General features: G+C 34.7%; 105 protein-coding genes (1 of these 105 running past the window's edge). 76 read left to right on the top strand and 29 right to left on the bottom strand.

The genetic code is table 11. The features are described 5' to 3' along the window. From CW751_RS06650 to CW751_RS06610, 9 genes are all read left to right on the top strand, one after another. The coding region (locus CW751_RS06650) for a T9SS type A sorting domain-containing protein (RefSeq protein ID WP_205677797.1) at positions 1-310 on the top strand (310 nt) is incomplete at its 5' end. A 204-nt stretch (positions 311-514) separates the two neighbouring features. Continuing rightward, a complete protein-coding gene (locus CW751_RS06645; protein ID WP_101334219.1) occupies positions 515-1663 on the top strand; it encodes a hypothetical protein in 1149 nt (382 codons plus the stop codon). 4 nt (positions 1664-1667) lie between these two features. Beyond that, positions 1668-4538 (top strand): T9SS type A sorting domain-containing protein, encoded by a 2871-nt coding sequence (locus tag CW751_RS06640; protein WP_101334218.1) that lies wholly within the window; start codon positions 1668-1670, stop codon positions 4536-4538. Further along, positions 4535-5149 (top strand): hypothetical protein, encoded by a 615-nt coding sequence (locus CW751_RS06635; protein WP_101334217.1) that lies wholly within the window; start codon positions 4535-4537, stop codon positions 5147-5149. Before CW751_RS06640 ends, CW751_RS06635 begins: the two co-directional genes overlap by 4 nt. Beyond that, positions 5150-5770: a hypothetical protein gene (locus CW751_RS06630; RefSeq protein WP_101334216.1), complete on the top strand. Its 621-nt coding sequence runs from the start codon at positions 5150-5152 to the stop codon at positions 5768-5770. Further along, the gene (locus CW751_RS06625; RefSeq protein WP_101334215.1) at positions 5771-6388 is read left to right on the top strand and encodes a hypothetical protein; all 618 of its coding nucleotides are present in this window, start codon (positions 5771-5773) and stop codon (positions 6386-6388) included. Between the two features lie 101 nt (positions 6389-6489). Beyond that, positions 6490-7080 carry a DUF3109 family protein gene (locus CW751_RS06620; RefSeq protein ID WP_101334214.1) on the top strand — a complete coding sequence of 197 codons (591 nt, stop codon included), beginning with the start codon at positions 6490-6492 and terminating at the stop codon, positions 7078-7080. Then, positions 7080-7922 carry a class I SAM-dependent methyltransferase gene (locus CW751_RS06615; protein ID WP_101334213.1) on the top strand — a complete coding sequence of 281 codons (843 nt, stop codon included), beginning with the start codon at positions 7080-7082 and terminating at the stop codon, positions 7920-7922. The genes CW751_RS06620 and CW751_RS06615 overlap by 1 nt, the downstream gene beginning before the upstream one ends. Positions 7923-8025: 103 nt before the next feature. After that, positions 8026-10116 (top strand): alpha-ketoacid dehydrogenase subunit alpha/beta, encoded by a 2091-nt coding sequence (locus tag CW751_RS06610; protein ID WP_205677796.1) that lies wholly within the window; start codon positions 8026-8028, stop codon positions 10114-10116. 111 nt (positions 10117-10227) lie between these two features. Here CW751_RS06610 and trhO read toward each other — a convergent pair whose 3' ends face one another. After that, positions 10228-11319 (bottom strand): oxygen-dependent tRNA uridine(34) hydroxylase TrhO, encoded by a 1092-nt coding sequence (gene trhO / locus CW751_RS06605; RefSeq protein ID WP_101334212.1) that lies wholly within the window; start codon positions 11317-11319, stop codon positions 10228-10230. A 441-nt stretch (positions 11320-11760) separates the two neighbouring features. Between trhO and CW751_RS06600 the strand changes: the two genes are divergently transcribed. From CW751_RS06600 to eno, 4 genes are all read left to right on the top strand, one after another. Beyond that, positions 11761-12051: a hypothetical protein gene (locus CW751_RS06600; protein WP_101334211.1), complete on the top strand. Its 291-nt coding sequence runs from the start codon at positions 11761-11763 to the stop codon at positions 12049-12051. 199 nt (positions 12052-12250) lie between these two features. Beyond that, positions 12251-14386 (top strand): protein-disulfide reductase DsbD family protein, encoded by a 2136-nt coding sequence (locus tag CW751_RS06595; RefSeq protein ID WP_240612539.1) that lies wholly within the window; start codon positions 12251-12253, stop codon positions 14384-14386. A 115-nt stretch (positions 14387-14501) separates the two neighbouring features. Continuing rightward, positions 14502-15617, top strand: coding sequence for a glutamine-hydrolyzing carbamoyl-phosphate synthase small subunit (gene carA, locus CW751_RS06590; protein ID WP_101334210.1), 1116 nt, complete (start codon positions 14502-14504; stop codon positions 15615-15617). A 10-nt stretch (positions 15618-15627) separates the two neighbouring features. Next, the gene (gene eno / locus CW751_RS06585; protein ID WP_101334209.1) at positions 15628-16917 is read left to right on the top strand and encodes a phosphopyruvate hydratase; all 1290 of its coding nucleotides are present in this window, start codon (positions 15628-15630) and stop codon (positions 16915-16917) included. Positions 16918-17104: 187 nt separating this feature from the next. Here the strand turns inward: eno and CW751_RS06580 are convergent, their stop codons facing one another. After that, on the bottom strand, positions 17105-18295 hold the full coding sequence (locus tag CW751_RS06580; RefSeq protein ID WP_101334227.1) for a phosphoglycerate kinase: 1191 nt from the start codon (positions 18293-18295) through the stop codon (positions 17105-17107). Positions 18296-18464: 169 nt separating this feature from the next. On the opposite strand from CW751_RS06580, the gene CW751_RS06575 reads away from it, so the two are divergent. The 4 genes from CW751_RS06575 (at position 18465) to CW751_RS06560 (ending at position 21117) form a co-directional block, all read left to right on the top strand. After that, positions 18465-19559, top strand: coding sequence for a fatty acid desaturase family protein (locus CW751_RS06575; RefSeq protein ID WP_101334208.1), 1095 nt, complete (start codon positions 18465-18467; stop codon positions 19557-19559). Between the two features lie 5 nt (positions 19560-19564). After that, positions 19565-19918 carry an MmcQ/YjbR family DNA-binding protein gene (locus CW751_RS06570; protein ID WP_101334207.1) on the top strand — a complete coding sequence of 118 codons (354 nt, stop codon included), beginning with the start codon at positions 19565-19567 and terminating at the stop codon, positions 19916-19918. Then, complete coding sequence (locus CW751_RS06565) at positions 19915-20292, top strand: RNA-binding S4 domain-containing protein (RefSeq protein ID WP_101334206.1); 378 nt, start codon at positions 19915-19917, stop codon at positions 20290-20292. The genes CW751_RS06570 and CW751_RS06565 overlap by 4 nt, the downstream gene beginning before the upstream one ends. Positions 20293-20397: 105 nt before the next feature. Continuing rightward, positions 20398-21117 carry a Bax inhibitor-1/YccA family protein gene (locus CW751_RS06560; RefSeq protein WP_101334205.1) on the top strand — a complete coding sequence of 240 codons (720 nt, stop codon included), beginning with the start codon at positions 20398-20400 and terminating at the stop codon, positions 21115-21117. A 302-nt stretch (positions 21118-21419) separates the two neighbouring features. On the opposite strand, the gene CW751_RS06555 is transcribed toward CW751_RS06560, so the two are convergent. From CW751_RS06555 to purB, 4 genes are all read right to left on the bottom strand, one after another. Beyond that, positions 21420-22637 carry a 3-deoxy-D-manno-octulosonic acid transferase gene (locus tag CW751_RS06555; protein WP_101334204.1) on the bottom strand — a complete coding sequence of 406 codons (1218 nt, stop codon included), beginning with the start codon at positions 22635-22637 and terminating at the stop codon, positions 21420-21422. A 3-nt stretch (positions 22638-22640) separates the two neighbouring features. Then, a complete protein-coding gene (locus CW751_RS06550) occupies positions 22641-23432 on the bottom strand; it encodes a hypothetical protein (RefSeq protein WP_133122146.1) in 792 nt (263 codons plus the stop codon). 76 nt (positions 23433-23508) lie between these two features. Beyond that, positions 23509-25116 (bottom strand): hypothetical protein, encoded by a 1608-nt coding sequence (locus tag CW751_RS06545; RefSeq protein WP_133122145.1) that lies wholly within the window; start codon positions 25114-25116, stop codon positions 23509-23511. A gap of 188 nt (positions 25117-25304) precedes the next feature. Then, positions 25305-26648 carry an adenylosuccinate lyase gene (gene purB / locus CW751_RS06540; protein ID WP_101334201.1) on the bottom strand — a complete coding sequence of 448 codons (1344 nt, stop codon included), beginning with the start codon at positions 26646-26648 and terminating at the stop codon, positions 25305-25307. A gap of 106 nt (positions 26649-26754) precedes the next feature. Here purB and CW751_RS06535 point away from each other — a divergent pair, with 106 nt between their 5' ends. Beyond that, positions 26755-27639, top strand: coding sequence for an EI24 domain-containing protein (locus CW751_RS06535; protein ID WP_101334200.1), 885 nt, complete (start codon positions 26755-26757; stop codon positions 27637-27639). A gap of 186 nt (positions 27640-27825) precedes the next feature. Next, positions 27826-29157 (top strand): PD40 domain-containing protein, encoded by a 1332-nt coding sequence (locus CW751_RS06530; protein ID WP_165779233.1) that lies wholly within the window; start codon positions 27826-27828, stop codon positions 29155-29157. 775 nt (positions 29158-29932) lie between these two features. On the opposite strand, the gene CW751_RS06525 is transcribed toward CW751_RS06530, so the two are convergent. Beyond that, entirely contained in the window at positions 29933-32233 is a 2301-nt protein-coding gene (locus CW751_RS06525) for an ATP-dependent helicase (RefSeq protein WP_101334198.1), read from the bottom strand. Positions 32234-32552: 319 nt separating this feature from the next. Here CW751_RS06525 and rpsL point away from each other — a divergent pair, with 319 nt between their 5' ends. The 37 genes from rpsL (at position 32553) to CW751_RS06340 (ending at position 55003) form a co-directional block, all read left to right on the top strand. Then, entirely contained in the window at positions 32553-32927 is a 375-nt protein-coding gene (gene rpsL, locus CW751_RS06520) for a 30S ribosomal protein S12 (RefSeq protein WP_101334197.1), read from the top strand. A gap of 10 nt (positions 32928-32937) precedes the next feature. After that, positions 32938-33408: a 30S ribosomal protein S7 gene (rpsG, locus tag CW751_RS06515; RefSeq protein WP_101334196.1), complete on the top strand. Its 471-nt coding sequence runs from the start codon at positions 32938-32940 to the stop codon at positions 33406-33408. Between the two features lie 9 nt (positions 33409-33417). Next, positions 33418-35526, top strand: a complete 2109-nt coding sequence (fusA, locus tag CW751_RS06510) for an elongation factor G (protein WP_101334195.1) — start codon at positions 33418-33420, stop codon at positions 35524-35526. Positions 35527-35536: 10 nt separating this feature from the next. Next, on the top strand, positions 35537-35842 hold the full coding sequence (gene rpsJ, locus CW751_RS06505; RefSeq protein ID WP_101334194.1) for a 30S ribosomal protein S10: 306 nt from the start codon (positions 35537-35539) through the stop codon (positions 35840-35842). A 17-nt stretch (positions 35843-35859) separates the two neighbouring features. Next, positions 35860-36474, top strand: coding sequence for a 50S ribosomal protein L3 (gene rplC, locus CW751_RS06500; protein WP_101334193.1), 615 nt, complete (start codon positions 35860-35862; stop codon positions 36472-36474). After that, a complete protein-coding gene (gene rplD / locus CW751_RS06495) occupies positions 36474-37100 on the top strand; it encodes a 50S ribosomal protein L4 (protein ID WP_101334192.1) in 627 nt (208 codons plus the stop codon). The genes rplC and rplD overlap by 1 nt, the downstream gene beginning before the upstream one ends. A gap of 6 nt (positions 37101-37106) precedes the next feature. Next, on the top strand, positions 37107-37403 hold the full coding sequence (rplW, locus tag CW751_RS06490) for a 50S ribosomal protein L23 (protein WP_101334191.1): 297 nt from the start codon (positions 37107-37109) through the stop codon (positions 37401-37403). 12 nt (positions 37404-37415) lie between these two features. Beyond that, the gene (rplB, locus tag CW751_RS06485) at positions 37416-38240 is read left to right on the top strand and encodes a 50S ribosomal protein L2 (RefSeq protein WP_101334190.1); all 825 of its coding nucleotides are present in this window, start codon (positions 37416-37418) and stop codon (positions 38238-38240) included. 3 nt (positions 38241-38243) lie between these two features. Beyond that, positions 38244-38522 (top strand): 30S ribosomal protein S19, encoded by a 279-nt coding sequence (gene rpsS, locus CW751_RS06480; protein WP_101334189.1) that lies wholly within the window; start codon positions 38244-38246, stop codon positions 38520-38522. Positions 38523-38538: 16 nt separating this feature from the next. Then, positions 38539-38937 carry a 50S ribosomal protein L22 gene (rplV, locus tag CW751_RS06475; protein WP_101334188.1) on the top strand — a complete coding sequence of 133 codons (399 nt, stop codon included), beginning with the start codon at positions 38539-38541 and terminating at the stop codon, positions 38935-38937. Positions 38938-38940: 3 nt separating this feature from the next. After that, on the top strand, positions 38941-39651 hold the full coding sequence (rpsC, locus tag CW751_RS06470; RefSeq protein WP_101334187.1) for a 30S ribosomal protein S3: 711 nt from the start codon (positions 38941-38943) through the stop codon (positions 39649-39651). A gap of 26 nt (positions 39652-39677) precedes the next feature. Further along, positions 39678-40106, top strand: a complete 429-nt coding sequence (gene rplP, locus CW751_RS06465) for a 50S ribosomal protein L16 (protein ID WP_101334186.1) — start codon at positions 39678-39680, stop codon at positions 40104-40106. 8 nt (positions 40107-40114) lie between these two features. Continuing rightward, positions 40115-40309, top strand: coding sequence for a 50S ribosomal protein L29 (rpmC, locus tag CW751_RS06460; protein ID WP_101334185.1), 195 nt, complete (start codon positions 40115-40117; stop codon positions 40307-40309). Positions 40310-40335: 26 nt separating this feature from the next. Next, entirely contained in the window at positions 40336-40593 is a 258-nt protein-coding gene (gene rpsQ, locus CW751_RS06455) for a 30S ribosomal protein S17 (RefSeq protein WP_101334184.1), read from the top strand. Positions 40594-40603: 10 nt separating this feature from the next. Next, entirely contained in the window at positions 40604-40972 is a 369-nt protein-coding gene (rplN, locus tag CW751_RS06450; RefSeq protein ID WP_101334183.1) for a 50S ribosomal protein L14, read from the top strand. 11 nt (positions 40973-40983) lie between these two features. Continuing rightward, the gene (gene rplX / locus CW751_RS06445; RefSeq protein WP_101334182.1) at positions 40984-41301 is read left to right on the top strand and encodes a 50S ribosomal protein L24; all 318 of its coding nucleotides are present in this window, start codon (positions 40984-40986) and stop codon (positions 41299-41301) included. Then, positions 41301-41849, top strand: coding sequence for a 50S ribosomal protein L5 (gene rplE, locus CW751_RS06440; RefSeq protein WP_101334181.1), 549 nt, complete (start codon positions 41301-41303; stop codon positions 41847-41849). The genes rplX and rplE overlap by 1 nt, the downstream gene beginning before the upstream one ends. 7 nt (positions 41850-41856) lie before the next feature. After that, positions 41857-42126, top strand: coding sequence for a 30S ribosomal protein S14 (gene rpsN, locus CW751_RS06435; RefSeq protein WP_101334226.1), 270 nt, complete (start codon positions 41857-41859; stop codon positions 42124-42126). Positions 42127-42144: 18 nt separating this feature from the next. Then, the gene (gene rpsH / locus CW751_RS06430; RefSeq protein WP_101334180.1) at positions 42145-42543 is read left to right on the top strand and encodes a 30S ribosomal protein S8; all 399 of its coding nucleotides are present in this window, start codon (positions 42145-42147) and stop codon (positions 42541-42543) included. 20 nt (positions 42544-42563) lie between these two features. Next, on the top strand, positions 42564-43115 hold the full coding sequence (rplF, locus tag CW751_RS06425) for a 50S ribosomal protein L6 (RefSeq protein ID WP_101334179.1): 552 nt from the start codon (positions 42564-42566) through the stop codon (positions 43113-43115). Between the two features lie 18 nt (positions 43116-43133). Beyond that, positions 43134-43487 (top strand): 50S ribosomal protein L18, encoded by a 354-nt coding sequence (gene rplR, locus CW751_RS06420; RefSeq protein ID WP_101334178.1) that lies wholly within the window; start codon positions 43134-43136, stop codon positions 43485-43487. 4 nt (positions 43488-43491) lie between these two features. After that, entirely contained in the window at positions 43492-44010 is a 519-nt protein-coding gene (gene rpsE, locus CW751_RS06415; RefSeq protein WP_101334177.1) for a 30S ribosomal protein S5, read from the top strand. A 10-nt stretch (positions 44011-44020) separates the two neighbouring features. Beyond that, positions 44021-44203: a 50S ribosomal protein L30 gene (rpmD, locus tag CW751_RS06410; RefSeq protein ID WP_101334176.1), complete on the top strand. Its 183-nt coding sequence runs from the start codon at positions 44021-44023 to the stop codon at positions 44201-44203. A 21-nt stretch (positions 44204-44224) separates the two neighbouring features. Then, positions 44225-44671: a 50S ribosomal protein L15 gene (gene rplO, locus CW751_RS06405; RefSeq protein ID WP_101334175.1), complete on the top strand. Its 447-nt coding sequence runs from the start codon at positions 44225-44227 to the stop codon at positions 44669-44671. Positions 44672-44697: 26 nt separating this feature from the next. Beyond that, complete coding sequence (secY, locus tag CW751_RS06400; protein WP_101334174.1) at positions 44698-46002, top strand: preprotein translocase subunit SecY; 1305 nt, start codon at positions 44698-44700, stop codon at positions 46000-46002. A gap of 11 nt (positions 46003-46013) precedes the next feature. After that, complete coding sequence (infA, locus tag CW751_RS06395) at positions 46014-46232, top strand: translation initiation factor IF-1 (RefSeq protein ID WP_101334173.1); 219 nt, start codon at positions 46014-46016, stop codon at positions 46230-46232. Between the two features lie 34 nt (positions 46233-46266). Continuing rightward, complete coding sequence (ykgO, locus tag CW751_RS06390) at positions 46267-46383, top strand: type B 50S ribosomal protein L36 (RefSeq protein WP_101334172.1); 117 nt, start codon at positions 46267-46269, stop codon at positions 46381-46383. 16 nt (positions 46384-46399) lie between these two features. After that, on the top strand, positions 46400-46774 hold the full coding sequence (rpsM, locus tag CW751_RS06385; protein ID WP_101334171.1) for a 30S ribosomal protein S13: 375 nt from the start codon (positions 46400-46402) through the stop codon (positions 46772-46774). A gap of 11 nt (positions 46775-46785) precedes the next feature. Further along, the gene (rpsK, locus tag CW751_RS06380; RefSeq protein ID WP_101334170.1) at positions 46786-47172 is read left to right on the top strand and encodes a 30S ribosomal protein S11; all 387 of its coding nucleotides are present in this window, start codon (positions 46786-46788) and stop codon (positions 47170-47172) included. Positions 47173-47244: 72 nt separating this feature from the next. Continuing rightward, on the top strand, positions 47245-47850 hold the full coding sequence (rpsD, locus tag CW751_RS06375) for a 30S ribosomal protein S4 (protein WP_101334169.1): 606 nt from the start codon (positions 47245-47247) through the stop codon (positions 47848-47850). A 16-nt stretch (positions 47851-47866) separates the two neighbouring features. Continuing rightward, positions 47867-48859: a DNA-directed RNA polymerase subunit alpha gene (locus CW751_RS06370; RefSeq protein WP_101334168.1), complete on the top strand. Its 993-nt coding sequence runs from the start codon at positions 47867-47869 to the stop codon at positions 48857-48859. 21 nt (positions 48860-48880) lie between these two features. Continuing rightward, positions 48881-49543 carry a 50S ribosomal protein L17 gene (gene rplQ, locus CW751_RS06365; RefSeq protein WP_101334167.1) on the top strand — a complete coding sequence of 221 codons (663 nt, stop codon included), beginning with the start codon at positions 48881-48883 and terminating at the stop codon, positions 49541-49543. A gap of 100 nt (positions 49544-49643) precedes the next feature. Beyond that, positions 49644-50522: a GTPase Era gene (era, locus tag CW751_RS06360; RefSeq protein WP_101334166.1), complete on the top strand. Its 879-nt coding sequence runs from the start codon at positions 49644-49646 to the stop codon at positions 50520-50522. A gap of 2 nt (positions 50523-50524) precedes the next feature. Beyond that, complete coding sequence (der, locus tag CW751_RS06355; RefSeq protein WP_101334165.1) at positions 50525-51829, top strand: ribosome biogenesis GTPase Der; 1305 nt, start codon at positions 50525-50527, stop codon at positions 51827-51829. Positions 51830-51984: 155 nt separating this feature from the next. Next, a complete protein-coding gene (locus tag CW751_RS06350; protein WP_205677795.1) occupies positions 51985-53520 on the top strand; it encodes a GH3 auxin-responsive promoter family protein in 1536 nt (511 codons plus the stop codon). Continuing rightward, positions 53517-54332 carry a hypothetical protein gene (locus CW751_RS06345; protein WP_101334163.1) on the top strand — a complete coding sequence of 272 codons (816 nt, stop codon included), beginning with the start codon at positions 53517-53519 and terminating at the stop codon, positions 54330-54332. The genes CW751_RS06350 and CW751_RS06345 overlap by 4 nt, the downstream gene beginning before the upstream one ends. 56 nt (positions 54333-54388) lie before the next feature. Next, positions 54389-55003 carry a deoxynucleoside kinase gene (locus CW751_RS06340; protein ID WP_101334162.1) on the top strand — a complete coding sequence of 205 codons (615 nt, stop codon included), beginning with the start codon at positions 54389-54391 and terminating at the stop codon, positions 55001-55003. 9 nt (positions 55004-55012) lie between these two features. Here CW751_RS06340 and CW751_RS06335 read toward each other — a convergent pair whose 3' ends face one another. Beyond that, positions 55013-55579, bottom strand: a complete 567-nt coding sequence (locus CW751_RS06335) for a hypothetical protein (RefSeq protein ID WP_133122144.1) — start codon at positions 55577-55579, stop codon at positions 55013-55015. Positions 55580-55817: 238 nt separating this feature from the next. Between CW751_RS06335 and CW751_RS06330 the strand changes: the two genes are divergently transcribed. Further along, positions 55818-56225, top strand: a complete 408-nt coding sequence (locus CW751_RS06330; protein ID WP_101334160.1) for a DoxX family protein — start codon at positions 55818-55820, stop codon at positions 56223-56225. 11 nt (positions 56226-56236) lie between these two features. Next, a complete protein-coding gene (locus CW751_RS06325; protein WP_101334159.1) occupies positions 56237-56695 on the top strand; it encodes an RNA methyltransferase in 459 nt (152 codons plus the stop codon). Between the two features lie 426 nt (positions 56696-57121). Here CW751_RS06325 and rplI read toward each other — a convergent pair whose 3' ends face one another. The 3 genes from rplI to rpsF are packed head-to-tail and all read right to left on the bottom strand — an operon-like array spanning position 57122 to position 58250. Beyond that, positions 57122-57568, bottom strand: coding sequence for a 50S ribosomal protein L9 (gene rplI, locus CW751_RS06320; protein ID WP_101334158.1), 447 nt, complete (start codon positions 57566-57568; stop codon positions 57122-57124). 32 nt (positions 57569-57600) lie between these two features. Next, the gene (gene rpsR / locus CW751_RS06315; protein ID WP_101334157.1) at positions 57601-57861 is read right to left on the bottom strand and encodes a 30S ribosomal protein S18; all 261 of its coding nucleotides are present in this window, start codon (positions 57859-57861) and stop codon (positions 57601-57603) included. Between the two features lie 29 nt (positions 57862-57890). After that, positions 57891-58250, bottom strand: a complete 360-nt coding sequence (gene rpsF, locus CW751_RS06310) for a 30S ribosomal protein S6 (protein WP_101334156.1) — start codon at positions 58248-58250, stop codon at positions 57891-57893. Positions 58251-58516: 266 nt separating this feature from the next. Here rpsF and CW751_RS06305 point away from each other — a divergent pair, with 266 nt between their 5' ends. From CW751_RS06305 to CW751_RS06275, 7 genes are all read left to right on the top strand, one after another. After that, positions 58517-60127, top strand: a complete 1611-nt coding sequence (locus tag CW751_RS06305) for an FMN-binding glutamate synthase family protein (protein WP_101334155.1) — start codon at positions 58517-58519, stop codon at positions 60125-60127. A 161-nt stretch (positions 60128-60288) separates the two neighbouring features. Beyond that, the gene (gene yidD / locus CW751_RS06300; RefSeq protein WP_394335957.1) at positions 60289-60540 is read left to right on the top strand and encodes a membrane protein insertion efficiency factor YidD; all 252 of its coding nucleotides are present in this window, start codon (positions 60289-60291) and stop codon (positions 60538-60540) included. Between the two features lie 102 nt (positions 60541-60642). Beyond that, entirely contained in the window at positions 60643-66567 is a 5925-nt protein-coding gene (locus CW751_RS06295) for an alpha-2-macroglobulin family protein (protein ID WP_165779232.1), read from the top strand. Positions 66568-66845: 278 nt separating this feature from the next. Beyond that, a complete protein-coding gene (gene tnpA, locus CW751_RS06290) occupies positions 66846-67298 on the top strand; it encodes an IS200/IS605 family transposase (protein WP_101334153.1) in 453 nt (150 codons plus the stop codon). A 358-nt stretch (positions 67299-67656) separates the two neighbouring features. After that, positions 67657-67959, top strand: a complete 303-nt coding sequence (locus CW751_RS06285; RefSeq protein WP_101334152.1) for a carboxypeptidase-like regulatory domain-containing protein — start codon at positions 67657-67659, stop codon at positions 67957-67959. A 5-nt stretch (positions 67960-67964) separates the two neighbouring features. After that, the gene (locus tag CW751_RS06280) at positions 67965-68222 is read left to right on the top strand and encodes a hypothetical protein (protein WP_101334151.1); all 258 of its coding nucleotides are present in this window, start codon (positions 67965-67967) and stop codon (positions 68220-68222) included. Between the two features lie 256 nt (positions 68223-68478). Beyond that, positions 68479-69501 carry an AI-2E family transporter gene (locus CW751_RS06275; protein ID WP_101334150.1) on the top strand — a complete coding sequence of 341 codons (1023 nt, stop codon included), beginning with the start codon at positions 68479-68481 and terminating at the stop codon, positions 69499-69501. A gap of 525 nt (positions 69502-70026) precedes the next feature. Here CW751_RS06275 and CW751_RS06270 read toward each other — a convergent pair. Further along, positions 70027-71925, bottom strand: a complete 1899-nt coding sequence (locus CW751_RS06270; protein WP_101334149.1) for a M1 family metallopeptidase — start codon at positions 71923-71925, stop codon at positions 70027-70029. Between the two features lie 199 nt (positions 71926-72124). On the opposite strand from CW751_RS06270, the gene CW751_RS06265 reads away from it, so the two are divergent. From CW751_RS06265 to CW751_RS06255, 3 genes are all read left to right on the top strand, one after another. After that, positions 72125-73939: a peptide MFS transporter gene (locus CW751_RS06265; RefSeq protein ID WP_101334148.1), complete on the top strand. Its 1815-nt coding sequence runs from the start codon at positions 72125-72127 to the stop codon at positions 73937-73939. Positions 73940-73954: 15 nt separating this feature from the next. Then, entirely contained in the window at positions 73955-76045 is a 2091-nt protein-coding gene (locus CW751_RS06260) for a peptide MFS transporter (RefSeq protein ID WP_101334147.1), read from the top strand. 76 nt (positions 76046-76121) lie between these two features. Continuing rightward, positions 76122-76337 (top strand): RNA-binding S4 domain-containing protein, encoded by a 216-nt coding sequence (locus CW751_RS06255; RefSeq protein ID WP_101334146.1) that lies wholly within the window; start codon positions 76122-76124, stop codon positions 76335-76337. Positions 76338-76768: 431 nt separating this feature from the next. On the opposite strand, the gene CW751_RS06250 is transcribed toward CW751_RS06255, so the two are convergent. The 10 genes from CW751_RS06250 to guaB all read right to left on the bottom strand — a co-directional run bounded on the left by CW751_RS06250 (position 76769) and on the right by guaB (position 92667). Further along, positions 76769-78334, bottom strand: a complete 1566-nt coding sequence (locus tag CW751_RS06250) for a S1C family serine protease (protein ID WP_101334145.1) — start codon at positions 78332-78334, stop codon at positions 76769-76771. A gap of 10 nt (positions 78335-78344) precedes the next feature. Beyond that, entirely contained in the window at positions 78345-79904 is a 1560-nt protein-coding gene (locus CW751_RS06245) for a S1C family serine protease (protein WP_101334144.1), read from the bottom strand. Between the two features lie 149 nt (positions 79905-80053). Further along, a complete protein-coding gene (locus CW751_RS06240) occupies positions 80054-82051 on the bottom strand; it encodes a peptidoglycan DD-metalloendopeptidase family protein (RefSeq protein ID WP_101334143.1) in 1998 nt (665 codons plus the stop codon). Between the two features lie 23 nt (positions 82052-82074). After that, positions 82075-82947, bottom strand: a complete 873-nt coding sequence (locus CW751_RS06235; protein WP_101334142.1) for a hypothetical protein — start codon at positions 82945-82947, stop codon at positions 82075-82077. Positions 82948-83257: 310 nt separating this feature from the next. Next, positions 83258-85903 (bottom strand): TonB-dependent receptor plug domain-containing protein, encoded by a 2646-nt coding sequence (locus tag CW751_RS06230; RefSeq protein ID WP_101334141.1) that lies wholly within the window; start codon positions 85901-85903, stop codon positions 83258-83260. A gap of 62 nt (positions 85904-85965) precedes the next feature. After that, positions 85966-86919: an AAA family ATPase gene (locus tag CW751_RS06225; RefSeq protein ID WP_101334140.1), complete on the bottom strand. Its 954-nt coding sequence runs from the start codon at positions 86917-86919 to the stop codon at positions 85966-85968. Positions 86920-86944: 25 nt separating this feature from the next. Then, positions 86945-89146, bottom strand: a complete 2202-nt coding sequence (locus CW751_RS06220) for a peptidylprolyl isomerase (RefSeq protein WP_133122143.1) — start codon at positions 89144-89146, stop codon at positions 86945-86947. Next, positions 89139-90527, bottom strand: coding sequence for a peptidylprolyl isomerase (locus CW751_RS06215; RefSeq protein WP_101334138.1), 1389 nt, complete (start codon positions 90525-90527; stop codon positions 89139-89141). The genes CW751_RS06220 and CW751_RS06215 overlap by 8 nt, the downstream gene beginning before the upstream one ends. Before the next feature lie 20 nt (positions 90528-90547). Next, on the bottom strand, positions 90548-91081 hold the full coding sequence (locus CW751_RS15815) for a peptidylprolyl isomerase (protein ID WP_165779231.1): 534 nt from the start codon (positions 91079-91081) through the stop codon (positions 90548-90550). A 113-nt stretch (positions 91082-91194) separates the two neighbouring features. Next, positions 91195-92667 (bottom strand): IMP dehydrogenase, encoded by a 1473-nt coding sequence (gene guaB / locus CW751_RS06205; protein WP_101334136.1) that lies wholly within the window; start codon positions 92665-92667, stop codon positions 91195-91197. A gap of 142 nt (positions 92668-92809) precedes the next feature. Here guaB and CW751_RS06200 point away from each other — a divergent pair, with 142 nt between their 5' ends. From CW751_RS06200 to CW751_RS06185, 4 genes are all read left to right on the top strand, one after another. Further along, the gene (locus tag CW751_RS06200) at positions 92810-94741 is read left to right on the top strand and encodes a Na+/H+ antiporter NhaC family protein (RefSeq protein ID WP_101334135.1); all 1932 of its coding nucleotides are present in this window, start codon (positions 92810-92812) and stop codon (positions 94739-94741) included. A gap of 432 nt (positions 94742-95173) precedes the next feature. After that, entirely contained in the window at positions 95174-97177 is a 2004-nt protein-coding gene (locus CW751_RS06195) for an alpha-ketoacid dehydrogenase subunit alpha/beta (RefSeq protein ID WP_101334134.1), read from the top strand. Between the two features lie 9 nt (positions 97178-97186). After that, entirely contained in the window at positions 97187-98560 is a 1374-nt protein-coding gene (locus CW751_RS06190) for an MFS transporter (RefSeq protein ID WP_101334133.1), read from the top strand. A gap of 496 nt (positions 98561-99056) precedes the next feature. Beyond that, on the top strand, positions 99057-99476 hold the full coding sequence (locus CW751_RS06185; protein ID WP_101334132.1) for a DUF3010 family protein: 420 nt from the start codon (positions 99057-99059) through the stop codon (positions 99474-99476). A 109-nt stretch (positions 99477-99585) separates the two neighbouring features. Here the strand turns inward: CW751_RS06185 and CW751_RS06180 are convergent, their stop codons facing one another. Continuing rightward, positions 99586-100041 (bottom strand): hypothetical protein, encoded by a 456-nt coding sequence (locus tag CW751_RS06180; protein WP_133122141.1) that lies wholly within the window; start codon positions 100039-100041, stop codon positions 99586-99588. Next, the gene (locus tag CW751_RS06175; RefSeq protein WP_101334130.1) at positions 100004-100723 is read right to left on the bottom strand and encodes a 3'-5' exonuclease; all 720 of its coding nucleotides are present in this window, start codon (positions 100721-100723) and stop codon (positions 100004-100006) included. Before CW751_RS06175 ends, CW751_RS06180 begins: the two co-directional genes overlap by 38 nt. 174 nt (positions 100724-100897) lie before the next feature. Between CW751_RS06175 and CW751_RS06170 the strand changes: the two genes are divergently transcribed. The 3 genes from CW751_RS06170 (at position 100898) to CW751_RS06160 (ending at position 103216) form a co-directional block, all read left to right on the top strand. Beyond that, positions 100898-101101, top strand: a complete 204-nt coding sequence (locus tag CW751_RS06170) for a hypothetical protein (RefSeq protein WP_101334129.1) — start codon at positions 100898-100900, stop codon at positions 101099-101101. A 208-nt stretch (positions 101102-101309) separates the two neighbouring features. Then, positions 101310-101510, top strand: coding sequence for a hypothetical protein (locus tag CW751_RS06165; RefSeq protein ID WP_101334128.1), 201 nt, complete (start codon positions 101310-101312; stop codon positions 101508-101510). 164 nt (positions 101511-101674) lie between these two features. Beyond that, positions 101675-103216, top strand: coding sequence for a glycine--tRNA ligase (locus tag CW751_RS06160; RefSeq protein ID WP_101334127.1), 1542 nt, complete (start codon positions 101675-101677; stop codon positions 103214-103216). 356 nt (positions 103217-103572) lie between these two features. Here CW751_RS06160 and CW751_RS06155 read toward each other — a convergent pair whose 3' ends face one another. The 5 genes from CW751_RS06155 to CW751_RS06130 form a co-directional block, all read right to left on the bottom strand. Next, on the bottom strand, positions 103573-106206 hold the full coding sequence (locus CW751_RS06155; protein ID WP_101334126.1) for an HYR-like domain-containing protein: 2634 nt from the start codon (positions 106204-106206) through the stop codon (positions 103573-103575). Between the two features lie 332 nt (positions 106207-106538). Beyond that, complete coding sequence (locus CW751_RS06150) at positions 106539-106748, bottom strand: hypothetical protein (RefSeq protein WP_101334125.1); 210 nt, start codon at positions 106746-106748, stop codon at positions 106539-106541. A 36-nt stretch (positions 106749-106784) separates the two neighbouring features. Continuing rightward, positions 106785-107672, bottom strand: coding sequence for a sterol desaturase family protein (locus CW751_RS06145; RefSeq protein WP_101334124.1), 888 nt, complete (start codon positions 107670-107672; stop codon positions 106785-106787). Positions 107673-107819: 147 nt separating this feature from the next. Next, positions 107820-108659, bottom strand: a complete 840-nt coding sequence (locus CW751_RS06140) for a prohibitin family protein (protein ID WP_101334123.1) — start codon at positions 108657-108659, stop codon at positions 107820-107822. 269 nt (positions 108660-108928) lie between these two features. Next, positions 108929-109852, bottom strand: a complete 924-nt coding sequence (locus tag CW751_RS06130; RefSeq protein ID WP_101334121.1) for a hypothetical protein — start codon at positions 109850-109852, stop codon at positions 108929-108931. Between the two features lie 184 nt (positions 109853-110036). Here CW751_RS06130 and CW751_RS06125 point away from each other — a divergent pair, with 184 nt between their 5' ends. Next, positions 110037-110788: the 5' portion of an InlB B-repeat-containing protein gene (locus CW751_RS06125; RefSeq protein WP_101334120.1), read on the top strand. 3883 nt of this gene lie beyond the right edge of the window; 752 of the gene's 4635 nt are visible here — the first part of the coding sequence; the start codon lies at positions 110037-110039; the stop codon falls past the right edge of the window.

Here is a 110788-nt window from a genome sequence, read left to right as displayed (position 1 = left end):
AATCAACTTAATTAGTCTTATGACAAAAGCTACAGGCTTAAATAAGCGAGTTGAAGCGCAGGACTACATCATCTATCCCAACCCCGCCGAGCAAACGGTAACCATTAAAAGTAATCATGGAAGCATTGCAGACGAAGTTGTTTTTTACAACTTACAAGGAAATAAGGTGTTGCAAACCACACCTGAACAATCCATCACTACGATTGATCTTGGGGATTTGAAATTAGGTGTTTATATTATAAAATCAAAGCTCAATAAAAAGCGTCCATCAGTTTTTTCACTCATGATGTATCAACTAGAGCAAAGCTAAATTCAATACACTACACAACTTTTACTAGCCTTTCAACCCGAGGTCAAAGTGAATTACAAAATATTTTTTTCAGGAGAAAACATTCTTCCCCATGACAAACGACTACACCAGCTTATCTGCAGAAAAATCAACAGCCTATCACAACAAAAGTTTTGAAAACTTAAAAAAAAATCGTTACTTAGTGTAAACTAATTACTTACTATTATGGAAATGATTTCAACAAATCGTGTGTTTGCCACACACACACACACTTCTTTACCAACCGTTAAACTAATAGCTTTCGTGCTATTTGCCGCTATTTCCCTTAGCAGCAATACAGCCTTTTCACAAGTCAACCCTGAATGGAAAACGCATGGAAACACAGCAGATTCAAGTGCTTTTATAGGAACTACCAACGATGCTTGTTTAAGATTCCGTTCTAACAATATAGAGCGTGTACGTATTAGCCATGATGGAAATATGGGAATTGGAACGCTTCATCCTGTTGAAAAACTCCATGTAAATGGCCGTGTCCGCATAGATTCAGTATTTATGGCAAACGACAATGTGTTATTCAATAAATCTGCACGCGTTGAAAAAGATTTAGATGTGTACGGAAACCTAACGCTTCACCAAGGAAGTTTAAAATTGAAGCCTTTAATAGATACATCGCTGAATGAAAACGGTCTTTTAATGATTGACCAAAACGGTGATGTCGTGAATGGCGGTGACCTTAAATCCAAATTCTATGCGACTGAGGTGGAAATGGTACATTGTTTAACTGACATTTATGGAAACATCTCTTATTCAGCACCCGATTGGCAACGTGACCCGCAACGCATGTTTATTTTAAATAGTAAATGTAAACCTGACGTTAAGCTGGGAGTTGGGATAAAACCAGAAGCGAAACTTCATATCCGAACATCAAATAATTTCGATACACATTCCTTACTTATTGAGAAAATGAATGGTCAAAATCCATATAAACTTCTCCAATTAGATAACGATGGACTGCTGCGTGCCCGAGAAATTAAAGTAGACCTTGCTGCTTGGCCAGACTATGTTTTCAAAAAAGATTACCCACTCATGCCTTTAAATGAAGTGAAAGCCTTTATTGTTGCTAACGGCCATTTACCGAACGTTCCTTCTGCAATAGAAATAGAAACAGAAGGAGTTAATTTAGGAGAAGCTGCTAAAACATCAATGGAGAAAATTGAAGAGTTAACACTGTATCTGCTTGAAATCAATGAAAAAGTTGAAAATCAAGAAGAAGTTTTAAATGAACAGCAAAAACTGCTTGAAGCGCAACAAGAAACCATTCGTTTACAACAAGAATTGATTTTAGAATTGAAGCAACTCACAAACAAAAAGTAGAACTATGAAAAAGCTAATTTTAGGATTGCTTTTGCTTGTTGGATTTAACGGGTGGGGGCAGAAAGATACATTGGAATACACTACAGCTAGAGAAGTAGCAGATGTTGTATTTGGTTTACTCGACGCAGAATTATACGGAAATGCTTTATTTGACCGTTCTTTATCAGAGCACGAACTATTAATCAAGCAAATAAAAGGCGATTATTCTGGAATTGCAGATGCGTATTCTTGGTTACAGGCGTATTCTGATATTGGTGTAAGCTATACAAATCCAAAATACATGTTGCCTGATACGTTATTGATCAATAAAATAACAAATTCCTATTTGCAATATCAGAGAGAGAGTGAAGAAGAGAAGGTCATACAGCCTTTTGGGTTATTGCTGCATGAGATGAGTAAAATAGACAGCAATCTTTATCAAAAACAAAACGCTTTCTCCAATCAAAGGAGTCAACTTAAATTAAATCCTGCTTTTGATGAAAAGCAGATTTATAGTAAAGTAATGTTTAAAGACGCTGCTTTACTGGAGTTATATGGGAAGCATGGTTACGAAGGCGGAATTATTAAGTACAATAGGGATTTTATTTCTACAGGGCCTAACATAAAACTTCTTTCTATTCAATTAGATGTAGGAAATGGTTTTCAGGAATTTTCTGAAAAGAATAATAAAATTAATTATCGTATTGTGAAAGATAGACAAGTTGGAAGAGCCGCAGTGAATTATTCATTAAATGGAAGAAACCAAAATGATACGCTCAGCTTTTATTTGACCACTGAGATATATAAATACAAGAATCAAGGAGGGTATCAAGAAAAGTCAGTAAACAGATGGGACAAAAAAAACATAAAATATCCGAGTGATAATCATGACATAAAATATGCCATAAAATACGGATGCGGAAACAGTAACAAAATAAGAAGACCAGTAATTATTGCACCACCTTACAGACCATCAATACAAAATGTATCTTTTCGAAAATACTACGATCAATTTGATTTTAAATCCTTAATATCATCATTATCTGAAATGGGATATGATGTGATTTTTATCAAACAGACACCTGGAAATAGAGGAATTGATCATGCTGGTGGAATATTAGCTGGTTTCGTAAAACACATTAACCAAAAGAAAAAGGAAAATTTCCCTAACGAAAATTGGGAGAATATTGCGATTGGGTTTAGTGCTGGTGGACAACATTGGAGATGGGCATTAAAGGTGCTAGAAAAAGAACACATGGAATGGGGAACACCTCATCATCATACAAGGTTGTATATACCGTTTGACTCTCCACATTGGGGTGCCAATGTGCCAATGTTCGCCCAAGCTGTATATTATGAATTTAACAGAACATGGAATCCAATAGCCGCTGCAGTTTATGATAATTTAAAAGATGCAGCCTCAAGATCTATGCTAATAAATCATATTGCTGGGAGTACGATTTCCTCAAGCAACAGTGATAGGATTATCTATCCAGCACCTGATGTAATACGACAAAATTTAATGAATAATTTAGAAAATTCATTTAACCATCAGTTTACCCCAATAAATGACTTGCGCAGAACTTTTCCAACTTTCACTAGAAATGTCGCTGTTTCTACGGGACATAATTCAGCAGATTATAACGATGAATTTGGACTTTCCCCAGGTGAAAAACTTTTTACACAAAACTACCCCATTCCAGCATTTATTGGATGGAAACATATAAATCGGCGTATTAATGCATCAAGAGAAGGAACTGCATCAAGTGTATTTAAAAGAAGAGAAATAAGAATGGCAGCCTTTATTGTGCCTATATTACTTCACCGCCATTACAAAACCAACGGCGCTTACGAATGGGATATGGCACAAGGAGGGTATAAAAATGAGTTTTATGACCAATGGTGGTTTCCCGTTTCACCAATTGTTATCTTGCGTACAACTGGTTTATTCCTAGGAACTAAACATTATAATGGAAACATGAACTTTCTGCCTATGGTTTCTGCCTTAGGGATAAACCCAACAATATGGGAAAACGATGATTTGTATTACAATTTGAAGGACGAAGGGTTAATGTATAATGAATTTAATTTCGATATTAACTTTCCATCAAATACTTACGGCTACCCTAATCTCGCTCACCCCAATACGCATTTCGACATCACTCCATTTGAAGCAATTTATTGTGATCCCCAAACTTATCAGCACATCAAGATGCAAGAATCTGTTGATGATGATGATTTAGATGACACCTACCTTGTGCATACCCGAAACTTTATTCTCGACGAAGTAGAGGCGGATATCGTTTACCTACAAAATAAAACGATTGGTAAAAACCACATCCAGTGGGCCCCCAATTATCGCTACAAAGCGTGGTATAAAGCTTATGACAAAGTAATTATTGGTGATACAATTACGCCAAAAACCAATCTTGGGCCTTTTATCATTGAGAAAACAGGAGAAGTAAACGCCTATGCTTGTAATGGTGTAGTGATGAAACCTGGTTTTCACACCCAACAAGGAAGCAAGTATCACGCATTTGTGCATTGTGATGGTTGTTCAAGACCAAGAGAGCAAGGTATGAAAACAAATAATGGTCAGCACAATGAAAAGAGAGCTGATGAAAAGCAACTTATGCAAGCTGAAGATGACAACACAAATGATGAAGCCCGTCAAAAAACAGTTTTAAAAGTTTATCCAAATCCTTCGGATAAAGGGTTTACGATTGAATTTCCGGAGCCAGAGGGCTCGTATATCATTACAGACACTAACGGAAAAATCATTAAAGAAAATAGAGTATTATCTCAAACCGTGTTTATTGAACTCCCAAAAGGAATTTACTTTCTAAAATGGATGAGTTCAAACGGGGTGCAAACCAAAAAAATAATTGCCTTATGAAAAAGTTACTTTTATTATTATTGGTTGGTTTATTTCTTTTCTCCTGTAAAAAAAAGCAAACCATCCATATCACAGCAAAAAACGCAGCTACAGGTGAACCTTATCCAGGTTTAACCTACTATTTGGTAACCTATACAAATATAAACGGCGGTACTAAATCCAAAACTGTTGCTACGGGTACATTAGACGCAAACGGCGAAGCGATTGTTACAGAACGATTATCCAAAAACAAAGGACATGGTGTGCGTGTAGTTGAACCCGAAAACTCTTGTTATAACAAGAATATACAATTGTATTTTAGTGATGAAGAGAATTTCAAAGCGGAGTTTGAGTTTGCGGAGTGTGCAACACTTCAAAGAAAGGTTACAAATATTAATTGCATAGATACAAGTGATAAAATTGAAATTTACATCGACAATACGATGCATTCTACTTCAAATATTCCTTGGATATTACATGGTTGTGCCAATTCTACTACATCCCCAACTCAAGTGCCGATAGGGACTTATACTTTGCATTGGATAGTAACGAAAAACAATATTTCAACAGATTATTATGATACATTTAATCTCGACATTAACGAATATAAAATTTACGAAATAAACTATTAAATGAAATACCTACTCATCATAGCATTAATCTTGTTCGTTTCTTGCAAAAAAAAGCAAACCATCCACATCACAGCAAAAAATGCAGCTACAGGTGAACCTTATCCAGGTTTAACCTATTATGTGGTAACTTATACGAATATAAACGGTGGCACAAAATCCAAAACAGTTGCCACGGGTACACTGGATGCGAACGGCGAAGCGATTGTTACTGAGCGATTACCCAAAAATAAAGGACGTGGGGTGCGTGTAGTTGAACCGGAAAACTCCTGTTATAACAAGAATATACAATTGTATTTTAGTGAGGAGGATGGCGAAAACTTCAAAGCAGAGTTTGAATTTGCGGAGTGTGCTTATTCTAAGCTTATTATCAACAACGCTAATTGCAATGGCGCCAGCGATAAATTTGTTCTCTTTCGAAAGAATCAAATAGGATCCATTAATGGTAATTTCGGCTGGGAACACATGGGCTGTGCTTATTGGGAAACCAATGGATATTCAGATATTCCAATGGGGAATGTGTATTTTAGATGGGAAGTTTCGAGAAATGGAACTAATAGCATATACTATGATACTGTATTCTATGCTCCTGGAGAATATAAAACTTATGAAATAAACTACTAAATGAAATATTTACTCATCATATCGTTGCTTCTGTTTGTTTCCTGTAAAAAAAAGCAAACCATCCATATCACAGCAACAAATGCAGCTACAGGTGAACCTTATCCAGGTCTAACCTATTATGTGGTAACTTATACGAATATAAACGGTGGCACAAAATCCAAAACAGTTGCCACGGGTGCACTGGATGCGAACGGCGAAGCGGTTGTTACTGAGCGATTATCCAAAAATAAAGGGCATGGTGTTCGCGTAGTTGAACCTGAAAACTCCTGTTATAACAAGAATATACAATTGTATTTTAGTGAGGAGGATGGCGAAAACTTCAAAGCAGAGTTTGAATTTGCGGAGTGTGCATATATGCAACAGAACATTCAAAACGTAAATTGCGAAGGTGCAAATGATGTCTTTGTTATTCGAGATCGATATACCTATACAGAATGGACTGGTTGGTCGATTGATTTGGAGGGTTGTTTCTCTAATGTTGCAGGTGGATACGCTGAAGTGCCCGCTGGAACAAGATATTTTGAATGGAAAGTTACAAGACCTTCAGGTGTAACAACTGGTGTCGACACAGTAATATTGGTTCCAGGTCAAAACACTGATTTATCTATATTTTACTAAATGAAATACAAATCCAAAAATTCTCATCCAAAAACCACATCTCCCCAAACAATTCACTCTATATGTTATGCAACATCATTTCCTTTCGGTAAATTTGCCGCATGTTAATAGAAATTGACGATAAAATAGTAACCGATGAGTTGTTTTCACGCAAGTTTGTGTGTGACCTATCGAAATGCAAAGGTGCTTGCTGTGTAGAAGGTGATGCCGGTGCTCCATTGAAGAACGATGAAATAAAAATCATTGAAAAACTCTTGCCGAAAATTAAGCCTTACATGACGGAAGAGGGAATTGCTAAAGTCGAAAAAGATGGTGTTTCTTATCTCGATGACTTTGGAGAACCTGTAACCAGTCTTGTGGAAGGTGGTGCTTGTGCATTTGTCGCATTTGATCCTGATGGAACAACAAAATGTACCATCGAACAAGCATACCGCGATGGAGAAATAGATTGGAAAAAACCAATTTCATGTGAGCTCTACCCTATTCGTGCGAAAGAATACGATAGTTTTACGGCCCTCAACTATCAGGAAATAGATATTTGCAAGCCGGGTTGTGTTTTAGGTGAATCTTTAAACGTTCCTGTTTATCAATTCTTAAATGAGCCGTTAACACGTGCTTATGGCGAAGAGTTTTTCGCGTCATTGCAGCAAGTGCATAAGGAACTTGAAAATCAAAACGACAGCGACAAGTAATGGCAGAAAAAACCTACAGTGAAAATTGGGAAGATTACGAACTCATCGACGCAGGAAATGAAAAAAAACTGGAGCGTTGGGGAAATATCGTGACCATTCGTCCGGAAAGACAAGCGTATTTCAAACCTGGAATGCCAGAAGAAGAATGGAATGAAATCGCTCATTTGGAATTTGTTCCTAAAGGAAATACGGCTGGAAAGTGGGTTATCCGTCAAGCATTACCCGAAGGAGAATGGGCGGTGAAATTCAAGCATTTGACTTTTAATCTCGAAACCACAAAGTTCAAACATGTGGGACTTTTTCCAGAACAAGCCACGAATTGGAACCTGATTTTAGATCACCTTTCACCAGGAATGAAAATGCTCAATCTTTTCGCCTATACTGGAGCAGCTTCAGTAGTTGCGAAGTCACGCGGTGCTGAAGTCACGCATGTAGATTCTGTAAAACAACTCATTTCTTGGGCGAAAACTAACATGGAATCCTCAGGATTAGAAGACATTCGTTGGATGCATGAAGACGCCATGAAATTTGCTCAACGTGAACTCAAAAGAGGAAATTTATACCATTTAATTGTCATGGATCCACCCGCATGGGGAATCGGTGCTAAAAAAGAAAAATGGAAAATCGAGCATAAACTCGAAGAACTTATTGAAGTCGCTTCACAACTTTTACACCCTGGAGGATTATTAATTCTCAACACCTATTCTCCAAAAGTAAAACTCAAAGAAATCAATTATTTCGCTAAAAAACATTTTCCGAAAGCGGAGGTTTCCGAATTGTGGAAGAAGACATTTACAGGGAAGGATATGTTTTTCGGGCACTTGTTGAGGGCTTATAAGTAGGGACGATATGCAAATCGTCCCTACATAACGCCCCAATACCCACAAATTAATGCCCTTATTCCAAAATATTTTCACTATCTTAGCCATCCAAAATTTTGAAATTATGCCGAATACAGATACAGCCAAAAAGAAGACAGTGAAAATTGATCAATCGATAGTGCGTAAAGGATTTGAGTTGATGTGTACTGCAAAAACCCTATCCGAAAAGTATGAGGCCCATAAAGAAATTACAAGTAAATATGTGCATGCGACATCGCGTGGACATGAAGCCATACAGTTGGCTTTAGGAATGCAATTGAATCCTCAAGATTTTGTAGCACCGTATTATAGAGATGACAGCATTTTATTAGGATTAGGAATTACACCTTATGAACTAATGCTGGACCTCTTCGCAAAGAAAGACGATCCTTTTTCTGGAGGAAGAACCTATTATTCTCATCCTTCTTTGAATCGTCCAGATATGCCGAAAATCCCACACCAATCTTCTGCAACAGGAATGCAAGCCATTCCAATGACAGGAGTTGCTATGGGAATTCAATACAAAGAAATTGAAGGATTATCCGAAGATTATAATGGAGAAAATCCAGTGGCTGTTTGTTCAATCGGTGACGCTGCATGTACAGAAGGAGAGTTTTCTGAAGCGCTTCAAATGGCGGCATTAAAACAGTTACCCATATTATATTTAGTACAAGATAACGAATGGGATATTTCAGCAAGTGCCGAAGAAATTCGTGCCCAAGATATGGCGCATTACGCACGTGGATTTAAAGGTATTGAGGTTTATTCTATTGATGGGTCTGACTTTGAAGAGTCGTACAATATGATTAAAAAAGTATTGAAACTCATCAGAACAGAACGCCGTCCATTCTTAATTCATGCGAAAGTTCCATTATTAGGTCACCACACTTCGGGTGTACGTATGGAGTTTTACCGTGATGATTTAGACGAACACGCGACAAGAGATCCTTATCCGAAAATTAAAGAATTAGCAAGAGCTATTGGAATTGATGAAGCTGATTTAGTCAATTACGAAGCGAAAGCAAAGAAATTAGTAGACCAGGTCTACGAAGAAGCAAAAAATGCTGAAGATCCAGATCCAGCGAGTATCACAGACCACTATTTTGCACCGACTCCAATCACCGAAGAAAAAGGTGAACGTGAACCCAAAGGGAAGCAAAAAACGGTCATGGTAGATTGTGCTTTATTTGCGGTACGTGAGATCATGGAAAAACATCCAGAAGCTTTATTGTACGGTCAAGATGTTGGAGCAAGACTAGGTGGTGTTTTTAGAGAAGCAGCAACTTTAGGTAAAAAGTTCGGAGACAGTCGGGTTTTTAACACACCAATTATGGAGGCATTCATTATCGGAAGTACGGTAGGAATGTCAGCTGTAGGACTAAAACCCATCGTTGAAGTTCAGTTTGCCGATTACATTTGGCCTGGACTCAACCAATTATTCACAGAATTAAGCCGTAGTAATTACCTTTCGAATGGAAAATGGCCGGTAAGCTCGGTGATTCGTGTTCCAATTGGTGCGTATGGTTCTGGAGGACCTTACCATTCTTCAAGTGTGGAATCGGTAGTGACTAACATTCGTGGAATTAAAGTCGTGTATCCTTCTACAGGTGCAGATTTGAAAGGATTAATGAAAGCAGCTTATTATGATCCAAACCCGGTTCTTATCTTAGAACACAAAGGTTTGTATTGGTCGAAAATAAAAGGAACGGAAGGCGCTATGTCTGTTGAACCTGATGAAGATTACGTTATTCCAATTGGAAAAGCAAGAACTGTTCAAACTGCAGATCAAGAAAAAATTGACAGTGGAGAAAGTGTTGCAATAATTACCTACGGAATGGGTGTTTATTGGGCAAAGACTGCTGCTAAAAACTATCCGGGTGCTGTTGAAATTATCGATTTAAGAACACTGAGTCCAATCGATACAGATGCAATTTATTCAGCAGCTAAAAGACACAGTAAAGTGATGTTGGTAACAGAAGAATCTATCGAAGCGAGTTTTACTTTAGGATTAGCAGGAAGAATTCAGCGTGAATGTTTCGAATACTTGGACGCACCAGTTGCAATTGTTGGAGCAGTGGATACACCAGCGATTCCTTTGCACAGTGATTTGGAGTTTGCTTTATTACCGAATGCGGAGAAAGTGGAAGAAGAGTTAAGTATATTAATTTCTTATTAAAAGAAAAATAGAACCTACTTACTTCTAGTAGATTCTATTTGTTGTTTTTAATGCTAATACTCAAGTTTAGCATTATTTCTTGAAACAATTTCTCCTAGTTTAACGCGCGTTTTAGTCTTTTGATTTTACTGCAATTGGTTGCGCTACTCGTAAAGGTTTTTGGTTGTTTCCTTTAAATTTCAATTTGTCGGATCGACCTTTTTTGAAAATCTTATTGCTATTTTCTTTTCCCTTTCTCAAAGCACGTTGTTTCTCTTCGGGTAGATTGTATATTTCTTGACATTCCGATGAACAACAACCCTGCATTTTTTCCTTGCAGCTTTCACATTGAATAAATAACAAATGACAAGCGTCATTTAAACAATTGGTATGTGTGTCGGCAGGAGATCCACATTGATGGCAGACCGATATAATGTCTTCGGTGATTCGTTCACCTCTTCTTTCATCAAAAACAAAGTTTTTACCAATAAATTTATTTTCAATACCTAAGTCAGCACAATCATTGGCGTATTTTATAATCCCGCCTTCCAATTGATGTACATTCTTAAATCCACGGTGTTTATACCAAGCAGATGCTTTCTCACAACGAATTCCTCCTGTACAATACATAACGATGTTTTTATCCTCGTTTCCTGCTAGGATTTCATCTTCAATTATAGGCAGAGACTCACGAAATGTGTCAACATCTGGAGTGATTGCTCCTTTAAAATGCCCAACTTCAGTTTCGTAATGATTGCGCATATCAATCAAGATGGTGTTAGAATCATTAACTAAAGCATTAAATTCATCCGCTTTAAGGTGTTTTCCTTTATTTCTAACATCAAAAGTGCTGTCGTTTAGTCCATCGGCTAAAATCTTCTTTCTAACTTTTATTTTTAACTTGAGAAAAGGAAACTCAGCTTCTGTTTCGTCAACAGCAATGTTGAGTCGAATGTTGTTTAGAAAAGAGATTTCATATAATTCTTTTCTAAACTGTTCGAATTGATCCGCTGGAACACCAATTTGGGCGTTAATTCCTTCTGTAGCGATATATGTTCTACCAACAATTCCGAGTTTATCCCACATTTGAAAAAGGTGGTCTCTGAAAACTTGAGGGTTAGGGATATCGGCATATTGATAAAAAGAAACGGTAACGAATTTCGTCCCACGTTCTTTTAGCTTTTCCACTAACTCCTCTTTACTCAATTTATTCCACAGTTGCATGCTATGTATATTTTATATGATTAAAGAAGGACAAATTTAAATAAATAGTTTCAAAAATCATTCAATTGCTTATTTTATGTAGATTCCATTTTGATTTTGTTGTTTTCCGAAGGATCTTGTGAAGAAAATAATATTGATGTTTGTAACACTATTTATGGTGGAAAAGTAACGTAAGAACAAATAATTTTTTAGGGTTATCCATTTAAATCGCAATAAGCAATTTCGTTTAATCTAGTAAGAGACTTTGATGATCAATTCAAAATAGTGAACTTGGATGGTGTGTAAATTGGCTTTTACATTCTGCGATTTAAAGGGGGAGACCCTGTAGTTTTTATTACTTATTCAACTATTTCTCCATGGCTCTTGTGTGATATTTTTATTGAATATTTAGGATATTAACATTTTAATCTGTAATTTTTGGATTCAATTAAACATATTACTATGCAAGAGACGATTATAGGTAAACCAAAACTGATTGAAAAAGAACTGGTTTCTAGTTTGAAGTTCAATCAAAAGAAAAAAATTCATCAACAAGAAGATTTAATGCCAAGCTTATTAGAGGCTACAAAACTTGGTAATTTGCATCATGGTAAAGTAGCTATAATTTTTGAAGATGATGAGGGGTTAAAACAAGTAGAAACCACTATTTGGTCAACTGGGTTAAAATATATTTGTTTGAAAGGTGGAGTTTGGCTACCTATCTCAAGTATCCACAAGGTTAAAATTTTATAAAGGTTTTAGGAATACAAGAATGATTTAACATATCAACAGATTTTTCAAAAGACTTTCCCTATTTTTGTGAGCACAGATTTTTCTGTGCTTTTTTATTGATTTAAAACGTTAAATTTTTTTACGCGTTGAGTTTTGATCAATTATACCCGCTTCTAACTTTGGGTATGAATACTTCATAACTTACCAAAATAAGACAAAAATGATAAGATCGATTGGTTTAATTTTAGGATTATTGTTGAGCTTTTTAAGCTTTTCCCAAATGGAAATGCCCGAAGATAAAGTAGATTGGGAGTTTAAGGTAATCCAAGATGGTTGTGACGCAACAATTGTTGGAAAAATGAAAGTTGACGAGCATTGGCATATCAACGCTTTGACACTGCCAGAAGATAATTTTGGAATTCCAACAACGTTTAAGGTTCACAAATCAGATAATTACATTTTGTCAGGTGAGGTAATTGAGCCAACACCAACAGAAGAGTTTGATGAGGTTTCGGAAGAAAATTTACGATACCACACAGGCCGTTTTGAATTAAAACAAAAAATTAAAGTCAAATCAAAAGATGATTTCCAACTCAAGCTTGATTTTGGTTTTCAACCATGTGATTCAGTAAAATGTCTTTTTCCTTTTGAAGAAACCTTCACAGTCGATGTTAAAGGATGTGAAGATCTAACTTCAAGCGCTCTTGATGATAACGCTGATCTTGATGAAGCCATTGATGATCTGGAAGGCAGTGAACTTAATGAGTCTATCTCTGATGAAGGTGACGATAACGCATCGGTAACGGATGATGTTAAAAGAAATAATGTTGAAACTGAGAATGCCGGAGTTGTTTCAGACGAAAAGAAACAGAAAGAGAAAAAGAAAAATAAAAATGATCCGACAGATCGTTCTTTATGGTGGATCTTCGCAGTTTCATTTGGTAGTGGGCTTCTAGCACTTGTTACGCCATGTGTTTTTCCTATGATACCAATGACAGTAAGCTTTTTTACAAAACAAAGTAAAACAAAGAAACAAGGAGTCAATAATGCTATTAAGTATGGGATTTCAATCATCGTAATTTATATTTTGTTAGGCATACTTGTGACTGCAATATTTGGTGCTGAATCGTTAAATAAGATGTCAACCGACCCTATTTTTAACTTCGTTTTCTTTTTGATTTTGGTTGTTTTTGCTGTTTCATTTTTGGGAGCTTTTGAAATTCGTTTACCAAGTTCATGGGCGAATAAAGCTGATTCAAAAGCAGACAAAGGAGGTTTTGTTGGGATTTTCTTTATGGCTTTAGCACTTGCTTTGGTTTCTTTTTCGTGCACAGGCCCAATTGTTGGGATTCTACTCGTTCAAGCTGCATCTGAGGGGGGATTAGCCCCTTTTATAGGTATGTTTGGCTTTTCCCTAGCGTTGGCATTGCCGTTTGCTTTATTTGCAGCCTTCCCTGGATGGATGAATACATTGCCTAAGTCTGGAGGTTGGTTGAACTCAGTAAAAGTAGTTTTAGGTTTCTTAGAATTAGCATTGGCATTCAAGTTTTTATCTAATGCAGATTTAGCGCTTCAATGGCACTTACTAGAAAGAGAAGTTTTTATTGCCATATGGATTGGTGTGTTTTTAGTCTTAGCCCTTTACTTATTTGGTAAAATTAGACTTCCTCACGATAGTCCAATTGAAAAATTGTCTGTGGGTAGAACACTGTTCGGTACTACAGTTCTTATTTTCGTTATTTATCTTATCCCTGGAATGTGGGGGGCGCCTTTAAAAATCATTAGTGCTTTTCCACCACCAATGAGTTATAGTGAAGCACCATTAGGCTTTGGTGGAGGAGGCTCTTCTGCAAACACAAAAGAAAACTATATTGAAGGTACCTTCTTAGGACCTCAAAATATAATGGTGTTTCATGAATATGATAAAGCTTTAGCTCACGCTAAAAAAGTAGATAAACCTTTATTTGTTGATTTTACAGGTCATAATTGTGTGAATTGTAGGAAAATGGAACAGAGTGTTTGGGGTGAACCTGGTATATTAGAAATGCTCCGAGATGATGTTGTTATTGTTTCTCTTTATGTTGATGAAAGAATCGATTTGCCAAAAGAAGAGCAAGTGACGGTGACTTTTCCAAATGGTAGAGAAAAAAAGCTGAAAACAACAGGTGATAAATGGTCGTTTAAACAAGTTTCAGAATATCAAGTGACAGCACAGCCTTATTATATTTTACAAAACGGCGAAGGAGAAGATTTGGATATTGGTCCAGCTGATTACCAAAACCACAGTAATCCAGCGGATTTTAGAAAATGGTTGGAAGACGGGCTGAATGCATACAAGAACGACAAAAATAAATGATTTTCATATAACAATTGCCTTTTTGTTGACCTGAGTTTTTAAAGGTTAATAACTTTTTCTTGTAATCATTTACTTGTCAAAACTAAAGTATTACTTTTGTCAAAACGATAGAGAAATGATTGAACGCACTAATGCAGTTTTAGTTTTAGAAGACGGCACTACATTTACAGGAAAAGCCGTAGGGGAAATAGGAAAAGCGGCGGGTGAGCTTGCTTTTAACACTGGGATGACAGGATACCAAGAGGTTTTTACAGATCCTTCCTATTTAGGACAATTAGTAATCATGACATCGCCACATATCGGTAATTACGGAACGACTCCAGTTGAGTCTGAATCAGACAGTATCCAATGCGCTGGAATTATCGTTAAAAAGTTTTCGGAAGTAGCATCACGTGATATCTCAGAAATGTCACTCCAAGATTTCCTTATAAAAGATGGTAAAGTAGGAATATCAGATATTGATACGCGTGCCTTAGTGCGTTATATTCGTTCCAAAGGTGCGATGAATGCAATTATTTCTTCTGAAGAAAATGTGAGTGTTGAAGATTTGCAAGAAGAAGTGAAAAATATTCCTTCTATGAAAGGGCTTGAATTGGCAAGTAGAGTTTCAACAAAAGAAGCATATGTTTTGCCTTCAACTACAGGGAAAAGCCACTATAAAGTTGCACTTGTAGATTTCGGTTCGAAAGCGAGTATTGCAAGGTGTTTGAATGAACGTGATTGTGAAGTGAAGGTCTTTCCGATGAGTACATCATTGGAGGAGCTTTTAGCGTACCAGCCCGATGGTTTTATGTTGTCAAATGGACCTGGAGACCCTGCCGTTATGAAATCTTCGCATGAGTTGGTGAAAAACATTATTGAAACAAATATACCCATCTTTGGAATTTGCATGGGACACCAAATTATCGCATTAAGTCAAGGTTTGACAACGGAGAAAATGCATCAAGGACATCGAGGTTTGAATCATCCTGTATTAAATCACCAAACAGGAAAAGGAGAAATAACAAGTCAAAATCATGGGTTTGTTGTTTCTCGTATGAGTGCAGAAGATCATGAAGAAATTGAAATCACACATTCTCATTTGAATGATAATACTGTGGCAGGAATTGCATTAAAAGATAAGCACGTTTTTTCTGTTCAATTCCATCCAGAATCATCTGCAGGTCCACACGATTCAAGGTATTTATTTGATCAGTTTATCACCAACATGGATACCTATAAACAATCTTAAAAAAAGTAATATGAGTTATATAGCTAATATTTTTGCACGTCAAATTTTAGATTCTCGCGGAAACCCAACTTTGGAAGTAGATGTATATTCTTCCAATGGACGTATCGGTAGAGCAGCGGTTCCTTCAGGAGCGTCAACAGGAGTTCATGAGGCTGTTGAGTTGAGAGATGAAGATCCAAATCGATACTTAGGAAAAGGTGTTCAAAACGCCGTTGCTAACGTAAATACTACAATTAATGAGGCTTTACAAGGAACGTATTTGTTTGACCAAAAGGCAGTTGATTACAAATTAATGCAGCTAGATGGAACCGATAATAAGTCTAAACTAGGAGCAAACGCAATTCTGGGTGTTTCATTAGCTGTTGCAAAGGTGGCAGCCGCTGAATCGAATTTATCGCTTTTTAAATATGTTGGTGGAGTAGGCGCAAACACAATGCCGGTGCCAATGATGAATATTCTGAATGGAGGGTCTCATGCTGATAATAAAATCGATATTCAAGAATTTATGGTTATGCCTTTCGGAGCAAGTTCTTTCTCTGAAGGCTTGCGTATGGGGACTGAAATTTTCCATCATTTGAAAAAAGTGTTACAAGATAAAGGATATTCTACAAATGTTGGAGATGAAGGTGGTTTTGCCCCAAACTTGGGATCAAATGAAGAAGCAATTGAATTTGTTTTAGAAGCCATATCTAAAGCAGGATTTACACCAGGCAAAGATGTGTGGATTGCTTTAGATGCTGCAAGTTCAGAGTTCTATAACAAAGAAAAAAAGAAATATATTTTTGAATCTACTGGTACGGAAATGACTTCAGCTGAGTTTGTTGAATATTGGAAAGATTGGGCAGATAAATATCCAATTGTTTCTATTGAAGACGGCTTGGACGAAGATGATTGGGAAGGATGGCAAATGTTGACTTCCGCAATTGGAGATAAAGTTCAGTTAGTAGGTGATGATTTGTTTGTAACCAATACCAAAAGGCTGAAAAGAGGGATTAAAGAACAGTCTGCTAATTCAATATTAATTAAGGTTAATCAGATTGGAACTTTAACCGAAACAATTGAGGCAGTTCAATTGGCAACACAAAATGGTTTTACCTCTGTGATGAGTCATAGAAGTGGAGAAACTGAAGATACAACCATCGCTGATTTGGCAGTAGCTTTAAATTGTGGTCAAATTAAAACAGGATCAGCTTCACGAAGTGATAGAACTGCAAAATACAACCAGTTAATCAGAATAGAAGAAGAACTTTCTGATAGCGCTAATTATCCAGGGTTGGACTTTAAGTTTGTTAAGAAGTAAAAGAAAATTAGTTGTATGATTTTATAAAAAGAGGTGGAATTTATTTTTCACCTCTTTTTTTTACCTCTTTTTTGTATTAAAATTAAAGTTAAAAACAATATACGGATCAAGACTAATTATTGGGGATTATGCATAAAAGTGGTTAAAACCACTCCCTCCCCAACTTTTGAGATTGATCCCAATAGATTTATTCGGCTATCGCTTTAATTCCTGGCAAAGTTTTACCCTCAAGATACTCTAGCATAGCGCCACCACCTGTTGAAACATAGCTTACCTTGTCTGCTAAATCCATCTGATTGATAGCTGCCACAGAATCTCCACCTCCTACAAGTGTAAATGCGCCTGCTTGCGTTGCATTAACCAATGCATTTGCAATTGCAACAGTACCTTGTTTAAAATTTTCCATTTCAAAAACGCCCATTGGACCGTTCCAAAGAATTGTTTGCGAAGATTGTATGATAGTATTAAACTCTTGTATGGATTGCGTTCCAATATCTAGTCCCATCCAGCCGTCTTCAATTTCATTGATGTCGCAGGTTTTTGCATTCGCGTCATTTGCAAAATCATCCGCTACAATTGTATCGCATGGTAAGTAAATCGAAACATTATTTTTTTCCGCTAAAGTGAGAATTTCTTGAGCAGTTTCAAGATAATCATTTTCAACTAAGGAGTTACCAACCTTGCCGCCTTTAGCTTTAATAAACGTGTAGGCCATTCCGCCACCAATAATTATATTATCTACACTATCCATCAATTGTTTGATAATCGAAATTTTAGAACTTACTTTTGCTCCTCCAATAATTGCTGTTGTTGGTGGGGTTGGATGTTTAACTACTGCATCAATATTTTTTATTTCGTCTGCTAGAAGTAAACCAACAAACTTATTTTTAGGAAAGAATTGCGCAATTATTGCGGTGCTTGCATGTGCTCTGTGAGCGGTTCCAAAAGCATCGTTTACGTATATATCGCCGTGTTTTGCTAATTTTTCAGCAAATGCTACATCGCCATTTTTTTCTTCAGGGTAAAACCTAAGATTTTCTAACAAAACAATTTCACCCATTGCTAAATCTTTAGTTGTCTCAAAAGCTTCATTGCTTATACAATCGTTTACGAATGTTACTTCCTTGCCAATTAAGTTTTCCAAAGCACTCACCACATGTTTTAGTGAATATTTGTTTTCAGGACCACTTTTGGGTCTTCCTAAATGCGACATGAGTATCACGGCTCCGCCGTTTTCTAGGACGTGTTTAATAGTTGGAACAGCAGCTTTTATACGTGTGTTATCTGTTACCTTTAGGTTCTCATTGAGTGGAACGTTAAAATCAACTCTTATTAGTACCTTTTTGTCTTTAATTTTAGCCTCAGAAATTGAATTCATCTTTTTTTCTACAAATTTAAAACAATCTTTCATTAAATTTTACGTTAAAAGTATAATTGAAATACCTTTAAATAGGTAAAAGACATATGTTACATAAGATTTTAGTTGGATACGAAAAATATTACATATATTTGTATCTGAATAAATGTTAAAACCTTAAAATTATACAATGCAATATTCAAATATTAAGTTTGATCGATCAGGTAACGCTGATTTTTACAAGACCCTTCAAAAACGAGTAAGAAAATATTTTAAGGATAATAATACCACAAGATACGGAAATGGAGCTATGATTTTTAAGTCAATCTTTATGATTGCGCTTTATTTCGTGCCCTTTATTCTTTTACTAACTGTTGTGGAATCTGTATGGTTGTCTTTAATCATGTGGCTTTTAATGGCATTAGGGATGTCTGGAATTGGGCTTTCAATAATGCATGATGCTAATCATGGTGCTTATTCAAAAAGTAAATTTGTTAACTCCTTCATGGGAGGATTGTTAAGTGTTGCTGGAGGAAGTGATGCAATGTGGAGAATTCAACATAATGTTTTACATCACACGTACACCAATGTAACAGGAATGGATGAGGATATTGATCCAGGATCAGTGCTTAGATTTAGTCCGCACGAAGAACGTAAACCATTCCACAAATATCAACATTTCTATGCCTGGTTTTTATACGGAATGATGACACTTTTATGGATTACAGTTAAAGACTTTAAACAAGCAATACGTTACAAAAAGTTAGGTCTTACTAAAACTGAGTCTGCTAGTTTTTCGCGTATGTTAACAGTCATTATCATTAGTAAGATACTTTATTACGGTGTTTTCTTAGTGCTACCATTAATTTTTAGTCCTATTGCTTGGTACTTTACAATTTTAGGCTTTTTAATGATGCATTTTATTACAGGTGTAATTTTAGGATTAATATTTCAGTCCGCTCACGTTGTTCCTTCATCTAACTATCCTATGCCAGATGAAACAGGTAATATTAAAGCGGATTGGGCTGTGAGTCAATTAATAAACACATGTAACTTTGCTCCAGATAGTAAGTTTTTATCATGGTATGTTGGAGGGTTAAACTTTCAGGTAGAACACCATTTGTTTCCTAACATTTGTCACGTTCATTATAAGAAGATTTCAAAAATTGTAAGGGAAACAGCGGAAGAATTTAATCTTCCATATAACTCTGAGAAAACTTTTGGTTCAGCAATAAAAAGTCATGCAATGATGTTGAAGAAATTAGGTAGACAAGACCAAGTTTAAGGTTTATGAATACCGAAGTTTTTCGGAACCATTGCCTTCAAAAGAAGCATACAGAAGAAGGTTTTCCTTTTGACGAAACGACCTTAGTTTTTAAATTGAAAGGTAAAATATTTGCTTTGCTCAGTTTAAAGGAAGATAGTAGGACTTGCAACCTTAAATGTGATCCAGAAAAGGCTATTGCGTTACGTGAAAAATTTAAGGGAGTTGTTCCAGGTTACCATATGAATAAAAAGCATTGGAATACAATTTCTTTTGATGAAGACGTTTCGGATGAATTAATTCTCGAGTTAATTGATCACTCTTACAATTTAATCCATACATCATTTTCTAAAAAGATTCAAAAAGAACTAAGTTTATGAGTGTACGTATAGATAAATTTGTGTGGTTCACACGTCTTGCAAAAACACGTTCAATTGCTACCGAGCAAGTGAAAAAAGGAAAGGTAAAACTAAATGGAGTAAGTGTAAAACCAGCTAGAGAAGTCAAAGAGGGAGATGAAATTGGCATTGTAAAACATACCTCTGTTTTTACTTACAAAGTAAAAGCATTATTGAATAATCGAGTAGGAGCAAAGTTAGTAGAAGATTATTTGATCGATACGACGAATCCGGAAGAACTAGAAAAGTACAAAACTTATCAAACTGCTCAAAGCGCATACCGCCATAGAGGCACTGGAAAACCTTCAAAGAAAGACCGCCGAGAATTAGATGCTTTTTTAAAACGTAAATTTTAAAATCATCTCTTTGCCTCGCTTTTAGTGGTATGAATAGTATAAAAAACATTTTATTATTTCTGAAAATAAGGTTATATTTGCATTTAAAATTATAAGAAAATAGTTATGGAAAATTTCATTGATACGCCCGTAAATCAGACGGCTTCAAAAGCTCAAATTAAGGAGTTTTTTACAGGTGTTTACACTTACATGTTTATGGCGCTTGTTGTATCAGGAGTGGTTTCATGGTACTTAGCCAATTCTGGATTGTTTATGCAATGGTTTATTGATTCGGCTACAGGAAGTGTGAGTCCATTGTTTTATGTGGTTGCATTTTCACCATTGGCATTGGTGTTTTTAATTCAAGCCAAATATCAAAGCTTTTCTTTAGCCGCTTTGGTAGGTCTTTTTGTCCTTTATTCATCCTTAATAGGTGCTAGTTTAGCCTCTATATTTTTTGTATACAGTATAGGGGATATCGCTACAACCTTTTTTGTGACGGCAGGTGCTTTTGGTGCAATGGCAATTTTAGGTTATACGACATCAGTAGATTTATCTAAGATGGGAAGTCTTTTGTATATGGCCTTTATAGGAATATTTATTGCCGCAATTGTCAATATGTTTATGGCCAGTGAATGGTTAGCTTATTTGATATCAATTGTTGGTGTTTTTGTCTTTACTGGATTAACAGCCTGGGAAATGCAAAAGTTAAAGGCGATTGCAACAGATACATCTATCTCCTCGGAAAGTAAACAGAAAATGAGTTTAATGGGTGGACTAACATTGTACATTCTATTTATTAACTTGTTTATGTCTTTATTACATTTATTAGGCGGTAGAGATTAAACGAACTGTTAAAAAATATTTATTTTGAATCCTTCAGGTAATTATCTGAAGGATTTTTTTTGAAACTCACTTTTGATTCTTTTTTTGGTGCTTATTTAAATTGTTCGTGTTATCAATCTAATGCGTAATTATTTTAATAGAAATTCATTAAAAAAGCTAAGCATTCCTTGTTCTTTCGTTCAATAGTGGGTAAAACCTAAGGCTTCTCGAGTGGATAAAGTTGAGCACGGCTAATTAATCTATAAGAATCTTACGTGTAATTGTTGAAGGTATATAATCGGACGAAGTTGACGAATGATGATCTATCCTTTTGACGCAAGAAAATGCTTCATAACAATTGAAGTGGCGCCACGTTGTGACTCCATAAATGTTAGAACTTGATTTTCCAATTTATCCTTTTTAAAGGATAGGTATGCTTTGTAAAAAGACTTGTTTTCATCGCAGCTTCTACCTATTTCATTATCAATGAATATTTGAGCTTCTGGAAACTTCTCGTGTTTAGGTCCAAAGATTACTGGAAGTCCGAAAGCCGCCGGTTCAAGAATGTTATGTAAACCTGTTCCAAAACCACCGCCTACATAAGCTATTTCTCCATATTTGTAGACTTCGGCCAAAACACCTATACAATCCAAAATTACTACTTGGGTATGTTGTTTTAATTCCTCACCTTTTAGAAGTTTCGTGTATAATTGATAATTTACTTTTAGTTGACTTTCAATTTGCGTAATGTGCTTCTGATCTACCTCATGAGGCGCAATAATAACTTTCGATTTTATCTTGAAGTCATTGATGTATGGAATAATTATTTCTTCATCATCTGGCCAGGAACTGCCTACAATGAAAATTGATTCTTGATTTGCCCAAGGAGCAATAATTTTATTTTCCGCTGATTTAGCTGCTCTTTGCATTACGCGATCAAACCGAGTGTCACCAGAAATGGTAACCTCTGAAATTCCAATTTGATTGAGTAGCTTTTTACTCATTTCATTCTGTACAAAAATATGGTCGAATAAGAAAAGTGATTTTCTAAATGTTCCACCATACCATTTAAAATACCGATGGTTTTTCCGAAATGCAGCACTGATTGAAAATAGCTCGGCTCCATTTTCTTTAGCAACCGTTAAATGGTTATTCCAGATCTCATATTTAATAAAAAATACCTTTTTGGGATTAAAATGTGCAATAAACCGCTTCGCATTCTTTTTTGTGTCTAAGGGAATGTAACACGTAAAGTCTCCGATTGATTGTTTAGCGATGTGTTCGTATCCAGAAGGGCTGAAAAAACTGACGAGCAAAAAGTCTTTTGGATGCTCTTTTTTCCAAGCTTCCATTATTGGTTTTCCTTGATCATATTCTCCTAATGAAGCACAATGAAACCAGATTACCTTACGATTATTTATATTGGGTAATGTCGACCATAAGTTTTTTCTTCCAAGAACCCATTTCTTTGCTTTCTCATTAAACAAAGCGCCAATTCGCATTAAGATTCCGTAAATAAATATGGCAAGGTTATAAAGCATAACTTAATTGTAATAATAATCTTTAGGTTGGCGTTTGTATATAGGGATTAACCATCCAACTTTAAAACCTATCATCTGTTCTATGCGTAAATCTTTATCTACTTTTTCATTGGGGTGATCCCAAAATACATCTCTTTGATTTTTTGTAAAACCTTGTTGGAAATATGCGCCTGCATAAAAATTCAAGATTCCACGGTCTGCCATGTAGCTGTATCCTAAAAATTGAGAAGTATTCAAACCTATTGTCAATCGATCATAACCTTTTAGGTAATCTCCTTGAAGTTGCGGAACTTCATCTTCTTGTGTTTCAATTCTCAATTTATGCCATAAATAGCCTGCGGTCAATTGAATCATTACTCCAGAATTAGGGTTTGGATTGAGAATAGGTAAGATTTTGCTTACCGATAAATTGACGTTAAATCCCCTATTGAAATAAAGGACAATTGATTTTTCACCCGATGTGTTAATAATTTGGCCTGCTTCATCTTTTAAATTTTGAAGTAATCCAGGGATATTCACATCATTTCCGAAAAAGAAGTTTCCGTCAATTCCATATATCCAATTGCGCTTTGTTTTATACCCTGCATGAGAACCGATTGCATTTGTTAGCCCATAACGATCAGCTAAGTCACCGCCTGTCCAGTTTAAACCGTACTGAACACTCACATAAGGCGTAGCTACGGCCTTTGTTGCGTCTCGTTGTGCGTTGACATGATTGGTGTTAAGCATGCAAATCACAGCAAGAAAGAATAAAGAGGTGAAGTGACTTTTAATGACGAATTTTATTGAATACATAACACAAAAATAAAAAGAACATTGAGATTATAGGACTAAACGATAATTTAATAATTAAAGGATACCGACGATTTATTTAACGGAAGGTGATGCTGCCAAGACTATACTTTTTACCTTTTCTACCAATGATCATTTGTACTTGTGTATTCGTAAAAGAGGTCGATAATTGTGGAACAAAAATGGTTTTGCTTTCTTCACGTTCCATAATTGATTTTCGCATCATTTGTCCCGATTTTATATTTATTTTAATGTGTGCGATTGTATTTAGTGAGGTGTTGAATTGTGCTCTGTTAGGAAGTTCCCTAACTTTGTTGTATGCTCCTTCTTCGTTATAGTTAGCTTTCGAATCATTAAAAAACAGATGGTAGTTGGAGGTGTCACAATACGTTGAAGCAGAAAGATGATAGCCGTAATCGTTAATGGACCTTTGGATTTTTGGCACGAGTTGACACCATAGCAATTGTCCTTGTCGATTAAACTTAGATACTAAAATATGTGTTTTCCAATAATACGTATCCACAATATTGGTGGTTCCTGGCGCATCTGTTCCCCCATAACGGTACTCCTTTGCATTAAATTCTGTTGTTAATAAGTAGTGATTGTCAATTTCTATAAAGTCAATAACTTCATACATTTTTTGTTCTTCAGTTGTGCCATAATTATCGGAGATTGCTTCTAATTCTTTTTGATTAATATAATTGAGAATATGATTGGGATAAGGCATGAAATGTTCTGCTAAAAGTTTGCCTTCAAAGTCAAATCTAGAGAAGTAAGCTCCTTCAATTTTTCCATCAATAAAAGAGGTGTATAATCCTGAAATCAAGATTTCGTTTTCATTCACTTTTGTTTCTGCTGAGACTAGATATTTGTTTTGTAGATGAAATACCCATTCATTTAATTCATCATTTTTAATTTGTGTTGCGACGATTTTATCAAAATACTTATTTTTATTTAAGATATTATTCAATTGACTATTTGCTGAATGAGCGGAGAAAAATAATTGACTACTGTCATTAATTACAATAAAGTCTAAAGGATAAAATGCATTTTTCACATAAGGCACTGCAAAAGTTCTTTGAGTTGTTGTAGAATAATTGTTGTTAATTAATGCATAGTTAATGGTTGTGAAGTCTTCTTTTCTATCATTTGAAAAATACATCAATGTTGCATATTCTTGATTGTAGTTTTCTACTAGGAATAAACGTGAAGGATCGATTTTCTTATAATCAAAATCAAAACCCTCTAATGCAAAACCATGGTTGTTTTTTGTGGTAACACTTGGGTCGATATAATGATAGTATACTTGCGCTTTATTTTTTAAAAATTGAGTACTGATGGAAACACCTAGCACACGATTTTTCAACAAACTGAAGTCAACTAATTGTGTTTTATTTCCATTACCGAAAAACTTAATTGGTCGAGATTTTGGTAAATGGTAGTTGTCAATATAATCAAAAGAGAATTTCGCATTTTTCTTGCTAAATAGAGAAAAGAAGGAAGTTTTTTTTTGAATACATAAAAGCTGGTTGTCAGAAGTCCGCTCTAGGCCAATTACATTTGCTTTTGTATGTTCTCCAAAATAAATTGAAATGTGTTCGTAATCTTTAATGGCTTGAGCAAAAAGATTGAAATGAACACTGCACATTATGATAAAAGAAAGTATGTGTAATCCATGTTTAAGCATTAAGACTTTATTTAGTTCCTCACGAATATAAAACATTTGAGACAAACAATAAACTGGTTTGCGAAAAGAAGATTCTTTTTGAGTCTAAGAAATTTTGAAACATCGGTTTCTTTAAGAATAGAACACCTAAAGGCTTTCATTAACCCGGATTATTCACCATTTTCTTTTAGTGTATGTAATAATACGTTCTATATTCCGGTATAATTATGTGGAGTTATAGCTTTTAATTCTGCTTTTATTGCATCACTCACAGAAAGTGTATCTACAAATGAATGAACAGTCGCTTGAGTTATTTTCTCATTTTTTCGTGTCAAGCCTTTTAATGCCTCATAGGGTTTGGAAAAACCTTCACGTCGTAAAATAGTTTGAATTGCTTCTGCTACTACTGCCCAATTATTTTCTAAATCTTCAAACAAGGCTTTTTCGTTTAGCAATAATTTTTTCAATCCAACTTGTGTTGATTTAAAACCAATTAACGTATGCCCGAATGGAACACCTACATTTCTTAGTACTGTTGAGTCAGTTAAGTCACGTTGCAATCTAGAAATAGGTAGTTTGCCAGCTAAATGAGCTAAGATTGCAGACGAAATCCCTAAATTTCCTTCCGAATTTTCAAAGTCAATTGGGTTTACTTTATGTGGCATTGCACTTGATCCAACTTCACCTTCTTTTAACTTTTGTTTAAAATAGTCCATGGAAATATACGTCCACATATCTCTATTCAAATCGATAATAATACTATTGATTCTTTTCATTGCATCAAAAAGTGCTGCAATATTGTCGTAATGTTCAATTTGAGTTGTTGTTTGACTTCTTGTTAACTGAAGATGGTGACTAACAAAATGATTAGCAAAACCTGCCCAATCATGATTAGGGAAAGCAACATGATGTGCGTTTAAATTCCCTGTTGCTCCACCAAATTTAGCAGAAAACGGAATTGACAATAATTGCTTTTTTTGAATATCTAACCTTTCATGAAAAACAAGAATTTCTTTTCCTAATCGTGTTGGAGATGCTGGTTGCCCATGTGTTTTAGCAAGCATAGAAATATCAGCCCATTTTTTAGCATAATCTTCAAGAATGTTCATTAAACCATTCAATTCTGGAAGGTATATCTCTTCAATAGCATGTTTCATAGATAATGGAACAGCTGTGTTATTAATGTCTTGAGAGGTAAGACCAAAATGAATAAACTCAATGTATTCAGAAAGGTTTAGTGCTTCGAGTTTATCTTTTACAAAATACTCAACCGCTTTAACATCATGATTCGTAACTTTTTCTGTATCTTTTATCGTTTGTGCATCAGACTCCGTAAAATCCTCATAGATTTTTTTTAAATCTGAAAATCTGTCTTTTGGAAAATCTGATAACGGTTGAATGCCGCTATTAACCAATGCAATAAAATATTCAACTTCTACCAAAACCCTATACTTGATCAAGCCAAATTCTGAAAAGTAAGGTGATAATTCTTTTACTTTTCTTCTGTATCTTCCATCAATTGGGGTGATTGCATTTAGCGCATTTAATTCCATTATTCCTATTTTTGAATATTTAAAAAGGCAAAGATACTTATTTTGTAAGAATACCGTTTTGAATTCCTACTACATTGTTATTTTTGATCATTATTAAAATGTATTCATGAAATTTATTCAACATTTCATATTGGGAATTAAAAGCTATTGGAAAGCCATTCATTTTATACAGAAGCATAAACTGTATTGGTTTTTGCCGATTCCTGCGCTTTTAATGTTGCTTATTTATTATGTGGGAAGTCAGTTTGCGCATTGGCAATCTGATTGGTCTGCTAATGAGGGTTGTCTTGTGTGTACCAATATGAATGAAACAATTTGGTTTTTACTTAAATTGTTGTTGAGCATTTCAATTGGGTTGATCTTGATGAAGTTTGCGAAGTATATTGTTGTGGTTTTACTCTCACCAATGCTATCAGTTATTTCCCAGATTGTTGAAAAAAAGCTAACTTCCAATACCTATCCTTTTAGTTTGCAACAAACAATGCATGATGTAAAAAGAGGTGTCCGTATTGCGATGAGGAATGTTATGTATGAATATATCTTCTTCTTGCTCATACTAATTGTCTCTGCAGTTGGCTGGGAAGAGGTTCATCATTCTCCTTTCTTTTACCTAACCTTTGCAATTGGATTTTTCTACTACGGATTTAGTTTTATCGATTATGTAAATGAGCGTAGAAGGTTAGATATTGATCAAAGCATTCACTTTATACGCAGACACCGTGGCCTTGCAATAGCAATAGGAAGTGTATATTCAATCTTTATTCTTGTTCCTGTTGATTTAGGTAAAATGTTAAGCTTTGAAGGGTTTTTAGATAATCCGTTTACGATTATGGGCACTGTTTTGTTTCAATTCCTAATGTGGATGTTAGCTTCTATTGCACCTATTTTAACTATTGTTGCGGCTACTATCGCTATGGACGACCTTGTAGATTTGAGTAGAAATGAACATGCGCTTAGAGAAATAGACGATATTTCAGATATAAAACAATAGTATTCATTTTACTGATAAAGATTTCTCATTTTTTGACGCTCATTGATTCTCTTTTTTTATATTTGGAAGGATTATTGTATATTCGTAAATTAATTTTGAGAGAATCTAAGAACTATATTCTTCATACATAAACAGCATTTTAAGATTATGAAATCTACTTTTACCCTTTTCAGTCTCATTTTTTTAATGTCAAACATTAGTCTTGGGGCGCATTCAAATATTAATCCTTTGCCTACTGACTCAAGCTCTTCTATTATTGATAGAACAGCCGCTTTATACTTAGTGGAAGAAGGAAAAAAAGCTTTTAACGAAGGAAGAACAAGAGATGCTTTGAGAAGGTTTAGAGAAGCTTATGTAAGAGATAAGTATAGTTACAGAGCAGCGTATTGGATAGGTGAGGCGCATTACAATTTGGATAATTATGGATACGCATTAAAATACGCTAAAATTGCAGAATCACTTAGTGAAGCAACAGATGGAGATGTTTTTTATTTGATAGGAAAGGCTTATCATCGACAAAATTATTTGGACAGTGCAAGATGGAATTATGAATTAGCTGAAATACAATTGTCTACTGCTAAAAAAAATGCATACAACTTGAAACAGAATTTAGATGAAATTGATTATGCAATTAAACATAAGGATGCCGAAAACAAATTTGATCGGATTTTACTCAACGATAATGTAAATTCTGGATATGATGATTACAGTACAGTACTTTCTGATGATGGCAAGGAACTTTTTTATGTTTCGAGAAGACCAGATACAAAAGGAGGTAACTTAAACCCAGGTGATCAACGATACTTTGAAGATATATACCTTTCTAAATGGGACGATGAAATTGGAGATTGGGGAACGCCAAGTAACGATCTTAAACGATTAAATTCAGAAGGTTTTGACGCTATAAGTCACCTTTCTCCAGATGGAAATACAGCTTATTTGACTGTTAATACTTCTATATTGGATGTGAAAAAGAAAACGAGAAGTTCTGATATCTGTGTTTCTGAAAGAACGAAGGAAGACCGTTGGTCAACCCCTAGGCCAATTAAAAATAAGAGTATCAACACCTCTTTTTTTGATGGCGCACCAACTTTGACTGCTGATGGAAATACAATGTATTTTGTGAGTGATCGAGATGGAAAAAAATCTAAATCCGATATATATGTTGTTTATAAAGATGGAAGAAGTTGGGGAGAGGCTAAGAAACTACCAATGACAGTCAATACCACTGGTAATGAAACAACACCTTTTATTACACCAGACAATCGATATTTATTCTTTTCTTCGGATAGCAGAAAAGGATTTGGAGGTTATGATGTTTATGTGACTGAAAACATTGGGGATACTTGGACAGATCCCGTGAATTTAGGACCTAACTTCAACACCGTAAACAATGATATTTTCTTTAAATATTATCCTAAATTCAAGCAGGCAATGATTTCTACATATCGACTACAAGGAAATAAAGCCAGTATGGATGTATTTAAAATTCTAATTGATGGGTGGGAAATTCCCTAATTGCTAACATTTTCTAATGATCTTTATCGATTTAAGAAAGTATAGAAGAAATTCATTTATATGTCTTTCATTTTCTGCATGAATTACTGTTAAAAAAAACTCTAACTGATTAAGAGCCAGTTTTTAAAGGTGGATGGAATGACAGGGTTAAAAAATATGAGTTGAAATGTTACGCAAAGCCAGATTGACCGTGTTGACATTTCAAACGCTTGACATCCTCTTACTCGGTTTAATAATAACTTATCTATGCCACAGATTATTAATAAATGATTTATTAAGTACACTTTCTATGATATAAACAGACAAGGAGATATATACATCCACCCATAATGTCGGGTGAATAATCCTAATCTGTTTTGATTGTCTGATTTCATTTTTCAGTCTATCAATGAGACAAACTCTGTACAGATAATTTTATTAGCTATATTTTAATTATTTACAACGGATTAATAGGTTGCAAATCATTAACTAATCAAGCACTAAACTAAGTGGGTTAAAGAAGCAATGTTAACCCGGATTATTAACTCCTTTAGTCGTTGAGCTCGCAGGCTCGGTTCATGCATTTAATTTTAAATCTATTCTAGGCACAAGACCTAAAGTAATATATGTATATTTCGCGGGGCTTGTAACGACGAATAGATCAAAATTAAATCAAAATCTTACAAATACACAAATACCCAAAAATGGGTTTCTCAAATTTTACAGGAAATACAGTTAAAATACTGACTTACAGATGTTAACATTCTTAAACTTTAAGATTGGTGAATAATTCGGGTTAAGATTCAAGAACAGTTAGTTTAGCAAATTTTAAAATTAAAGTTTTAGCTCCCACTCTTGGGAAGAATACACTCGCTTTTTTATCACTTCCCGTTCCTGAGATAGCTGTTACTTTCCCTTTTCCAAATCTAGCATGTTCAACGTTATAACCCACTTTTAACTCTTCTGTTGTCCCACCAGACGCATTACCTTTTTTTGAAGGAGGTGTTGAACTCGATTTTCCCAATGGTGTTAAGTTGCGTTTTTTCTTTCCGCCCATCATTCCAAATCCTGAAGTTCTGTTATCAGAAGGACGCTTATATCCGCTTAATGATTTTCCACCACTTCGACCGCGAACTTCATTTTCAACATTTACAAATGATTGATCTACTTCGTCAATAAATCGACTTGGCTCGGCGGTTACTAACTGTCCCCAACGATATCGACTAACTACATAAGATAGTGTGCATGATTTTTCTGCTCGTGTTAAAGCAACGTAAAACAATCGTCTTTCTTCTTCTAATTCCGTTCTCGATGTTAATGATAGTTGAGAAGGGAATAGATTTTCCTCTAATCCTACAATAAATACATGAGGGAACTCCAATCCTTTAGACGCGTGTATTGTCATTAAAGTTATGGTATTTTTATCTTCTTCTTTTTCTTGATCCGCATCTGTTAATAAAGCGACATCAATAAGAAAGTCACTCAATGTACCTACTTCATCTTTCTCTTCCTGTTGAACAGAAAATTCTTTAATACCCGCTAATAACTCTTGTATGTTTTCATACCGTGCAACTCCTTCAGGCGTTTTATCGTCATAAAGATTCTTTAAAATACCAGAAGATTGAGCAATATTGTTGGCCAATTCGTATGCGGGTGTTTTTTCCATTTGAATTGCGTAACTCTGAATCTTGGTAACAAATTGAGATATTTTATTTCTAGCTCCCGCGTTTATCGATACAGGATATCTATTAAAGTCTGATATTACATCCCAAACAGCAACGTCATATTGTCGCGCGGCCAAGATAATATTGTCCATTGTGGTTTTTCCAATACCACGCTTGGGGTAATTAATAACTCTTTTGAGGGCTTCTTCGTCTTTCTCATTTGCTGATAAACGGAAGTAGGCAATTAAATCTTTAATTTCTTTTCGTTGGTAAAAAGATAAACCTCCATATATTTTATAAGGTAAATTAAGTTTTCTTAAAGATTCCTCAAAAGATCTGGATTGTGCATTGGTTCTATATAAAATCGCAAAATCTTTATAGTCTATACTTTCTCGTTGCTTGATTTCATAAATTCTATTGGTAATCACTCGCCCTTCTTCGTTATCTGTTAGACATCGGATAACATTTATTTTACCGCCTTCACTATTGTCTGTCCAAACATCTTTCTCTATCTGATCTTTGTTTCTCTTAATTATACTATTTGCAGCGTTTACTATATTGCTGGTACTTCTGTAATTTTGCTCCAATTTAAACATCTTAAAGTCAGGATAGTCCTTTTTGAAATTAAGTATGTTTTCGATATTTGCACCACGAAAAGAATATATACTTTGGGCGTCATCACCAACTACGCAAATGTTTTCATAAACGGCTGCCAATTTCTTAACAATTAAGTATTGTGAGTAATTGGTATCTTGGTACTCATCCACTAAAATATATTTAAATTTTTGTTGATAGTGATGAAGAACATCAGGGAAGTCTCTAAGTAAGACATTGGTTTGATATAGCAAATCATCAAAATCCATTGCGCCAGATTGGAAGCAACGCTTTACGTATTCTTTATAAATTCTGAATATTTCTGGTTTTTTAGCCATTCTATCTTCGCCTACAATTTCAACATTGGCTTCGTAGGCTTGTGGTGATATTAAATTGTTTTTAGCACTTGATATTCTACCATGAACAGCATTTGCTTTATATACTTTGTCATCTAAACCAAATTCTTTAACAATCATTTTAATCAAACTTCTTGAATCCTGCGTATCATATATGGTAAAGTTTGAAGGGTAACCAAGCTTGTCAGAATTATAACGAAGGATTCTAGCGAAAACGGAGTGGAAAGTACCCATAGTTATGTTCATTGATTCATTACCGCCAATGATTGAATTGATTCTTTCTTTCATTTCCTTTGCTGCCTTGTTGGTGAAAGTTAGTGCAAGAATATTAAAGGAGTCTACTCCTTGACGCATCAAATGTGCAATACGGTAGGTAAGAACACGTGTTTTACCAGAACCAGCACCTGCAATCACCATCATGGGGCCGTCAATATTTTTTACAGCATTTAATTGACTTTCGTTTAAACCTTCTAAATAATTCATAAAACAAAGATAGAAATAACCTTTAACCATCTTTGGATTTTTCAGCTAATTTTGTGGGTTTAGATTTAACATATTCCTCATTAAATCAAAAAGGATCTTGATACATGCAAGTGAATGAAATATTTATTGAAAATTGATTTTGTGTGATTTACCACTATACGGCTTATTTGAGCCAAAAAGAAAAACAATTAACACCTCTTTGTTAAAAATCAGCAACTTTTATTCGGATTTTATTGGATTCTAAAATTAAATATTTATTTTTGCACCCCTCAAAGTAGTTTTGAGGTAATTATTTATTGTAAAAATTTAATGTGAAAATATGCCAACTATTCAACAGTTAGTTCGCAAAGGAAGAACAGCGCCGGTGAGAAAAAGCAAGTCCGCAGCACTTGATTCTTGTCCGCAGCGTAAAGGAGTATGTGTACGTGTGTACACCACTACACCTAAGAAGCCTAACTCTGCTATGAGAAAAGTAGCCAGAGTACGTTTAACAAATGGTAAGGAAGTCAATGCTTACATCGGTGGGGAAGGTCATAACCTTCAAGAACACTCGATGGTATTGGTTCGAGGAGGAAGAGTTAAAGATCTTCCTGGTGTTCGATATCATATCGTTCGTGGTGCAGAAGATACCGCGGGTGTAGAGGGTAGAACACAACGTCGTTCTAAGTATGGTGCTAAAAAACCTAAAAAATAAAACGTAAGTCATGAGAAGAAAAAAGGCGAAAAAAATTGAGATCTTACCAGATCCAAAGTTTAACGACGTTCAAGTAACAAAGTTTGTTAACAACTTGATGTTGGATGGTAAGAAAAACACATCTTTTAGAATTTTTTACGATGCGATTGATATCGTTGAGCAAAAATTAGAAGATGAGAAAGGTTTAGATGTTTTCAAAAAAGCGATTGAGAATATTACTCCTAGTGTTGAGGTGAGAAGCCGTAGAGTTGGAGGGGCAACTTTCCAAATTCCAACACCAGTGCGTGAAGGAAGAAAACAATCTTTAGCAATGAAGTGGATGATATCTTTCTCTCGTAAGAGAAACGAAAAAACAATGGCTCAGCGTTTAGCTAATGAGTTTATTGCTGCTTCAAAAGAAGAAGGTGGAGCATACAAGAAAAAAGAAGATACGTTAAGAATGGCAGAGGCAAATAAAGCCTTCTCTCATTTCAGATTCTAAAATCGAGTTATGGCAAAAAGAGATTTAAAATATACAAGAAATATCGGAATTATGGCGCACGTAGATGCTGGGAAGACCACAACTACGGAGCGAATTCTTTATTATACAGGAATTAGTCATAAATTAGGTGAAACTCACGATGGCGCTTCTGTAATGGACTGGATGGAGCAAGAGCAGGAAAGAGGTATTACGATTACTTCAGCTGCAACAACAGCTTCATGGACATATTTAGACAAAGAATACAAGATCAATATTATTGATACTCCTGGGCACGTTGACTTTACAGTTGAGGTTGAGCGTTCTTTACGTGTTTTAGATGGTGCTGTTGCATTATTCTGTGCTTCATCAGGTGTTGAACCTCAGTCTGAAACAGTTTGGAGACAAGCTGATAAGTATGGTGTTCCAAGAATTGGTTTTGTTAATAAAATGGACCGTGCTGGTGCAGACTTCTTAGGAACAGTAAAACAAATTACTGATAGATTAGGAGGAAAGCCAGTTCCACTTCAATTACCAATTGGTTCTGAAGATACTTTCAAAGGAGTTGTTGATTTAATTGTCAACAAAGCTTTTGTTTGGAATGAAGAGGATTTAGGAATGACATGGTCTGAGGTTGATATACCAGAAGACATGAAAGAATCTGTTGAAGAATATAGAAACCATTTGATTGAAGCAGTAGCAGAATCTGACGATGCTTTGATGGAAAAATTCTTTGAAGATCCTAATTCTATTTCTGAAGAAGAAATGATTGCAGCAATTAGAAAGTCTACAATCAATATGTCAATTACTCCTGTAATGTGTGGATCTGCTTTTAAAAATAAAGGTGTTCAAACATTATTGGATGCAGTTATGGCATTCTTACCATCTCCTGTAGATGTTGAAGCTATAGAAGGTACTAATCCGGATACCGGAGAGGTTGAGGCTAGAAAGCCATCTTTAGAAGAACCGATGTCTGCTTTAGCATTTAAAATTGCTACGGATCCATTCGTAGGTCGTTTGTGTTTCGTTAGAACTTACTCTGGTAAAATTGATGCTGGTTCTTATGTATTTAATACACGTACTTCTAAAAAGGAACGTATTTCACGTTTATTCCAAATGCATTCAAGTAAGCAAAATGCTATTGATGTATTAGAATGTGGAGATATTGGAGCAGCAGTAGGATTTAAAGATATCCGTACAGGAGATACTTTGTGTGATGAAAAAAGTCCAATCGTATTGGAGTCTATGGAATTCCCTGACCCTGTTATTGGAATTGCTATTGAACCAAAAACAAAAGCTGATGTTGATAAATTATCAGTTGGTTTAAATAAATTATCTGAGGAAGATCCAACTTTCCAAATTTCTTCTGATGACGATTCAGGACAAACGATAATCTCTGGAATGGGTGAGTTGCACCTTGAGGTTTTAATTGAAAGATTAAAACGTGAGTTTAAAGTTGAAGTAAATGAAGGTGAACCACAGGTTTCTTACAAAGAACAAATTTCAGCGCCAGTTGATCACAGAGAAACTTATAAGAAACAATCTGGTGGTCGTGGTAAATTTGCTGATATAGTAGTAAAAATTAGCCCACAGGAAGACGAAGAAAAAGAAGGACTTGAATTTATTAACAGTATAAAAGGTGGTAACGTACCAAAAGAATACATTCCATCAGTTGAGAAAGGTTTCGCAACTGCTATGAAGAATGGTGTTTTAGCTGGTTACCCAATGGATTCTCTTAAAGTTGAATTGATTGATGGATCTTTCCATGCTGTCGATTCTGATTCTCTATCGTTTGAGGTAGCTGCGAAAATGGCGTACAGAAACGCAATACCTAAAACAAGTCCTCAACTACTAGAGCCTGTTATGAAATTGGAGGTTGTTACTCCAGAAGAAAATATGGGTGATGTAGTGGCTGATTTGAATAGAAGACGTGGTCAAATGCAAGGAATGGATGATCGTTCAGGAGCAAAAGTTGTTAAAGCAACCGTTCCACTTTCGGAAATGTTTGGATATGTAACAACGTTGAGAACATTATCGTCAGGTCGTGCAACATCAACAATGGAGTTTTCTCATTATGATGTTTGTCCAAAACATATTGCAGATGAAGTTATCGCTAAAGTAAAAGGTGATGTAACCGCATAATTTAATAGGAATGAGTCAAAAAATAAGAATAAAATTAAAGTCATACGACTATAACTTAGTTGATAAATCAGCTGAGAAAATTGTAAAAACAGTTAAAACAACAGGTGCGGTAGTAAGTGGACCAATTCCATTACCAACACACAAGAGAATTTATACTGTATTAAGATCACCACACGTTAACAAAAAGGCACGTGAGCAATTTGAACTATGTTCTTACAAACGTTTGTTAGATATTTATAGTTCATCATCAAAAACAGTTGATGCATTGATGCGTTTGGAGTTACCAAGTGGTGTAGACGTAGAAATAAAAGTTTAATTATAATAAAGTAAAGAATGCCAGGAATTATTGGAAGAAAAGTCGGAATGACTAGTGTCTACAGTGTCGAGGGTAAGGCAACACCATGCACAGTGATAGAAGCTGGTCCTTGTGTAGTAACACAAGTTAAGACAAGTGACAGAGATGGTTATGATGCTGTTCAATTAGGTTTTGGAGAGCGTAAAGAAAAAAACACGCCGCAATCTCTAAAAGGTCACTTTAAGAAAGTAAAAACAACTCCAAAAGCGGAGTTATTTGAATTTAGTAATTTTGAACAAGAACTAAAAGCAGGTGAGGAATTAAAAGCAGACTTCTTCAAAGAAGGAGAGTTTGTTGATGTTTCTGGAACTACTAAAGGTAAAGGTTTCCAAGGTGTTGTTAAACGACATGGATTTGGAGGTTCAGAAAGAACACATGGTCAGCAAAGTATGCTTAGAGCACCGGGTTCAATTGGTATGGCCTCAACACCGGGAAGAGTTTTTAAGGGTAAAAAGATGGCTGGTCAAACGGGGAATACGCGTGTAACTATCCAAAACTTAAAAGTTCTAAAGGTACTTGCAGATAAAAATATTATCGTAGTTAAAGGTTCTATCCCAGGAGCTAAAGGTTCAACTGTAATTATTGAGAAGTAATGGAAACAAAAGTATTAGATACAAAAGGAAAAGCTACTTCAGACAAGGTAACACTTGCTGACTCAATTTACGGAATTGAGCCAAATGATCACGCAATATATTTAGACGTAAAACAATACCTGGCTAATCAACGTCAAGGTACGCACAAGTCTAAAGAAAGATCTGAGATCGTTGGAAGTACTCGAAAGATTAAAAAACAAAAAGGAACAGGTACTGCCCGTGCAGGTTCTATTAAGAGTCCAATTTTTAGAGGTGGTGGTCGTGCATTCGGTCCTCGTCCAAGAAACTATCGTTTTGATTTAAATGTAAAGTTGAAAAGAGTTGCAAGACGTTCAGCTTTGTCTTTAAAAGCAAAAGAAAATAGTATTATGGTCTTGGATGGTCTTAAGTTTGACACACCGAAAACCAAAACGTTTAAATCTGTTTTAACAGCGTTGAAATTGGATAGTGAAAAAGTATTATTCGTTGTTGGAAATGAAAACGACAATGTATACTTATCAGCAAAGAATATTAAGAATACAAAAGTAGTTTCTGCTGATTCACTTAACACTTACGATGTGTTAAATGCTAAGAAAATTGTAATTGCAAAAGATGCAGTTAATGTTATTGAAAAGATTTTAAACTAATTGGTGATGAACACAATTATAAAAAAACCTCTTATTACCGAAAAAGCAACATTAGACAGTGAAATGAATAATCGTTTTACTTTTCTTGTTGATCCAACGGCAAATAAGATAGAAATTAAAAAGGCTGTCGAGAGCATCTACGGTGTTACAGTTGACGCTGTACGTACGATGAATTATGGCGGTGGAAAACCCTCTGTTAAGTTTACTAACAAAGGTATCGTTGAAGCACGTAATAAACGTCTTAAAAAGGCTATTGTTACAGTTGCTGAAGGAGAGACGATTGATCTGTTTACTAATGTTTAATTAATTAAAGAAATGAGTCTTAAAAAATTCAAGCCTACAACTCCAGGGCAAAGACACAAACTCATCAGTGATTATGCTGAGATCACTTCTTCTAAACCAGAAAAGTCTTTGATTTCTTCTCACAAGAAATCAGGAGGACGTAATAATTCTGGACGTATGACAATGCGTTATTTAGGTGGTGGTCACAAGCAGAAATACCGTGTTATCGACTTTAAAAGAGATAAAGAAGGTGTTCCTGCAACAGTTAAATCAATTGAGTATGATCCTAATCGTACGGCGAATATCGCTTTACTTTATTACAAGGATGGAGAGAAACGTTACATTATTGCTCCAGAAAACCTAGCGGTGGGAGATACTGTTGTTTCTGGAAAAGATGCTACACCAAAAACGGGGAACGCAATGTATATTGCTGATATTCCATTAGGTACGGTGGTTCACAATGTTGAATTAACACCTGGTAAAGGTGGTATTATTGCAAGAGGTGCAGGTACTTCAGCGCAATTAATCGCCCGTGAAGGAAAGTATGGTATTTTAAAAATGCCATCAGGTGAAGTTCGTATGGTACTTATTGGTTGTTTAGCAACAATAGGTTCTGTTTCTAATCACAACCATAGTTTATCGATTTCTGGTAAAGCTGGTAGGACAAGATGGCTAGGCCGTCGTCCGCGTGTTAGAGGTGTTGTGATGAATCCAATCGATCACCCAATGGGAGGTGGTGAAGGTCGTCACGCTGGTGGTCATCCACGTTCGCGTAATGGTATTCCTGCAAAAGGATATAAAACGCGTTCACCAAAGAAATATTCAGATAAGTTTATCATCGAGAAAAGAAAGAAATAGGATATGAGTAGGTCATTAAAAAAACCTCCTTTCGTACATTATAAATTAGTACAGAAAGTTGAGGCAGCACAAACCTCAAAGTCTAAAAGTGTAATTAAAACATGGTCTCGTGCCTCTACGATTACTCCTGATTTTGTAGGGTTTACAATAGCAGTTCATAATGGAAATAAATTTATTCCTGTTTATGTAACTGAGAATATGGTAGGGCATAAATTTGGAGAATTCGCACCAACGCGTAACTTCAGAGGACATGCAGGTAATAAAAAAGACAAAAGAAGATAATTAAAAACTTCGTAACATGGGTGCTAGAAAAAGATTAAAAGCCGAAGAAAGGAAGGAAAATAATAAATCAATTGCTTTTGCGTCGTTGAAAAATTCTCCTATCGCTCCTCGTAAAATGAGATTAGTTGCTGATCTTATTCGTGGAGTTGAAGTAAATAAGGCATTAAATATATTGCAACATAATCCTAAAGAGGCTTCAAAGAGTCTTTCCACTTTATTGCGTTCAGCGATAGCGAATTGGGAAATCAAAAATGAAGACAAAAGCTTGGAAGAAGAAGAATTAGTTGTTAAAACTATTGAAGTATCTCAAGCAGGGATGCTTAAAAGAATTCAACCAAGAGCTCAAGGTAGAGCTGCAAGAATTAGAAAACGATCCAACCACGTACGTATAGTTGTGGACGGAGTTAAAAATTAAGAAATGGGACAAAAAACTAATCCAATAGGAAATAGATTAGGGTACATCCACGGTTGGGATTCTAACTGGTATGGAGGTTCTGACTATAAGGATAAAATTGTTGAAGATGATAAAATTAGAAAATACTTAAATGCGCGTTTATCTCGTGCGAGTATTTCTAAGATTATTATTGAACGAACACTTAAATTGGTTACTGTAACGATTAATACATCACGCCCAGGAGTGATTATCGGTAAAGGTGGTCAAGAAGTGGATAAGCTTAAAGAAGAGCTTAAAAAATTGACAAGCAAAGAAATTCAAATTAACATTTTTGAGATCAAACGTCCAGAATTGGATGCTCATCTTGTTGCTGATAACATTGCGCGTCAAATTGAAGCTCGTATTTCTTTCCGTAGAGCAATTAAAATGGCTGTAGCCTCTACAATGAGAATGGGAGCTGAAGGAATAAAAGTGAAAATATCAGGTCGTTTAAATGGTGCTGAAATGGCACGTGAAGAAATGTACAAAGACGGTAGAACGCCTTTGCACACTTTTAGAGCTGATATTGACTATGCATTATCAGAAGCACACACCACTTACGGTCGTATCGGTATCAAGGTATGGATTTGTAAAGGTGAAGTTTTTGGAAAGCGTGATTTATCACCAAACATTGGGTTAGAATCTCAAAAGAAAGGTGGAAATCGTCGTGGAGGTGCTAAAAGAAAGAAAAAATAAGTTGAACACTTAAAACGTACTGAAAGATGTTATCACCAAAGAAAACAAAGTTTAGAAAAGCTCAAAAAGGTAGAAACACTGGACTTGCTCAAAGAGGAAGTACCGTTGCTTTCGGATCTTTTGGTTTAAAGACCATGGAGCCAGCATGGATTACATCCAGACAAATTGAAGCTTCACGTATCGCTGTTACAAGATACATGAAACGTGAAGGAAAAGTTTGGATTCGTATTTTTCCAGACAAGCCTGTTACTTCCAAACCTGCAGAGGTTCGAATGGGTAAAGGTAAAGGTGCACCTAGTCACTGGGTAGCCGTTGTTAAACCAGGTAGAATTTTATTCGAAGCAGATGGTGTTTCTTATGATGTAGCTAAAGAAGCACTTCGATTGGCAGCACAAAAACTTCCAGTAAAATGTAAGTTTGTAACACGCCACGACTATGTAGTACCTGGAAAATAATTTGAGAAATGAAACAAGAAGAAATTACACAATTATCTGTAGAGGATCTTAAAGATCGCCTCGATAACTCAACTGAGAAGATGGAAAAGATGATTTTGACGCACAAAGTGTCACCACTCGAAAATCCACTTCAAATTAAAGTTTTGAGAAGAACGATCGCTAGATTGAATACAGAGTTAACCAAAAGAAAAAAACTAGCTTAGGCTGGTGATTTAGAAAATGACTTGATATGGAAAATCAACATTTAAGAAAAGAAAGAACTGGTGTGATTACTAGTGTTGCCATGGATAAATCCATTGTAATAAAAGTAGAAAGAAAAGTAAAACATCAGAAATATGGTAAATTCATAAAAAAATCTACTAAATTTGTCGCCCACGACGAAAAAAATGATTGTAACGTTGGAGACACTGTTACAATCCGTGAGTGTAGACCTTTGTCAAAAACAAAGAATTGGAGATTAGTAGAAATTTTAGAAAGAGCCAAATAATCATTAAGAAATGATACAACAAGAATCAAGACTTGCAGTAGCCGACAATAGTGGAGCAAAAGAAGTATTGTGTATCCGAGTTCTCGGAGGTACAAAACGTCGTTATGCCTCTATTGGAGATAAAATAGTGGTTTCTGTCAAGAGCGCAATGCCCTCTGGTAACGTCAAAAAAGGACAAGTAGCCACGGCTGTGGTAGTAAGAACGAAAAAAGAGATTCGTCGACCAGATGGATCATATATTCGTTTTGATGATAATGCTGTGGTACTTCTCAACCAAGCAAACGAAATGAGAGGAACTCGTATTTTTGGACCAGTAGCCAGGGAGCTTCGTGAGAACAATTACATGAAGATTGTTTCATTAGCACCTGAAGTGCTTTAAATTAGTAAATCATGCAAAAGAAATTACACATTAAAGTCGATGATACCGTAAAAGTTATAAGCGGTGTGCATCGTGGTCAAGAAGGTAAAGTCCTTTCAATTGATAGAAAAAAGGAGCGTGTTTTAGTTGAAGGTATTAACGTTGTTAAACGTCATGCAAAACCTGATGCTGCAAATCCTCAAGGTGGTATAGTGGAGAAAGAAGCGGGTCTTCACATTTCCAACCTCATGCTTGTTCACAATAATCAGCCAACGAAAGTTGGTCGTAAGTTGAACAAAGATGGAAAGCTAGTTCGTTTCGCTAAAAAAACAGGAGAAGAAATTAAGTAATGAGTTATACACCAAGACTTAGAAAACAGTATCAAGAAGAAATTATTCCTTCTTTGAAAAAACAATTTGGTTTTAAATCTGTGATGCGTATCCCTAAACTTGAGAAAATTATTGTTTCTCAAGGTATCGGTGAAGCTGTAGCTGATAAGAAAATCATTGATGGTGCAATCGAAGATATTACTGCAATCACAGGACAAAGACCTGTTGCAACATTATCAAAGAAAGATGTATCCAATTTCAAATTGAGAAAAGGAATGCCGATAGGTACGAAAGTTACTTTACGTGGAGATAACATGTATGAGTTTCTTGATCGTTTAATATCAATTGCCCTTCCACGTACGCGTGATTTTAAAGGGGTTCCTTCAAAAGGATTTGATGGACGTGGAAATTATAATATGGGCGTTAAAGAACATATTATCTTCCCGGAAATTGATATTGATAAAGTAAATAAAATTTTAGGAATGGACATTACTTTCGTTACTTCAGCAGAAAGTGATGAAGAAGCAAAAGCATTGTTAGATGCTTTTAAATTTCCTTTCACCAAATAATAATAACATGGCAAAAGAATCAATGAAAGCGCGTGAGCGCAAAAGAGAAGCCCTAGTAGAAAAGTATGCTGAAAAGCGTAAAGCTTTAAAGGAAGCTGGAGACTGGGACGCACTTCAGAAGTTGCCTAAAAACTCTTCAAAGGTAAGATTACACAACCGTTGTAGTTTAACAGGTCGTCCTAGAGGGTATATGAGACAGTTTGGTCTTTCTAGGGTAACATTTAGAGAAATGGCTCTTTCTGGTAAAATACCAGGAATTAAGAAAGCAAGTTGGTAATCTATAGTAATTAAAGATATGAATACAGATCCAATAGCAGATTTTTTGACTCGCATAAGAAATGCGAGCAGTATAAGTAAGAAAATTGTTGAAATTCCATCATCAAAAACTAAAGTAGCGATGGCGAAAATTCTTTTTGAAAAAGGATACATCACCAACTATTTAGTTGAGGAAGACAACAAACAAGGTGTAATTAAAATCGCACTAAAGTATAATCCATCAACGAAGGTTCCTGCAATAACAAAGTTAGAGCGTATATCTTCACCAGGATTAAGAAAGTATTGTAACTCGAAGGAATTACCACGTGTTTTAAATGGTTTAGGAATCGCAATCATCTCAACTTCTAAAGGGTTGATGACTGACAAAGAAGCTAAAACCGAAAAAGTAGGTGGAGAAGTACTTTGTTACGTTTATTAATTTTAAAGTAATAATTAGCAATGTCAAGGATAGGTAAATCCCCAATAAACATCCCGAGTGGTGTAGAAGTAAAAATGGATGGAAACCTTATTACTGTTAAGGGCGCTAAAGGAGAGCTAACGCAAGAGTTAGATCCAGCTATTTCAGTAAAAATAGAAGAGGACACCATTACATTCGACCGCGAATCAAACGCGCCAGTTCATCGTGGAAAACATGGTTTGTACAGAGCCTTAGTTTTTAATATGATTGAAGGTGTAACGGAAGGGTATAAGAAGGTATTAGAAATTATAGGAGTTGGTTTTAGAGCAACAGCGCAAGGGCAAATTTTAACCCTTTCGGTTGGTCACTCTCATCCAATAGTTATCGAATTGCCAAAAGAAATTAAGGTATCTGCAGAAACTGCAAAAGGTAAAGCACCAATCGTGACTTTAGAATCAGTTGACAAACAACTAGTCGGTCAAGTAGCTGCCAAGATTCGTTCTTTCCGTAAACCTGAACCATATAAAGGTAAAGGAATTCGCTTACAGGGTGAGTATGTAAGAAGAAAAGCAGGTAAAGCAGCAGGTAAATAATCTTAATTTAAGAATAAAATGGCATTTAGTAAAATAGCTAGAAGAGCTAAAATCAAGAAAAGAATCCGTAAAAATTTAACGGGTACTGACGTACTTCCAAGACTTTCAGTTTATAGAAGTAACAAGCAGATTTATGCACAAATTATTAACGATCTTAAAGGAGAGACTTTAGTTTCTGCTTCTTCACAAGGCGTTAAAGAGTGTGAAAATCTTCCAAAAATTGAACAAGCCAAAATTGTTGGAAAATTAATTGCTGAAAAAGCAGTTAAGGCAAATATAGAGGCTGTGAAATTTGACCGAAACGGTTACTTGTATCATGGAAGAGTTAAATCACTTGCTGATGGAGCAAGAGAAGGAGGATTAAAACTATAATAAAATGGCAGCAAAAATTAACAATAGAGTTAAACCAGCCGACTTAGAATTAGTTGATAAGTTAGTTGGTATTAACAGAGTTACCAAGGTAACAAAAGGTGGACGTACTTTTAGTTTCTCAGCAATCGTTGTGGTTGGTAATGGAGATGGAATTGTAGGTCAAGGATTAGGTAAAGCAAATGAAGTTACAGAAGCAATCTCAAAAGGGATTGATGATGCAAAGAAAAACCTAATTAGAGTTCCTATTATTAACGGAACTGTGCCTCACACACAGAAAGGAAAATATAGTGGAGCTAGAGTTTTACTCAAACCCGCTTCTGAAGGTACAGGAGTTATTGCCGGTGGTGCAATGCGTGCCGTACTTGAAAGTGCAGGAATACATAATGTTTTAGCTAAATCTCAAGGTTCATCAAACCCACAAAACGTTGTAAAAGCAACTATAGACGCATTATCTTTAATGAGGGATGCATTAGCTGTAGCGAAACAACGCGGTATATCAATGGATCAAGTGTTTAACGGTTAATTTAAATAGAATGGCAAACAAGACAATTAAAATAAAATTGGTAAGAAGTGCTATTAACCGTACGCAAAGACAAAAAGATACGGTTAAAGCATTAGGGCTACGTAAAATGAATCATGTTATAGAGAAAGAGGCTACTCCTCAAGTTCTTGGTATGGTTGCAAAAGTTCAACACTTAGTTGAAGTAGTCGAGTAAAAATCTAAAAAAAGAAATGCAATGAGTCTAAATAATTTAAAGCCAGCGAAAGGTTCTACTCATGGACAGCGTCGAATTGGTCGTGGTCAAGGTTCTGGTTACGGTGGTACAGCTACACGTGGTCACAAAGGAGCAAAATCTAGATCTGGTTACAGTAAGAAAATTGGTTTTGAAGGAGGGCAAATGCCGCTCCAAAGACGTGTTCCAAAATATGGTTTTAATAACATAAACCGTGTTGAATATAAAGCAGTAAACCTGGATGTTATTCAAACATTGGTTGATCGCAAAGGATTAACGGAAATAAATCCAGATATCCTTCGTCAAAATGGTTTATTAGGTAATCGTGAACTAGTTAAAATCCTTGGTAGAGGTGAGCTAAAAGCTAAATTGAGTGTTACCGCACATAAGTTTTCTGTATCTGCAAAAGCAGAAATCGAAGCCAAAGGTGGTGATTGTTCAGAAATCTAATTAAATTTGCAAACTATTTTACGCAGATGAAGAAACTAATTGAGAATATAAGTAATATTTGGAAGGTTGAAGAACTAAGGAAGAGGTTGTTAATAACCTTTTCCTTAATCTTGGTTTTCCGAATTGGATCGTTTATTGTTTTACCTGGTGTCGATAGTTCTAAACTCGGTACTGATGGGGCAGACGCTGGAACAATCGAAGGTTTGTTAGGGTTACTATCGGGTGGTGGTTTTACTAACGCTTCATTTTTAGCCTTAGGTATTATGCCCTACATTTCTGCTTCAATTATTATGCAGCTAATGGGGATGGCTGTGCCAGCGGTTCAGAAAATGCAACAAGAAGGAGAAAGCGGTCGTAAAAGAATTAATAATTATACACGTATTCTAACGATTATTATATGTGCTGTGCAAGCACCAGGATACCTTTCTTTGTACGTGGCAGGTAAAAACGCTATTCCAGTTGAGTTTATTAATTCACCGTTATGGTGGACGCAATCTGTTTTAGTACTAGTAGCAGGTGCTATGTTTGCAGTATGGCTTGGAGAGCGAATTACTGACAAAGGTGTAGGTAATGGTATATCATTATTAATAACCGTTGGAATTATCGCTAGATTGCCACAATCTTTTGTGGCAGAAACAGCGCAACACTCTTTCTTAATTGTTATAATTGAGGTGGTAGTGTTTATGTTGATTGTTATGGCAACGGTACTGATTGTACAAGGTGTACGTAAAATTCCAATGAATTATGCTAAAAGAGTTGCAGGCGCTCGTGGTGGTGCTGTCGATGCTCAAGGTGCACGTTCATATCTGCCTATTAAGGTTAACGCTTCAGGTGTTATGCCTATCATTTTTGCACAAGCAATTATGACGGTGCCTGTTATGTTTATTGAAAAACAATTTGGAATATTTGGCTTTTGGTATAATCTTGTTTTATTCCTTTTGATTATCGTATTTACGTATTTCTATACTGCAATAATGATTAATCCAAAGAAAATGGCAGATGATATGAAACGTAATGGTGGGTTCATACCTGGGGTTAGACCTGGAGATGAAACAGCAAGCTATATCGATGAGCTTGTTTCTAAGATTACGCTTCCAGGCTCTGTTTTCTTAGCTATTATTGCGATCATACCAGCTATCGCTGTTCAATTCGGAGTTGGAGATGGCTTTGCATTGTTTTTTGGAGGTACTTCATTACTGATTATGGTAGGAGTAGTTTTAGATACCTTGCAGCAAATAGAATCTTATTTGTTAAATCGTCATTATGATGGTTTGATGGAAGGAACTAAGATAAGAGGTAGAAGAACACAAGGCGAAATGTCTGGAATGTAAAACAAGATATTATGGCTAAACAACAATCAATAGAACAAGACGGAACAATTATAGAGTCATTATCTAATGCAATGTTTAGAGTTGAATTAGAAAATGGTCATATAATTACCGCTCACATTTCTGGTAAAATGAGAATGTATTACATTAAAATTCTACCAGGTGACCGAGTAAAAGTAGAAATGTCTCCTTATGATCTTACTAAAGGTAGAATTACTTTTAGATATAAATAAGGTTAATAATACTGACAAATTAAATTAAAATAAAATGAAAGTAAGAGCTTCAGTAAAAAAGCGATCGGAAGATTGCAAAATCGTAAAACGAAAAGGAAGAGTTTACGTTATAAACAAAAAAAATCCTAAGTTTAAACAAAGACAAGGATAATTCAATTGTAAAAATTATGGCGAGAATAGCAGGAATAGATCTACCAAAAAATAAAAGAGGCGTTATCGGATTAACGTATATCTTTGGAATTGGAAGAAGTAAAGCAGAAGAGATTTTAAAAGCTAATGGTATCGACGAGAATATCAAAGTTCAGGATTGGAATGATGAACAAATTGGTAAAATACGTACTACTATTAATGAAATTAAAGTTGAAGGAGCACTAAGATCAGAAGTTCAATTAAACATTAAACGTTTAATGGACATCGGTTGTTATAGAGGTGTTCGTCATAGATCTGGTTTACCACTTCGTGGACAAAGAACAAAGAATAACTCAAGAACGAGAAAAGGTAGAAGAAAAACTGTTGCAAATAAGAAAAAAGCAACTAAATAATAGTTAGTAAAATGGCAAAGTCTAATCAAAAGAAGAAGAAAAACGTTAAAGTAGATGCAATTGGTGAAGCGCATATTCAAGCTACCTTCAATAATGTTATCGTATCTTTAACTAATGCTCAAGGACAAGTTATTTCTTGGTCTTCAGCAGGAAAAATGGGCTTCAAAGGTTCTAAGAAGAACACTCCTTATGCTGCGCAAGTAGCGGCAGAAGAGTGCGCTAGAGAAGCACATGACTTCGGATTACGTAAGGTAAAAGTATTCGTTAAAGGACCTGGTTCTGGTAGAGAATCAGCAATTCGTGCAATTCATAATTCAGGAATTGAAGTTACCGAAATTAATGATGTTACTCCATTACCACATAATGGATGTCGTCCACCAAAACGTAGAAGAGTTTAATAATTATCAACAGAGGTTAAATGCTGACGAAGGAAGATGCCTTAATTCTCAGTACCTCAAATATATTTTATAATGGCAAGATATACAGGACCCAAATCAAAAATTGCTCGTAGATTTAGAGAACCAATTTTTGGACCAGACAAAGCGCTGGATAAAAGAACTTACGGACCAGGACAACACGGTCCAAATAAAAGAAGAGGTAAGCAGTCTGAATACTCAATTCAGTTAACTGAAAAGCAAAAAGCAAAATATACTTATGGTATTTTGGAGCGTCAGTTTTTGAATTTATTTAAGAAAGCTTCTTCAATGAAAGGAATTACAGGTGAAAACTTATTAATTCTATGTGAATCACGTTTGGATAACACTGTTTACCGATTAGGTATAGCACCAACTAGAAGTGCCGCAAGACAATTCGTTTCACACAAACATATTACTGTTAATGGTGAAGTAGTAAACATCCCATCTTATTCTTTAAGAGAAGGTGATGTAGTTGGTGTACGTGAAAAGTCTAAATCTTTAGAAGCAATTACAAATTCTATTGCTGCTAAAACAACACAATTCGATTGGTTGAACTGGAATCCTTCTAATATGACTGGAACAGTTTTAAGCACTCCTTCAAGAGAAATGATTCCTGAAAATATTAAGGAACAACTGATCGTAGAATTATATTCCAAATAAAAATTAATTTATTATTATGGCTATTTTAGATTTTCAAAAGCCGGACAAAGTAATCATGATTGAGTCCAATGAACACGAAGGTCAATTCGAGTTTCGTCCATTGGAACCAGGTTATGGTATTACTGTTGGAAACGCTTTAAGACGTATATTACTTTCTTCTTTAGAAGGTTTCGCTATATCATCGATTAGAATTGAAGGTGTAGACCATGAATTTTCGACTATCGAAGGTGTTGTAGAAGATGTAACTGAATTGGTTTTAAACCTAAAACAAGTTCGCTTTAAACAACAAATTGAAGACCAAGATGAAGAAACTGTTATCATTTCTGTAGGTGGACAAGAAACATTTACTGCTGGTGATATCGGGAAATTCACAACTGGTTTTCAAGTTCTAAATCCTGATATGGTGCTATGTAACATGGACACCTCAGTGAAATTAGATATTGAGTTAAAGATTATAAAAGGAAGAGGTTATGTTCCTGCAGAATTAAATAAAACTGCAAATGCACCTTTTGGTACTATTTTTATTGATTCAATTTTTACTCCAATTAAAAACGTAAAGTATACTGTAGAGAACTTTCGTGTGGAGCAAAAAACAGATTATGAAAAATTAATCTTTGATATCATTACTGATGGTTCAATTCATCCAAAAGATGCTTTACAAGAGGCAGCAAAAATCCTTATTCACCATTTTATGTTATTCTCGGATGAAAGAATTACGTTAGATAGTGAAATTAAATCTGAAACAGAAGAGTTTGATGAAACTTCTCTGCACATGCGTCAGTTATTAAAAACTAAACTTATCGATTTAGATTTATCAGTTCGTGCTTTAAATTGTCTTAAAGCTGCGGATGTTGATACTTTAGGAGATTTAGTAGTCTATAATAAAAACGATTTATTGAAGTTTAGAAACTTTGGTAAAAAGTCCCTTACAGAACTTGAAGATCTTGTTGATGCTAAAGGACTTTCGTTTGGAATGAATACGTCTAAATACAAATTAGACAAAGAATAAAAACTGATATAAGACTTTAAAATGAGACACGGTAAAAAAAATAATAGTTTAAGTAGAAAAACTGCCCATAGAAAAGCAATGCTTTCAAATATGGCATGCTCTGTTATCGAACATAAAAGAATTAATACTACGGTTGCTAAGGCCAAAGCACTTAGAGGTTACCTAGAACCATTGATTACAAAATCGAAAACTGACTCTACTCACTCAAGACGTATAGTTTTTAAATACTTACAAAGTAAAGACGCAGTTACTGAATTGTTTAGAGAAATTGCTCCAAAAGTTGCTGATCGTCCTGGTGGATATTTACGAATTATTCGTATTGGAAATCGTTTAGGTGATAACGCAGAAATGTGTATGCTTGAATTAGTTGATTTCAACGATTTAATGGTAAAAGAACCAAAAGAAAAGAAAACTCGTCGTTCTAGAAGAGGTTCTGGAGGTGCTTCTACTGCTTCAACTACTAAAAAAGAAGCAAATAACGAAACTGCTGAAAAAACGGATACAGATAAGAAAGCAGAGACTAAAAAGACTGAATCTAAAGCTAAACCAAAAAAGGAAGAAGCTAAAGAGGAGGCAAAACCAAAAGCAAAAAAAGAAGCTAAAAAAGACACTCCTAAAAAGGATGATGCCAAAAAAGAAGCTTCTAAAGATAAAGAAAAGAAAGACGATAAAAACGAAAAGTAAATTGTCCTTTCTTATGAAATTTGAGGCTGTCCAATTATTTAGACAGCCTCTTTTTTTATCTTAACCTTTTTGTTTATAAATTTGTCATAAATCATAGTATATGAAAAATCATAAATCTGGCTTTGTCAGTATTGTTGGTAGTCCCAACGTTGGGAAATCAACATTAATGAATAAGCTCTTAGGTGAGAAGCTTTCAATAGTTACTTCTAAAGCCCAAACTACACGTCATAGGATAAGAGGTATCTTAAACCATCCAGATTATCAAATCGTTTTTTCAGATACTCCTGGGGTTGTTAATGCCGCTTACGAGCTTCATGATACTATGATGAGTTATGTATCAACATCCTTAAGTGATGCCGATGTTTTGCTTTTTATAACTGATGTTTTTGAAGATACACTAAATCATAAGGCTACGCTTCAAAAAATTAAGGATATGCGTATCCCAATAATTTGTTTGATCAATAAAATGGACCTGAGAAGTCAAGATGTTGTAGCCGAACGTATCGACTATTGGACGAAAGAATTACCAAATGCCAAAATATTACCGATTTCAGCTTTGCATAACTTTAATGTGGATCCGATTCTACAATTGATTTTATCTCATTTACCAAATTCACCTGCATATTTCGATAAAGATGCTATATCAGATCGACCAATGCGCTTCTTTATTTCCGAAATCATTAGAGAGAAAATATTTTTGAATTTGAAAAAAGAAGTACCTTACGCTTGTCAAGTTGAAGTAACAGATTACGAAGAAGAGGAAGATATCATTCGAATTCGTGCAAATATTATAGTTGAACGGGATTCTCAAAAAGGTATTATTATTGGTGCCAAAGGTCGTCAGTTAAAGCACATTGGTATAGATAGTCGAAAAGATATTGAGAAATTTGTTGATAAACATGTCTTTCTTCAAACCTTCGTTAAGGTAGATAAAGATTGGAGAAGTAACGAAGGTAAATTAAAAAAATACGGTTATTAATTATGAGTAATATTGTTGCAATAGTAGGGCGTCCGAACGTTGGAAAATCTACGCTTTTTAATCGATTAACAGAGTCTAGAAACGCCATTGTAGAGGAAATGAGTGGCGTAACTCGTGATCGTATTTACGGAAAAGGAAATTGGATAGGATACGATTATTCTGTAATTGATACTGGTGGTTACGTAAAAGGTTCAAATGACGTCTTTGAAAGCGAAATAAGGAAGCAAGTTGAAATCGCTGTCGATGAAGCAAATGTTATTGTTTTTGTTGTTGATGTAACTACTGGACTGACTGACTTAGATGAAAAGGTGGCTAAATTACTTCGCGATGTGAACAAAAAAGTGTTTATAGCAGCAAATAAAGTTGATAATACCAGTAGAATTGGTCTTTCCTCTGAATTTTGGTCATTAGGACTCGGAAATGTTTACGACGTTGCTGCTACAAATGGTTCTGGAACTGGTGAATTATTAGATGATATTGTTAAAGAATTTGAATCAAAAACAATAGAATCTGATAGTGATTTACCCCGATTTGCAATTGTTGGAAAACCAAATGTTGGAAAATCATCTCTTGCAAATGCCTTAATTGGGGAAGATAGAAATATTGTAACACCAATTTCAGGTACAACTCGAGACGCGGTTAATACGCGATACTCTGCTTATGGTTTTGACTTTCTTTTAATTGACACAGCGGGTATTAGAAAACGTGCCAAGGTCAACGAGGATATAGAATACTATTCAGTGCTCAGATCTGTACGGTCGATTGAAAATTCTGATGTTTGCATTTTTATGATTGACGCTGTTGAAGGAATTCAAAAACAAGATCTCAATATTTATTACATGTGTGAAAAAAACCATAAGGGGGTTGTAGTACTTGTTAATAAATGGGACCTTATTGAAAAGGAAACTTTAACTACTAAACAATACGAAGATAAAATTAGAGCTCAATTGGCACCATTTAACGATGTACCAATTGTTTTTACGTCTACCATTTCTAAACAACGAATTCATAAATCGCTTGAGGTGGCAATGAAAGTGTATCAAAATAGAATAAGAAAGATTCAAACTTCTGTACTCAATACTATAATGCAGGAGGAAATTGAAAAATTCCCACCTCCCATGTTAAAAGGAAAGTATGTAAACATTAAATATGTTACGCAATTACCTACGCATGCCCCAGCATTCGCTTTTTACAGTAATCTTCCACAGTATATTCCAGATAGTTATAAGCGTTTTTTAGAAAATAAAATTAGAACTCATTTTGATTTCGAAGGAGTGCCGGTACGTATTTTTTTAAGAAAAAAGTAAAGTGGTTAGAACGAATTCGCTAACCACTTTACAATAAACCATAAATAAACCCACTATAAAGACGTTTATTGTTTGGAAATGGTTGTAAAAAAATGATTTTATTTTAAAATTATAAATAATTACTTTGTATATTCAGCCTAGAAAATTATTTCATTATGCCGTTTAATACAATTTTTGGGTGGTTTATAAAAAAACGGATACATCAAATTGATTTATTCAGAAAGCATCCTATTGAAGTCCAGAGAGAATGGTTTGAGCGACTTATTAGATCAGGTCGAGCAACTGTATATGGAGAAAAATATAATTTTAATGAAATACACAATTATACAGATTTTCAAGAAAAAGTTCCACTTCAAGACTACGAAGATGTAAAGATATGGGTCGAACGCTCTTTAAAAGGGGAGGAAGATGTATTATGGCCAGGTGAGACTAAGTGGTTCGCAAAATCATCAGGAACAACTTCGGATAGAAGTAAGTTTATTCCTGTGACCAAAGATTCTCTAGAAGATTGTCACTACAAAGGTGGAAAAGATTTATTAGCAATATATTATTCTCATTTCCCAAATACAAAGTTATATCGTGGTAAACATTTGGTTGTCGGTGGTACAGCAGAGCAAAATACTTTACGACCAGATAGCTATACCGGAGATTTATCATCCATTATTCTGAAAAACCTTCCTTGGTGGGTTGAGATTAAACGTATTCCTTCACGTGAAACTGCCTTGATGAGTGAGTGGGAAGAAAAGATTGAAAAACTCGCTGAAGAAACCATGGAAGAAGATGTATCAAGTATTTCAGGTGTGCCTAGTTGGACGCTGGTTTTACTTAACAGAATCTTAGAAAAGAAAGGAAAAAAAGACATTAGAGAAGTATGGCCCAACCTTGAATTACTTATGCATGGTGGTGTTAGCTTTAAACCTTATGAAAAAGAATTTAGAAGTATTATCCCTCATGATGACATGCATTATATTGAGTCTTACAACGCTTCCGAAGGATTTTTTGGTATACAAGATGAAGTTGGTGGAGACTTATTATTAATGCTCGATTATGGGATATTTTTTGAATTTATCCCCATGTCTAAATTTGCCGGAACGGACTCAAAGGAAATTATTGCATTAAAAGATGTTGAGTTAAATACGAATTACGCAATTGTAATTTCTACCAACGGCGGTTTGTGGAGATATATTTTAGGAGATACGGTTTCTTTTTCGAGCCTAGATCCTTTTAGGGTCAAAGTAACAGGCCGAACGAAACATTTTATTAATGTTTTTGGAGAAGAAGTTATTGTGGATAATTCAGATCAAGCAATAAGAAAAGCATGTGAGTTAACAGATGCTACACTAAAAGATTACACAGCTTGTCCTATTTATATGGAGGAAGGTAAGCAGGGAGGTCACGAATGGATTGTTGAGTTTTCAAAAGATCCAAAAGATTTTAAATTATTTACTCAGTTTTTAGATGATGAATTGCGTAAACTTAACTCCGATTATGATGCTAAAAGAACCAATAATTTAACATTAAACTTTCCGCTTATACACAAAGCTAGATCAGGTTTGTTTGATGATTGGTTAAAAAAGAAAGGTAAATTAGGAGGGCAACATAAAGTGCCTAGACTTGTTAATAACCGTGAAATCTTTGAAGATATTATTCAATTACAAAAGGGCGCAATTGTTGATATAAAAAGAACATGATTAGGTATGTTGTAATATTGTTGTTATTGGTTTCGTCCAAATTTGTAATTTCTCAAAGCTATGAATGGAAACTAGAGCATGAGCTAATCAATGAAAATATTGAAGCTTGGGACGTTAATCCAGTTCATGAAATCATATTCTCATCAAATAATGTTTTGTATAAACTAGATGATGATCTCAAAAAAGAATTTACACAAAGCAGAAAAAGTATCTCAGATATTGTAAAAATTGATGCACAACACTCGCTGAAAACATTGATTTTCTCAGCGGCTTATCAAACTGTTTATTTTGTGGATAATACACTCAGTTTTCAGGATGCAGATATACAGTTGTTTGATTTAGACGTAGGATACGCTAGTAATGTATGTTATTCTAATCAAACGAATAGATTTTGGGTTTTTGATGAACAAAATACGCGACTATTGCGTTTTGGAGGTGTTGCTGGTAAAGATTTACAATCTAAAGTTTCAAATCTAATTTCTATAACACATCGTGAAACTCCCTCAGAAATCATTGAAAACAATAATGAGATTTTTTTATTTTTTAATAACCACGGTACATTTGTTTTTGACTTAAATGGTAGCTTTTTACGTGAGTACGCATACCCAAAAGCAACGAGCTTTTATCCAACCGAAAAACATTTATATTTTTTATTACCAGGTGCGCTAGTTCGTTTAAATAGACAAACAAATGAGGAAGTTGAAATCTTATTACCAAATAAAAATATTGCTGAGTTTAAAGTTTTTAAAAACATTTTTTACTTTAAAAACGATGAAGGAATTTCTAAATATTCATTAATTCCTACTCGCTAAACAATTTTGTTTAAAACAATATTTGTATTTTAGTCCATCATTTAATTATTAGAATTATGCATATCGCTGTTGCAGGAAATATAGGTTCAGGAAAAACAACCTTAACTGAGTTGCTCGCCAAACATTATAATTGGCAAACTCATTATGAAAATGTTTCTCAAAATCCTTACCTTAATGACTTTTATGAAGATATGCAACGGTGGTCATTCAATCTACAAGTGTATTATCTTAATAGTAGATTTACACAAATTCAAGAAATACAGCAAACTGATAAAGTTGTAATTCAAGATCGAACAATCTATGAAGATGCGTATATTTTTGCTCCTAATCTCCATTCTATGGGGTTGATGACAACAAGAGATTTTGAAAATTATTTTTCGCTTTTTAATTTGATTGAATCATTTGTATCTGCACCTGATTTGTTAATCTACTTAAGAGCAAGCGTCCCAACTTTGGTAAATCAAATTCAACAAAGAGGGAGGGAGTATGAAGAATCTATTCGATTAGATTACTTAAAACGACTAAATGAGCGATACGAAGCTTGGATCAGTACGTATGATAAGGGTAAAATTCTTATCATAGATGTTGATAATAATAATTATCATACAGATCCAGAGGATCTGGGTAAGATAATATCAGGGATTGACGCAGAAATTCACGGGTTGTTTTAACGCATCAAACTACATTGTACGTTCGTCAAATGAGTTGATTAATTTTGAAAGTTCTAAAATTAGACTAAACTTCTTGTCATCCACGTTCTGATTATCTTTTTCACGATCTACATATTCACGTAAAAGTATTTCAGCATCTAAAATATGGTGTTCTTCAAAAGGACCTTCCATGTTCTCTATAATTGTTAAACATTCTAGGCTCACCATAAAATCATGTTTTACAGCCAGATTAACAAACTCTACTATGTATTCTGAATAATCGACTTTGCTGTTCCATATTGTGGTTAATAGTGGAAGATGAATTGCATTGTACGCCGTGTCTAATAAAATACTCATTAAAGTATCAGCACTGGTTGTAGATTTTATATCTCCCAAAAATGTAATAATTTCTTGTTCTGCAAGATCTGAAACACCAGCGTTCCACACCTTTATTATTGGCTTTATTACTTGATCATCTCCATTAACCTTGAGTGCTTTAAGTGCTTCTATGATGCTTTTTTCTTCTCCGGATCTGATGTCTTTCAGTAAACTTGCTACTTTAGCTTGTCTTTCCTCTTCTCTTTCTGCTGATGCCATATTTACAATTTTTTGCAAAGCTAAGGATTTTAATAACATTATTTAGGAGGAAATCAAGAACATGTAAATATTGAAATCATATAAAGAAGTATGGCTAAATTCAAATGATAAAAACACAAATACATTAATCATAATTCTTGACACTATAAATCCAATTATTTCTTTTTAAGGAAAGGAACTGTAAATTAAAAGTATAATTTTATATTTACTCTTTGTTTAATAAAATCGTATATATAAAATGGCTAAATTAACAAAAGAATGGCTGTATGGTAAAGATATTAGTTCGCTCCTTTTGCGTATTGTATTAGGTCTATCCATGTTTTATGGACATGGTCTTGGGAAGTGGGAAATGTTATGGGGAGACGGTGCCATACAATTTGCTGACCCTTTAGGATTGGGTGTAACGCTCTCTCTGGGCTTGGCTGTATTTGCTGAAGTTATATGCGCTTTAATGCTTGTGTTTGGATTGTTTACCAGACTAGCTTTAATTCCATTGATTGCTACAATGGCAGTAGCTGTATTTATTTTTCATAGTGGACATGCATTTGCTAAAATTGAGTTGTCTCTAATTTATTTATGTGGTTTTATTTCACTTCTATTTGTTGGGCCTGGGCGTATTTCTCTCGATCATATAATTAAACGTTAGTCAATTTTTAAATGAAGGTAAAAGCAGATAATGCCAATTATTTTGGAATAGGTATTTTACAACATAAACGAGGTCATAATATTGGTACTCTTTGGCGTTCCGCACACATTTTAGGTGCTTCTTATATTTTTACGATTGGTAAAAGTTATAAAAAGCAAACCTCAGACGTCTTAAAATCATGGAGAGAAATTCCTTTGTTTCATTACGATGATTTTGACGATTTCTATAAACATATTCCATATAATAGTCAGTTAGTTGGTGTCGAAATGGTTCCTGATGCAGAATATATAAAAGAGTATAAACATACGCCACGAGCAGTTTACCTTTTAGGAGCTGAAGATAAGGGATTGCCAGAAAAAGTATTGGAGCGTTGTCACCACATTGTTCAGCTACCTGGATTAAAATCATTGAATGTAGCTGTTGCAGGAAGTATTGTTATGTATGATAGAATTGCAAAACTTGAAAAGTAATATTCTGATTAGTCTCAAAAGTTAGGGAGCGTTTAATACTATTTTATAACCATGCTGCATGTCAACTGTATGCTTACTTTTAATCCTTAGCAGATGAAATTTTATAAAAATAGGAGTTGTAAAGCTACACAAAACCTGTTTCGTAGTGACATTTCAAATTAACGTTTGTATACAATAGTTGTTATCAATAAATGGCTCATTATGTTGATTTGTAAATAGGTAAGTAGATGGGTGGGATATAAGCTCGTCCTCAACAATTATCCTTGAATCGTAATAGCACAAGTTATTAACTTCAATTATGGAGCTTTTGTAAGTTTGTGTTATCTCATGAAATTTAATTTCAAAACATAAAGAATAGCAATTAGTTGAGAAACAAAAAAGCCGTTCCATAAATTGAAACGGCTTTTTTATAATTATTTGTAAATCTTACTCTTCTACAACTTCAAATTGAAATTCTGCTGAAACTTCTTTATGTAAGTTTGCAACAGCGGTATAGGTTCCTACTTCTTTAATAGGCTCATCAATTATTTTTAATGACTTTCTATCTACTTCTACACCTTCAGCTTTCAATACTTCTGATAATTGGATTGTGTTTACAGAACCAAAAATACGACCATTTTCGCCTACTTTTGCTCCAATTTTAATACTCACATCCTTAAACTTAGAAGCTAATCCTTGAGCTTCTTCTTTAACTTTTTCTTCCTTATGAGAACGTTGTCTTAAAACTTCTTCGTGTGCTTTTTTTGTTGATTTTGTTGCAACAATTCCATATCCTTGAGGAATTAAGAAGTTTAATGCGTAACCAGGCTTTACTTCAACAACATCGTCTTTGTATCCTAGCTTATCAACATTTTTCTTTAATATGATTTCCATAATTTTCTAAATTAATGTGTTAATAAATAAGCTTATCTTAACTGATCTCCAACGTATGGAAGAATCGCTAAGTGACGCGCTCGCTTAACAGCCTTGTTAACTCTACTTTGGAACTTAGATGAAGTTCCTGTTATACGACGTGGTAAAATCTTACCTTGTTCGTTTAATAATTTTAATAGAAAATCTGCGTCTTTGTAATCAACGAATTTGATTCCACTTTTCTTAAAACGACAGTATTTTTCTTTCTTAATGTCAATGTTTACCGGCGATAAATATCTTACATCTTGTGCCATAATTGCAATTTTTTTTGTTCTTTACTTAATTACTGAGCTTCAGCTTTTGCTGGTTTAGCTCCTTTCATTCTTGACTTTCTTTTTTCAGCCCATTCTTGATGGTGTTTGTCCATCTTTACAGTTAAGAAACGCATTACACGCTCATCACGTTTGAATGTTACCTCTAATTCAGAAACAAGATTTCCTTCTCCTTCAAATTCTAGAAGGAAATAAAAGCCTGTTGTTTTTTTCTGAATTGGATACGCCAATTTTTTCAAGCCCCAAGACTCAGAATTAGTAACTTTTCCACCAAGAGTTTTGATCTCTTGCTCGAACTTCTTTACTGCTTCCTTTGTCTGGTCTTCAGACAAAACGGGAGTTAAAATGAAAACAGTCTCGTAGTTATTCATATTATTATTGTTTTAATTAAGGCGACAAAGATAGGTAAAAATCTTTTAATCTAGCTTTTTTTTATAAAATATACCTTTAAATGGTTTTTTATTTAGTTATTTCAAAATATGAAGTACACCCAAAGCTTTAATATAATCTTTTGTTTGTATATTTATTTATGCTCGATTATAGGATTCCTGTTTTCTTAATTTAAGATTAATCCTGTTGAAAAACTTATTGTTTTTTGATTTAATTCAATACATTTACTCAAAAAAATGATAGTAACATGCGGATAAAGTTTGTCATTATAAGTTTTATATTGTTGGTTGGGACTCTTGCGCTCTCTATGTATTTGAGTTTGAATTGGTTAGTTCTATTTGGTGTTGTCCTTATTCTAACTATTATGGGATACGTTGATATGATTCAAACCAAGCACTCAATCCGAAGAATTTATCCTTTAGTAGGTAGACTAAGATATGTAATGGAAGAGTTGAGACCAAAAATGTATCAATATTTTATTGAATCAGATATAGATGGACGCCCTTTTAATCGTTTGGATCGGTCATCAGTTTATCAAAGAGCAAAAAATGTTAGAGACACCATTCCTTTCGGAACTCAGTTGGATTTATATGCGGAGGGTTATGAATGGATGTGTCATTCAGTGGCGCCTAAGGCTTTTGACAAATTAGATCATGATCCGAGAGTTCTTATTGGTAATAAAGATTGCAAACAACCTTATTCAGCGAGTATTTTAAATATTTCAGCGATGAGTTTTGGTTCTTTGAGTGCGAATGCTGTCGAAGCGTTAAACGGAGGTGCTGCACTCGGAAATTTTGCGCACAATACTGGAGAAGGAGGACTGAGTGATTATCATTTAAAACATGGTGGAGATCTTATTTGGCAAATTGGTACCGGATACTTCGGATGTAGAGATGAAGATGGGAATTTTAATCCAGAATTATTTGCTAAAAAGTCTAAGCATGAAAGTGTTAAAATGATTGAGATAAAGCTTTCTCAGGGAGCTAAGCCAGGACATGGTGGGATTCTACCCGCTTCCAAAAACTCCGAAGAAATTGCAAGAATTAGACATGTTAAACCGCATACCTTGGTTGCTTCACCTCCTTATCATTCAGCTTTTGATACACCTTTAGAGATGATTAAGTTTATTAAACAACTTCGCGAACTTTCTGGTGGAAAACCAATTGGATTTAAGATGTGTATTGGGCATAAAAGTGAGTTTATTGCAATTTGTAAAGCCATGATGCATCTAAATACATATCCTGATTTTATCGCTATCGATGGAGGTGAAGGTGGTACGGGGGCAGCTCCACCTGAATTTAGTAATTATGTAGGTGCACCTTTAATTGATGGATTAGATTTTACACACAATATTTTAAATGGTTTAGGTATAAGGGAACATGTAAAACTAATTGCCTCAGGAAAAGTGTCGTCAGCATTTCATGTTGCACGTGCGATGGCTTTAGGTGCCGATGCTTGTTATCAAGCCAGAGCAATGATGTTAGCTTTAGGATGTATTCAAGCGCTAATATGTAATACCAATGAATGTCCAACTGGAATCACGACTCAGAAATCTGAATTGACAGTTGGATTAGTGGTCAAAGATAAAAAGGTACGGGTGGCTGAATACCATAAAAAACTTTTAAAAAATTATGTTGAATTACTTGGAGCATCTGGACTGGATGAAACAAAGTATTTGTCGCGTTCACATATTTATCGACGTGTTTCTTTAAATGAAATGATAACGTATGAAGAGTTGTTCCCTTCATTTGATTATGGAAGTATGCTCGATGAATCTGATATTCCAGAGAAATATAAGTTAGATTTCGCTAATGCTGATATGGAAAGTTGGGGGATAAAATTTCATAAGTTACAGTAGCTAGATTTACTGTGATTTGTATAGTTTTAGATTGCCACGACTACGAGATGGAACCTTGATGTAGTGTGGGGTAATCAAACAAAGGTTTTTAAAGTTTCTATTTCGAAGTGGTTTATGGATTATCAAACAACTTCCTCCCATAAAATCCGTAATTTTACACCGTGGAAGTAATCAAAAAAATCATACGATTTCCTTTTATAGTTTTGATCCGTTTGTATCAATACATCATCAGCCCAATTTTCCCAGCGAATTGTCGGTATAACCCAACGTGTTCGCAATATTCAGTTGAGGCAATCAAAGAATGGGGAGTTTTGAAAGGTGGTTGGTTAGCGTTAAAAAGAATCAGCTCTTGTCACCCGTGGGGAGGTTTTGGAGATGATCCTGTGCCGAGGAAAGATAAAACCAAGGATTGAAAGATTGAAAGAAGATTAAGAATTCGTAATTTTAAAATTCGTAATTCCTAATTGATTATGGAATTGGTACTTTCTTTGCATCACAAAACAAAATTACACAACATGAAAATTCAACATCTTCTGGTTCTTTTAAGCTTAATCATTTCTTTTTCAGCACTTAGCCAAAAAGAGAATCCCCTCGAAAAAGTAGATAGTCTATTCAAAATTCGTCAACCCAATGCCGCCCAACAGAAATTATGGACTATCATTGAAACAGCTAAAAAGAATGAAGATCATTCTACGCTTTCCAAATCCTTCTCCTATTTTAATAAGTTTTTAGCTCCCTTAGAAATGGAAGAGCGCGCTGCGCTTTATTTTGAAGTTTTTAAAGCAACTCAAGATTTACCACAACCTTCAAAGTCTATTGCACAATTGCAAATGACTCAAGAAGTCGCTTACAATTTTAATTCTTGGTTTGGATACCGCCAATTACAGATTTATGATTCTATCAATATAGGTGATGATATTGTTCGACATGGTTTTGTGTTGAACAACATTCAAGCATTAGAAAAACAATTGAATACATTGAGAAGTTATGATTTCCAGCCATTTCAAGAAGTTTTAACAAAAGAAAATGACAGTCTATTTGTACTGCAAACCCTTTCCGATTATGTCGCTTATCAATTGATTAATTTATATCAATCCTCGATTATTGAAAGTGGTGGCGAATTAAAAAAATCATCCACTGATCATGAACAATGGTATGCTTCCTCTTTTGATTTTACTGGATTAGAATTTCAAAATGATAATTTGACAACAAAGATTTTGAAACTTTATCAAATCATTGAAAAAAACAACAAGAACGTTGCTAATTATTTGAGCTCCTCAGTTTATCAAAGATTACATTATTTAAAAAATAATTTTAATAACGAAAAGGCAATTGAACAAGCTTGGCAAGAACAATTTGAATATTTTAAATCCACTTCAGCCCGATCTAAATTCTTATTTGAAATCGCAAAGTCCAAGTATTTAAAAGGGAAGGATTATCATTTTAAAAGAAATCCTGATGTTGAACAGTTAATCAAAGAAGCACATAGTCAACTGATTGGTGAGCTTGAAAAGTTTCCGAATAGTGATTTTGAATATGAAATCAAAGCCTTAATTCAAATTGTCGAGCAGAAAAACATCAATATTTCAGCCCCAAATATCTTTAGTCCAAATAAAAAGATTCCTTTCTTAGTGAAACATAGAAACATGGACCAACAGGTGATACGCATTTATAAAGTTAAAGATTATACTCCATTGAATAATCAAAATTTGAGATTGATAGCCGCTGATGATCACTTGACATTGGTGCAAACTTTAACCATGGATTTGAAGAATAAAAACCGCTTCCAAGAAAGATCAACAGAATTACTTTTGGAGGAAATTCAATCCGTTGGAAAATATTATATCGTTGCTACTAATGATGATGAGCCCCTTGCGGAGTTAGCTAAAGACAGTAAAAGATGGAACGCCAAAGAAATTTACTTCACGGAATTAACCATTACCGAAATCCGCGTTTCTACCACCAGTGCAAATAACGAATATGCCATTTTAGTGGTGGATGATAAAACCAATCAACCTATAGAAAACGCAGCAGTTAAACTCTTTTATTACGACCGAAGAAAAAGTAATGATTTAATTGAGTTTGAATCGGGAAAAACGGATAAGAATGGACTTTTTACTTCATCCATAAAAGACAAGAACCGAATATTATATACGGTAAGTCATAAAAACTCCTTGTTGCATGGCAATGATTATGTGAGAAGCAGCGGTGAAGAAAGAATTTTGCGTAGGGTGGAATTAATCACTGATCGATCGATTTATCGACCTGGCCAAAGCGTTTATTTTAAAGGTATTCTATACAAAGGTAAAGATAACGAATATGAGGTGATCCCTGGAGAAAAAATTACTTTGACCATTAAAGATGCTACTCGACAAAACGTTTTTGAATCTAATTTCCGCACCAATGAATTTGGAAGTGTAGATGGAAGTTTTCAATTGCCTGAATCAACTGGACTTGGCAACTTTCAATTAATAGCGAGTGGAAGAGGAGATTATGCATACTCAAGTGCCCAGTTTTCGGTGGAAGAATATAAGCGGCCCACCTTCGAGGTGAAATTAAATCAACCTAAAAATGAAGCTCAATTAGACGATACTGTTTCCATCTCTGGAAATGCTAAAGCTTTTGCTGGTTTCCCAATTACGAATGCAAAAGTAAGTTATTCAGTGTATAGAAATTGGAATCGCTATTGGAGATATTATAATCAACCGTCTTCGGGAGATTTATTGAAAGAAGGAAAAGTAAAAACAGATGAAAACGGAAAATTCACCATTGACTTCTTTGCAGAATCAGATCCAAATGCTATACAAAACGCTTATTATACGTATGAGATAAAAGCAAAGGTAACCGATGTTTCAGGAGAAACGCACGAACAAACTTTGTCCTTAAACTTGAGTGAAATTGGAGTTTCTATTCAAGTGAAAACACCTGGACAATTCTTTACGCATAATGAAGAGTTTGCAGTAATTGACATTGTAAATCTAGCTGGAGAAAAACAAAAAGATTACAACGGAACAATTAAAGTTTATCGAAAAGAATACTCCGACCAATTCTTAAATCGAATATGGGAGAATGCAGAAATCCAAAAATTCAAAAACGAAGAGCTACAAACACTTTTCCCAAATATGAATTTGAATGCTTTTAAAGAGAAGTCTGAAAGTGAACAACTGATCAAAACTATTTCTTTTCAAAGTGGAGATTCTCTTAAAATCAACGACTGGATCAACAATCAACAAGGACAATATATTTTTAAATTTCAGGCCTTAACTAAAGCCGGAGATACAATTAAAAATCAACAACAAATTGTAGCAATTGATGTAAGTGCAAAAGAACTTCCTTTTCATAATGCTTTATGGACTTTTGTTTCAGCCAAAGAAGTAAAAGTAGGTAAAGACATTGATTTTCAAATCGGTTCATCGTTTGAAAATGCGCAAGCTTTGATATCTGTTTATCGAAAGGATGAGTTGTTGAGTAGAGAATGGGTCCAATTAAAAGACAGACATTCTTTATGTTATTCAGTAGAGGAAGAGGACCGTGGAATGTTGAGATTTGAAGCGATTTTATTTAATAATGGTGTTTTCTATTCGCAGTCTGAAAATGTAAATGTGCCTTACAGTAATAAAAAATTGAAAATTAAGACTTCAACGTTTAGAGATTTATTAGAACCTGGCCAAAAAGAACAATGGAGTTTTACCATTCAGGATGAAAACCTAGAGTTGGTAAAAGCCGAATTAGCTGCTACTTTATATGATGCTTCTTTGGATCAATTTAGAGGACACAACTGGAACTTTTTTCCTTATTATAAATGGAGTTTTTATTATGGATGGAACCGTGCTTGGACGCGGGGAATTCAGAATAAAGGTTCCTTTGGTTTGGGATGGGAGTTAAGACAAGTACTCAATAGAAGAAATATGAGATATGAATATCGAAAAGTGCCTCATTTTAGTCGTATTGTTGATTACCATGATCAAGGATTTTCTCAAAATAGAATTGCACGAGACGTGATTGCTGCAGCTCCTGAAAATATGCAAGGTGAAGTTGCAGCGGAAGAAGAAGTTATAGAAAGTGATGACAAAAGTGGAGATTCAACTGTCGAAAAGAAAAAAGAAAAATCGGAGCCAATCAACCCAAGAAGCAATTTCAACGAAACAGCTTTCTTCTATCCAACAATATACTCCAACGATTCAAATAAATATGAATTAAATTTCACCTTGCCCGAATCATTAACAAAATGGAAATTGTTGATGTTAGGCCACAATAAAGAACTCCAAATTGGAACTTTCCAAAAAGAAATTGTTGCTCAAAAAGAATTGATGGTGACTGCCAATGCACCTCGTTTTGTGAGACAAGGAGATGCAATTGATTTTGCTGCAAAAGTGGTGAATTTAACCAAAGAAGAGCAAACAGTAGAAGTAACGTTGATGCTGGAAAATCCTATAAATCAAGAAAGATTGAATTTAATTGGTCGTCAGCCTTTGAGTAAAATGGTGATCATTCCTGCTGGAGAATCAGAAGAAGTGATTTGGAATATGAATGTTGGAAATCAAGAAGTTATTCAATATACGATTACCGCTGCTAATGAAAGTTTCAGCGATGGAGAACAAAACAGTATTCCTGTATTGAGCAATCGTATTTTGATTACCGAAACAGATCATGTGTTATTGAGAGAGGCAGGAAGCTCTAAACATGAGTTTGAAGCATTTAAAAATCAAAATTCATCGACTTTAGAAAATAAATCATTAACGATAGAATACACTGATAATTTAGCATGGAATGCGGTGATGGCTTTGCCTTATTTAACGAAAGAAAATAACAAAAGTGTAACCGCCTTGGTGAATAGTTATTACGCCAACGCCATTGCAAAAGACATTGTGAATAGTCATCCGCAAATTCAAACGATATTTAATCAATGGAAATCAAAATCTCCTGATGCTTTATTGTCAGAGTTGGAAAAAAACAAAGAATTAAAAACGATTCTTTTAGAAGAAACACCATGGGTGATGGATGCCAAAAATGAAACGGAACAACGTCGAAGAATTGCACAATTATTTGAATTGAATCAATTGCAAGACAATCAAAACAACTTGTTGAATGAAATCAAAAATAAACAAAATGCCGATGGCGGATTCAGTTGGTTTGGTGGAGGGAAATCCAATATTTACATCACTCAAAATGTTTTAACGAGATTCGGTCACTTGCAACGTTTGGGGATTTCAATTGACCAAGCAAAATATATGTTGCGCAATGCAGAACGATTTGCTGCCAAAACACAAGTAGAGCGTTACAATAAATACCTTAAAGACAAAAAATCGTATAGCGTTTCCAAAATAGATGTGTATTGGTTGTATTCCAGAACCTTTTTTAGCAATGAAAACAGCAAAGCCATTGATGAGGTAGAGAGCTACATTCAAACACAATTGAAAAAGGAATGGACACGTTTTAATCCATATTTACAAGCCATGATTGGAATTTACTTTGAAAGTGAGAACATCAATGACAAGGCACAGTTGGTTTACGCTTCTTTAAAAGACAGAGCAAAGAAAAACACAAAGTTAGGGATGTATTGGATGGAGAATTCAGGATATTACTGGTATCAAAATAACATTGCAAGTCAAGCAATGATTATTTCATTCTTCCAAACAATGAACGCTCCAGAAAAAATGATGGACAACATGCGTTTATGGTTAATCCTCAACAAAGAAAGCAATGCTTGGGAAACAGGAGCAGCCACAGCCGAAGCCGTTTATGCGATTCTATCTTCAGGAAAAGATTATTTAACGACAAGCGAAAAAGCAACCATAAAAGTAGGCGAAAAGCAATTTGTTTATTCGTCAAGCACTGCCGATAATGAAATAGAAGTTGAATGGACACCAGGTTTAGGTCAAGTAAAAAATAAATGGACAGGCGAGGAGATTTCTAGTGATTTAGGAGTTGTTGAAATCGAAAGATCCGCTGAAGGTCCTGCTGTTTTGAACTTGTATTGGCAATACACCGATGAATTATCAAAAATCAAAAGTAGTCAGAACAAATCGATGCAAATTGAGAAAACCTACAGAAAAATAGTTCCTGGAGCAAAAGACGAGAAAGGAATTGTGGATTCTACATTTAAAGTTGGTGATAAAATAGAAATCGAATTAATTGTAACGGTAGATAGAGATTTAGAATTCGTTCACATCAAAGATTTGCGTCCCGCAGGATTCGAACCAGCAATGTCTACAAGTGGTTATAAATTCGATAAAGGTTTGTCGTATTATCAAAGTCCAAAAGACGTTTCAATGGATTATTTCGTTGATAATTTACCCAAAGGTAGGTATAAATTTACTTATATTGTTTATGCAACACACAGCGGGAGTTTCAACAGTGGAGTAGCAGAAGTTCAATGTCATTATGCGCCGAAATTTTCTGGGAATAGTGGTGTGATCGGGGTTAAGATTGGGAGGTAAAATTTTATAAGTGGTTGAAACCACTTTTAGATAGCTCGGGATTTCTATTGGTGAGGGGTGAATCCCTCACCAATAGATTTCATGAGACTAAATCATAGAGGAGTTGAAACGGATATCATTGATGCGGGATTCATCCCGCATTCAATGTTTTTGACTTGTAATCATTAAGCCGTTTCAACGGCTTTCTAACTGAATCGAGAAAATAATTAAAGATTTTCTTTTTAGATTTAAACTATTTCATTAACTTAATTATAATTACTTACCTAAATCATAAATTTATGCCTAAATCATTTAATAGAATATGGGTCCATGCTATATGGGCGACCAAGAGCAGAAAGCCTTTAATTCATTCAACTATGGATAATGCCCTTCATGACTACATTATAAAAAAGTTCAAGGAAATTGGATGTCCAATTCGAATTTCAAACGGTTATCATGAACACGTTCATTGTTTGTTTTTACTAAATCCAAAGATGCCACTCGATGATATTATTCAACGGGTAAAAGGGAGCAGTTCACATTTTGTAAATAGCAATAATCTCATTCCAGAAAAGTTTGCGTGGCAAAGGGGATATCGATCGTTTTCTGTATCAGAATCTGTTTGCGATAAAGTTTTTAATTACATTTCAAATCAGAAGGAGCACCTTGATAAGAAATCTTTTATTGAGGAATATAAATCCTTTCTACGATTGCACAACTTAGAAGTGGAAGGCGATAGTTTATTGGAATAAGTGGTTGAAACCACTTTTGGACAGTTAGAAAAGTCCATTAGTGAGGGATGAATCACTCACTAATGGACTGCTCAATAGTTAATGGAATTTAATCTTTTCTTATTTAATAGCTCATTCACAATGACTCTTAAAGCTAAAAGAATTGAGTTTTTACACTCATTAGAATTTTTTACACATTATTGACGTGGGATTTATCCCGTATTTAATAGTTCATTCTTCGTTCTAGCCAGCCGTTTTTACGGCTTTTAAACCCTTTTTCGTCTCTTGCTAGAATATTATATTTTAAAATTACCAGTCTTTATTTTTAGTCCTGTCTAAATAAATCGTATATATTTGTCAAAAATATAAATTTAGCAGCATGAATAAAATTTTGCAACTGGCAATATTACCGTTTTCAATCATTATTTTGTCAGGATCGATTTTCTCCCAATCCACAATTCTAGGAACTGTACAAAGTAAAGATGCTGAGCGTTTAGCTTGGATAGATATTGTTGTTGAAGGAATGAATAAAGGAGCCACTACAAATGCCGCTGGAGAGTTTACAATTTCTGGTTTACCTACTGGAAATTATAATTTAATTTCTCGGTCTTCAGATTTTCAAAACGATACTATCGCTGTTGTTTTAAAAGACAATAATCCAGTGAATGTAACTTTTATCTAGTTATATTGGATGCTGAAAGCAAGGAGAACCTTGTTTATAAAGGTAAAAGATATGTTTATGAAGCCACAGGAATTGACGAAGGTAAACATCAATTGGCAATGAAATTGGCTAAAATAGACGGAACAGTTAGTTTTCCCAGTACGGTAATTATGATTGGGAATAATGTTGTGTACAAAAACAACAGTTTTATGTCGAAAAAAGAAGTGATGAAGATATTAACAAATGTAAGCGAAACATATAAAAGCAATCAGTTAGGAATGTAGGGTGAGAGAAGATTTATAATTCAATTCACAAGCGACCATGACTTTGCTGAATTCAAGTTTTGATAAGAACTAAATCTTAATTTTAAATCTTATGAAAAAGTAGATATTGTTAATGTTTTGTTTATTGATAAAGATATGTCCGTTTGAAAAACACTATTTTTGTACATTAAAATGTTCAAACAGTCCTTATTTCATTTAGAGTAAGATCAGTTCTTTGTGACTTATCTAATGTTATGACAAACGAAATTTAATTCTCATGAAGAACACCGCTTACTTTTTTATAACTACCATTGCCATAGTCATTATCTTGATTTATGGAAAAAGCATTCTGATACCATTTGTTTTCGCGCTATTATTGTGGTTCATAGTACGTAAAATCAGACAGGAATTTAACAAAGTCAAGTTTATAAATAAATACTTCCCTCTTTGGTTAAAAAATCTAATTCCTTCTGTCTTGTTGCTTATAGTACTTTCATTTATTACCAAATTAATGATGATGAACATTGCTGTTTTAACCCAATCTTATTCTCTTTACGAAGGGAATATTGCGGTGCTGATAGAGCAAGTAAATGAACTTTTTAAAATCAATTTGATAGATTTCTTTAAGGCAAATGCAGGAACCTTTGATTTTGGTAGTATCCTTCAAAAAATCATTGAATCATTGACGAGTTTAGTGAGTAATGCTTTTATAATACTTATTTATGTTTTATTTATTCTGCTAGAAGAAACAAATTTTTATACGAAAATGAAAATTGCTTTTGCTGAAAATGAACAGATTTTAATGCTTACGAAAGTACTTGAAGAAATTGAAGTTTCTGTGAGTAAATATATAGGTCTAAAAACTTTGATTAGTTTTATAACTGGTTTTGCAAGCTATATTGCGCTCTATTTTATTGGTATTGACGCGCCATTATTTTGGGCCTTCTTAATCTTTCTTTTAAACTTTATTCCTACGATTGGTTCGTTAATAGCGACACTCTTCCCCATGTTTTTTTGCTTACTTCAGTTTGGGGATTTTTCTAAAGGATTAATCGTACTTGGTGTTGTAGGCGGTATACAGGTTCTTGTTGGAAATGTTCTCGAACCAAAATTAGCAGGAAATACCTTGAATATAAGTCCTCTCCTAGCTATATTCGCGCTGACTTTTTGGGGTGCATTATGGGGAGTTACTGGAATGCTTGTTAGTGTACCGATTACAGTTATTATGGTGATTGTTTTTTCTCATTTTAATATGACAAAACCAATCGCAATCATGTTTTCTGAAAAAGGAGAAATTTGATGAAACTGTCCGTTTTTATTCTAAAATTCGTATCGGATAATTTACCAGTAAATATATTTAAGCCGTTAATCATGTGAATAGACGGTTAACTGATAAGATCCTTCGCAAATTTCACTTTCCAACCAGTTGATAAGTGAAACTCTCTTCTCTCGATTGCTTCCCAACACCCACAACTGTCATCTAGATCATATTTGAAAATTAAGATTTTCAAACATGGAAGGATCTTGTCAAGTTAAAAAGAGTACTCTTTATTTTAGTTTATTAAACTACTGGTAAAGTTCCCGATAAGCATTTATTCTAGTAATCAGTGTTTATATGCGCCAATACATGACTTTAAGTTTTTTGTAACGTAAAAAATGTAGTTTAAAAATAAATGGTGTGCCTTACACTGTGAGTCATCTATATGATTATTCTATTCAGCATTATTCGCATATTTACCTGTTTGAATATATGCTACAAAAAAAGCCCGTCTATAAATAAACGGGCTTCATTCTTTTCTCGCATCAAGTACGTTATAAGCTTGTATCAATATTTCACGCCTAAAATTTCATCAACAGTTTTGTAAGAAATAGCATGATAATAAGGTCTTGCTTCCTTGTAAACTTCTTTCCCCCATTTTAGTGTTTCATCTGTTGAAGCTAAAGTTGTATATATTGGAGCTAAGAATTTTCTTCGACCAACTTTTTTGAGGAATGCTTTAATTTCAGGCCTAATCTCAGTGTAGTTATTTTTAATTCCTAAGATATACCATTCAGACATAATTTCTGCATTTCCACAATCTGCAAAATTTAATTGCTCATCAATCTTAATCATTTTTTCTTTAGCTAATTTACCTTCAAAAGCACGTATAAAAGCAATCCATTCTTGAGTAATCTTATCATCTCTACTCAAGGATGTGAATTCAGCAGGTAACTCATCTTCATTTTTTATTTCAATAGCTAACTTTTCAGCTTTTTCAAAGCGATCTGATTTAATTTTAACAACATTGTCAGGAATGCCTTCGCCATAAACCCAAGCGTCTACATTAAAGTCAACATTTTCTTTTTCAAGTAAATTAGATTTTAAATAGGATACAAATTCCTCAGTGGTAAGCGTTTCAAATTGATATGCATTGAAATAAGAAGATAAAAATTGATCAAATGTTTCTCTTCCTACCTTACTCTCAATGGTTTTTAAGAAAAATGCACCTTTAACGTAAGCAATATCTGTCATTCCTTCATCAGGATCTCTTTCTTGTAATTCTAATTTTAAATGTGTGTCTTTTTCTCTTCCTGAGGACATCATTTCGTTAACACTACTTTCTAATTCTTGAAATTCAATTAAAGCAAGCATGTCGGCAATTTCTTTACCATAAACAGCTTCCATAATTCTATTTTCGAAATACACAGTGAAGCCTTCATTCAACCAGAAGTCATTCCAACTTGCATTAGTTACCAAGTTTCCAGACCATGAATGAGCTAGTTCATGCGCGATTACACTAACTAAACTACCATCACCAGCAATTAATGTAGGTGTTGCAAATGTTAGCCTTGGATTTTCCATTCCACCAAAAGGGAATGAGTAAGGAAGTACAATTACATCGTAAACGTCCCATAAGTAATCACCATAAATTTTTTGTGCAGCTTCTATCATTTGAGGAATATCTTTAAATTCCTTTTCTGCCGCTGCTATCATATGAGGTTCTGCATAAGCACCGCTTTTCGGTCCTAATTGTGCATATTCCAATTCACCCACTGCTAGAGCCAACAAATAAGAAGGAATGGGTTGTTTCATTTGGAAGCTATACAATCCATCATCATTTTTGACGGTTGGATTAGTTGCACTCATTAATGCCATTAAATCACTAGGAACTTTTAAATCTGCTGAATATGTAAATCTATTCTCTGGTGAATCTTGAACGGGTATCCACGTTCGTGTGAGTATTGCTTGCCCTTGGGTGTATAAAAAAGGATGTTTTTTACTCCCAGTTAACTCTGGAGCTAACCAATCAAGTGCTTCTGAATTTTTTGTTGTTTCATAATAAATATTTACAAATCTATCGTTTTTGGTTAGCTCTACAATTAATGGTGAGCCCAACAATGAGTCGCGTTTCCCCACTTCATAATTCGCAGAAACTTCATTTCCTTCGGCACCTAAAGTTATGCTGTCTATTTTTAAGTCTTTAATATCAAAAATTGCACGATTAGCTCCTTCATTAATCATTTTATGTCTAGCTACACCTGCTAAAATTTGATTTTGAAAGTCTACATTTAATTCTAAATGTAAGTGTGCCGTTCTTATCTTATCGATATTTCCATAGCTGTGATTTTTAATGGTAACATCTTTACTTTGATTTGATTGGGCTTCTTTTTGAGTTTTTTTGTCTCCTGTGTTACAAGAAAATAACATTGCAAAAGACAGGATGAATAGTAATTTAATATGCATAGTATTGATAATTTTATGTCGTAAAATTAAAATTTTATCTTTAAACCCTACTGTTTTAATGTGTTTAAAAAGAATTTCATAATCCTTCTTTCACGAAATCAAACATTTATTGATTTAATTCAGAAACAATTTAACGTATTTTAGCAAGAGGTCGATTTTTTTATTTATTTTCACGACCCAAACAGTTAAAGAATCAATTATGAGTTTAGATAGCAGCGTAAAAAGAGAGTTTATGGGGCACCCCATAGGTTTGTTTATTTTATTCTTTACAGAAATGTGGGAACGCTTTTCTTATTACGGAATGCGGGGGATTCTAACATTGTATATTGTAGCTTCAGCTTCTGCAGCAGATCCAGGTTTGGGTTGGAGTAGTAAAGACGGAATTTGGCTTTATGGATGGTATACTATGCTTGTTTATGTTGCTTCTATTCCAGGAGGATGGATTGCAGATAAATTCTTGGGACAAAAGAAAACTGTGATGTATGGAGGTCTATTATTGTGTTTAGGTCATGGTGTTCTGGCCATTCCACAAGATTGGGCGTTTTTTACAGGTTTGTTGTTGATTATTTTAGGTGTTGGTGGATTAAAGCCAAATATTTCCACTATGGTAGGAGGACTTTATGAAGAGGGGGATATCAGAAGAGATAGTGGTTTTACCATCTTTTATATCGGTATTAACATTGGTGCGTTCTTGGCAAGTATTTCTGTTGGTATGGTTGCTTATTATTATGGATGGCATTATGGATTCGGTTTAGCAGGAATAGGAATGTTATTAGGTCAGGCTGTTTATATTTGGGGACAAAAATTCTTGAAAGGTGTAGGTGAATTTACTGGAGGGGATAAAGCAACTCCGGAGATGAAAGCTGCTGCCAAACGACCGTTAACAAAAATAGAGAAAGACCGTGTAATTGTTTTGCTCATTTCTTTTTTAATTGTAATTGTCTTTTGGGGAGCTTTCGAACAAGCCGGAGGTTTAATGAACCTGTATACCGATACAAAAATTGATAGATATATAGGATTAAGTTGGTTAGAAGAAATTCCTGCAGCAGTGTTCCAATCATTAAATGCTGCTTATATCATCATTTTTGGAACAATGGTCGGTGCATTTTGGGTATGGTGGAAAAAAAGAGGACGTGAGTCATCTTCTTTGTTCAAAATGGCAGTTGGTACAATTATAATGGGATTAGGATATGTCTTTATGATGTTTGCATCTAAGGAAGCTGCTTCCGAAACTTTTGGAAAAGCGGCTATGTTCTGGATTTTCCTAGCATATTTATTTCATACGTTAGGGGAGCTTTCAACCTCTCCAGTTTCACTATCCTTTATTACCAAATTAGCACCGTTAAAATATGCATCAATCATGATGGGGATTTTCTTTGCAGCAACTGGTTTTGGTAATAAATTAGCAGGAAGTATTGGAGAAGCATCTCAATTAACACCATACAATGGAGATTTATCTGTTGAAAAGCAAGAGTTAACGCCATTTATGGAGAAAGATTCCATGGAAGTTAAAGATGCAAACAATCAAGTGATGATTACTTATGATTATCCGATTAATGAAGATAAGAACTTTACAATCAAGAGTAATGTATTTTTACAAAATGAAGAGATTCAATTCGAAGAGTTTGAAACTAGAAAAGATTTAAACCATCTTTTTGCTTTAGACCAAGAAAGAAAAGATGAATTGAAAGGTGTGCTAACCGAAAATGAGGTTACTGAGGAATCTCCTTATCATGCGAGACTTAATTTTGAAAAAGACGAGGATGCCTTGAAGGTGGCAGAAAATAAAGGAGATGGTAAAAATTATAAAGTATCTTTTGTTTTAGAAGAAGAACAAAACGAACAAGAGTACAAAACATTCATGTGGCTAACGATATTTACAGTTAGTTTTGGTATTCTCTTGATAATTTTCCTTAAAAGATTGAAAAAGCTTACTCACGGTGCGGAGGAGAAAGAAGTTGAAGGATTAGAAGCTGAAGGTTTTGAAATCGCTGATACTGAGATTAAAGATTAATATAAAGTAACTATTATGACAGATGCAGAAGTTGTGGACAGAAGTGAACACGATGAGTTTTTTAAAAGTAAAGTTTTAGGTCACCCTGCGGGATTATTTGTGCTCTTCTTTACAGAAATGTGGGAACGTTTCTCTTTCTATGGGATGCGGGTTTTATTGATTAACTTCCTAACGATGGCTGTGATTGGTAGTAATCCAGGTTGGGAGTGGACGGCAGAGAATGCTGGTGCGCTTTTCGGAACTTACGCAGGATTACTGTATTTAACACCAATCTTAGGAGGAGTGCTTGCCGATAAGTACACAGGGTACCGCGGTGCCGTATTAATTGGTTGTGTGATTATGACAGCAGGACATGCGTCAATGGCTTTTGAAACCGAACTTTCTTTATATTTAGGTTTGGCTTTGCTTGTTTTAGGAACAGGATTTTTTAAACCAAATATTACTTCAATCATTTCTGAAATGTATACCTATCTACCTGAAAAGAAAGATGGGGCTTATACTATCTTCTATATGGGTGTTAACGCAGGAGCATTTTTTGGAATGATGCTTTGTGGTTATTTGGCTGAACGTGTAGGATGGTCTTGGGGCTTCGGATTAGCGGGTGTATTTATGTTATTCGGTACTATTCAATTCTTACTGTCAAAACCTTTGTTCGGAAAAATTGGTGCAAAACCCATTCGTAAAACGAAAGAACAAAAAGCGACTGAAGTTAAAGATTATAAAGAAAACAAATTTACAATTGTAGATAAAGTACTCATTGTAGTTACTTCAATAATAGGTTTGCTTTATCTTATCAACGATCCTGTGTCAAAAATTGGAGGGATTAACCTTTTACCGGAAGAGTTCTTGTTGGCAAAAGATACATTGTCTGGTGACCTAGTGATTATTATTGCTGGTGTTCTCTTGTTTTTATACCTTATCATTACTCGTATTATTCGTTATGAAAAGGTAGTTAGAGACCGAATGATTGCCGTAATTATCTTTGCTTTCTTTACGGTATTGTTCTTTATTCCTTTTGAACAAGCGGCAACTTCGATGGTTATTTTTGCCAGAGATTATACAGATCGTGTTTTAACAGGAAACTCTGCGCTGATCTTCAATATTGTGAACACCTTATTAACTGTAATTCCATTGATGATCATTACATGGGTCCTTTATTTATTGAATAAGAAGTCATTTAAGCAAATACCTGGAAGTAATATCACTTTAGCTATTTGTTTCGCTTTAGTTTGGGGGATTGTTGTTTGGATGCTCACACAAGATTTTTCTACAAAATCTTATGATGTTAGCTATCAGGCCGTACAGGTAGAAACCGAAGTAGATGGAAAAATGGTTGAAGAATACGTTCCAATCACAGAAGCACGACCTTTAAAGGAGGGTGAGGTTGCTGAATCAAAAATATTGAGCATCTCATCAAGTAGTGAATTAAAAGTCGGAGAACCTGTTGCAGCTCATCTAGAATTAGGTAAGTATCAATATTTAGACGAGGTGGCAGAGAATAAACTTGCGGTAGACTATGCCGATGAAGGCTTGCAATCTCAGATTGTAAAAGGAGAAGTAGCAGAGATAAAAGATAATGAAGTTGAAATTACTGTTTCGTGGTTTAGTATCTTAAACTCTTTCTTTATTATTGCTTTCGCCTCTTTCTTCTCGAAATGGTGGGAAAGTAAATACAATCCTTCAGCCGCAATGAAGTATGCTTTAGGTTTGATTTTGGTTGGTGTTGGTTTTGCTATCTTAGCGTACGGTTCAAGTTTTATTCCTCAAGGAGCTGAAGCAGGAATGGTTCGCGTAAGTATGGTGTGGTTGGTGCTTGCCTATCTGTTCCATACTATTGGTGAACTTTGTTTATCTCCAGTAGGTTTGTCTTACGTTAGTAAACTAGTTCCCGCAAGAATGATTGCATTAATGTTTGGGATGTGGTATTTAGCCATTGCAATAGGAAATAAAACAGCTGCTTCTATGGGAGGTATGGTTGAAGAAATTCAAGAAGAATATAGTTTGTCAACATTCTTCCTAATCTTTACTGCAATACCTGTAGTTGCTGGGATTTTAATTGCTATTTTAAATCCTTTATTAAAGAAATTAATGCATGGCGTGAAATAAACGCTAATGATGAATATGCTCAACCGCTTTGCATTCCCTGATGTGGAATCGAAGCGGTTTTTTTTATCTTTGTATTATGGAAAAAGTTAACTTTTCACTAGAAGGTGAATATATAGAACTCATTCAGTTGCTAAAAACACTCGGTATTGCGCAAACAGGAGGACATGCGAAGATGATTGTTGAAGACGGGGTAGTTGTTAGGGCAGGTGAGGTTGAGCAACGTAAAAGAGCTAAAATTCGACGTGGTGAAACAATTGTTATTGGGCAGCAGATAGAAATTGAAATTTCTTAAGTCGTTGCTATTACCAATCCTAAAACAATTCCATACTTCAAAAATCTTTTTGCGGTTTCATTAATTTATTTGAATTAGAAATTACTGTCTGTAGATTTTTAAAATTTGAAAAGCCTAACGCTAACCGACTTTCATTTTGATTATCGCTAAAGTTTTTGATTTTATAGATGGAGAAATATTATTAAAACCACATTGGTAGAGTAGTGGAGAATCATTAAATAAATTACCCCAATAATCTTTATTCTAACGTTAATTGAAATCTTATCTCAATGCTTAATTTATTCAATTTACTAACCGGTAAGCTTCCAATGGAAACGATTTGAACTTTAAATTTAGCAATTATAAGTATGGACTATTCCTATAAATTATAATGCATAAAAAAAGCCTGTGGTTGTTTACCACAGACTTTTAATATAAATTTTATTGCTTTATTATTTGAATTGGATGTTCAACATTTCTTGAATTTTCCCAATTTTTATTGCGAAACCAACACCTTCAACGCCAATTCCTACAAGTTTTGCATTAACAATACCTAGAATTTCACCTTCACTATTAACAAATGCTCCACCACTGTTTCCACGGTTTACACTTGCATCAGTTTGGTAATATTCTTGTCCATTGTCGTTAGTTCTTTGACCAGAAATAATCCCTTTACTTAACGTTTGACCAAGTTCAACCGCATTAGGTGTTCCAATTGCATAGATATCATCTCCAATACTCCCTTCTTTAAAGTTCTGGATGTCGTATGATAGCTTGTTTTGGTGGTCAATTTTTATAATCGCCACGTCATCGAACGCATTGGACTGAATAATTTCCGCATCAAATTCTTCCCCATTATTTAAAACGACTGTATAATCTTCGTCTCTAGAAATAACATGGTGATTTGTTAAAATGTATCCTTCGTTATTAATGAAAAAACCAGAACCATGTCCCTCATCTGTCTTTATCGTAACTGTTGCAGCTAGCGCTTGACCTATGTTTTTATCTATAGTATTAGTTGGTTCTGCGATTTCAATTTTATCTAATTCTTCGGCTTTTTTCATTACTTCAGAATTCGCAATATAATCTTCTGATTTTAAAAGGTTATCTAAAGAAATTGCGAAAGCATCATTGAATAAAATTGCTTCTTCATCTTTTTTCGGGAAAGGTGTTGCAATTTCACCAGTTGTTACTTTGTCTTCAAATGTGAATATTTCCGTTTTATAGATGTCTTTAACTGTCCATTTTATTCCTATTTCACCACGATAAAAAGCACCTTGACCATAATAATGTATGGGTGTAATTTTCGTAAGTGCTAGATAATTAAGGTCAGCATCAAGATATAATGTATTTGTTTTATTCTTGAGTACTTTGTTTAACGTATCGACATATCCACGCTCTTTCAATTCATCGTTTATAATATCAGAAAATATGGTGTTTTCGATTTTTATATTTTCTGTATTTTTAGAGCTACCAAATATAGAAGTTGTTTCTTTACGATTCTCATCAATTGTATATCCTGCGTTTTTATATTTTGTTATAGGCATACTAAATTGTTCCAGGCTATCTTTCTCAACATTAAAAGCAACATTGTTTACAATTATGTACTTTTCGTCTTCTTTTTTATCAGTTTTTTCTATTGTTGATGGTTCGAATTTTTTCTCTGAAAGATCATAGCGAAAACTTTTACGACCACCTTCAAAAGCTGGCGCAAAGTACAGTATAAAAGGTGGAAGCCAAGATATGATATATAATGGCGACCTTTTAGACATGAAAGAACTGTAATAAGCAGGTAAATAACCTTCTTTTTTAACTATAAACTGATATGATTGGTATTGTTTCGTTAATTTGAACTCTTTGTAATCACCAGATGCCACAAGAGAGTCTTCAATATAAACTTCCGCCTCTTGATCATTCGTTGAAATGTTTACTTTTTGCTTTTTTGAAGCTATTATAGATGCACAACTTGTTGTGAAAAATAAGCTTGCTAATGATAAATAGATTAATGGTTTCTTCATTTATTTTGGATTAATTATATTTTAAATTTAGTGATTTTACCGCGCGTTTAATTTCTATGGCAAATCCAATACCTTCTATACCAATACCAACGAGTTTGGCATTTACTATTCCTATTAGTTCTCCAGATTTTAGCACTAAAGCTCCACCACTGTTTCCGTGATTTACACTTGCATCTGTTTGAAAATAGGTTTGTTCATTGTCATTCTTTCTTTTTCCAGAAATAATCCCCTTACTTAAGGATTGTCCCAATTCAATTGCGTTTGGAGTACCTATGGCGAAAATTTCGTCTCCAATTGAACCAGTTTGTTCTCCTTCTAAGTTAAATGAATATGTATTCTGATGTTCTATTTTAAGTAGTGCAAGGTCGTCAAATTCACTTTGTCGAATAACTTTAGCTTGATGTTCTTCTCCATTATTGAGAATGACTGTTAAATCTTCCTTCTCAACACCAGCTACTACGTGATAATTGGTTAACAAATATCCTTCATTGTTAATGAAAAATCCTGAACCATGTCCATCTTTTGTTTTTACGGTAACTGTTGCTTTGAGTGCGTTTCCAATATTGTTATCAATTAATTGTGCAGGTTTCGATACGAAAAACGCTTCTTTTTCTTCACTTTCGACGATAATTTTAGAAACATTAAAATAATCTTCCGTCTCGAGTAAATTAATGAGCGATTTACTTAAAGCATTTCTGAAAAAATAATTCTTTTTGTCATCATCTACAAACGGATTTGCGATTTCATCTGTTCTTACTTCATCTGTAAAGGAGAATAATTCTTTTTTGTAAATATCTTTTACTGTCCATGTAATGCCTATATCTCCAATGAAAAATCTAGGTGTGTTTGTGGAATAAACTATTCTCGTTAAGCTTAGTGAATTTATCTCTGCATCTAAATACAAGGTGTTTGTATTGTTGTTTAAAATGTTTTTTGTTGAATCCGTAAAATTACGGTCTTTTAAATACTCATTTAAAATGGTGGAGAAGACCGTATTTGAAACTTCAATATCATCGTCTAAAATTATACCATGATGTTCATTAACATCGTATCTTTTTTCTCGTAATTGATAACCAAACCTTTTATAAGAGTTGAGGAGCTGTATAGTTTCACTCAAGCTATCTTTTGTTAAGTTAATAGAAACGTCATTAACTAAAATATACTTATCATCATCGCTTCTATACTTTGATTTTTGGGTAGATGGGGCAAGCGCACGACTCTTAAAATCATATTTATAAGATTTGATACCGTAATCATAAAACGGTGCGAGCACAACAACAAAAGGAAACCATGATAGAAAATAAAGTGGAGATCTTTTTGAAGCAACTACACAATAATACTTATCCTCAAATCCATCTTTTTTGACAATCACTTGTTTGGTGTCAAAACTTTTTTCAAGGGAAAGATTAGTAGATGCACCAGCGGCTAATAATGTATCTGCTGTATAAACTTCGGCTGTTTCATCTTCTGTGCGCAATTCAACTGTTTGTTTTTTAGTTCCTAAAATAGTGGCGCAACTTTGAAATAAAATCAAAGAAGAAAGTAAAAGTGCGGGTAATAATGTTTTCATAAAATATGTTAAACATACAAAAGTAGAATATTTTTTTGGTTGCACCTTAAATTTTTACGAAAAGAAATATTTTAATCATACACTTTTAAAAAAAACATCCTTCATTTTTCTTATGAAGGATGTTTCTGTATAATTTTATACTTAAGCGTTTACAACTTTTCAATCTTAAACGTGTGTCTAAAACGAGGAGAACTTATTTTCAGAAAATAAAGCCCTGTTGGTAGTCTACCCATATCGAAAGATTTCTCAAATGAATGGTTACTGGGTTGTATTTCTTTACTAATAACCACTTGTCCCGTTGCATTAACAAATTGAATGGTATGTTTTTCATTCCTTAACCCATTCAATGTTATGTGTATACTATTGCGTGTAGGATTCGGATAAGCTAGTAGTTGCAAGTCTTCATTGAAATAGGTGAGTCCTAAACTCGATACAGGAATACAAGCTGATGTATCAATACAACCTTGTTTTTCTAAAACCACTGCGTAATCACCGTCGACTGCTGGACTAAAAGTTTGTTGTATCGCTCCATTAATTGGATGAGATGTAGCACAATTAATCCATTGATATTGTGCATTGTTTTCATCTGCTGTTAATATACCTCCTGAAGCACTAATGTTTCGATTTAAGCTTAGCGCGCTTACATTCAGTGAACGAGTCGGACTTTCTCCACAAATATTGCTTGCCTTTACAGAAACCGTTCCTGCTGTTCCATCAGTTGTAGCACTAATTAAAGTCGTATTAGAACTACCAGACCAGCCACTTGGTAAATTCCAAATAAAGCTAGTGGCACCAGAAACTGGACTTACACTATATGTTTCAGTTGTATTTCCTCCACCACATAATTTATCCGAACCAGAAATTACGCTCGGAATTTGTGGGATATCAGTAACCCCAACCATGATGGTTTTCATTGCTGTACTACCACAGTTGTTTTTAGCAATTACGCTAATTTCACCTCCAGTTGCGCCTACATTTGCTGTTATCGAACTACTAGATGAAGATCCTGTCCATCCACTCGGTAATGACCAAACATAACTTGAGGCATTAGTGACCGCTGGAATAGAATATGTTTGAGATGAGTTCTCACATACTGTAAGATCACCACTAATATTTGCAATGCTCCCTGGTTGTGGACATGTATGTGTGACTTTTATTTTAAATGTTGGACTAGATGGAGGAGAAGCAATATTGTTCCATTCATAAACCCTTATGTAATAGGTTGATCCAATCGTTAAGTTGTTAAATGTTTTGGAAATAGAAGAGGGAACACCAACGGGATCATAACATGAAATATTTGTTCCAGTAGTACATCCAGAACGAAGTTCAATGACTCCATCAAAATTACTCGCATAATTAGAAAGTGTTATGGTGTGGCTGCTTGCCTGTGCTGTAAATTTATAATACACATCTAAATCATCGTTTGATGAACAGTTACAACCAGTACATTGATTTGGACCGAATGAGCCTGATGCACAACTTACGGTTCCGCTTAAAGTTGAACCGTTTGATGTAATTGTGCGCGCTGAGGAACATTCATCATTGGATGGTGGCGTACAAGGTGAGCCAGAACATGACCCAACAGAGTTTGTCGATCTGTAACAATATCTTGGTTTTACTTTACATCCACATTCTATGAAGTTGGGATAACGTTTGTCAGCAAAAGCAACACCACCAACATCTCTCCATTCGAAATGAATATGGTCTCCAAATGAATTTCCAGTATTTCCTCCGTCTGCAAGTCTACATCCTTGTTCTACATATTGTCCTACCGAAACATAAATCGTTTCGTTGTGTGCATAATAAGTTTGGGTATTATCAGAATGACGAATTCTAACGAGTTTTCCATATCCACCTGCCCATCCTGCGTGTACTACTGTTCCAGCTTTAACTGCTCGAACAGGATCGTAAACACCATTTGGAGAATCAAAATCAATAGCAATATAACCGTGTGGATTAAAACCATTGTAAGCTGAATTAGGCCCACAGGAGGTTCCAACGCCCCCTGTCGGAGCAGGTGAGCCTGTTCGAGAAACATAATAGCTTGTGCCGCTATTCCAAGGAAGTTTAAATCCCTGTCCAAAGGCATCTAAAACAAAAAGCTGAATTATTAAAAAACCGATGATATATTGTGTAGTTTTTTTCATAGTAATAAGGGTATTCGTAATATTTATTGCGCTTTAATCCATCCTTCTAATCCAATAAATGTTTTCTCATCGGAAAAGATACGCGTTTCTTCTTTTTGTTTTAAATCATAAATAAAGAGCTGATTGGGTGTAGTGTGTACATTCACAGGTTCTGAAGCAGCTGAATATGTTAGGTAACGGTCATTTGGAGATAGTACTGGAGTGATTGAATAGTAGGCGTGCAATGGTATTTCTGTACTTTTCTTTGTTTCAACATTGTAAGCATAAACTGCTTTGTGAATGTCGTAACTATCAAAGATCAATCCTTCTAAATATACAGTTTTATTATCCTTTGAAATTGCAAAAGGTTTGAAGGCAAAATCAGAGTTTGGACTAGTATCTCTGTTGAATAATAATGTGGATTTTTTAGTGTCACTATGATACATCCAAACGTTATACTCTTGCTTTTCATCAGCTCTTTCTATGTAAAACCACAGACTTGGATCGGTATTAGATTGTAATCCAGTGTAAAAAATCATTCCATCGGAAATGGGTAAAGCATTAAGAATATCCTTTGGCATTACGCTCGTTGTGAAATATTTGTCATTCTCTATAGTTTGAGCTGACTGAGGGTTTGATACAGGATTTGGCTGGCTAAATCCATCGGACTCAAAATTTATTTGATGCAATTGATCTTTTAAGTAAAACAAAATTGCGTAAGGAAAACTTTGTTGTTGATCCCCTGTTGCTTCCAAACTTCCTTGGGATTTTTCCGAATTTTGATTGGTGTTTTTAGGGGTTACTTGATTTGAACTTTTAACATCACTCAAGTTGTTATCCTTTTCTTGATTTAATAGCGTGTAACCTAAAGCGGCTACTCCTATTACTATTACAGAGATTAATAGACCTTTTTTCATAGTAGTTTCTTTAATGTATTGAAATGCGATTGTTCAACGCACAAATTTTTTGGAAAAATCTATAAATTCAAGACAATACCCAAAAAAATAACTAATATTTTTTTTAAAGTTAAATTTCAAAGAGACGCAATAGTTCTAATATCAGTCTATATTTCATAATTAATTCTAAAGTAAACTGAAATATAATTTTTATTTAGGATACAATATGATGGATCATCAAGTCTTAAAATGTTCTTTAATGAGCAGCGACGGATTAAGATTTGGAACCCAAAATTGAAAGAAATAGTGTTTATTATTTCAAACAGTAACTTTACCAGCGCAATATTAATTTTAGATTGAACCTACGTTGTGTTAGGTAGTTTGGAATTGCAATATATCTTCCCTCAGTATCTTGAACCCATTGTTGAGATAAAACATTATTGATGCCTAAAAGATTGAAGACTTCAAAGTTAAGCTGAACTGCTGTAAAAGGTCGCAATAGTTTTATTCGGTCTTTTTTATTGGGTTTTGTATATAAAAAGTCATAGCCCAACCCAATATCTACTCTAAAGTATGATTTCTGTCTCAAAGTGTCTTTGTATCTGTAATTTCCGGGTGGACCATAAGGAAGACGAGATCCAAAATTGAAACCTAGTTGTGCAGTAAATTGCTCAATTCCTGGCATTCTATCTTGAAGTAAGATCGCAAATGTAAACCATTGGTCGGTTGGTTTTGGAATGAATCCTGGACTGTTTAAACTGCTATCTGTGGGTACATTGTTAAATGTATAACCAGGAATAATTTCTTCTCCGTCGGCGTTAAAATAGGTATAATAATCATCGTCTTTTAAATCTTCAATACTTCTAAGAAGCCCAAGCTTGAAGAACGATTGTATTCCATCAATAAATTCACCATGTAGATTGAAATCTAAACCGTAGGAATGGCCAATGGCATTGTTTTTTGCGTAGTAACGAGTTCTTACATTATCTATACTATAAGGATTAACGTCCCATAGGTATTTGTAAAATAATTCACCTGATAATTTAAAAGGGGTATTCCTTTCCCACATTTCAAAAGCATAATCGATACCCGTAACGAAATGAAATGATTTTTGGCTTTTTACATCCATATTAATTGAACCATCTAATCTCCTTAACTCTCTGTAAAAAGGAGGTTGATAGTAAAGTCCTGTGCTGGCATGTATTCTTAAATACCTTTTCTTAAGGTTTCCTTTTTCATTTAAGTAGTAACGTCTTGGAAAATAACTTACCATTGCGCGTGGTGTGACATAAAACTCTTGATTAAAAGCTGTATAACCTGCTCTGAGACCCGTGTTAAATGAAAGCTGCGCTCGTGATCTTTCAATTGTATCATGATGAATAGACTTGATTTTGTTACCCAAAGAATCAATTTTTTTCACTTTTATAGCGACAGGAAAATCTCCTTTGTAATAATTGAAAACGTTACTGTATTGCAAAAAACCACTTGTTCTGAAGCTGGATAATTGATTTTGTGCTTTTACCACTTCATTCAGCTCTATGTTGTTGTCATTGCTTTGCGGAAGGCTATAACCAGCCGAGTCAACTAGGCTCCATTCGCTCATGACATCATTAAATTCTTCATATTGCGCCGAGAATCCCCATTGGAGTTTTCCTTTTTTTATATAATCCAATCCGTCGTCGCTTAATGATAAAAATTTGTATTCTCCTTGGTGTCTTAAAGAGTATATCGTGGCTTGTAAACGATTTCTAGAATGATCAAGAAATGAACCTACTCCAAGGGTAGCAATAGAATCACCGTATTCCTCTTTTGCGGGGTCTTTTTCGAGTTCATTGATAAAATATTCACCTAAAATGTCAAAAGTTTCTCTTTCATCTGTATTAAAAACTTTAGCATATAGGGCTAAGTTGGTTCGCTTGTTGACGTCCCATTTTAAAGAAGTGGCGCCAGTAATGGTTTGGAAACGTGTTACTTCTTGTCCTTCAAAATAGACCTTAAAGCTAAGCGGCTGTTGAACAGTTCCAATTTTTGTTTCTTGTGTTTGTGGAGCAAATAAATAGTCGTTTGAAGAAAAATGCCCAAGAACAGACCAAATTAAATTTTCTTTAATTGCATAATTTGTGAGTACTTGAAAATCATAAAATTTGGGTTGGTAGGCGCCTTTAACCGGCAAAGCGTTTAATAAATAACTTTGATCTTGATATCTTCCTGCCACTGTATAATTAAATCTTGCATTCACTTCATCTTCAACGTGAGCGGATACACCTAGTAATGATGCGTCAAGTGAACCTCTAAATTTTGTTGGAGTACGATAATTTATGTCTAAGACCGAGCTTAAACGATCACCGTAATTCGAAGTGAATCCACCTGCACTAAAAGCAATATTTTCAACTAAGTTGGGATTGATAAAACTCATTCCTTCTTGTTGTCCTGTCCGTGTGAGAAAAGGCCGATAAATTTCGAAACCATTTACGTAAACCAAATTTTCGTCGTAACTTCCACCACGTACATTGTAATTGTTTGACAGTTCGTTACTAGAAGTTGCAGCGGTTGTTAATGTTATGTATTTTTCGACGCTGCTTTGTGGACCAGGTATTCTTTGCACCTCTATAACTGGAAGGTCACTAATGGTATTGTCATTGGCTCTAGCTGTTACCTTTATTCCTGAAAAGTATTGAACATCTAATTTAATTTTACTTATGGTAGTTGTTTTGTTGTTCTCGACAAATACACTTTTCTCTTTTATTTCGTCATCAAATGCTATGACTAATACGTGTTTTCCTGTCGGTGTTTCTAATTTGAAAACGCCATCCAAATTTGTTGTAGTACGAATAGAGGTGTTTTGTTTTAAGTAAACTTTTATCTCTGGAAACCCCTTGTTTGTTTTATCAACCACTTTTCCTGTGATAAATCCTGTTTGACTAAATCCAGTAAGAGAAAAAGCAATTAGAAAAATAAATAAGGAAAAATAATTCATGAATTACACTGTGTTTACGAAATAAACGATGAAATCTTTAGATTGGTATGTTACTTTGAACTTTAAAGTAATTCATTAATAATTTTATCCATGTCGTACCCCTCAGCTTCGGCCTTGTAATTTCGTACTAATCGATGACGAAGAATAGGATGAGCAACCGCTTTCACATCTTCAATGTCTGGTGCGTACTTTCCTTTTAAGGCGGCGTGACATTTTGCTCCAATAATTAAATATTGAGAAGCTCTTGGTCCCGCTCCCCAAGTGATAAAGTCTTTTGTGATTTGAGGTGCTGCGGGATCCTTAATCCTTGTTTTTCCGACCAGACGAACTGCATATTCGAGTACATTTTCCGCTACGGGTAATTCACGTATTAAGGCTTGGAAACGAGTTATTTCGTCACTGTTCATAATTTGCTGAATCTCCACATTCAAATCCTGTGTGGTAGATTTAACAATAGACATTTCTTCTTCAAATGTTGGATAGTCAACCCAAATGTTGAACATAAAACGATCCAGTTGTGCCTCAGGTAGAGGATAAGTACCTTCTTGTTCGATAGGGTTTTGTGTTGCTAATACAAAAAAAGGCTTGGGTAAATCATAGGTTTTACCTGCTGCTGTAACTGTTTTTTCTTGCATCGCTTCCAAAAGTGCCGATTGTGTTTTTGGAGGAGTTCTGTTAATTTCATCTGCTAAAACCATATTGTTAAATAATGGCCCTTTTACAAACTGAAAAGCTCTGTTTTCACCTAAAATTTCAGCACCTACTATATCTGAAGGCATTAAATCAGGTGTAAATTGAATACGATTAAAGCTTAACCCCAATGATTGCGCTATTGTATTGACAAGTAGTGTTTTGGCTAATCCAGGTACGCCTACAAGTAGACAATGTCCTCTTGAAAACATTGAAATCAGTACCTGATCAACGACCTCGTCTTGACCTACAATTACCTTGTGGATTTCCTTTTTTAATGTTTTGTATTTTTCTACAAGTTGGTCTAATTCTTTTACGTCTGACATATTTTGTAATGTATTGAAAAATTAGTTATTGCCACGAATAATAAAAGTCACAGTCTTGATATTGTTCATCAAAGCGAACATACGTTTTTTTAACTTTTTTATTTACCCAGTTAAGAATAACTTCTTCTTTCTTATTGTTTTCTGTAGCTTTTTTGATGAAATTATAATCATCTTTTAGGTTGGCTTTGTGCGGTTCAGTTCGGTTTTTAATTCGAACAATACGCACACCGTCTTTACGAGAACGCATATCTGTATATAATGCTGGGTTAGAAATTTCTCCAATCTCTAGTCCATTAACTAAACCAAATATTTGTGGATCAATTTGATTTATGTTAGCAACGTCCCAATACATATCTCCAGTGTATGGATTGGAAAGTGATCCTTGATTCTGTTTCGTGTCGTCATCTTCAGAATAAGCCAAGACAGCTTCATCCCATGTAATTTCATGCTTTTTCAAACGTGCGTAACATTCATCCATCAATGTGGCGGCGTCAGTTAGTTCTTGACGGCCAATTTCTGGGGTGAGCAAAATGTGCCTAACCGTATAGTCATCACCTTTTCTAGATTCTAGTTGAATAATGTGGTAGCCGTATTGTGTTTCAACTACTTCAGATATTTCTCCTGGCTCAAGAGAAAAAGCTGCTGCTTCAAAAGGCTTTACCATCATACCACGTGTGGCTTCAATCCGTCCACCTTGTTTTGCACTCCCTAAATCTTCCGAATGAATTGTTGCAACAGCAGAGAAGGAACGATTTCCCTCATTGATATCTTGTCTCCAATTATTCAGTTTTTTGATCACATTATTCCTGCTTTCCTGAGTTATTTTAGGGAAAATAACGATTTGCTGAATGGCAATTTTTTCATTAATTAGTGGAATACTATCTTCAGGAATGGATTTAAAAAAGGCTTCAACTTCATTTGGGCTTACCTCAACATCCGCAATAACTTGGCGTTCCATTTCTTGAGACAACATTCGGTCTCTAATAATTTCGCGAAATTCTTCTTTAATTTGTGTATAGGATTTACCATAAAAAGACTCTAATTTCTCACGACTTCCTATCTGTTGTTCTAATGTTCTTAGTCGATTTTCCATTTCGGCATTAACTTGTGCGTCCGTGATTTCGATACTGTCCATTTTTGCTTGATTCAACAGTAATTTCTGATAAAGAAGCTCCTCCAAAATAGTACAGCTCGTATTGTTATCAACTTTTTTGTCTTCGCTTTTGAGTTGTATTTTTTGGGCTTCAATATCTGATAGTAAAACAGAAATATCCCCTACTTGGGCAATGATTTCATCTATCGTTTGACCAGATTGTCCTGGTTGATTACCACCTACAATCTGTGTTTTTCCAAAATGGATAACACTCAAACTAAAAATAACTAATAGGATACTTTTTTTAACATCTTCTAATATTGTTTCTTTTGCTGTTTTACGTAATTGATTTACCCGACGTTTTAAAATATGTCGTTTTATTCCAGCCCTTTCAATTTCCATCGGTGAAGATATGGATTTTGTTCTGAAATCTAGTATGTTTATATAATGAGTGTCCCCATTATTTTTAAAAATCATTTCTCCCTTCGATTTTACTAAACGTTCTTTCGTCTCTGTATCGATGGCAACTTCTTTGATTAAGTCATCAATATAAATCCATCGTTCTTCCTCAAAATAAAAACCAGTGGAGTATAGACTAGCATATTCCTTAATGATTTTGAGATCTTTTTCTTGTTTAAGCAAATAATGCTCTTCAGTGTTCAACTCTTGTGCAATTGTGTCAGGAAGTTTAATGTACAAGGCGCGAACAATAAAAGACGTTTGTTTAAAATTGGCACGATGTGAATCATAGTAATTTTGAATTTCTCTTTCTGTAATAACAGAGTCTAAGTTTTTTCGAATAAAATGATTTTCTAATTCGAACAAATTGCGTTGTTTTAGTTCCTCTTGCATTAAAACTTGATTCGAATAAAGCTTCACTTCAGAAATATCCTTTAATGCAATTTTTACCCTTTGCTGTTCGGCCCATTGATTGATAATGTATTGATCAATGTCGTCAACTTGTATATCGTCCGCATAGGTGTTTTTTCTATCATTAAACTCCTTTTCATATAATTTGAATTCACCCACCTTGCAAATTATACGGTCTTGCTTTTCCTGACAAGCAGTATAAAACATAAAAAGGCCGCTCAAAAGAGCAACCTTTAAAATGATGTATTTTATTCCTTTATTCACCAAGTTGATATAGTACGTCTTTATTTACTTTAATGGTGTGTTTATTATTTAATTCCTCCAACCATTTTTTCTCTAAATATTCTTGGTAATCTTGAATTACCCTTCCTTTTGCTTCACTTAATTCTTTAGGTCCAGCTGGAAGTGTTTCTTCAACAACCACCAAATAGAACTTTTCATTGTGTTTGAAAATTTCATTTTTACCCAATTTTAAGTCTTTTCCAGCTAATACAGGATGATCTTCTTGAACAAATTTTCCTTGCTTTGCCTCAAGGTTTAATTGTGAATCAGCATTTACTTTATTTAATATTGAACTCATGTTCATTGAGTCTATATCAGTAAGTAAAGCAGCTTCAAGCACCATTTCGCGCTTATCTGAGCTGTAAATATTCACCTTTAATCGTTCTTCCCATTGATACTGATCGATGTTTTTGTTGAAGAATTTTTCTAGTCCAGTTGTGTCGTTAATCGCTTTGTCCCATACTTTATCTTTCATGATTTCATAGAGTAAAACACCATCATGATATTCCTGAAGAAGCGCCTTGTAAGCAGGGTACTTTTCTTCTAAACGACTTTTCTCATCGGAGAGAATGATGTCATTTTGCCAATCTTTATAATTCTTGTCAATAAAGGTTTTTATAGGCATTGGGTTCCTTCTTTTTTGATTTTCAATATGATCTAAGAAGGACTGCATGTCGTATTTTTGTTTATGGTATTTAAACATCCACTTGTTTTTTGGCAGGCTAGGAGCTTTCCAGTTCTTTTTAAAAACCGTACTGTCTATATTTTCATAAAACCATTCAATTCTTTTGTTTTTCTTATCTACAAACTTATTTTCTGTTTTTAATGAATTTATAAAAGCTTCTTGCGTTGCTTCTGCTCGATTTCCTCTGTTGATTTTTTGTTTTATCGATGGTAAAAGCTCTTCTTTTGTTCCTAATGGTTGATAATCGAGTCTCTTAACAATGTGATAACCATACGCTGTTTTAAATGGTTTGGAAAAATCGCCATTTTCATCTAGTGCAAATGCAGCATCTTCGAACTCCGTAACCATTCTTTGATTTGTTCCAGAACCAAAAGCAGGTAATTCACCTCCCTTTGATTTCGATCCAGGATCGTCTGAATATAAACGAGCTAGTTTGTCAAAAGATTCGCCATTTTTTAATTTTTCATAGATTTCATTTATTTTTTTCTTAGCGTTCTCCTCATCTGAACGGCTTGGGTTATCATTTGTGACAACCATAATATGCGCTGTAGTTATCGTTCCTCTTGCTTCTCGTTTATCAAAAACTTTTACAATGTGGTAGCCAAAATTAGTTCGAACAGGCATAGAAACTTCTCCAATATTTGTTTCATAAGCTGCCGTTTCAAAAGGGTATACCATTTGAAATGCTGTAAAATAGCCTAAGTCACCGCCATTTTTTTAACTGAAGGATCCTCAGAGCCATCCTTTCCTTTTGCAACCTCAGCAAAGTCCTCTCCATTGATAATTCGCTTTCTTAATTGCATGGCTCTATTATATGCTTTCAGGGTATCTTCAGGTGCAGCGTTTGGCTTGAGGTTAATTAAGATATGCGAAGCTTTTATCTCCGATTGCATTCTTTGGTAAGCCTCGTCTATCAATGCTTGACTTTTGCTTTTATCTGTTAAGTAAGGTTTTGCTAATTGTTCTTTATAGCCATTTAATTCTCGAACTAAAGCAGGGATAGTGTCGTAACCAAGTGCTTCTGCTTCCGCAACTTTAAGTTTGAACTTTTTATATAGCTCAACATACTCATCCAAGCTTTCTTTATCGTATTGGGGATCGTCATTATTCTTTAAATAAACTTGAAGAAACTCACTTTTAGTTATTGATTCATCATTGACGGTCAGTACGACAGGGTCATTTTTTTGACTCAAAACAGAAGACCCTATCAAAAGGACTGATATTATCGTCAATAAGCCTGATTTAAAATTCATATTGATGTTATTTATAATTTTATAATTACGAAAATAATATTCTAATTCATCTAAAACACTTTTGAAACAAAAATATTGTTTGAGAACCAATACTATTTAAAACTATAGTTTGGAGCTTCTCTTGTAATTGCTACGTCATGTGGGTGAGATTCCGTCATCCCAGCATTGGTAATTCTTACAAATTCTGCACCTTGCAATGCTTCAATATTAGCAGCTCCACAGTATCCCATTCCAGCACGAAGCCCTCCAACGATTTGGTAAACAACTTCTTCCAAATGTCCTTTGTAAGGTACTCGACCTGCAATTCCTTCAGGAACAAGCTTTTTGCTGTCGTCTTCTGTATCTTGGAAATAACGATCTTTTGAACCTTTTTCCATGGCTTCAATTGAGCCCATTCCTCGGTAAGCCTTGAATTTTCTACCTTGGTAAATGATGGTGTCTCCTGGTGACTCGTCTGTTCCTGCAAACATAGAACCTACCATTACCACATCAGCTCCTGCAGCAATTGCTTTTACGATATCACCAGTGTAGCGAATTCCTCCATCGGCAATTATGGGAATACCTGTTCCCTGCAATGCTCCTGCAACTTCATTGATTGCTGTGATTTGTGGAACTCCAACTCCTGCGATAATTCTGGTAGTACAGATTGATCCTGGACCAATTCCAACTTTTACAGCATCGGCGCCTGCTTCTACTAAGAATTTTGCTGCTGCAGCAGTGGCAATGTTTCCTACAACTACGTCAATTTTTTTATGTTTTGCTTTAACCGCTTTTAGTTTCTCTACAACTCCTTGCGTATGTCCGTGAGCAGTATCAATTACAATTGCATCAACCCCAGCTTCTACTAAAGCGTCAACTCTTTCTTCTGTATCATCAGTTACCCCAACAGCAGCTGCAACGCGCAAACGACCGAATTCATCTTTACAAGAATTAGGATGCTCCTTTACCTTAATAATGTCACGGTAGGTGATTAATCCAATTAATTTATTGTTTTTGTCAACAACAGGAAGCTTTTCAATTTTATGTTCTTGAAGAATATCTTCAGCGGTCATTAGGTCCGTAGATTCTGTGGTAACCACAAGGTTTTCCTGTGTCATCACTTCTTGAATCGGACGGTCTTTTATTTTTTCAAAACGTAAATCTCTGTTGGTAACAATTCCTTTTAAGATTCTGTTTTTATCTACAACTGGAATACCTCCAATTTTATTTTCTTTCATTAGGGCCAATGCATCTTTTACCATTGCATCTTCTCCTAAAGTAATCGGGTCAATAATCATCCCACTTTCCGAACGCTTCACTTTTCTTACTTCAAGTGCTTGCAGTTCTATACTCATGTTTTTGTGAATCACACCAATACCACCAGATTGAGCCATAGCAATTGCCATACTCGATTCTGTTACTGTATCCATTGCTGCAGAAACAACAGGTGTGTTTACAGCGATGTTTTTTGTGATTTTACTTTTAAGAATTACGTTTCGGGGAAGCACTTCTGAATGTGCTGGAACAAGTAGGATGTCATCGAATGTTAATCCTTCTCTTACTTTATTAATATCTCGGAATGCCATTTTGAACCTATTTTATGTAAATAAATTCGCACAAATGTACTAATAATTAAAAAGCAACACGATTTTTTATCATTTTTTCTAGTGATAAAATTTGTTAAACTGTCATTATTATTATATTCGACATCTAAATGAAATAAAACACATGCTGAAACACATTGCTTTTCTTCTGGTATTTCTGATTGCATTTTTAAATAATAGTGCTTTTTCTCAGGAAGTAGTTTTCCCTGAAGTTATGCTTAAAAATGTGCCAACAGATGTCCAAGTAAAAGCTGTTGAATCCGCTGATTTTCTCATTTTAAATGGTGATACTTTGGTCTTGGAGGAAGCTGGTGAAAACTTTAAGATGAAGGTTAAATTAGCTGATGATGATATTCATTTTACAGATCCTAATATACGGTTTGAAAAACCATTGGTGATTCCAGGTTGGCTTTCTTTATTGCCTCCATTAATTGCTATTGTTTTGGCTTTAATATTTAAAGAAGTACTATCTTCTTTGTTTATCGGGATTTTTATTGGAGCTGCAACAATTGGCTATTATGGAGGTGGAATCTCAGGCATCTTTGCAGCATTTTTTACCGTTCTCGATCATTATATTTTGAACGCTTTAATTGACACAGGTCATATTTCTGTGATTTTGTTCTCCGTTTTAATTGGTGCAATTGTCGCCATTATTTCAAAAAATGGTGGAATGCAAGGCGTTGTAAACCGATTAGTGAAATTCGCTACCAATAGAAAATCAGGAATGTTAACGGCCTATTTCTTAGGATTAGCTATATTTTTTGATGATTATGCGAATACCTTAGTCGTAGGAAATACCATGCGCCCCATTACTGATCGTTTGAAAATATCTCGACAAAAATTGGCTTACATCGTTGATTCTACTGCTGCTCCGATTGCGGCTGTTGCCTTTATTACTACTTGGATAGGAGCAGAGCTGACCTATATTTCTGATGGAATTAATAAAATACAATTGCAGCAAGGAGTTGTTATTGATGAAAGTGCTTATGGCGTTTTTATGAACTCTTTGGCTTATTCTTTCTATCCTGTTTTTTCCTTGTTTTTCGTGTTTTTTATGTTGTACAAACAAAGAGACTTCGGACCAATGTATAAGGCCGAAATCAAGGCGATAAAAGAAGGAGTAACTGCGGATACTGTAACCAATAGAGAACTCGAGGAGTTTGAGCCCGTGAAAAACGCCAAGTCAAGGGCTTATAATGCTATTATTCCTGTTTTTATTGTAATTACAGGAACTTTCTTAGGATTGATTGTTACTGGCTTATCAACCTCTCATGCAGAACTGTTGGGTGCCGGTATTGACTTAAGTAATGGGACTTGGGCAGCAATTGGAACGGAAGGAAGTGACCAAGTTGGTTTTTTTAGAAAGCTAGGAATAGTGATAGGAAACGCAGATTCTTATTTAGCCTTGCTTTGGTCATCAATGTCAGGTTTAGCTGTTGCCATCATAATGACTATTTCTCAAAGAATCATGTCACTTCGTGAAGCAATGGATACCGTTGTAGTTGGAATAAACACGATGATGCCAGCTGTAGTCATTTTGATTTTGGCGTGGTCGCTTGCTGGTGTAACAGAAAGCCTAGGCACAGCTGAATATCTCAAGGCCTTTTTTGGAAACGACTTTTCACATGTTTGGGTAATTCCAGCATTAACCTTTGTGTTGTCTGCATTTATCGCCTTTTCAACAGGTTCTTCATGGAGTACAATGGCGTTAATGTATCCATTGGTGATTCCATTGTCTTTTGCTGTAGCGGCTGGAGATCCAAATTTCTCTGAAATGGCAATAATGTATAATACCATTGCTTCTGTATTGGCCGGTTCTGTGCTTGGTGACCACTGTTCACCGATTTCCGACACGACAATCTTGAGTAGTTTGGCCACTTCTTGCGATCACATAGAACACGTAAGAACACAAATGCCTTACGCTTTAACAGTCGGAGCTGTGGCCTTGCTAGTGGGGGTTATCCCAGCTGCATTTGGTGTGCCGAGCTTGGTGGTGTTTGGAGTGGGGATATTGCTGTTGTATTTGGTAGTGCATTTTGTGGGGAAGAAGGTTTAGAATGCCGATGAATCGGCAGGGAGAGGAAAGTTTAGTTTTGAGGGAGAGGTTGGTAATGACCAGCTAAATTTTACTCTGTATTGAACACGGATGACACAGTTTTCGAACACAGATTTTTACGGATTTATTTTATTTGTGAAAAATCGATTTATTTTATGAAAAGTTTAGCTTTATTCCATTAATTATTCAGTTATAATGACTTTGTCTTTTCCTCGAGCATTCTGAAGTTTACAACGCTTTTTTCTTCGCAGCGAAACTTTGTTCCATGAAGAATAGCTGTAATAAGCCTCTTATTTGGCAAGCTTAACGCATCGCAATCCGACGCTCCGTATAATTCTAACAGATTCCACATTATTTTTCCTTATCCCTTATCGATAATGGCAGATTAATATTAAGTTTGTTATTCACATTTTTAGTAGTTAAAAAAACAACATGGAAACGTTAACCCAACGATATATCAATTATGACCGTTCAAATTTTTCAGATGACGAACTGGTTAAAATTTACAAACGCATTCTAAAACCTCGCCTCATTGAAGAAAAAATGCTCATTCTCTTGCGGCAAGGGAAAATTTCTAAGTGGTTTTCTGGTTGGGGACAAGAAGCAATCAGTGTAGGAACTACTTATGCAATGGAAAAAGACGAAGTAATCTTGCCTATGCACAGAAACCTTGGTGTTTTTACAACGCGAGATATTCCTCTGGAAAGACTTTTTGCTCAATTTCAAGGAAAAATGTCTGGTTTCACAAAAGGACGTGATCGCTCTTTCCACTTCGGGACGATGGATTATAATATCGTTGGAATGATTTCTCACTTAGGTCCACAATTAGGAATTGCCGATGGAATTGCGCTTTCTTCAATTATTAAAAAGGAGAAAAAAGCAACATTGGTGTTTTCTGGAGATGGTGGAGCGAGTGAAGGTGACTTTCATGAAGCATTAAACGTTGCCGCAGTTTGGCAATTGCCTACCATTTTTACTGTAGAAAACAATCAATGGGGATTGTCAACACCTAGCAACGAACAATTCCGATGTAAGCAATTTGTAGATAAAGGAATTGGATATGGAATGGATGCATACCAGGTTGATGGAAACAACATTTTGGAAGTAATTACTTCCGTAAAACAAATCTCAGATTCTATTCGTGAACGTCCAAGACCATTTTTATTGGAATGTTTGACGTTTAGAATGAGAGGTCACGAAGAAGCTTCTGGAACGAAATATTATCCGGAAGGAATTCAAGAGGAATGGAACAAAAAAGATCCTGTGGTTAATTTTGAACTTTTCTTAAAAGAAGAGGGATTACTAACAGATGAAATGATTGCTGAATTTTCTAAAGAAATAAAAGCGGAAATTCAAAATGGATTAGATGTAGCTGGCGCTGAAGACAATATTACGCCAGATACGGATACAGAAATTAAAGATTTATTTGCTGAGCACGATCAAGAAGTTGTAATGCCAGCTTCTCAAAACAAAAGTGAAAAACGATTGGTGGATGCCGTTTCTGATGGATTGAGACAATCTATGGAACGCTATCCAGAATTGGTTTTAATGGGACAAGATATTGCCGATTACGGTGGTGTTTTTAAAGTCACGGAAGGCTTTGTTGAACAATTCGGTAAAGAGCGTGTCCGCAATACACCACTTTGTGAGTCTGCAATTATTGGAGCCGGACTAGGTTTGTCTATCGCTGGAATGAAAGCAATGGTAGAAATGCAATTCTCTGATTTCGTGACGGTAGGTTTTAATCAAATCGTGAATAATTTAGCGAAATTACATTGGAGATGGGGACAGAATGCCGATGTAGTGGTGAGAATGCCAACAGGTGCTGGAGTAGCTGCAGGGCCATTCCATTCACAAAGTACGGAAGCTTGGTTTTTCCATGTTCCGGGACTTAAAATTGTTTATCCAGCATTTCCTGGAGACGCAAAAGGATTGTTGGCAGCTGCTATTGAAGACCCAAATCCAGTATTGTTTTTCGAGCATAAATTCCTTTACCGTAGCTTAAAAGAAGAAGTGTATGATGATTATTATACAACTGAATTAGGTAAGGCGGCAGTTCTTAAAGAAGGCAACGATGTTACCATTGTAAGTTATGGATTAGGTGTTCATTGGGCTTTGGAAACATTAGAAAATGATACTTCAATTTCTGCAGATTTAATTGATTTGAGAACTTTAGCTCCTTTAGATATGGAGACTGTTATTGAATCTGTTCAAAAAACTGGAAAAGTCATCGTTTTACATGAAGATGTTGAAATAGGAGGAATAGGAGCGGAGTTAGTTACGCAAATTAACGAGGCTTGTTTTGAATATTTAGACGCTCCAGTGCGCAGAGTTGCTTCTTTAAATACACCCGTTCCTTTTGATGCGGAATTAGAGAAAAACTTCTTGGCCAATAGTCGTTTTGAAGCAGTACTAAAAGAGTTGTTAGCTTACTAAAATTTACAGATGAAAAAAGGAAATCAACGCGTAATAAAAGGCTGGATCTTTTATGATTGGGCAAACTCCGTTTATAATTTAGTGATATCCTCAGCGATATTTCCTGTTTTTTATGCCAACGTTACGGAAAGTCATTACCTCAAAACAGTAGGGAGAGACGAATTGTTACCCAACGAAAATGTAATGGTAGACTTTTTTGGAATATCATTGTCCAATTCTGTTCTTTTCTCCTACGTATTGGCTGCTTCTTTTTTATTGGTGAGTATTTTATCGCCACTTTTATCTGGAATTGCCGATGTTACGGGAAGTAAAAAGCGATTTTTGCAGTTCTTCTGCTACCTCGGAGCGTTGTCTAGTATTTCTTTGTTTTGGTTTAATCCCGCCCAAATAGAATTGGGAATGTTGTCTATTTTTCTAGCCAGCATGGGGTTTTGGAACAGTTTAGTCTTCTATAATGCATATCTTCCTGAAATAGCCGAACCAAAATATCACGATAATATCTCAGCAAGAGGATTTTCGATGGGATATTTCGGAAGTATGATTTTACTGGTGATTTGTTTGTCTATTATTATGTTCATTGATCCCGCATACACAAAATACAGTTTCATTTTGGTAGGATTGTGGTGGATGGGGTTTGCGCAAGTAACTTTCCGAAGACTGCCTTACAATATTCATAAGCGTGATGTAAAATCAGGATATATCTTTAAAGGTGTAAAAGAGTTGAAAAACGTTTTTAATGAATTTCGTCAAACTAAACGGTTGCAACGTTATTTGTTGTCGTTTTTCTTTTTCAATACAGGAGTACAAACCGTAATGTTAATGGCTGTTGTTTTTGCCAAAAAAGAAATTGATTGGGGTGCAGCTGGTGGAGATACAGGTTTAATTATAGCTATTTTATTGATCCAGATTTTAGGAGCTGGTGGTGCTTATTTAATGTCTTACATTTCTAGTTTGATGGGAAACTTAAAAACACTGATTTTTGTCGTAATGGGTTGGATGGCTTTATGTACTTGGGCATACTGGATCGAAACACCAACAGAATTTTATTTTTTAGCTGCCGGAATTGGATTGGTGATGGGAGGAGTGCAAGCCTTGTCGCGATCAACTTATTCTAAGTTTTTGCCCACAACAGAAGATACCACTTCATACTTCTCTTTTTACGATGTATCAGAAAAACTAGGAATTGTCCTCGGGTTGTTCTTTTTTGGTTTGATGGAGTACTTAACTGGCGACTTGAGAGCTTCTGTTTTGTCTATCATTACTTTTTTCGGTGTAGGATTAGTCCTGTTAATTTTTGTTCCTAGAAAAGAAAGTGTGAAAGGACGTAGGGCTTTGTCTGCAAGTAGACTGAAGAAGTTGCGAAAGAAAGAAAGAGGAGAATGAATTGTGAATTATTAATGATGAATTGTGTACTTTGGGTCTTGTAGATTATTACCCCGGATTATTAACTCCTTTAGTCGTTGAGCTCGCAGGCTCGGTTCATGCATTTAATTTTAAATCTATTCTAGGCACAAGTCCTAAAGTAATATATGTATATTTCGCGGGGCTTGTAACGACGAATAGATCAAAATTAAATCAAAATCTTACAAATACACAAGTATCCAAAAATGGGTTTCTCAAAGTTTATAGGAAATATAGTTAAAATATTGACTTACAGATGTTAATATTCTTAGACTTTAAGATTGGTGAATAATTTGGGTTAATAGCTTTTCTCTGTTAGTGTAAATAAATAATTTTGAAAGTGTTCATCAGACTATGATTACAATAAATAAACTTAAGAAAAAGGAATACAGAGATGATTCAATTATAGATAAGAAACGTCTAAAAGCGATTACCAAGTAAAGATAAAAGTAATTACCCTTAAAAGTAAAATCAAATTATGAAAGCATTAGGAATATCAATTGAAGGAAGTACAGCCATTTTTAGTGGACTAGAAAAGTCGGCTGAAGGGATTTTTGAAGTTTCGGATAAATTGAAGAAAGTCAAGCTAAAAGATCATTTAGACGATAAAGAGGTTCAATCTGTTTATGAAATCATACATGCTTATTTAGATAGAAATAATTTTGATGTTATTGCGATAATCAAGAGAGGAACGAAAGGAACTTTTGCTGCTTCGCCTATTTCTTTTAAAATTGAAGGATTGATACAAATGTATAAGGACATAGAAGTTGATTTTGTTGCGCCGCCAACATTACGCGCTTATTTTAAAAAGAATGAAAATACATTCACGCCACAATTTGCCTATCAAAAAGCAGCCAACGATTTGGCTTTTTACATGCTTGAGATAAGTAATGATTAACAAAGATACTTTGGTGAAATAGCTTTATTTAATAGACTTTCATCGGGCGTTTAATCCATTTTTCAGCAAGGTATAAAGAAAACACATTCATCTTTCAGAATTGTCATTGCTATTCCTGATTACGTAAACGAATTACAAAAATCCATTTTAATGTAGGATGTGGTTCGATGCTTAAATCTAAAATTCTTAAATGATTTACTTTTCTTCTCCACACTTTGTATGGTTGTTTAGTAAAAATCTCTTCTTTTAGTAGGTCACTTTCCTCAAATGAATTGAATGCTTTTGGTGATTCAGCTGAGAAAATAAAGGCATTATTTTCATATTTATTTTTAAAAGAGAAAAATGTTAATAAAGTATCTGCCTTGCTAATTTCCTTACCAAGTTGATTGAAATATTTAACTTCAGAAGCTTTCCAATTTTCCAATTGATTTAAAAAGGTATTAATCTTTGTGGAAAGATCTTCTTCATGCTTTATTTCATTTTCTTGAATATCAGAAGAACAGGAGTTTAAACCTACTAAAAGTAAACTAAGAATAAATAATGTCGCCTTCATCCACCAAGTCATCGCCTTTCATTTTTAAAAATAACTGAATCAACGCTACAACATCTTTTTCGCAATATACTTTTATTCTTTCAAGGTCCTTCTCTTCGTAGTAAACTCTTGCAACATCTGCACCCGAAATATCATCTTTTGGTGTCGGAATTTTAAAAATATGACACAATAATGGGAGAGAAGTGAAGTGTTTATAATCACCAAATTTCCATAATTCTAAGGTGTCAAGATGATTCACTTCCCATGGTTTCTTACCCGCAATGTCCAATGCGTAAGGAAGTTTTAATCCATGAATAAGCATTCTTCTTGCTATGTATGGAAAGTCGAATTCTTTTCCGTTGTGACCACAAAGTAGGTGGTAGGGAGAATTATAATTGTCATTCAATAAACCTGCGAATTGTTTTAAGAGCGTTTCTTCATCATCATGATAAAACGACTTCATGCGGATTTCTTTTCCTGTGTTTGTTTCATTGACAAAACCCACGGAAATGCAAACGATTTTTCCAAACTCTGCTAGAATTCCTGCTCTTTGTTCATAGATTTCATCCACTGAGGTTCCATCTTTTTGTTGAAATCGTGTTTTTTGATTAAATAGTTCAGCTGTAGTCTCGTCTAAGTCATTAAAATCATAAGTTTGTGGGACTGTTTCAATGTCTAAGAACAATATTTTCTTTAGGTCAATTTTTTCTAACATATTACTTTTTTAATCGAAAATACTAAAAAAGTATTTAAAAAAAGTTGCTAATCTTATGTTATTTATTCCTTCAATGTATTTTTTTTTGAAAAAAAATAAAAAAATGTTAAATAGATTGTATTTTTTATTTAAGTTTGTCCTTAATTATAATTTAACTAATTAAATATAACTGTTATGAAAAAAGTATTATTTGTTGGAATGGTTTTCGGAGCTTTGGCTTTAACTTCTTGTAAAAAAGATTATGAGTGTGAAGTTTCTGTTACTGTTAACGGAGAAACAGCTTCTTCATCGGCAACTTTTGAAGATCTTTCTAAGTCTGAAGCAAAAGATAAAGAAGAAGAATGTGAGAATGGTGGCGGAAAATGGTCTGAAAAGTAATTACTTTCCAAAACAAAAAAATTAAAAGAGGTCTTAGGATCTCTTTTTTTTTGTTTTAAGCCCAATTGGGTTTACAACAAAAATGCTTTCAGAAGCGAATCGTTATCGTATATTTTATTTTTTTTTCAGATTTTAACATACATCTCAAGGTAATCTTTCTAATATTATGACAACGAATTATTATTAATTAAAATTATTACAAACTATTATGAAAAAAGTATTTTTAGGAGCATTAGTATTAGGAGGTTTAGCATTAACATCTTGTAAGAAAGATTACAAATGTACTTATACAGGTCCAAACGACACAAAGATTGTAGATGAATACAAAGACTTGACCAAGAGTGAAGCAGAAGACAAAGAAGCAGACTGTGAAGGTGGAGTAATTGAAGGAACGTGGTCAACTGATTAAAATTTAGTTAGACTATATATTATAGATGAGGAATTCGAAAAGAATTCCTCATTTTTTTGAAAAAAAGTTGTACTTTCAAATGATTTTCTCACTGTTGTTCCTTTGCTATTAATTCTTGCAGTACATATCCAAGAAACCTAGTTAAATTTGTTAAATTTGCATCCATGAAAAAGAGTGAAGACAAGCTAAAAGAAGTTATTTCCCACGCAAAAGCGTATGGATATGTATTTCCATCCTCAGAAATTTATGATGGACTTTCTGCAACTTATGACTATGGTCAATTAGGAGTTGAGTTGAAAAACAACATTAAGCAGTATTGGTGGAAAGCCATGGTGCAAATGAATGAGGAAATTGTTGGTTTGGATGCAGCAATTTTTATGCACCCGAAAACATGGGAAGCTTCTGGACACACAGAAGCCTTTAACGATCCTATGATTGATAATAAAGATTCAAAAAAACGTTACCGCGCAGACGTCTTGGTAGAAGAACACATTGAGAAATACCGAGATAAAATTGCAAAGGATGTCAAGAAAGGCAGAAAAAGATTTGGTGATGACTTTGATGAGGTGCAATTTTTAGCTACAAATCCCAATGTTAAAAGGAATCAAGCTAAAATTGATGAATTAGAAGCACAATTAGAATCTATTTTCAAAAATGATGACTTGCCAGCTTTAAAGGATATGATTGATGATTTAGGCATCGCTTGTCCTGTTTCTGGTTCTAAAAATTGGACAGAAGTACGTCAATTTAATCTGATGTTTTCCACTGAATTAGGTTCTGTTGCAGGAGATGCTTCAAAAATATATTTACGACCTGAAACTGCACAAGGTATTTTTGTCAACTTTTTAAATGTTCAAAAAACAGGACGACTGAAGATTCCTTTTGGAATCGCTCAAATAGGTAAAGCTTTCAGGAATGAAATTGTTGCACGCCAATTTGTGTTCAGAATGCGTGAGTTTGAACAAATGGAAATGCAATACTTTGTTCGACCTGGTGAGGAGCTTAAGTGGTATGAGCATTGGAAAGAAAAAAGGAACAGATGGCATAAAGCTCTAGGTCTTGGAGAAGAGTTCTATCGAGATCATGATCATATTCAATTGGCGCATTACGCTAATGCAGCTTCCGATATTGAGTTCGATTTCCCTATGGGCTTTAAAGAATTGGAAGGGATTCATTCGCGTACTGACTTTGATTTGAAAAAGCATGAAGAACATTCTGGTAAAAAGTTGCAATTTTATGATCCTGAAATGAAAGAAAGCTATGTTCCTTACGTTGTTGAGACCTCGGTTGGTTTAGATAGGATGTTCTTAGCTGTTTTTAGCGCATCTTTAAAAAATGAAACCTTGGAAGATGGTTCTGAAAGAGTTGTTTTATCAATTCCACCAGCATTGGCACCATATAAGGTTGCGGTAATGCCACTAACGAAAAAAGACGGCCTTCCAGAAAAGGCAATGGCAATCATTGATGATTTAAAATACGACTTTACATGTCAATATGATGATAAGGACTCGATTGGTAAACGTTACCGTCGACAGGATGCAATTGGAACACCTTTCCACGTAACGGTTGATCATCAAACTTTAGAAGATAATACGGTTACTATTCGTGACAGAGATACAATGAAACAAGAACGCGTTAAAATTACGGATTTAGATCAAATCATAGATGAAAAAGTGAATATGAAGCAATTACTTAAGCAAGGTTAAGCTTTTTGAGTTAGTTTTTCAATTCGAAAAGCTCAGTATTCAAACTCTATCAATAAATATTCAAGAATATATTCAATTGGTGAGGGGTTTTAGACTCACCAATTTATATTATAAGTTTTTCAAGAGTAATTCATTCATTAAACCTACTCATCCTTATGCATGTAATATGCTTTGTTGGATACCTAATATGTGGAATCAACGAATGCTTATAGAAAATACATCTAAATTTATTTTAATCTGAAAAAAAATCTAGCATAATTAAATTCATTAACCATCGTGCTGAATATTCATGCTGAAAAACAACATTTATTTTGATGTAAAGACCTGTTTAAGTCGTTTCAATTTTAGATTTTGTATTACTTCAATAGTGAAAAATGTCCTGTTATCACCTTACGCTCATCAGTATTTTCCATACCAAAACTTATCTTATAAACATAAACACCTTCTTGGGCTATTTTGTTATTGTAAGAACCATCCCAGCCAATATCTGGATTAAATGATTCAAACATTGTTTCTCCCCATCTATTGTAAATCGTGAAATGATAATCACCTGGATCAAAACCAGCAACAAATATAGGCGTAAATACAGGATTGTTCTCATCGTTATTGGGTGTGAAAGCATTGGGTATAAAGTAAACCAATTCCTGAAAAACATTAATAGTTATATTTGCACTGTCTCTACAATCAAATTTAGAAAATGCTTTTAACCAGACTTCATAGCTTGTTGATTTACTTATGTCGTATTCGTGGTTGGGGTTAGTTATGTAGCTGAAAGGTGAGCCATCTCCAAAATCCCATTCATAACTAACAGCACCAGTTGTAGTATTATAAAACTCGACCACACCATCAGAAAAGTTGTCTAATAAGGTAGGTTCTGCATTGAAATCAGCTTTTGGTGCATTATCTCCAATAGTAAAGTTTTGCTTAACGTAAGATACATTCCCACAATCATCTGTTATACTATAAGTACGAACAACTTTTTCAGGACAAAAGCCATAATCTGTACTGTCTTTAAGCCATTCTACAACAGGTGTTCCACAATTATCAGTAGCATCTGTAATTAACGAAGGGTCGGGTTCGGGTAGTTCAGCAAGTTGTATAGTTGGTAAATTACTTGCGGTAGGTGGTGTATCGTCATTAATTACAATAATTTGCGTCTGCTCGGTAGTATTATCACAACCATCACTAATCTCCCATTTACGCGTGATTGTTTCAGGGCAAGTATTTCCATCAACAGTTTCAACACCGTTTAAAACACCGTTCCCAGCGCAATTATCTGTCCAGTTTAAAGCAACCATTGCTTCTAATTCAGATCGGCACTGCAATGAGGTGTCCGCAGGAGCTAAATCCATATTTGGAGAAATCGTATCGTTGATAATTATCGTTTGGGTTTCTGTAGCTGTGTTTCCACAAGTGTCTGAAACACTCCATGTTCGGGTCAGTATTTCTGGACAAGTTTCGCCATTAGATGTTTCTACGCCTTGAACCACACCATTGCCTGAACAATTATCCGTCCAGTTTAAGGATTGCATTGGTGGAATATCAGCATAACAAGCAACTGTAACATCAGCCGGAGCAGGGTCTAATATCGGAGCAACTGTATCATGAATAACTATGATATGCTCTATATCAACAGTATTATTACATGAATCTGCTAATTGATAGGTTCTGGTTAAAATTTCAGGGCAAATTGAATTATTTGATGTTTCACTTATAAATTGCACATTCGGTGGAATGGTGTAATCATCGGATAAGTTTGTAATTACATTTGTGTTAGGAGCTGGAACAGCAGAATAACAATCTACAAAAGTTGTGTCAGGTGTTGATGCTGATGGTAATGAATCAATGGTAACTGCGGCTGGATAAGCGCAAGTGAAATCGGAGGCTACCCAACCACAATTAAGACCTGGATTGATAACGTTAAGTGAGGTAGGTTGACAAATGAAGTCATTCAAATCATTGTTATCAGAGTTAACAACACGAGATAAGCTATATTGTACATTATTTACCTCAGCACAATTATCGTTACATCCTGGACCAATCCATTCACTTCCTAAAGTAATATTATATCCATTAATTACAGTGTTTAGCCCAGCAAGATCAGCCGCAGACCAGCCCCATGCAACGAAATCTACAATTTCACCAGAATCGTCTAATATCATTGCCCATCCAGGGTTATATGGGTTCCAAAAAATATTTTCTCCCCAATAACTAGAAGTGAATCTAACATCAGTTTTAGACAAGATGGAACATGGGGCAAAGGAGTTCGGTAAATTCCATAATGTTGTATTTACATCGTTTATGTCAGAATAGGAATCACTTACCGCTACTACCCAGCCTGTTGTATTCACAGGAACTCCGTATGGATTAGTTATCTCAAGGTAATCAGCAGTTGGTTCGTTAAGAAACCCTTCTAATCCAGCCTCGGTTATAAGAATTGAGCCTTGAGTTAATCCCACATTTATGTTTCCTTGTATTCTTGTGTACACAGTATCGCTTTCTGTAAGGTTGCTCGCATTATAGATTTCATTCGTAGAAAGTTGTGTTCCTCCAGTTTCGCTATCCCACCATGAAATATCACCTGCGGGGGCCCCTTGAGTAGTTAAATTTACAGAAGATCCGTAACAAACGAAATCATTTCCTTGTATCGTGGGCTCACCTATAGATTCTATTAGAAAAGTATCACTAACGATTACCGTTGGACATGCTCTGCATCTAGAATTAACGGTATACGTATCTGAGACATCTCCGGTATGTATATATTGATCGTTATTGGACCATGGTTGAACAACTACATTTGCTGAATTAAGGACTTGGTATTCGAAATCACGATTACAAATACCATCGGCTGTAAAACTTATTGTGTCTGGATAGCCTTCACAGTGTCCGATTACTTGTGGAGAAGGTATTACCTCGGTAGGTCCACACTGTGAAAAGCTGTGAGGAATGAATAATAGTATGATAGCAATATTTAAAAGTATGTTTTTCATATTTTTAATTTATAATCAATTTACGAAATGTGTATAAATTGATGAAACTGTTGTTTTATTAATTCAATCTTTTTTGATATTTAATAACGAATATTTTAAGATCAATCAAAATTACAAATTATGATTAGAATTCATTAAAAATTAATACAATCTTATAACGAACCTTATATTTAATTAGTTGCCTTTTATGTGCTTGAAATGTTCTTCTTGATTAAAAGCTTATTTTTTTGAAGTCAAAAGAAATTGTAATATAATTATTTAAATGGACTGGAGGGGAAAGAATTTAGAGCACAGTAGATTATGTTTATTTGCAATAAATCTTTACGAAGAGCCTACTTTTTGAAAAGCTTCACCAATTCCACAATCAACCAAATCCAAGGCGCACCATGCATGACTAAATCAAACCAATCCATTACTTGCATTCCTTCTGCTCCCCCTATAACCCAACGGATTTTGCCAAAAAGATGAGGTTCAGGAGTAAATGGCGCTAATCCTAATGTTAACGAAGCAACTAAAGCCAGAAGAATGTTGTTTTTTTTCATTGTTTTTTAAAGTTTATCCGATTTTTCTTACAGGTATTATTTTTCCTTTCGAAAGGGAGCAATGAGTTGTTCGAAAAATCCTGACGCATAATTTTCATCATCATGAAAGCCTAGTTCAATATCTCTACCGTCATGAGGAATGTAATTTGTTCTAAAAATATAATCCCAAATGCTTAAAGATATTCCGTAATTCATTCCGTAGGGATGTTCTTTAGGTAACGCTTTGGAATGGTGCCAAATGTGCATTTTTGGATTGTTTAAGATGTATCTCAAAGGACCATAATCCCATCCTAAGTTCGCATGATTCAAATGGCCAATCGTGATTGCTATTGTGTATACAATAAATGCCATTTCTAATTGAAATCCAAAAATCATAGAAAGTGAAATGTATTTTATGGAATTATAAACAAAGGTTTCACCAAAATGATAGCGCATGTGTGCTGCGAATCCCATTTCTTTCACCGAATGATGAACCTTGTGGATTTTCCATAAAAAAGGTATGCGATGCAGTAGAATGTGAACACACCATTGCACGAAATCTGCAATAATAAAAAATAAGAAAAGCTGTATTCCCCAGTGTAAGTTTGACAAGTCAATTAAGTGACCGCCTTGATACCCTAAAGGCGCGAGTAAATTGTTTAAAAGCTCCACTGTAACCGAGGATAAGGCAATGTACAATAATAGATTAAAAATAAAGAAGTTAAAAAACATATAAAAAGTGTCTAGCCAAAAGTCTTTTCTGAATGCTTTTTGGTCTTTTCGCCATGGAATAATTAACTCCAATCCCCATACCACCAAAGAGATTACAATAACGAAATAAAAAAAATTGAAATCCCCTTCAAGGAAAGGTTCTTTTATCGTTTTCCATAAATAATTAGCGTAACCTATATACGTCATTACAAATAAATCTATGTATTTGTCCATGTGTTTAATTTGATATATCGGTAAATTTAAGTTAATTCAACTAATGTATGAGTAACAGTTATTACGTAAAATAGTTTGCTCCATAAAAAAAAGCGGTCTACATTGATAAACCGCTTTCTCATACTAACATTTATTCTTTTTTAGGTCTTAATTTGACTTAAGAATACTAATTGCTTTATCTCCAAATACGTTGTTAGTTCCGTAAGGAGAGCCTCCGCCTTCCCATTTTTCCCATTTTTTCAATTCGATGTATTGCGGGTTTCTTGCAATTTGTTCTGCCTCCAATCGAATTGCTTCCGCTTTAAATTTTGCAGAAATAATTAAAGAAGAATCCCCTCGCGCCTTCTCAATTCTGGCATTAGCAAGATACTCTTGTTCCTTTTGCTTTTCTTTTGCTGTAAGGTTTCTTTGTTTCTGTGTTTCTTTTTCCTCGATTTGTGCTGCAATGTTTTCTGGAAGATTTACATCTGCAATTTCTACATAGTTAAGATGAAGAAAGTTTCCATCGAAATCACGTTCTAAAATATCTTCAATTTCCCCTTCTAATGCCTCACGTTTTGAAGCGTATACCTGTTCATACGTATAGCGTCCAATAACATCTTTTATCGCTCCTTTTGCTTTATCATCAATAAAAATCGTATAGTTTTCACGATGTTTCATGTGCAAATTAGCAACAGCTGTTGGGATGATGTTATAGTTAACAGAAACCTCTACAGTTACATCTGTACCATTGATGTCCATTACTTTTTGAACATACTGTTTAGATTTGTTTACTACTTCGTAATTGATCATTTGGTTCCAAGGAAGGATAAAATACGTACCTTCCATATAAACGTCATTTGTATCAATACTTGGTGAATTGAAGGGTTTAAAAACGAAACCACGTTCTCCAGGTTTTACATCTACCCATGAATTTAAAAATATTACTAATGCAATCAGTGCTACTGCTCCAATTGCAACCAACCTTACCATTTTTTTAGTTTCCATATCTATCTTGTTTTCCTTTTTTTACGATATAATCAATAGTTAAATATATGATCGCCACCAAAGCAATTAAAACTAGAATTTTAAAAAAGGGTGGAGATTTAAACAAATACCTAAATGAAACATAAAGTGAACCCCCAATTATGATTGATCCTAGAATGATTCTGAAGATTTGTCTATTTCGAATATTCATTAATTATTTAATTAAGAGATGCAAAGGTAGTAATATAATATGTTTTGAACCAATGAATATTCTCAAAAGTGAAACCTGTTTACTTTCTTTTTACTTTTGAATATATTTTATACATCCATTTAAACCAAAACGGAGAATTATCCCAAGAATAATTGAAATATTCGGTGTCTTGTCCATTAAAACGTTGGTTAAAAAATTGAATTCCTTTTACACGAGAACCACCAAAGTCTATCCCGCAATTTTCTTTAAAGCCATATTGTATAAAATGATTCATTAAAGCATACATTGCACCTTCTTGTTGAAGTTTTTCCATAGCTGTACCTTTTAAATAAAGTAACGTGTTGTTGAACTTTAATCCGATCAATCCACCTTTTAAGATATTGTCTTCAAATACTCCAACTTTGTAGATATAACCTTCTTTTTCTGCTTTTTTTATGACATCAAATAAAAAATGAACATCCGAGGTAGCGTATATCGGTAGTTTTTTAGCGAGTTCTTTAGCTATTAACTTCGACAATTCATCAGTGTCAATATGCACTTCACGAATTTCATAATCGGTTTTTGAAAAACGCTTAATCATTCGTTTGGCTTGTGTTTTCAATTTGAGTTGATCTGCGTCTACAACTTGATGAATATGTTTCGAGAGACGAATGGTTTTGTTTTTTTCAAGCGTAGGAATAGTAGTTTTAAAACTTAAATCTCCCTTTGCGTAACGTTCTAATAAAGATGTTTGAAATTTTTCCCAATCAATTTTTGAAACATCGCCAATGGGTTCAATGTATCTTTGGAATAGGGGAGGATAAACTCTAGAAATTCCTCCTTTACGGACCACACCCACGGGAATAGCGAAAGAAAAGTCCTCGGCGATGTAAGCTTCCCAATCAATTGCTGTAGCATCAAGGTAGAATGAGAGAACATATATGGAAACCTTAGGTGTTTGTTGCACCAATTTATCCCATTGTTCACGATCAATGTTCTTTTGATTTATCCAATTTGCTTTCATATTGCTAGGCAGCTAAGTTAAAGAAATTCTTTTGAGCGTTTGATTAATGGAGAAAGAATAAGGGATTTGTCCAGATTAATAATTATTTAATACAGAAAAATGAAGTTAGATTATATTCTTTTATTTTTTTTCCACTAGATTCGTATTGGAATTTTAATGAAATGAATTCTTCAAATACACCCTTATGAAAAATAGAATATTTAGTTTGCTTCTCTTGTTTGTTTCTTTGCTAGTACAAATAAATTGGAATGCATTTCTTGCACAGACAACTATTTTTTCAGAAGCAGGAGGAGGTGCATTTCCTGCTGGATGGAGTGGAGTTAATAATGTTACGACAAATAATATTGATAGAGGGAGTTATTATTTGGTGGATGCTGGAAACCCTTCAGATGTAATTACCACAGCAAGCTATGATTTAAGCGCTTATGGATCGGCAGAATTTTCATTCAATATTGAATCATTTGGTTCTGGTTCACACGGAAGTGCAATAGTAGAAGTTTCGTATGATGGTGGAACAACTTTTACCCAGACTTATACCTCACCTGTTACAACCGGTGGTTATGTTACCCATTCCTTTTCTTTGTCAAGTGTTTCCAATCAAGTTGTCTTAAGAATTTCCCATAATGCAACATCAGGAAGAGGAATTCGGTTACAAAACTTAATATTAGAAGCAACTCCTCCTGTTGGGCCTACTTTAGTTGCTACACCAACGTCTTTAGCTGGATTAGATTACAATTTAGGCTCTGGCCCTTCTGCTGTGCAAACTTTTGAGTTGACAGGCTCAAATCTTAATGGAACAGATGCCATAGAATTACTGACAGGTACTGAGTTTGAAATTTCATCTGATAACATCTCATTTTCGGATTATATAGACTTAGGACTTTTAACTTCTGTTTCACAAACAATTTACGTGCGATTAAAGGCTGGTTTAATTGT

Origin of the sequence: Brumimicrobium salinarum (genome assembly GCF_002844555.1) — a bacterium.
Taxonomy (GTDB): Bacteria; Bacteroidota; Bacteroidia; order Flavobacteriales_D; family Crocinitomicaceae; genus Brumimicrobium; species Brumimicrobium salinarum.
Note: the sequence above shows the minus strand (reverse complement) of the source record. Positions and strands in the feature narration are given on the sequence as shown.

Coding starts and splice junctions, on each gene's coding strand:
- rpmD (WP_101334176.1), top strand. CDS start 44,021: ATGGCAAACAAGACAATTAAAATAAAATTGGTAAGAAGTGCTATTAAC.
- CW751_RS06530 (WP_165779233.1), top strand. CDS start 27,826: ATGTCAAACATTAGTCTTGGGGCGCATTCAAATATTAATCCTTTGCCT.
- CW751_RS06560 (WP_101334205.1), top strand. CDS start 20,398: ATGGAAAATTTCATTGATACGCCCGTAAATCAGACGGCTTCAAAAGCT.
- CW751_RS06370 (WP_101334168.1), top strand. CDS start 47,867: ATGGCTATTTTAGATTTTCAAAAGCCGGACAAAGTAATCATGATTGAG.
- rpsS (WP_101334189.1), top strand. CDS start 38,244: ATGAGTAGGTCATTAAAAAAACCTCCTTTCGTACATTATAAATTAGTA.
- CW751_RS06610 (WP_205677796.1), top strand. CDS start 8,026: ATGCCGAATACAGATACAGCCAAAAAGAAGACAGTGAAAATTGATCAA.
- CW751_RS06175 (WP_101334130.1), bottom strand. CDS start 100,723: ATGTTAGAAAAAATTGACCTAAAGAAAATATTGTTCTTAGACATTGAA.
- rpsG (WP_101334196.1), top strand. CDS start 32,938: ATGAGAAGAAAAAAGGCGAAAAAAATTGAGATCTTACCAGATCCAAAG.
- rplP (WP_101334186.1), top strand. CDS start 39,678: ATGTTATCACCAAAGAAAACAAAGTTTAGAAAAGCTCAAAAAGGTAGA.
- CW751_RS06170 (WP_101334129.1), top strand. CDS start 100,898: ATGAAAAAAGTATTATTTGTTGGAATGGTTTTCGGAGCTTTGGCTTTA.
- CW751_RS06620 (WP_101334214.1), top strand. CDS start 6,490: ATGTTAATAGAAATTGACGATAAAATAGTAACCGATGAGTTGTTTTCA.
- CW751_RS06165 (WP_101334128.1), top strand. CDS start 101,310: ATGAAAAAAGTATTTTTAGGAGCATTAGTATTAGGAGGTTTAGCATTA.
- CW751_RS06640 (WP_101334218.1), top strand. CDS start 1,668: ATGAAAAAGCTAATTTTAGGATTGCTTTTGCTTGTTGGATTTAACGGG.
- rpsK (WP_101334170.1), top strand. CDS start 46,786: ATGGCAAAGTCTAATCAAAAGAAGAAGAAAAACGTTAAAGTAGATGCA.
- rplI (WP_101334158.1), bottom strand. CDS start 57,568: ATGGAAATCATATTAAAGAAAAATGTTGATAAGCTAGGATACAAAGAC.
- era (WP_101334166.1), top strand. CDS start 49,644: ATGAAAAATCATAAATCTGGCTTTGTCAGTATTGTTGGTAGTCCCAAC.
- ykgO (WP_101334172.1), top strand. CDS start 46,267: ATGAAAGTAAGAGCTTCAGTAAAAAAGCGATCGGAAGATTGCAAAATC.
- rplN (WP_101334183.1), top strand. CDS start 40,604: ATGATACAACAAGAATCAAGACTTGCAGTAGCCGACAATAGTGGAGCA.
- CW751_RS06180 (WP_133122141.1), bottom strand. CDS start 100,041: ATGACTTGGTGGATGAAGGCGACATTATTTATTCTTAGTTTACTTTTA.
- rplR (WP_101334178.1), top strand. CDS start 43,134: ATGGCATTTAGTAAAATAGCTAGAAGAGCTAAAATCAAGAAAAGAATC.
- rpsQ (WP_101334184.1), top strand. CDS start 40,336: ATGGAAAATCAACATTTAAGAAAAGAAAGAACTGGTGTGATTACTAGT.
- CW751_RS06325 (WP_101334159.1), top strand. CDS start 56,237: ATGAAGGTAAAAGCAGATAATGCCAATTATTTTGGAATAGGTATTTTA.
- CW751_RS06595 (WP_240612539.1), top strand. CDS start 12,251: ATGATAAGATCGATTGGTTTAATTTTAGGATTATTGTTGAGCTTTTTA.
- rpsD (WP_101334169.1), top strand. CDS start 47,245: ATGGCAAGATATACAGGACCCAAATCAAAAATTGCTCGTAGATTTAGA.
- rpsJ (WP_101334194.1), top strand. CDS start 35,537: ATGAGTCAAAAAATAAGAATAAAATTAAAGTCATACGACTATAACTTA.
- rpsF (WP_101334156.1), bottom strand. CDS start 58,250: ATGAATAACTACGAGACTGTTTTCATTTTAACTCCCGTTTTGTCTGAA.
- CW751_RS06145 (WP_101334124.1), bottom strand. CDS start 107,672: ATGGACAAATACATAGATTTATTTGTAATGACGTATATAGGTTACGCT.
- rplO (WP_101334175.1), top strand. CDS start 44,225: ATGAGTCTAAATAATTTAAAGCCAGCGAAAGGTTCTACTCATGGACAG.
- rpsH (WP_101334180.1), top strand. CDS start 42,145: ATGAATACAGATCCAATAGCAGATTTTTTGACTCGCATAAGAAATGCG.
- CW751_RS06565 (WP_101334206.1), top strand. CDS start 19,915: ATGAGTGTACGTATAGATAAATTTGTGTGGTTCACACGTCTTGCAAAA.
- rpmC (WP_101334185.1), top strand. CDS start 40,115: ATGAAACAAGAAGAAATTACACAATTATCTGTAGAGGATCTTAAAGAT.
- CW751_RS06625 (WP_101334215.1), top strand. CDS start 5,771: ATGAAATATTTACTCATCATATCGTTGCTTCTGTTTGTTTCCTGTAAA.
- CW751_RS06600 (WP_101334211.1), top strand. CDS start 11,761: ATGCAAGAGACGATTATAGGTAAACCAAAACTGATTGAAAAAGAACTG.
- guaB (WP_101334136.1), bottom strand. CDS start 92,667: ATGGCATTCCGAGATATTAATAAAGTAAGAGAAGGATTAACATTCGAT.
- eno (WP_101334209.1), top strand. CDS start 15,628: ATGAGTTATATAGCTAATATTTTTGCACGTCAAATTTTAGATTCTCGC.
- rplC (WP_101334193.1), top strand. CDS start 35,860: ATGCCAGGAATTATTGGAAGAAAAGTCGGAATGACTAGTGTCTACAGT.
- CW751_RS06215 (WP_101334138.1), bottom strand. CDS start 90,527: ATGGTATACCCTTTTGAAACGGCAGCTTATGAAACAAATATTGGAGAA.
- rplB (WP_101334190.1), top strand. CDS start 37,416: ATGAGTCTTAAAAAATTCAAGCCTACAACTCCAGGGCAAAGACACAAA.
- CW751_RS06195 (WP_101334134.1), top strand. CDS start 95,174: ATGGAAACGTTAACCCAACGATATATCAATTATGACCGTTCAAATTTT.
- CW751_RS06340 (WP_101334162.1), top strand. CDS start 54,389: ATGCATATCGCTGTTGCAGGAAATATAGGTTCAGGAAAAACAACCTTA.
- rpsL (WP_101334197.1), top strand. CDS start 32,553: ATGCCAACTATTCAACAGTTAGTTCGCAAAGGAAGAACAGCGCCGGTG.
- CW751_RS06345 (WP_101334163.1), top strand. CDS start 53,517: ATGATTAGGTATGTTGTAATATTGTTGTTATTGGTTTCGTCCAAATTT.
- CW751_RS06200 (WP_101334135.1), top strand. CDS start 92,810: ATGCTGAAACACATTGCTTTTCTTCTGGTATTTCTGATTGCATTTTTA.
- CW751_RS06570 (WP_101334207.1), top strand. CDS start 19,565: ATGAATACCGAAGTTTTTCGGAACCATTGCCTTCAAAAGAAGCATACA.
- CW751_RS06150 (WP_101334125.1), bottom strand. CDS start 106,748: ATGAAAAAAAACAACATTCTTCTGGCTTTAGTTGCTTCGTTAACATTA.
- CW751_RS06255 (WP_101334146.1), top strand. CDS start 76,122: ATGGAAAAAGTTAACTTTTCACTAGAAGGTGAATATATAGAACTCATT.
- CW751_RS06575 (WP_101334208.1), top strand. CDS start 18,465: ATGCAATATTCAAATATTAAGTTTGATCGATCAGGTAACGCTGATTTT.
- CW751_RS06615 (WP_101334213.1), top strand. CDS start 7,080: ATGGCAGAAAAAACCTACAGTGAAAATTGGGAAGATTACGAACTCATC.
- CW751_RS06350 (WP_205677795.1), top strand. CDS start 51,985: ATGCCGTTTAATACAATTTTTGGGTGGTTTATAAAAAAACGGATACAT.
- CW751_RS06155 (WP_101334126.1), bottom strand. CDS start 106,206: ATGAAAAACATACTTTTAAATATTGCTATCATACTATTATTCATTCCT.
- rplW (WP_101334191.1), top strand. CDS start 37,107: ATGAACACAATTATAAAAAAACCTCTTATTACCGAAAAAGCAACATTA.
- CW751_RS06270 (WP_101334149.1), bottom strand. CDS start 71,925: ATGCATATTAAATTACTATTCATCCTGTCTTTTGCAATGTTATTTTCT.
- rplX (WP_101334182.1), top strand. CDS start 40,984: ATGCAAAAGAAATTACACATTAAAGTCGATGATACCGTAAAAGTTATA.
- rplQ (WP_101334167.1), top strand. CDS start 48,881: ATGAGACACGGTAAAAAAAATAATAGTTTAAGTAGAAAAACTGCCCAT.
- CW751_RS06295 (WP_165779232.1), top strand. CDS start 60,643: ATGAAAATTCAACATCTTCTGGTTCTTTTAAGCTTAATCATTTCTTTT.
- CW751_RS06250 (WP_101334145.1), bottom strand. CDS start 78,334: ATGAAGAAACCATTAATCTATTTATCATTAGCAAGCTTATTTTTCACA.
- CW751_RS06130 (WP_101334121.1), bottom strand. CDS start 109,852: ATGAAAGCAAATTGGATAAATCAAAAGAACATTGATCGTGAACAATGG.
- CW751_RS06635 (WP_101334217.1), top strand. CDS start 4,535: ATGAAAAAGTTACTTTTATTATTATTGGTTGGTTTATTTCTTTTCTCC.
- infA (WP_101334173.1), top strand. CDS start 46,014: ATGGCTAAACAACAATCAATAGAACAAGACGGAACAATTATAGAGTCA.
- rplE (WP_101334181.1), top strand. CDS start 41,301: ATGAGTTATACACCAAGACTTAGAAAACAGTATCAAGAAGAAATTATT.
- rpsR (WP_101334157.1), bottom strand. CDS start 57,861: ATGGCACAAGATGTAAGATATTTATCGCCGGTAAACATTGACATTAAG.
- CW751_RS06525 (WP_101334198.1), bottom strand. CDS start 32,233: ATGAATTATTTAGAAGGTTTAAACGAAAGTCAATTAAATGCTGTAAAA.
- secY (WP_101334174.1), top strand. CDS start 44,698: ATGAAGAAACTAATTGAGAATATAAGTAATATTTGGAAGGTTGAAGAA.
- CW751_RS06275 (WP_101334150.1), top strand. CDS start 68,479: ATGAAGAACACCGCTTACTTTTTTATAACTACCATTGCCATAGTCATT.
- CW751_RS06265 (WP_101334148.1), top strand. CDS start 72,125: ATGAGTTTAGATAGCAGCGTAAAAAGAGAGTTTATGGGGCACCCCATA.
- CW751_RS06190 (WP_101334133.1), top strand. CDS start 97,187: ATGAAAAAAGGAAATCAACGCGTAATAAAAGGCTGGATCTTTTATGAT.
- CW751_RS06330 (WP_101334160.1), top strand. CDS start 55,818: ATGGCTAAATTAACAAAAGAATGGCTGTATGGTAAAGATATTAGTTCG.
- CW751_RS06235 (WP_101334142.1), bottom strand. CDS start 82,947: ATGAAAAAAGGTCTATTAATCTCTGTAATAGTAATAGGAGTAGCCGCT.
- CW751_RS06645 (WP_101334219.1), top strand. CDS start 515: ATGGAAATGATTTCAACAAATCGTGTGTTTGCCACACACACACACACT.
- CW751_RS06230 (WP_101334141.1), bottom strand. CDS start 85,903: ATGAATTATTTTTCCTTATTTATTTTTCTAATTGCTTTTTCTCTTACT.
- purB (WP_101334201.1), bottom strand. CDS start 26,648: ATGGAATTAAATGCGCTAAATGCAATCACCCCAATTGATGGAAGATAC.
- CW751_RS06555 (WP_101334204.1), bottom strand. CDS start 22,637: ATGCTTTATAACCTTGCCATATTTATTTACGGAATCTTAATGCGAATT.
- trhO (WP_101334212.1), bottom strand. CDS start 11,319: ATGCAACTGTGGAATAAATTGAGTAAAGAGGAGTTAGTGGAAAAGCTA.
- CW751_RS06245 (WP_101334144.1), bottom strand. CDS start 79,904: ATGAAAACATTATTACCCGCACTTTTACTTTCTTCTTTGATTTTATTT.
- rpsM (WP_101334171.1), top strand. CDS start 46,400: ATGGCGAGAATAGCAGGAATAGATCTACCAAAAAATAAAAGAGGCGTT.
- tnpA (WP_101334153.1), top strand. CDS start 66,846: ATGCCTAAATCATTTAATAGAATATGGGTCCATGCTATATGGGCGACC.
- CW751_RS06140 (WP_101334123.1), bottom strand. CDS start 108,659: ATGGAAACTAAAAAAATGGTAAGGTTGGTTGCAATTGGAGCAGTAGCA.
- carA (WP_101334210.1), top strand. CDS start 14,502: ATGATTGAACGCACTAATGCAGTTTTAGTTTTAGAAGACGGCACTACA.
- CW751_RS06305 (WP_101334155.1), top strand. CDS start 58,517: ATGCGGATAAAGTTTGTCATTATAAGTTTTATATTGTTGGTTGGGACT.
- CW751_RS06335 (WP_133122144.1), bottom strand. CDS start 55,579: ATGGCATCAGCAGAAAGAGAAGAGGAAAGACAAGCTAAAGTAGCAAGT.
- rplV (WP_101334188.1), top strand. CDS start 38,539: ATGGGTGCTAGAAAAAGATTAAAAGCCGAAGAAAGGAAGGAAAATAAT.
- CW751_RS06535 (WP_101334200.1), top strand. CDS start 26,755: ATGAAATTTATTCAACATTTCATATTGGGAATTAAAAGCTATTGGAAA.
- CW751_RS06630 (WP_101334216.1), top strand. CDS start 5,150: ATGAAATACCTACTCATCATAGCATTAATCTTGTTCGTTTCTTGCAAA.
- rpsE (WP_101334177.1), top strand. CDS start 43,492: ATGGCAGCAAAAATTAACAATAGAGTTAAACCAGCCGACTTAGAATTA.
- der (WP_101334165.1), top strand. CDS start 50,525: ATGAGTAATATTGTTGCAATAGTAGGGCGTCCGAACGTTGGAAAATCT.
- fusA (WP_101334195.1), top strand. CDS start 33,418: ATGGCAAAAAGAGATTTAAAATATACAAGAAATATCGGAATTATGGCG.
- CW751_RS06285 (WP_101334152.1), top strand. CDS start 67,657: ATGAATAAAATTTTGCAACTGGCAATATTACCGTTTTCAATCATTATT.
- CW751_RS06545 (WP_133122145.1), bottom strand. CDS start 25,116: ATGCTTAAACATGGATTACACATACTTTCTTTTATCATAATGTGCAGT.
- CW751_RS06185 (WP_101334132.1), top strand. CDS start 99,057: ATGAAAGCATTAGGAATATCAATTGAAGGAAGTACAGCCATTTTTAGT.
- rpsN (WP_101334226.1), top strand. CDS start 41,857: ATGGCAAAAGAATCAATGAAAGCGCGTGAGCGCAAAAGAGAAGCCCTA.
- rplF (WP_101334179.1), top strand. CDS start 42,564: ATGTCAAGGATAGGTAAATCCCCAATAAACATCCCGAGTGGTGTAGAA.
- rplD (WP_101334192.1), top strand. CDS start 36,474: ATGGAAACAAAAGTATTAGATACAAAAGGAAAAGCTACTTCAGACAAG.
- CW751_RS06550 (WP_133122146.1), bottom strand. CDS start 23,432: ATGTATTCAATAAAATTCGTCATTAAAAGTCACTTCACCTCTTTATTC.
- CW751_RS06225 (WP_101334140.1), bottom strand. CDS start 86,919: ATGTCAGACGTAAAAGAATTAGACCAACTTGTAGAAAAATACAAAACA.
- rpsC (WP_101334187.1), top strand. CDS start 38,941: ATGGGACAAAAAACTAATCCAATAGGAAATAGATTAGGGTACATCCAC.
- CW751_RS06260 (WP_101334147.1), top strand. CDS start 73,955: ATGACAGATGCAGAAGTTGTGGACAGAAGTGAACACGATGAGTTTTTT.
- CW751_RS06240 (WP_101334143.1), bottom strand. CDS start 82,051: ATGAAAAAAACTACACAATATATCATCGGTTTTTTAATAATTCAGCTT.
- CW751_RS06160 (WP_101334127.1), top strand. CDS start 101,675: ATGAAAAAGAGTGAAGACAAGCTAAAAGAAGTTATTTCCCACGCAAAA.
- CW751_RS06580 (WP_101334227.1), bottom strand. CDS start 18,295: ATGAATTCAATTTCTGAGGCTAAAATTAAAGACAAAAAGGTACTAATA.